Origin of the sequence: Flavobacterium pectinovorum, assembly GCF_006438875.1 — a bacterium.
Taxonomy (GTDB): Bacteria; Bacteroidota; Bacteroidia; order Flavobacteriales; family Flavobacteriaceae; genus Flavobacterium; species Flavobacterium pectinovorum_A.
Genome location: NZ_RCZH01000002.1, coordinates 115,344 through 230,686, shown reverse-complemented (window position 1 = coordinate 230,686; position 115,343 = coordinate 115,344). Strand labels below are relative to the sequence as shown.

90 protein-coding genes and 2 tRNA genes (2 of these 92 cut by a window edge) are annotated in these 115,343 nt (G+C 33.3%); 50 read left to right on the top strand and 42 right to left on the bottom strand.

Translation table 11 applies throughout. The features are described from left to right. From EAH81_RS03295 to EAH81_RS03220, 16 genes are all read left to right on the top strand, one after another. Positions 1–1,185 carry the 3' portion of an arylsulfatase gene (locus EAH81_RS03295; protein WP_140503720.1) on the top strand. 471 nt of this gene lie to the left of the window's left edge, so only the last 1,185 of its 1,656 coding nucleotides appear in the window; its start codon lies off the left edge, out of view; the stop codon is at positions 1,183–1,185. Positions 1,186–1,262: 77 nt separating this feature from the next. Further along, positions 1,263–2,276 (top strand): HAD family hydrolase, encoded by a 1,014-nt coding sequence (locus tag EAH81_RS03290; RefSeq protein WP_140503718.1) that lies wholly within the window; start codon positions 1,263–1,265, stop codon positions 2,274–2,276. A 93-nt stretch (positions 2,277–2,369) separates the two neighbouring features. After that, complete coding sequence (locus EAH81_RS03285; RefSeq protein WP_140503716.1) at positions 2,370–3,197, top strand: hypothetical protein; 828 nt, start codon at positions 2,370–2,372, stop codon at positions 3,195–3,197. A 33-nt stretch (positions 3,198–3,230) separates the two neighbouring features. Next, positions 3,231–4,577: a DUF1214 domain-containing protein gene (locus tag EAH81_RS03280; protein WP_140503714.1), complete on the top strand. Its 1,347-nt coding sequence runs from the start codon at positions 3,231–3,233 to the stop codon at positions 4,575–4,577. A gap of 28 nt (positions 4,578–4,605) precedes the next feature. Then, complete coding sequence (locus EAH81_RS03275; RefSeq protein ID WP_140503712.1) at positions 4,606–6,075, top strand: DUF1254 domain-containing protein; 1,470 nt, start codon at positions 4,606–4,608, stop codon at positions 6,073–6,075. 30 nt (positions 6,076–6,105) lie between these two features. Next, positions 6,106–7,521: a DUF1254 domain-containing protein gene (locus tag EAH81_RS03270; RefSeq protein ID WP_140503710.1), complete on the top strand. Its 1,416-nt coding sequence runs from the start codon at positions 6,106–6,108 to the stop codon at positions 7,519–7,521. 32 nt (positions 7,522–7,553) lie between these two features. Continuing rightward, positions 7,554–8,954 carry a DUF2252 domain-containing protein gene (locus EAH81_RS03265; protein WP_140503708.1) on the top strand — a complete coding sequence of 467 codons (1,401 nt, stop codon included), beginning with the start codon at positions 7,554–7,556 and terminating at the stop codon, positions 8,952–8,954. A gap of 29 nt (positions 8,955–8,983) precedes the next feature. Beyond that, positions 8,984–9,724, top strand: coding sequence for a DUF2092 domain-containing protein (locus tag EAH81_RS03260; protein WP_140503706.1), 741 nt, complete (start codon positions 8,984–8,986; stop codon positions 9,722–9,724). Between the two features lie 20 nt (positions 9,725–9,744). Beyond that, positions 9,745–10,464: a DUF6515 family protein gene (locus EAH81_RS03255; RefSeq protein WP_140503704.1), complete on the top strand. Its 720-nt coding sequence runs from the start codon at positions 9,745–9,747 to the stop codon at positions 10,462–10,464. Between the two features lie 254 nt (positions 10,465–10,718). Then, positions 10,719–11,297, top strand: coding sequence for a DUF4136 domain-containing protein (locus tag EAH81_RS03250; protein WP_140503701.1), 579 nt, complete (start codon positions 10,719–10,721; stop codon positions 11,295–11,297). 136 nt (positions 11,298–11,433) lie between these two features. Next, positions 11,434–12,630: a helix-turn-helix domain-containing protein gene (locus EAH81_RS03245; RefSeq protein WP_140503699.1), complete on the top strand. Its 1,197-nt coding sequence runs from the start codon at positions 11,434–11,436 to the stop codon at positions 12,628–12,630. Positions 12,631–12,682: 52 nt separating this feature from the next. Beyond that, a complete protein-coding gene (locus EAH81_RS03240) occupies positions 12,683–13,654 on the top strand; it encodes a transporter (RefSeq protein WP_140503697.1) in 972 nt (323 codons plus the stop codon). A 69-nt stretch (positions 13,655–13,723) separates the two neighbouring features. Then, the gene (locus EAH81_RS03235; protein WP_140503695.1) at positions 13,724–14,902 is read left to right on the top strand and encodes a BamA/TamA family outer membrane protein; all 1,179 of its coding nucleotides are present in this window, start codon (positions 13,724–13,726) and stop codon (positions 14,900–14,902) included. A gap of 227 nt (positions 14,903–15,129) precedes the next feature. Beyond that, on the top strand, positions 15,130–16,326 hold the full coding sequence (locus EAH81_RS03230; RefSeq protein WP_140503693.1) for an aminopeptidase C: 1,197 nt from the start codon (positions 15,130–15,132) through the stop codon (positions 16,324–16,326). A gap of 326 nt (positions 16,327–16,652) precedes the next feature. Beyond that, positions 16,653–18,749: a DEAD/DEAH box helicase gene (locus tag EAH81_RS03225; protein WP_140503691.1), complete on the top strand. Its 2,097-nt coding sequence runs from the start codon at positions 16,653–16,655 to the stop codon at positions 18,747–18,749. Further along, positions 18,746–19,411 (top strand): DUF2290 domain-containing protein, encoded by a 666-nt coding sequence (locus EAH81_RS03220; RefSeq protein WP_140503688.1) that lies wholly within the window; start codon positions 18,746–18,748, stop codon positions 19,409–19,411. The genes EAH81_RS03225 and EAH81_RS03220 overlap by 4 nt, the downstream gene beginning before the upstream one ends. 8 nt (positions 19,412–19,419) lie before the next feature. Here EAH81_RS03220 and EAH81_RS03215 read toward each other — a convergent pair whose 3' ends face one another. Then, positions 19,420–19,815 carry a helix-turn-helix domain-containing protein gene (locus EAH81_RS03215; RefSeq protein ID WP_140503686.1) on the bottom strand — a complete coding sequence of 132 codons (396 nt, stop codon included), beginning with the start codon at positions 19,813–19,815 and terminating at the stop codon, positions 19,420–19,422. 277 nt (positions 19,816–20,092) lie between these two features. Between EAH81_RS03215 and EAH81_RS03210 the strand changes: the two genes are divergently transcribed. After that, entirely contained in the window at positions 20,093–20,791 is a 699-nt protein-coding gene (locus EAH81_RS03210; protein ID WP_140503684.1) for a hypothetical protein, read from the top strand. A 121-nt stretch (positions 20,792–20,912) separates the two neighbouring features. On the opposite strand, the gene EAH81_RS03205 is transcribed toward EAH81_RS03210, so the two are convergent. The 4 genes from EAH81_RS03205 to rseP form a co-directional block, all read right to left on the bottom strand. After that, positions 20,913–21,194, bottom strand: coding sequence for a GIY-YIG nuclease family protein (locus EAH81_RS03205; protein ID WP_140503682.1), 282 nt, complete (start codon positions 21,192–21,194; stop codon positions 20,913–20,915). 60 nt (positions 21,195–21,254) lie between these two features. Next, positions 21,255–21,328: transfer RNA gene (locus EAH81_RS03200), tRNA-Asn, on the bottom strand. Positions 21,329–21,366: 38 nt separating this feature from the next. Next, positions 21,367–21,440 (bottom strand) — tRNA-Asn (locus EAH81_RS03195). A gap of 85 nt (positions 21,441–21,525) precedes the next feature. Continuing rightward, positions 21,526–22,866, bottom strand: a complete 1,341-nt coding sequence (gene rseP, locus EAH81_RS03190; RefSeq protein WP_140503680.1) for an RIP metalloprotease RseP — start codon at positions 22,864–22,866, stop codon at positions 21,526–21,528. 345 nt (positions 22,867–23,211) lie between these two features. Between rseP and EAH81_RS03185 the strand changes: the two genes are divergently transcribed. The 15 genes from EAH81_RS03185 to hflX all read left to right on the top strand — a co-directional run bounded on the left by EAH81_RS03185 (position 23,212) and on the right by hflX (position 41,933). Beyond that, positions 23,212–23,532: a hypothetical protein gene (locus tag EAH81_RS03185; RefSeq protein ID WP_140503678.1), complete on the top strand. Its 321-nt coding sequence runs from the start codon at positions 23,212–23,214 to the stop codon at positions 23,530–23,532. A gap of 63 nt (positions 23,533–23,595) precedes the next feature. After that, complete coding sequence (locus EAH81_RS03180; RefSeq protein WP_241676499.1) at positions 23,596–23,733, top strand: class IIb bacteriocin, lactobin A/cerein 7B family; 138 nt, start codon at positions 23,596–23,598, stop codon at positions 23,731–23,733. A gap of 583 nt (positions 23,734–24,316) precedes the next feature. Continuing rightward, positions 24,317–24,700 (top strand): hypothetical protein, encoded by a 384-nt coding sequence (locus EAH81_RS03175; protein ID WP_140503676.1) that lies wholly within the window; start codon positions 24,317–24,319, stop codon positions 24,698–24,700. Then, on the top strand, positions 24,687–25,319 hold the full coding sequence (locus EAH81_RS03170; protein WP_140503674.1) for an ATP-binding cassette domain-containing protein: 633 nt from the start codon (positions 24,687–24,689) through the stop codon (positions 25,317–25,319). Before EAH81_RS03175 ends, EAH81_RS03170 begins: the two co-directional genes overlap by 14 nt. 135 nt (positions 25,320–25,454) lie before the next feature. Further along, the gene (locus EAH81_RS03165; RefSeq protein ID WP_140503672.1) at positions 25,455–25,604 is read left to right on the top strand and encodes a class IIb bacteriocin, lactobin A/cerein 7B family; all 150 of its coding nucleotides are present in this window, start codon (positions 25,455–25,457) and stop codon (positions 25,602–25,604) included. Between the two features lie 92 nt (positions 25,605–25,696). Beyond that, positions 25,697–27,493, top strand: a complete 1,797-nt coding sequence (locus EAH81_RS03160) for a MutS-related protein (protein WP_140503670.1) — start codon at positions 25,697–25,699, stop codon at positions 27,491–27,493. A gap of 70 nt (positions 27,494–27,563) precedes the next feature. After that, positions 27,564–28,712: an HlyD family secretion protein gene (locus EAH81_RS03155; protein ID WP_241676497.1), complete on the top strand. Its 1,149-nt coding sequence runs from the start codon at positions 27,564–27,566 to the stop codon at positions 28,710–28,712. A 2-nt stretch (positions 28,713–28,714) separates the two neighbouring features. Continuing rightward, positions 28,715–30,865, top strand: coding sequence for a peptidase domain-containing ABC transporter (locus EAH81_RS03150; protein WP_140503668.1), 2,151 nt, complete (start codon positions 28,715–28,717; stop codon positions 30,863–30,865). A gap of 115 nt (positions 30,866–30,980) precedes the next feature. Further along, positions 30,981–32,054 carry an NADH:flavin oxidoreductase/NADH oxidase gene (locus EAH81_RS03145; RefSeq protein ID WP_140503666.1) on the top strand — a complete coding sequence of 358 codons (1,074 nt, stop codon included), beginning with the start codon at positions 30,981–30,983 and terminating at the stop codon, positions 32,052–32,054. A 130-nt stretch (positions 32,055–32,184) separates the two neighbouring features. Further along, positions 32,185–33,225: a Gfo/Idh/MocA family oxidoreductase gene (locus tag EAH81_RS03140; protein ID WP_140503664.1), complete on the top strand. Its 1,041-nt coding sequence runs from the start codon at positions 32,185–32,187 to the stop codon at positions 33,223–33,225. Positions 33,226–33,629: 404 nt separating this feature from the next. After that, positions 33,630–34,847 (top strand): MFS transporter, encoded by a 1,218-nt coding sequence (locus EAH81_RS03135; protein ID WP_140503662.1) that lies wholly within the window; start codon positions 33,630–33,632, stop codon positions 34,845–34,847. Between the two features lie 442 nt (positions 34,848–35,289). Further along, positions 35,290–38,127, top strand: a complete 2,838-nt coding sequence (locus tag EAH81_RS03130; RefSeq protein ID WP_140503660.1) for a carboxypeptidase-like regulatory domain-containing protein — start codon at positions 35,290–35,292, stop codon at positions 38,125–38,127. Between the two features lie 20 nt (positions 38,128–38,147). Further along, on the top strand, positions 38,148–39,497 hold the full coding sequence (locus EAH81_RS03125; protein ID WP_140503658.1) for a DUF5689 domain-containing protein: 1,350 nt from the start codon (positions 38,148–38,150) through the stop codon (positions 39,495–39,497). Positions 39,498–39,635: 138 nt separating this feature from the next. After that, positions 39,636–40,505 (top strand): hypothetical protein, encoded by an 870-nt coding sequence (locus EAH81_RS03120; protein ID WP_140503656.1) that lies wholly within the window; start codon positions 39,636–39,638, stop codon positions 40,503–40,505. 192 nt (positions 40,506–40,697) lie between these two features. After that, entirely contained in the window at positions 40,698–41,933 is a 1,236-nt protein-coding gene (hflX, locus tag EAH81_RS03115) for a GTPase HflX (protein WP_140503654.1), read from the top strand. A gap of 513 nt (positions 41,934–42,446) precedes the next feature. On the opposite strand, the gene EAH81_RS03110 is transcribed toward hflX, so the two are convergent. The 7 genes from EAH81_RS03110 to EAH81_RS03080 form a co-directional block, all read right to left on the bottom strand. After that, the gene (locus tag EAH81_RS03110) at positions 42,447–43,397 is read right to left on the bottom strand and encodes a DUF3078 domain-containing protein (RefSeq protein WP_140503652.1); all 951 of its coding nucleotides are present in this window, start codon (positions 43,395–43,397) and stop codon (positions 42,447–42,449) included. A 78-nt stretch (positions 43,398–43,475) separates the two neighbouring features. Continuing rightward, positions 43,476–43,985: a DUF2480 family protein gene (locus EAH81_RS03105; protein ID WP_140503650.1), complete on the bottom strand. Its 510-nt coding sequence runs from the start codon at positions 43,983–43,985 to the stop codon at positions 43,476–43,478. A gap of 244 nt (positions 43,986–44,229) precedes the next feature. Then, the gene (locus EAH81_RS03100; protein WP_042564763.1) at positions 44,230–44,553 is read right to left on the bottom strand and encodes an SUF system Fe-S cluster assembly protein; all 324 of its coding nucleotides are present in this window, start codon (positions 44,551–44,553) and stop codon (positions 44,230–44,232) included. Positions 44,554–44,629: 76 nt separating this feature from the next. Then, a complete protein-coding gene (locus EAH81_RS03095) occupies positions 44,630–45,037 on the bottom strand; it encodes a GxxExxY protein (RefSeq protein ID WP_140503648.1) in 408 nt (135 codons plus the stop codon). 176 nt (positions 45,038–45,213) lie between these two features. Next, a complete protein-coding gene (locus EAH81_RS03090) occupies positions 45,214–45,639 on the bottom strand; it encodes a SufE family protein (protein ID WP_140503646.1) in 426 nt (141 codons plus the stop codon). A 2-nt stretch (positions 45,640–45,641) separates the two neighbouring features. Continuing rightward, a complete protein-coding gene (locus EAH81_RS03085) occupies positions 45,642–46,067 on the bottom strand; it encodes a hypothetical protein (protein WP_140503644.1) in 426 nt (141 codons plus the stop codon). Positions 46,068–46,080: 13 nt separating this feature from the next. Beyond that, entirely contained in the window at positions 46,081–47,295 is a 1,215-nt protein-coding gene (locus EAH81_RS03080) for an aminotransferase class V-fold PLP-dependent enzyme (protein ID WP_140503642.1), read from the bottom strand. Positions 47,296–47,516: 221 nt separating this feature from the next. On the opposite strand from EAH81_RS03080, the gene EAH81_RS03075 reads away from it, so the two are divergent. Together EAH81_RS03075 and EAH81_RS03070 are read left to right on the top strand one after the other, a co-directional pair. After that, complete coding sequence (locus tag EAH81_RS03075; RefSeq protein WP_140503640.1) at positions 47,517–48,866, top strand: serine hydrolase domain-containing protein; 1,350 nt, start codon at positions 47,517–47,519, stop codon at positions 48,864–48,866. A 58-nt stretch (positions 48,867–48,924) separates the two neighbouring features. Next, on the top strand, positions 48,925–49,473 hold the full coding sequence (locus EAH81_RS03070) for a hypothetical protein (protein ID WP_140503638.1): 549 nt from the start codon (positions 48,925–48,927) through the stop codon (positions 49,471–49,473). Between the two features lie 208 nt (positions 49,474–49,681). Here the strand turns inward: EAH81_RS03070 and sufD are convergent, their stop codons facing one another. The 7 genes from sufD to EAH81_RS03035 form a co-directional block, all read right to left on the bottom strand. Then, complete coding sequence (gene sufD / locus EAH81_RS03065) at positions 49,682–50,998, bottom strand: Fe-S cluster assembly protein SufD (protein WP_140503636.1); 1,317 nt, start codon at positions 50,996–50,998, stop codon at positions 49,682–49,684. Between the two features lie 65 nt (positions 50,999–51,063). Beyond that, positions 51,064–51,810, bottom strand: coding sequence for a Fe-S cluster assembly ATPase SufC (gene sufC, locus EAH81_RS03060; protein ID WP_140503634.1), 747 nt, complete (start codon positions 51,808–51,810; stop codon positions 51,064–51,066). Positions 51,811–51,824: 14 nt separating this feature from the next. Next, entirely contained in the window at positions 51,825–52,313 is a 489-nt protein-coding gene (locus EAH81_RS03055; protein WP_140503632.1) for a flavodoxin family protein, read from the bottom strand. A 6-nt stretch (positions 52,314–52,319) separates the two neighbouring features. Continuing rightward, entirely contained in the window at positions 52,320–52,592 is a 273-nt protein-coding gene (locus tag EAH81_RS03050) for a Txe/YoeB family addiction module toxin (protein ID WP_115844336.1), read from the bottom strand. After that, positions 52,583–52,789, bottom strand: a complete 207-nt coding sequence (locus EAH81_RS03045) for a DUF2683 family protein (RefSeq protein ID WP_140503629.1) — start codon at positions 52,787–52,789, stop codon at positions 52,583–52,585. The genes EAH81_RS03050 and EAH81_RS03045 overlap by 10 nt, the downstream gene beginning before the upstream one ends. A gap of 16 nt (positions 52,790–52,805) precedes the next feature. Then, positions 52,806–54,254, bottom strand: a complete 1,449-nt coding sequence (gene sufB / locus EAH81_RS03040; RefSeq protein ID WP_140503627.1) for a Fe-S cluster assembly protein SufB — start codon at positions 54,252–54,254, stop codon at positions 52,806–52,808. A gap of 69 nt (positions 54,255–54,323) precedes the next feature. Continuing rightward, positions 54,324–54,653: a HesB/IscA family protein gene (locus EAH81_RS03035; protein WP_140503625.1), complete on the bottom strand. Its 330-nt coding sequence runs from the start codon at positions 54,651–54,653 to the stop codon at positions 54,324–54,326. A 328-nt stretch (positions 54,654–54,981) separates the two neighbouring features. On the opposite strand from EAH81_RS03035, the gene EAH81_RS03030 reads away from it, so the two are divergent. Then, positions 54,982–55,908, top strand: a complete 927-nt coding sequence (locus EAH81_RS03030) for a hypothetical protein (RefSeq protein WP_140503623.1) — start codon at positions 54,982–54,984, stop codon at positions 55,906–55,908. 232 nt (positions 55,909–56,140) lie between these two features. Next, positions 56,141–56,998 carry an MBL fold metallo-hydrolase gene (locus EAH81_RS03025; protein WP_140503621.1) on the top strand — a complete coding sequence of 286 codons (858 nt, stop codon included), beginning with the start codon at positions 56,141–56,143 and terminating at the stop codon, positions 56,996–56,998. A gap of 74 nt (positions 56,999–57,072) precedes the next feature. On the opposite strand, the gene EAH81_RS03020 is transcribed toward EAH81_RS03025, so the two are convergent. Next, complete coding sequence (locus EAH81_RS03020) at positions 57,073–63,675, bottom strand: T9SS type A sorting domain-containing protein (RefSeq protein WP_140503619.1); 6,603 nt, start codon at positions 63,673–63,675, stop codon at positions 57,073–57,075. A 270-nt stretch (positions 63,676–63,945) separates the two neighbouring features. On the opposite strand from EAH81_RS03020, the gene EAH81_RS27350 reads away from it, so the two are divergent. The 3 genes from EAH81_RS27350 to EAH81_RS03010 all read left to right on the top strand — a co-directional run bounded on the left by EAH81_RS27350 (position 63,946) and on the right by EAH81_RS03010 (position 67,949). After that, positions 63,946–64,122 carry a hypothetical protein gene (locus tag EAH81_RS27350; protein ID WP_161595780.1) on the top strand — a complete coding sequence of 59 codons (177 nt, stop codon included), beginning with the start codon at positions 63,946–63,948 and terminating at the stop codon, positions 64,120–64,122. Between the two features lie 248 nt (positions 64,123–64,370). Next, positions 64,371–66,005, top strand: coding sequence for a S8 family peptidase (locus EAH81_RS03015; RefSeq protein WP_140503617.1), 1,635 nt, complete (start codon positions 64,371–64,373; stop codon positions 66,003–66,005). A gap of 63 nt (positions 66,006–66,068) precedes the next feature. Beyond that, positions 66,069–67,949 (top strand): M1 family metallopeptidase, encoded by a 1,881-nt coding sequence (locus EAH81_RS03010; protein ID WP_140503615.1) that lies wholly within the window; start codon positions 66,069–66,071, stop codon positions 67,947–67,949. Positions 67,950–68,033: 84 nt separating this feature from the next. On the opposite strand, the gene EAH81_RS03005 is transcribed toward EAH81_RS03010, so the two are convergent. Continuing rightward, a complete protein-coding gene (locus tag EAH81_RS03005) occupies positions 68,034–69,230 on the bottom strand; it encodes a DUF418 domain-containing protein (RefSeq protein WP_140503613.1) in 1,197 nt (398 codons plus the stop codon). A gap of 175 nt (positions 69,231–69,405) precedes the next feature. Beyond that, positions 69,406–70,344: an L-threonine 3-dehydrogenase gene (locus tag EAH81_RS03000; RefSeq protein ID WP_140503611.1), complete on the bottom strand. Its 939-nt coding sequence runs from the start codon at positions 70,342–70,344 to the stop codon at positions 69,406–69,408. Positions 70,345–71,060: 716 nt separating this feature from the next. On the opposite strand from EAH81_RS03000, the gene EAH81_RS02995 reads away from it, so the two are divergent. From EAH81_RS02995 to EAH81_RS02975, 5 genes are all read left to right on the top strand, one after another. After that, complete coding sequence (locus EAH81_RS02995; protein WP_140503609.1) at positions 71,061–71,687, top strand: hypothetical protein; 627 nt, start codon at positions 71,061–71,063, stop codon at positions 71,685–71,687. Beyond that, positions 71,680–75,045: a transcription-repair coupling factor gene (gene mfd, locus EAH81_RS02990; protein ID WP_140503607.1), complete on the top strand. Its 3,366-nt coding sequence runs from the start codon at positions 71,680–71,682 to the stop codon at positions 75,043–75,045. Before EAH81_RS02995 ends, mfd begins: the two co-directional genes overlap by 8 nt. 575 nt (positions 75,046–75,620) lie before the next feature. Further along, positions 75,621–76,175: a DUF5683 domain-containing protein gene (locus EAH81_RS02985; RefSeq protein ID WP_140503605.1), complete on the top strand. Its 555-nt coding sequence runs from the start codon at positions 75,621–75,623 to the stop codon at positions 76,173–76,175. A 90-nt stretch (positions 76,176–76,265) separates the two neighbouring features. After that, positions 76,266–77,144 (top strand): helix-turn-helix domain-containing protein, encoded by an 879-nt coding sequence (locus tag EAH81_RS02980; protein ID WP_140503602.1) that lies wholly within the window; start codon positions 76,266–76,268, stop codon positions 77,142–77,144. 100 nt (positions 77,145–77,244) lie between these two features. Continuing rightward, entirely contained in the window at positions 77,245–78,231 is a 987-nt protein-coding gene (locus EAH81_RS02975) for an aldo/keto reductase (protein ID WP_140503600.1), read from the top strand. 198 nt (positions 78,232–78,429) lie between these two features. Here the strand turns inward: EAH81_RS02975 and EAH81_RS02970 are convergent, their stop codons facing one another. After that, entirely contained in the window at positions 78,430–78,762 is a 333-nt protein-coding gene (locus EAH81_RS02970; protein WP_140503598.1) for an EF-hand domain-containing protein, read from the bottom strand. A gap of 496 nt (positions 78,763–79,258) precedes the next feature. Here EAH81_RS02970 and EAH81_RS02965 point away from each other — a divergent pair, with 496 nt between their 5' ends. Further along, positions 79,259–79,684: a helix-turn-helix domain-containing protein gene (locus EAH81_RS02965; protein ID WP_140503596.1), complete on the top strand. Its 426-nt coding sequence runs from the start codon at positions 79,259–79,261 to the stop codon at positions 79,682–79,684. Between the two features lie 220 nt (positions 79,685–79,904). Here EAH81_RS02965 and EAH81_RS02960 read toward each other — a convergent pair whose 3' ends face one another. The 12 genes from EAH81_RS02960 to EAH81_RS02905 form a co-directional block, all read right to left on the bottom strand. Continuing rightward, positions 79,905–83,261, bottom strand: a complete 3,357-nt coding sequence (locus tag EAH81_RS02960; protein ID WP_161595779.1) for an Ig-like domain-containing protein — start codon at positions 83,259–83,261, stop codon at positions 79,905–79,907. Between the two features lie 266 nt (positions 83,262–83,527). After that, positions 83,528–85,708, bottom strand: coding sequence for a glycoside hydrolase family 97 protein (locus EAH81_RS02955; RefSeq protein WP_140503591.1), 2,181 nt, complete (start codon positions 85,706–85,708; stop codon positions 83,528–83,530). A 51-nt stretch (positions 85,709–85,759) separates the two neighbouring features. After that, complete coding sequence (locus EAH81_RS02950; RefSeq protein WP_140503589.1) at positions 85,760–87,139, bottom strand: alpha-amylase family glycosyl hydrolase; 1,380 nt, start codon at positions 87,137–87,139, stop codon at positions 85,760–85,762. Positions 87,140–87,243: 104 nt separating this feature from the next. Further along, a complete protein-coding gene (locus EAH81_RS02945; protein ID WP_140503587.1) occupies positions 87,244–88,323 on the bottom strand; it encodes a SusE domain-containing protein in 1,080 nt (359 codons plus the stop codon). A gap of 14 nt (positions 88,324–88,337) precedes the next feature. Then, positions 88,338–89,846 (bottom strand): RagB/SusD family nutrient uptake outer membrane protein, encoded by a 1,509-nt coding sequence (locus EAH81_RS02940; protein ID WP_140503584.1) that lies wholly within the window; start codon positions 89,844–89,846, stop codon positions 88,338–88,340. Positions 89,847–89,855: 9 nt separating this feature from the next. Continuing rightward, complete coding sequence (locus EAH81_RS02935; protein ID WP_241676496.1) at positions 89,856–93,062, bottom strand: TonB-dependent receptor; 3,207 nt, start codon at positions 93,060–93,062, stop codon at positions 89,856–89,858. Between the two features lie 189 nt (positions 93,063–93,251). Further along, on the bottom strand, positions 93,252–94,430 hold the full coding sequence (locus EAH81_RS02930; protein ID WP_140503580.1) for a FecR family protein: 1,179 nt from the start codon (positions 94,428–94,430) through the stop codon (positions 93,252–93,254). 400 nt (positions 94,431–94,830) lie between these two features. Beyond that, positions 94,831–95,394 (bottom strand): RNA polymerase sigma factor, encoded by a 564-nt coding sequence (locus tag EAH81_RS02925; protein ID WP_140503578.1) that lies wholly within the window; start codon positions 95,392–95,394, stop codon positions 94,831–94,833. Between the two features lie 396 nt (positions 95,395–95,790). Beyond that, positions 95,791–96,447 (bottom strand): aspartate kinase, encoded by a 657-nt coding sequence (locus EAH81_RS02920; RefSeq protein WP_140503575.1) that lies wholly within the window; start codon positions 96,445–96,447, stop codon positions 95,791–95,793. Positions 96,448–96,567: 120 nt separating this feature from the next. After that, on the bottom strand, positions 96,568–96,939 hold the full coding sequence (locus EAH81_RS02915) for a YraN family protein (RefSeq protein ID WP_140503572.1): 372 nt from the start codon (positions 96,937–96,939) through the stop codon (positions 96,568–96,570). Between the two features lie 451 nt (positions 96,940–97,390). Next, positions 97,391–98,290: an LD-carboxypeptidase gene (locus EAH81_RS02910; RefSeq protein WP_140503570.1), complete on the bottom strand. Its 900-nt coding sequence runs from the start codon at positions 98,288–98,290 to the stop codon at positions 97,391–97,393. A gap of 161 nt (positions 98,291–98,451) precedes the next feature. Next, on the bottom strand, positions 98,452–99,525 hold the full coding sequence (locus EAH81_RS02905) for a serine hydrolase domain-containing protein (RefSeq protein WP_140503567.1): 1,074 nt from the start codon (positions 99,523–99,525) through the stop codon (positions 98,452–98,454). Between the two features lie 136 nt (positions 99,526–99,661). Between EAH81_RS02905 and EAH81_RS02900 the strand changes: the two genes are divergently transcribed. From EAH81_RS02900 to EAH81_RS02890, 3 genes are all read left to right on the top strand, one after another. Further along, positions 99,662–100,774 (top strand): endonuclease/exonuclease/phosphatase family protein, encoded by a 1,113-nt coding sequence (locus EAH81_RS02900; RefSeq protein WP_140503564.1) that lies wholly within the window; start codon positions 99,662–99,664, stop codon positions 100,772–100,774. A gap of 119 nt (positions 100,775–100,893) precedes the next feature. Beyond that, complete coding sequence (locus EAH81_RS02895; RefSeq protein ID WP_068841542.1) at positions 100,894–101,433, top strand: 3-hydroxyanthranilate 3,4-dioxygenase; 540 nt, start codon at positions 100,894–100,896, stop codon at positions 101,431–101,433. Between the two features lie 309 nt (positions 101,434–101,742). Continuing rightward, on the top strand, positions 101,743–102,054 hold the full coding sequence (locus EAH81_RS02890) for a hypothetical protein (RefSeq protein WP_140503562.1): 312 nt from the start codon (positions 101,743–101,745) through the stop codon (positions 102,052–102,054). Positions 102,055–102,441: 387 nt separating this feature from the next. On the opposite strand, the gene EAH81_RS02880 is transcribed toward EAH81_RS02890, so the two are convergent. Further along, entirely contained in the window at positions 102,442–103,401 is a 960-nt protein-coding gene (locus EAH81_RS02880) for an MBL fold metallo-hydrolase (RefSeq protein ID WP_140503557.1), read from the bottom strand. Positions 103,402–103,583: 182 nt separating this feature from the next. On the opposite strand from EAH81_RS02880, the gene EAH81_RS02875 reads away from it, so the two are divergent. Together EAH81_RS02875 and EAH81_RS02870 are read left to right on the top strand one after the other, a co-directional pair. Next, positions 103,584–105,137 carry an aldehyde dehydrogenase family protein gene (locus EAH81_RS02875; RefSeq protein ID WP_140503555.1) on the top strand — a complete coding sequence of 518 codons (1,554 nt, stop codon included), beginning with the start codon at positions 103,584–103,586 and terminating at the stop codon, positions 105,135–105,137. A gap of 105 nt (positions 105,138–105,242) precedes the next feature. Continuing rightward, positions 105,243–105,989 (top strand): hypothetical protein, encoded by a 747-nt coding sequence (locus EAH81_RS02870; RefSeq protein WP_140503553.1) that lies wholly within the window; start codon positions 105,243–105,245, stop codon positions 105,987–105,989. Between the two features lie 83 nt (positions 105,990–106,072). Here the strand turns inward: EAH81_RS02870 and EAH81_RS02865 are convergent, their stop codons facing one another. The 6 genes from EAH81_RS02865 to nuoK all read right to left on the bottom strand — a co-directional run. Next, positions 106,073–108,919, bottom strand: a complete 2,847-nt coding sequence (locus EAH81_RS02865; protein WP_140503551.1) for a T9SS type A sorting domain-containing protein — start codon at positions 108,917–108,919, stop codon at positions 106,073–106,075. A 590-nt stretch (positions 108,920–109,509) separates the two neighbouring features. Further along, a complete protein-coding gene (locus EAH81_RS02860; protein WP_140503549.1) occupies positions 109,510–110,283 on the bottom strand; it encodes a Bax inhibitor-1/YccA family protein in 774 nt (257 codons plus the stop codon). 164 nt (positions 110,284–110,447) lie between these two features. After that, positions 110,448–111,839 (bottom strand): NADH-quinone oxidoreductase subunit N, encoded by a 1,392-nt coding sequence (locus tag EAH81_RS02855; RefSeq protein WP_140503547.1) that lies wholly within the window; start codon positions 111,837–111,839, stop codon positions 110,448–110,450. 146 nt (positions 111,840–111,985) lie between these two features. Continuing rightward, a complete protein-coding gene (locus tag EAH81_RS02850) occupies positions 111,986–113,425 on the bottom strand; it encodes a NuoM family protein (RefSeq protein WP_140503545.1) in 1,440 nt (479 codons plus the stop codon). Positions 113,426–113,435: 10 nt separating this feature from the next. Continuing rightward, positions 113,436–115,319: an NADH-quinone oxidoreductase subunit L gene (nuoL, locus tag EAH81_RS02845; RefSeq protein ID WP_140503543.1), complete on the bottom strand. Its 1,884-nt coding sequence runs from the start codon at positions 115,317–115,319 to the stop codon at positions 113,436–113,438. Positions 115,320–115,325: 6 nt separating this feature from the next. Then, a protein-coding gene (gene nuoK, locus EAH81_RS02840) for an NADH-quinone oxidoreductase subunit NuoK (protein ID WP_017494599.1) crosses the window boundary here: on the bottom strand, positions 115,326–115,343 show its 3' portion. The gene runs 303 nt beyond the window's last position; only the last 18 of its 321 coding nucleotides appear in the window; its start codon lies beyond the right edge, outside the window; it ends in the stop codon at positions 115,326–115,328.

The following is a 115,343-nucleotide window of genomic DNA, read 5'->3' as shown; positions in this document are numbered from 1 at the left end:
GGAAATCTATATCACTTAAATGCCGAAGAAGAGCCAGAATTGCCGGATTATCCTAAAGATCCTGCATATTTAGCAAAATTTGGACCAAGAGGAGTTTTAAAATGTAAAGCCACAGACAAGGATGATGCAACAGTAGATCCTCGTTTTGGAAAAATTGGAAAACAAACAGTTGAAGATACAGGTCCTCTTACCAAAAAAAGAATGGAAACTATAGATGATGAAACATCTGCTGCTGCCATCGATTATATGAAAAGACAAAATTCTGCAGGAAAACCATTTTTTGTATGGTTCAATGCAACCCGTATGCATTTACGTACACATGTCAGACCAGAACACAGAGGTAAATATACACATGGGGATAGTGAATATATTGACGGTATGATCGAACACGATGCTACTGTTGGTGAAATCTTAAAATCATTGGACGATATGGGAATTGCCGATAATACTATCGTAGTATATTCTTCTGATAATGGTCCACACATGAACAGCTGGCCTGATGGAGCAATGACACCTTTCCGTTCTGAGAAAGATACCAACTGGGAAGGAGCTTTCCGTGTACCTTGTATCATACGTTGGCCAGGAGTTGTTAAACCGGGAACCGTTACAAATGAGATGATGTCTCATAATGACTGGATGCCAACATTAGCATCAATTGCAGGTGAGCCGGATTTGACTAAAAAATTATTGACAGGTTATAAAGCAAACGGTATTAACTATAAAGTACATCTGGATGGTTATGATCAATCAGCATTTTTAAGAGGGACTACTCCAAAAAGCGCCAGAACTGAATTTTATTATTCTGATGATGATGGATTGCTTGTAGGAATGCGTGATGGAGATTATAAATATGTATATGCTGAGCAGCGTCGTGAAGGAACTTTGGCTGTTTGGGCAGAACCTTTTACAAAATTAAGATTGCAAAAAATATTCAATTTGATGCAAGATCCATTTGAAAGAGCTGATATTACTTCTAATACTTATTATGACTGGCAGCTTAATCATATTCCGTTAATCTATGGAAATACGGATAAAGTGGTAAAATTTGCCATGACTTTCTTAGATTATCCACCACGTTCTATTCCGCCAAGTTTCTCTGCGTACACAATCATGCAAGAGGTACTGGATGATATAAAACTTAAAAAAGCAATTAAAGGAGCATCAGAGCCTTCTAAGAAAAAATAAAAATATAATTTATTAATAAAAGATAGCTTGAGTTACCCCGTAACTCAAGCTTTTCAATAATTTAAAAAATCAATATCATGTATAAGAAAATATATATATTGCCCTTATTTTTATTTTTGCTGGTTTCGTTTAATAAAGCTGATAGCACTACAACTACACGTACTTCAGACCCTATAAATTTTGTAAAAACCTCAGATCCGCTGCCAAGTTGGAATGATGGTGATTTGAAAAAAGCAATTATTGCTTATGTAACTAAAGTAACCAAAAAAGGAGGCCCGGATTTTATTCCGGTTGAAGACAGAATTGCCACTTTTGATAACGACGGAACACTTTGGGCTGAGAAACCTTATGTTCAGGAATTATTTGCTTTTTACAGAGTAAAGAAAATGGTTGAAGCTAAACCAGAATTAGCTCAAAAGCAACCTTTTAAGGCTGTTGTCGAAAAAGACAAAACTTATTTTGAAACAGGAGGAGAGAAAGCTCTTATAGAATTGGTTGCGGCAACCCATACCGGTATGACCGAAGATGAGTTCGAAGCCGACGCGAAAGAATTTTTTACAGGAGCTAAATATCCGGGAAAAAATGTTCCGATAAAACAAATCAGATACCAGCCACAGTTAGAATTATTGAACTATTTACGTGCAAACGGATTCAAAACATTTATTGTAACCGGAGGAACAATCGAATTAGTTCGTGCCGTATCAGCTGATTTTTATGGTATTCCAAAAGATCAGGTTGTAGGAACTTCTTTTAAATACAAATTTGATGATGCTACAAATAGTATTCAAAGAGAACCTGCTTTGGATCTTTTAAATGATAAGGAAGGAAAACCTGTGGGTATACAATTGCACATTGGTCAACGTCCTGTTTTTGCCTGTGGAAACGAAGGTGGAGCTGGCGATCTTGCCATGCTAAGATATTCTCAGGGAAGTAAATATCCTTCATTTCAAATGATTGTCAACCACGATGATGCTGCCAGAGAATACAGTTATCAGGAAAAAGATAATTTATCCTTAAATACTGCTGCTAAATATAATTATCATGTAATTAGTATTAAAGACGATTGGAAAAAAATATTCCCGGACAAATAATCTGATTCGAATAAAAGCTTAAAATGAAACAGTTTTTGAAAGCTGTTTCATTTTAATTTTTGAAGCGATTACAAATTTTTAAATCAAACGATTATGAAACTTACAAGGTCTTCTACTGCTATCAAGTTATTTTTTAATACAGCTTTTTTTCTTTTATATTTTGTGGCTTCTGCACAAGAAGACTCAAAAGCAGGCGCGAGTGCTCAGGAATTGGCAGATAAACTGGCAAACCCGGTGGCCAGCCTTATAAGTGTGCCTTTACAAAATAATCTTAGTTATGGTATTGGTCCTTACAACGGATCAAAGTATACGATAAATATACAGCCTGTAGTTCCGTTTAAATTAAGTGATAATCTAAATTTAATAACGCGTTACATCCTTCCGGTTGTAGATCAAAGAGATATTACGGGCGAAAACACGCATCAATTTGGACTAAGCGACGCTACTGTAACTGCTTTTTTTGCACCTAAAACAAAGGGAATTATTTTCGGATTCGGACCTGCTTTTTTGGTACCAACTGCTACAGATAAATTTTTAGGGACAGAAAAATTTGGAGTAGGACCAAGTGTGTTGGTCATGCATCAGGGCAAAGGACTTTCTCTGGGTTTCTTAGCCAACCAAATATGGTCTGTCGCCGGAAATGAAAATCGTTCTGATTTTAATAGTTTTTATACACAAATCTTTCTTTCGCACAGTTACAAAAGCGGAGCCAGTTTAGGGGTAAATGCTGAAATAACTCAAAATTGGGAAGCAAATACAACTTTGATTTCCTTAAATCCTTCAATAGGAGCGGTTACGAAATTAGGAGATCAAGTGGTTCAATTTGCTGTGATGCCTCTAATACCTATCGTAGGGCCTCATGAAATTAAACCTGACTGGGGATTAAGAGCTGTGGTTGCTTTTGTATTTCCAGGTTCGTAAAAAATAACATTTTCAATTTTTAAAACGACTTCCATGAAAAAATCACTACTTATAATAGTTGCCTTGTTTCTGTTTGTTAGTTGTAAAAAAGAAGCAACAACTCAGGACGCAACAACCGCAACTTCTGAGACAAATGCAGTTCCAACAGATCAGGATATTGTAGATGCCTATATTTATTTATACGCAAGATATTTTGTAATTCAACAAGAAAATTATGATATCAATGTAGAAAAGGCAGGATACAATAAAATCAAATACAATCCGCTTGGTTCAGCTCAATTTGTAAATCCAAATTTAGATGTGGCATATCTGGAAGCATGGATTGCTGTAGATGCAGCTCATGCAGTAATTTTAAATGTTCCTAAAATTGAAGGACGTTATTACACCGCACAAATATTAGACGGTTGGGGAGAAGTAATTGTTAATATCAATGAACGTAATTTTCCTAAAACACCTTATGGAAAATTTGCCTTGGTCTTAAAAGGAAGCAATCCAACTATTCCTGCCGGAGCTGTAAAAATCGAGCTACCATCAGAAAAAGTAAAAATGCTGGCTCGTGTAGAGTTGAAAGGAACTCCTGCTATAGCACAAAAACTTCAAAAGCAATTTACGTTTGATGTTCCTGACGGAATCAAAGTGGCACCACCAATTACTATTCCTGATTTTACTCCAAAAAAACCAATTGACGGAGTAATATTCGATAACGCGCAAGAAGTAATCTCTTCTTATCCGGATGTAATGCCAAAAGCAAAAGAATATCAGGCAAAAGTTGCTGCTGTTGCGGCTTATCGCAATACAGATGATAAAGCTAAAGCACGCGTTGATGAAATTGTAAAAACCAAAGCGATTCCAACCTTTTTATCTGGTGCAAAAGGTTTTGGAACTCAAAAAGGAGGATGGTCAGTATCATATGCTGCAGGTAATTTTGGGAACGACATATTAGCTCGCGATATTATTAATTATGGTGGTTTATGGGCTAACAGAGTAGAAGAAGCAATTTATTTTGTTGGACTTATGGATACTAATAAGCAATTATTGAGTGGAGATAAAGTTTATGAAATTAAATTTCCAAAAGAAGCGCTTCCGGATTTAATGGTCAATGCATTTTGGTCTGTGACCTTGTACAGTGTTCCTGATTACAGAGTGGTTGACAATAAATTAAAAAGATTTAATCTGAATAATGTCTCGGGTTTAAAGAAAAATCCTGACGGGTCTTTAAGTATATGGCTTGCTTCATCACTGCCTAAAGGCGCCATAGAAAGTAACTGGTTGCCAACACCAGCAGGAAAAGGTTTTGCTTTGACAATGCGAATGTATGTTTCTAAAAAAGGAGTTCTTGACGGACAATGGTTTCCGGCTCCAATTGAAGAAAAGAAATGATTGCCTGTAATTTCCAAAAATAAATTTTATGAAAAATAAATCGCTTATTCTTTTAGTTTCAGCTGCTATAATTTTAGTTGTTGGATGTGAAAAAAAGACAACAATAAACGAAACTGCAGCTGTGTCTTCTGCAGGATCAGAAGTGAAAATGGATGGTGAACTGCCTTCAAAAGAATCTATTCCTGCTTTATTTGACGAAATGGATTTTCAACAAGCAACCCAATGTTATTTATGGGGATTGCCAATTGTGGCTTTCGCCGAATGGCAGCAAATTCATTATAAAACTTTTAATGCATCAAGTAATGATTTGGTTTTTTATAATTCTTATAACGATCGTTTAGGGATTTTGACAGGAAATGCCACAACTCCCTATATTATGTCGTTTATAGACCTGAAAGCAAATGGACCAACGGTTATCGAAATGCCTGCAGGTCACACTGCCGGCGGATTAGGAGATTTTTGGCAACGTGAGCAGGCGGTAATTGGAGAAATGGGACCGGATAAAGGAAAAGGTGGGAAATATCTATTGGTACCGCCAACAATGAAAGACTTTAAACCTGCAGGTTATTATATAGTTCCTTGTGCAACGGTAAATATGTTTTTTGGTTTTAGAGCATTAGATCCGGATCCAAAAGTGACAGAAACTTTGGTAAAACAAGTTAAAATTTATCCGTATGATAAACGAGCCAATCCAACACCAACAAAAGTGGTTAGCCCACCGGCAGGAAAAAAATGGTACGGAATTCAACCAACCGGAATTGCCTATTGGGAACGTCTTCATGCTATTTTGCAAGATGAACCAGTTGAAGAACGCGATCGTTTTTTTATGGCTTGGCTTAGAAATTTAGGAATCGAAAAAGGAAAACCTTTTGCTCCGGACGAACATCAGAAGAAAATTTTGATTGCTGCTGCTGCAAAAGGACAACAAATGGCAATGGCAAATTCGTTCAACAAACGATTTGCAGATGTAAAACACTGGCCGGATAAAAAATGGGATTATGTAATGATTATCAAAGACCCATCGCAACATGCTGATAATTATGATGAGTTCTTCGAAAGAACATCGTATTTCTATGAAGCCGTTACGTATTCAAAAGCTATGATTACCAAAACACCAAATGTAGGTCAGGCGTATTTAGGGTCTTATTTTGATAATAACGGAAACTGGCTGGACGGTGCTAAAAACTACACTTTGAATATTCCTGCAAATCCACCGGCAGTTAATTTTTGGTCGATTACGATTTACGATTCAGCAACACGTTGTTTGATCGATAATGATCAAAAAAATGCCGATTTATCTTCTCGTAAGGATTTAATAAAAAATACAGATGGATCAATCGATTTGTATTTTGGACCAAAAGCACCAGCCGGAAAAGAGAAAAATTGGGTACAGACCATTCCGGGAAAACACTGGTTTACTTATATGCGTTTCTACGGACCAACTGCCGCTTACTTTGATAAAAGCTGGAAAATGGATGATATTAAAGAAGTGAAATAAAGATTTTCTTAATTTTAAACATCATTAAAAATGAAAAAAGCACTCTTAATAATATTAGTTTTTATTGCTGTTTTTTCTTGTAAAAAGAAAGAAACCGAAAGTGCAGAAACAGTTTCAGGAGAAATGCCAGCAGTAGCAATCACAAAATCTGCTGATTCTGCGAGAGAAATTGCTAAGGAAGCCTGGACATATGCTTTTTCTATGGCAATGAATTATAGAACGATGCATTTGTATGCATTAGATAAAACTTATCCGGATTATGCAGGAGGTTTTAATAAATTCAAACACTACGATAAAATTTTTACAGCAAAAGATACTGCAGTAGTAACACCAAATAATGACACTCCTTATTCCTGGGCAATTTTAAATCTTACAGATGAACCAGTAGTTTTAGAAGTTCCGGAGGTAAAAGACAGATATTATTCTTTTCAGTTTGTTGATTTGTACACCTTCAATTTTGCGTATGTAGGCAGTCGTGCTACTGGAGATAAAGCGGGTAAATACCTCATTGCTGGTCCGGATTGGAAAGGCGAAAAACCGGATGGGATTGATAAAGTAATTCAGTCAGAAACGAACCTGGTTACTTTATTAGGAAGGACAGAATTGAAAATGGCAGCGGGAGATGTTGAGAATGTAAAAAAATTACAGGCACAATATAAATTGACTCCGTTACATGAATTTATAAAAGAAGCTATTCCTGCGAAAAAGGAATTTGCTTTGCCACTTCCTGAATTTAAAGAGGCAGATTTGGTTTCAGCTTCCTTCATTGGACTAACGAATAGCTTATTGCAATACACATCTGTAAATCCTGTAGAAACCGAATTGAGAGCAAAATTTGCCAGAATAGGAATTGTACCGGGTAAAAAATTTGATCCAAAAGAATATACTCCTGAAGTATTAAAAGCAATTACCGAAGGCGCTCAATTAGCCGGAAAAGAATTAAAAGAAGGAACTGATAAATTAGCCAATGCGACAGATTTATTTGGAACTCGCGAAATGATTAATGGCGATTATTCGAAAAGAGCTTTGGGTGCAGCGGCAGGTTTGTACGGAAACACAAAAGAAGAAGCCGTTTATATTGGGACGAGATCTGATAAAGCCAATAAATTTTTATCAGGAAAAAACAAGTATGTAATTCGATTCCCGAAAGGACAAACACCACCTGACAAATACTTTTGGAGTATTACTTTATACGAATTACCAAGTCGGTTTTTAGTTCCAAATGCTATAAATCGGTATTCTATTGGAGACCGAACTACAGGTTTAAAATACGAGCCAAATGGAGATCTGGTGATTTATATTCAGCGCGAAGCTCCAAAAGGAAAAGAATCAAACTGGTTACCGGCTCCTAAAGATGCTTTTTATTATTTGATTAGAATCTATGGTCCGGAGGAATCTATTTTAAACGGAACATGGAAAGCTCCGCAGCCGGAACAAGTAAAATGATGGTATAAACGAGACAATTTAAAAGATGTATTATGGCAGAAAAATTCACAGATGATAACGAGAATTTACTTGATCCTGCAACATCAAAAGCGGCACGTTTTGATACAGGTGTAGCTATTAGAAAAATTGTGCCTCGTTCAACACATCAGGAATGGACGCCACCTGAAAATCGTGAAGATCCGGTCGAAATTCTAATCAAAACAAGTATTGGAAGAATCGAAAATTTATTGCCTATTCGCTATAGCCGAATGATGGAATCTCCTTTTGCATTTTACAGAGGAGCTGCCGCAATTATGGCCGCCGATCTTGCAAATACACCAAACACAGGAATAGATCTTCAGCTTTGTGGAGATTGTCATTTAATGAACTTTGGAGGATTTGCAACTCCGGAACGTAAATTAGTTTTTGATATTAACGATTTTGATGAAACACATCCTGGACCTTGGGAATGGGACGTGAAAAGACTTGCAGCCAGTTTTGTGATTGCCGGAAGATGGAGAAAATTCACCAATAAAGTTTGTAAAGAATTTGCCTGGAATGTTGCTGATAGTTACAAAAGGCATATGTTGGAATATAGCAAATTATCGGCATTGCAAATTTGGTATGCTGATATTGACCTTGCCGAATTGATTGAAAGAGGAGATGACGAAGAGATAAAATCGTTCCAACAAAAACGAGTAAAAAAAGCAGCAGAATATACAGCACACGAGAAAGAATTTGCAAAAATGACCTATCAGGAAGGTTCGCGAGCAAGAATAAAAGATGATCCACCTTTGATTTATCATCCAACAGGAGAAGACGGAAAAAGGATTTTAAGAGAAGCAGGAATAATCCACACAAGATATCTTGAAACATTGTCAGATGAAAAAAAAGTCCTGTTAAGCAGATACAGTCTTCATGATTTAGCAATAAAAGTTGTAGGCGTAGGAAGTGTTGGTACGCTTTGCGGAATCAGCTTATTAATGTCGGCAACAGGAGAACCTATTTTTTTACAATTTAAAGAAGCAAGACAGAGTGTTCTAGAACCTAATGTAAAAGCCAAAGGAAAATACAGCCATCAGGGCGAACGAATTGTTAGAGGACAAAAGTTGATGCAATCAGCGTCAGATATGTTTTTAGGATGGACAAACGATGATCAGGGTAAGTTTTTTTATATCCGTCAGCTCCGGGATGCCAAGGTAAAACCTGTCCTTGAAATAATGAAAGCCAAAAACATGGCAGATTATGCAAAAGCCTGTGGATGGGCACTTGCAAGAGCACATGCCCGTACGGGTGATCCTTCGGTGTTATCTGGTTATATGGGAAAAAGTAATGAATTTGCTAATGCAATTTCGAGATTTTCTATTTCGTATGCCAGCCAAAATGATTCCGATTATAATAGAATGTTAGAAGCAATAAAAGAGGGAAGATTACCTATTTCGACAGAAGTCTAACCTTTCATTAATTAATAAAAATAGAATATATGAGTAAAAAGTTTTTGTTTTTGATGGGCTTTGTGATAATGGCAGTCACAACAAATAGCCAAACACAGCGTATCGATTCGACGGCTGTTTTTCTGTTACATCGCACTGGAGAAACCTTGCAGGATATTAAATCTTGTGGTTTTACAGCAGTGACAACTTATGATATTCCAAATGAAAGTTTAGGACTCATAAAACATGCGATAACAGATAAAGTCGCTATTAAGTTTCCGGATAAAATGAAGGTTACTTCTACAGGTGACAAAGGGAATCGAGGTTTGTGGTATAACGGAAAAAAATTAAATTACTATTCGTTTGATAATAATACGTATGGTTTTACAGCCGCGCCGGGATCTGTAATTGAAACGATCGATGAGGTTAGTAAAAAATTCGGGATTGAATTTCCGGGAGCTGATTTTTTCTATCCTACTTTTCTGGAGGATCTTCTCTCAGAAAAAGGCAGTTTAATATTCTTGGGAAAAACGATAGTCGATGGACGTGAGTGTTTTCATATTGCGGGAAGTGATAAAACAAAAAGTTTTCAGTTTTGGATAGGAAGTGATGATTTGTTTCTACCCGTAAAAATGGTAATCATCTATACTTCAGATAAAGACAAGCCACAATATGAAGCTCTTTATAAAGATTGGACCATAAATACTGATTATCCGGATTCAATGTTTGAATTTACGACGCCGCCAAAAGCTACGAAAGTGAAGTTAGCGCCTAGAGAAAACACCAAATAATCCTAATAAACTCCATAGTTATGAAATCATATCCAGCTAAAAATAAAATCTCAATCATAATTATTGCATTTTTTGCATTATTACTTATGATTCCGGAAGAGGCAGCAGCACAGCGTTTTGGTCATTTTGCACCACGTCCTATGCCAATACGCCCTATGCCGGCACCACGCCCATTACCACCGCCACGTCCTTTGCCACCGCCGGGACCAAGACCAATTCCACCACATCCTTATCCATATGTAAGACCATATCCGGTACCATTTCATCCTTATCCGGTGCCATTTCCATATGCATATCATCCGTTCGTACCTTATGTTTGGGGACCAACATGGTATCCTGTAGGTTTCTTTCTGGCAACACTAACTACTGCAGCTATCGTTATATCAGTAGAAAACACGAATTACAATTATGATGATGGCGTGTATTATGTTAAAGAATCCAGCGGATATAAAGTTGTACCTGCGCCACTTGGAGCAACAATATCAAGTTTGCCAAGCGGATATAGTACAATTACTGTTTCGGGAACGGAATATTATTATTACGGAGGAACTTATTATGCTAAAGATACCAGTAAATATAAAGTAGTAAATGCACCTGTTGGAGCAGTTGTAACACATCTTCCGGAAGGAGCTGAAGAAAAAACCATAGACGATCAAAAATACATGATTTATAACAATGTCTACTATCAGCCAATTTCTAAAGACGGACAAGATAGTTATGTTGTTGTTCAGGGAAAATAAATTTCAAAAACGGACTCAGAATGGTTTGTATTCACCAAAAGAAACGATTTTGACAATAAGTAAGAATTTTATCCACTTTACAATGTTAATTAAATAAAATAATATATCTTTGAGTGTGCGGTAAGGTATTGTAATATAAGGCATTGCAATAAATTAACAGTTGTTTAATGTTATTTACTATTCTGATAACACACATTCAAGATTTTAATGATTTCAAGTTAAACAAATTTAATTATTAATTTAAATACCACAAAATGAACATTAAAAGAAAGAATCTTCGTATTATCCCATTATTAATTTTGGGTTTATTTTATAGCTGTTCTCCAACTGTAAAAGTGACAACTGACTACGATCATGCTGCAAATTTTAGCGAATATAAAACTTTTGCGGTTTATGATTTAAAAGCGCAGGAAGGTCAGGTTAATCAACTAAATGTCGATCGCGTAACAAAAGCAATACGAAATGAAATGATTGCCAAAGGATTTACAGAATCAAGTAATCCGGATCTAAAAGTAAATGCAGTATCTATCTTAAAAAATAAAACACAAGTATCTGCAAACACTGATTTTTACGGATATGGAGGAATGTATCGCCCGTATGGATATTGGGGTGGCGGTGCTATGATGGGTGGTGCAAATACAACCGTTAATACTTATGATTATGTCGATGGATCTCTAATCATTGATATCGTATCTACAAAAACACAAAAACTAATCTGGCAAGGAATCGGGAATGCTCAAATTGACAGCAAACCAGATAATCCGGAAGAGTTTGTTAACAGCTCAATCACTAAAATTTTGGCTGGATTCCCTCCGGGATTGGCAAAAAAATAGCTTATAACTTCTTAATTAACGATGCTATACTTATCAATCCCCCGATAAGTATAGTATTAATGAGTTGGTCATCAATTCTTTTTAAATCTATTTTAAAAAGAGAAAGGAATATTTAAACAAATCAAGCTTAAAACTCATGATCGATATAGTACTTTCACTTTTCTTTTTTATAACGACAATAGTTGGTTTTGCCACATCGTTTATGGTTCTTTTTTCAAAGAAAAATTATTCAAAAAGTTTCTTTCTGGGATTGTTTTTGTTCAGTCTTGCCATTGTGGGTATATATAATTTTTACTTATCGGCGACTGTTTTTAAAAGTTTTCCGGATCTGTTTATGATCACAAAATCTTTTATCTTTTTGGTAGCACCTTCTGCTTTCTTGTATGTTCGAAGCATTTTATTTTCAGACAGAATATTTAGAAAATATGACTGGTTACATTTTTTACCCTTTATGGTATATTTTAGTTTAACCGTATTTGTTTGGGCAGGAAATGCGCTGGGTTTTGAAGAAGTACATTCTGTTTCCGTTAGAATAAGCAGTCCTTTTTCAATGTTAAGTCTGACGGTTTGGCTCTTTTATGCTTTTTGCCAGACGATGATGATTTTAAATTACGATTTAAGAAATTTTAAAGAAGATCATTTTAATAAAATAAAAATTTTAAGTTGGTTACGAGTATATAATTTGGTAGTCTTGTTTTTATTTTCGGCACTTTTTGTGCATTATTTTTTGGTTAATCAAGTAGATAGCATTGATTTCTCCTGTTATGTTTTAATTTCATCTGTACTTGTCTTTACAGTTGGATGGCTTTATTTTAAGCCTCAGCTTTTTTATGATACAGATGAGATAGAAGATAATTATGACTTTGCCGTTGACAATTTGGTAATAGTCAAAACGAGAGAAAGTAAAACAACATTACCAATTATAAAAGAATTAACAACAGAAAAAAAAGAAGAATATCTGGTAAAATTAGAAAGCATTTTTGTTTCAAAAGAGCTCTTTTTGAAAAAAGATTTGGTGATTCGGGATATATCTGATGAAACAGGAATATCAGTACATCATCTTTCCAATTTAATCAATTCAGAATTTAATCTTCATTTTCAGGATTATGTAAACCTAAAAAGAATTGGATATTTTAAAGAAAAGATAAACGATCCTGAATGGAAAGATTTATCACTGGAAGGTATGGCTTGGGGATCCGGATTTAAGTCCAGAACAACCTGTTTTAGAGCCTTTATAAAACATACCGGAAAATCTCCATCTGAATACTTCAAAGTAATTAGAATTAATCCTGAGAAAGCAAACACCTATTATCTTAAACCAACTCCAAACTAAAAAAGAGTTTAAAGCAACGGTATAATCGTATTTATTTTTTAAAATATAAACTATGAAAACAATATTTAATAGTCAAAGACAAACAACAAAATACATACTTGCCTTAACGCTTTTATTGGTTGGTTTGTCTGGTAATGCACAGCTTAAAGGAGGTCATATATTGGGTGCAATGGGATTACAATCCGGAACACAAACTCCCGAAAACACCTTAAGTGTGTATGTACCCGGATATTTTTACAATGCGTCGTCCCTAAGAAATGCCGATGGCGATAAATCAATAGCAAACGTTGATTTGAACATGTTTCTTACTGGTGTTGGAGCCACTTATGTAAGTGATTTTAAAATTTTAGGAGCCAATTATGGAGCCACTGCTTTGTTCACATTTGCCACAAATAGAATTGAAGGAAATTCGCTTGACTCAAAAAGTCCTTTTGCTTTATCTGATACTTATATTGTCCCGGTACAATTGGGATGGCACAATAAAAGAGCTGATTTTATTTTTAGCTATCAAATGTATTTACCAACAGGAAAATATACGCAAGGTGCATCTGACAATAGTGGTTTAGGAATGTTCATGAATGAATTTTCGGCAGGGACAACGGTGTATTTTAACGATAAAAAAACGATTCATTTTTCTGCTTTAGCTTCTTATGAAATAAACGGAAAAAAGAAAGATACAGATATTAAACCAGGAGATCTTTTGAGTATTGAAGGAGGTTTAGGAAAAACATTCTATATGATGGATGCTGCAAAAACGGCTCCAAAAGGAATCCTTAACGCTGGGTTAATTTATTATTTGCAATATAAAGTAACAAACGATCAAATTCCGGTTCCTGTATTTGGTAACATCGAAACGACCAAAGATCGAGTAGGCGGAATAGGAGCCGAGATTAATTACTATCATATTGGCTGTAGTACTTCGGCAGGATTTAGATGGATTGCTGAGGTTGAAGCCGTAAACAGATTTCAGGGAAATACATTTTTCTTAACGTTTGCCCATGTATTTAGTTTTAAGAAAAAATAATTGAAATGCATCCTGAGGCTATTTTTAGTTGATGTCTTTAAGAATACGGTAATTTCTAAAGTTGTTTAAATGGCAAATAAATATTCAGTTTCTACTATGAAAAGCACAACTCACTTGCTTAAAATTGGATTTGTAAATCTTTTTTTCTTTTTATCGTTTACTGCAATTGGACAAAAACAGCATATTAGTTTAAGAGATTCAATAGACGGCGCAATAGATTTAAGCGATTATATTATTTATGCACACGGTTTTATTGTAGTTCCAACAGTAATAACAGAACCGGCTTTAGGTGGAATTGGAGGCGCTGTTATACCTGTTTTTCTTAAAAAGCGTGCGCCGGTTATAGATGAAAACGGTAAAAAAAGATTCATAAATCCTGATATTACAGGAGGTGCAGGAATGTACACCGGAAATAACAGCTGGTTAGTGGGTGCATTTCGTGTGGCAACATTAGTAAAACCAAAAATATTATATCGCGTCATGGCGGGTTATGGCGATTTAAACTTGTCTTTTTATGAAAATTTGCCAAGCGGTAAAGACCAGGAATTTAAACTCAATTTTAGATCTTATTCGTTTTATACACAATGGCTAAAACAGTTTCGAAATGCAAAATGGAGTGCCGGTCCGCAATATCTTTTTTTAAATTCAGATATAAAACTGCCTACTGAAAATCTTCCGTCTTTTATAAAACCAAAAGACATTACAAGTACTGTAAGTCAGCTTGGAGGAGCGATTCAGTTTGATGGCCGGGATAATATTTTTACACCCGATAAAGGAATCCGATTACAATCTGATTTCTTTTGGTCAGATAAAGCGATAGGAAGTGATTATAATTCGTGGAGATTAAATCTATCCGCAATAGGATATCATCCTATAACGCCAAAATTAATCATGGGACTTCGATTTGAAGGCGAACAGGCTTTTGGGAATCCACCATTTTATATGCTGCCGGGAATCAATTTAAGAGGTATTCCGATGGGACGTTATCAGGGAAAAACAAGTTTGGTAACCGAAGTCGAATTTCGATGGGATTTATACCGAAGATGGAGTTTAATGGGATATGCAGGAGGTGCAGATGCATTTAATGACTGGAGTAAGGCATTTGATAAACCATTAGAATACAGTTACGGAACCGGATTTAGGTATTTACTGGCGCGAAAATTCAAACTCCGTATGGGAATCGATGTCGCAAAAGGTCCTGAAGACTGGGCTTATTACGTAGTTTTTGGCAGTAACTGGCTGCGATAATACAATAAATAGTATTAAATATATAAAGAAATTGGTTAGTTAGTTTTTTCTGTATAAAGCCCCAATAGCATTGTTTATAGGGGCTTTATGTGTTTATGGAAGGTTGTTGTTTTAAACATTAAGAAAACATTAACTGTTTTGCCTCACACAAATTATTTATTATTTAATTGTTTTGTAACAAAAAGGAAATTGCAACGACAAATTTATCAAATCATTAAATAATCATTATGTATACATTTTCATTCAAATCAGTACTTGCGGCTTCTGTGTTTTTTGTTGGAGCAACAGGCTGTTTTGCACAAGACATTTTAGTTAACTCACTAAAATTGAATGCAAGCGAAAAAAGTAAAGAAGCTTTTAAATTCACAGAGCAAATCAATCTGGGAACAACTTCTGTAAAAACACAAGGATCTTCTGGAACTTGCTGGAGTTATTCGACAAATTCTTTTTTAGAGTCAGAAATGATTCGTTTAGGAAAACAACCGGTTGAATTATCTCAAATTTATTCAGCAAGAAATGTTTATGTTGAGAAAGGTGTAAATTATGTTCGTATGCACGGTGCAGTTACTCTTGGTGACGGAGGTGCTTTGCACGATGTAATTAATATGTATAAAAAATACGGAACTGTACCAAGAGAAGTTTACACAGGATTAAACTACGGAACAGACAAAAATAAATTTGGAGAAATGTCAGCTCTTATCGAAGCAGTTTTGACAGCTGTTGTAAAAAATCCAAATGGAGAATTGACTCCAAACTGGCAAAAAGCGTATGCTGCAGTTATCGATTCTTATTTAGGAAAAGTGCCTGAAAACTTTACCTACAAAGGAAAAAACTATACACCACAAACTTTTGCAAAAGAAGTAGTAGGAATCAATCCTGATGAGTATGTTGAGATGTCATCGTTTACAACTTCTCCATATTACCAAAAAACAACCATGATGGTGCCGGACAACTGGTCATTTGACCAGGTTTATAATGTAAAAGTAAATGACATGACTGATGTTATTGACAATGCATTGAAAAAAGGATATACTGTAGCGTGGGCAACTGACGTAAGTGAGAAAAGCTTTAGCTGGAAAAACGGAGTAGCATATGTACCAACAAAGAAATTTGATGATATGACTGCCGAAGAAAAAGCAGATATGTTCAACGGACCAAAAGCTGAACCGGAAATTACTCCGGAAATGCGTCAAACAGCGTTTGATAACTACACAACAACAGACGATCACGGAATGCACATTATTGGTCTTGCAAAAGATCAAACCGGAAAAGAATATTACATCGTAAAAAATTCCTGGGGAGAAACAAACGACTACAAAGGTTTCTTGTTTGTAACCAAAAATTTCGTAAAATATAAAACTACTGCCTTAATGGTAAACAAAGGCGGAATCCCAACAGATATCGCTAAGAAGTTAGGAGTTTAATCTTATTCTAGATTTTAAAAATAAATAGAAAAGCGCTGCAATGAGAATTGCGGCGCTTTTTTGGCTTATATACATGTAGTCCAAGATTTGAAATTTATATTTGAATTTTAAATTAATTATTACTTTTCTTTTAAAGAATATGCAAAAAACAAGAAAATTAATAAAAGGGATTAAATTGTCGTTTGTCTGTAAAAAATTAAATAAAAAGTTAAAACATCATGCGTAGATATCTTTTTGTTTCTACGATTTATTAACTTTTTAGGTTTACTATGAAAAGATTTTTTCAATTGATTATATTTGTTTTCCTTTTTTAATAATATAATTTAATGGTTGATATAAAACACGGACAATCAAGTAAAGCACCAGCTTCAACAGAAAGACTTGAGGCTTTTTTTAAATCTCAAACTGATTTAGAGGGAAAGCTTTATATTGGTTATCCTATCCTATATACTGGAGGCGAAAGTATTACACTTGATGCACTTTGGATATCAAATGAGTACGGTATTATTGCCTTTGATTTAGTTGAAGGTGCTCAAGTAGAGGACAGGTCAGAATATAGAGATGAGTTGTATTCTAAACTGTATTCTCTTTTACACCAATATAAACAATTAAATAGTGGAAGAAATTTACTTGTGAATATTGAAGTAATTACTTACGCACCTGCTTGTTCAAATGTTGATTTTGAGTTAACAGCAACTGATAATGAAAGTCTTTCGAGAACAATTAAAGAAAGAGATAATTGGGAGAATTCTGAGTTAGTTACTTCGGTAATATCCGTTTTACAATCTATCGTAAAAATTAAGACAAATAGTGATAGAAGATATGTTAAACAGGAAAATTCACGAGGCGCAATTATAAAACTTTTAGAAGAAACTATTGCAAATTTAGATAGTCAACAAGAATCAGCGATTATTGAGTATAAAGGTGGTATACAAAGGATAAGGGGGGTGGCAGGTTCAGGTAAAACCATTGTTTTAGCATTAAAGGCAGCATATTTACATGCGACAAATTCAGAACTTGATATCGTAGTTACGTTTAATACTAGAGCATTGAAAAATCAGTTTATAGATTTAATTGAATTGTTTTGTATTCAAAAGACAGGAAGAAAACCCAATTTTGCTAAAATTAGAATTATGCAAGCTTGGGGAAGTCCAAGTAGTCCAGGGGTGTATTATGAATTTTGTACTACAAATGGAGTGGTTTATCATGATTATAGAAGCACATCCGACAAAGAGCATCCTTTTGATGCAGCTTGCAAGGCGTCTTTTGGCGCTGTAAAACAAAAAAAAAATATAAAAGAACTATATGATGTAATGTTGGTAGATGAAGCTCAAGACTTGTCAGAGAATTTTTTGAATATGGCATACACCATGCTGAGAAAAGACGCTAAGGGAAAGAAGAATCTTATATATGCCTATGATGAGTTACAAAAACTTAGTGTTGGATATAGTTTAAGAAGCCCTAAATCAATGTTTGGTGTTGATGATATGAATGATATAATTCTAAAAAAATGCTATAGAAATTCAAGACCTTTATTGACAACTGCTCACGCATTAGGGTTTGGAATTTATAGAGATAAAGGCTTGGTTCAGTTTTTTGACCAACCAGAATTATGGGAAGATTTAGGATACCATACTCAATCTGGTTCGCTTAAAAAAGGGAAACATGTCGTTTTAAGTAGAAAAGATGAGGCTACCCATAAGTTTATTGAAGAGAGTGTTGCTATTGAAGATTTGATAATCTTTAGTTCTTTTGATAGTAAAAGGAAACAAGCCGAAAGAGTAGCGGAAGATATTATTAAAAACTTAACTAAGGATGAATTATTATATAATGATATAATAGTTATTAATCCAATTGCATTAACGACCAAATCAGAAGTAAGTATTATTAGGGAAATTTTGTTCAAGAAGGGATATAAGAGTCATATTACAGGTGCATCAAATTCTGATATTTTTTTCGAAACAAATTCTATCGCTTTTACAGGTATAAACAGAGCGAAAGGGAATGAAGTTCCTATGGTGTATATTATAAATGCAGATGAATGTTATTCACATCCTATTCTCGTTGATAGAGATTTGCAAAGAAGAAGAAATATTTTATTTACTGCTATGACGAGAAGTAAAGCGTGGGTAAGGGTATATGGCTGTGGTGCTAGAATGGATGCTTTAATTGGAGAATATGAAAAAGTAAAGTCTGAAAGTTTTGTTTTAGATTTTGTTTATCCATCTCAACAAGAAATCGATAATATGAACACAATACGACGTGATATCACAGAGGATGAACTTGTGTCTCATAAAAAAGAAGTTGAACTTTTAGAATTATTGCCAAGTATTTTGCAAAAGATTCAAAATGGGGAAACTAGCATTGATGATTATCCAAGTGATATGCAATCTATATTAAAAATGTTATCTAGTAATCGATGAATAAAACAGCAAAGGAGTATTTTAAATCTGTACATGGAATAACAAAAAAGTTAATTGCAGAAGGTTTTGCTGTCTCATATAACTTTCCATATCAAGCGCACGATTCAGTTAGTTGGTCTGGAAATAAAGACTTAGTTCATGTTTTAAAAGGTCAGCCATATAAGGATGTTTATTATAAATGTCTTGAAGAGGGGCAGTATAACTTTAAGCTCCTTGATCATGCACTTATTCAAATTTATTATAAATTTGAGGGTTCTTCTATTTCGTGTCATCGTCTAGCTTACATGCCTCATCCTGAATTTGAAAATCTTCAACAAAATCCGGAAGATTACGAAGATGTTCATTATGGTAATACACTTTTTAGTGAAATGTCTGACAAAATGATTATAACAACTCCTATGCGATTTGAATATGATATAGATAGTAGAAAACATGTTGAATTTGACCATCCGAAATCCCATTTAACTTTAGGAAATTATAAAAATTGTAGAATTGCAATCAATAAACCGATCTCTCCTAACAAGTTTATATTGTTTATTTTAAGAAGCTTTTATTTTGATAAGTTTAATCAACATTTTAAAAACGAAGATTTTGAATGCAAATTTATTGCTCAAGAAAGTATTTCAGTAAATGAAAAGAAGCACTTTCATTTTAGTCATTAGATTTATAATTATTTTCCTTTCAACAACTTCTCCAAATATTCCACTTTCTCTTTTTCAGCCAAAACCAAACGCTCATAAAGTTCTACAACTTTATCAAGAGGATTAAATGAGCATTGATGATTTACAGTTGGTCCAGCATTAATAACAGAGCCTTCGTAGTTATTTTGAATATTGTTCAAAATAGCTTCTTCGGAGAAATTCTTAATTCCTTCAACAGACACGCCTAAAACTTCAGCAATTGCCTTAAGTTTTTCTTCATCTATCGTTTCGCTGTTTTCAATAGCCGAAATAGCTTGTTGGTTCGTTCCTAAAGCTTGTGCCAAAGCTTCTTGCTTCATATCACGAAGTTCACGAATACGGCTTATTTTTCGCCCGATATGATTTGGTTTTATTACTGTGCTCATGATTCAAAGATATTTAAAATTCTTGAGAAATTAGGGTTATAGTATCATACAGGTTTGCTTCTGTAGGATACATTTTTTGATGTTTGCCGTGTGCAAAACAAAAATACAATTTTTCGTACAGAATAACAATTCAATCTTTTATAGAAAGGTTTAATAATAGTTTTAACTTAAAGAAAACCAGCACTTAAACGACTTTTACAGTCATTCACAGGCATTATAAAGTAAAGAAGAGAACATAAAGTACCTTTAATGTTGCAAACAACTTAATTAAGTCATTATGAAAACTTATACACTACTTTTTATTGAAATTGTATGTGTGTTTTCTTTTAACTGTATTGCTCAGCGTAGCAGCCCCAATCACGCTCCTGCCATTGCAGCAACTGGAAATGCACATTCGCAGTCCGCTAATACCTCAAATGGTGATGATCTTGTTATAGAGTCCTATTGTGTCGAAGAGACTATCAATATGACCTTTGGAAGAAGAGTAACCAAATATGAAGTATCAAAGCTAGACATGGTAAATACCTATGATCTGGGGCCAAATAATACCAGAATAGTAACTCCAATATACAGAAAACCAAAATTAAAAACAGTTGAGGTAGGTTTAAACTCAAAAACATTTGTTGATAGTACAGCCAAAGTTATCAAGCCGGTTAAAGTTGCGGTATTGGCTCCTTCAGAAAAGACAAAATATGTGAGTATTAATGTTGTTAGCGCCTATGAGAAAATTATCGATAAAGGCTATAAATCTGTAGATATGCTCAAAAAAGTTGCAGACAGATCTTACTTCGAGAATGATATGGAGACCGCAGCTAAATATTACGCACAGCTCATGGACGAAACAGGAGATTTAGATTCAATATATTATTATCGATATGCGCAGTCGTTAAAAGTGACAAATCAAACCGAGAAAGCAAATGAGATGATGATATTGTTCGAAAGTAAAAATTCGGCAAATCAATTGGCTAAGAAGTGAGTTTTTAAAATTAAGGCTTTAAAAACAAAAAAGACTATCATGAAAATGATAGTCTTTTTTTAAGCTCCCTCTCTTGGGCTCGAACCAACCCCGATAGCTATCGGGGCTCTGATTAACAGTTTTATTTGTATTTTTCTTTGAGTTTAAAAACTATATCAGGGTACTTAATTAGATTCTCAATATAAATTTTACTTTTCATTTTCTTAATATGTTTTTCAATGTCTAGGCCTTGAGTTTTGGTCTCACATCCTACTTTGAGAAATAATTTCCAATCTTGAGCATTGGCTGTAAATTTGTTCGATTCGGCATTTTTGTGAAATTCCATTCTAGTATCGAAATCGGATGTGAATCCAATGTAATATCGATTAAGTTTAGAGGAGTGAAGAATGTAAACAACGTACATAGATGTTAATTTTTGGGCAAAAAAAAATACCACTTACAATTGTAAGTGGTATTTAATAAGCTCCCTCTCTTGGGCTCGAACCAAGGACCCTCTGATTAACAGTCAGATGCTCTAACCAACTGAGCTAAGAAGGAATCACCTTAAAGGTAAATATGTTTGCTAAAAAAAGTTGCTCCCCCTCTTGGGCTCGAACCAAGGACCCTCTGATTAACAGTCAGATGCTCTAACCAACTGAGCTAAGGAGGAAGTTGTTGCTCTTTTTAGCGAGTGCAAATATAGAGGATTTTTTAGTTTCTCAAAAACATTTTTGCACTTTTTTTAAAATATTTTACTACTTGACAATTGCCTTATAAATATCGTTTCCGTTAGCGAACAAAAGTAACGCTATAAGTAGAACGAAACCAACCATTTGGGCATTTTCAAGGAATTTATCACTAGGTTTTCTTCCACTGATTATTTCGTATAATAAAAACATCACATGACCACCATCAAGAGCCGGAATTGGCAATAAATTCATAACTCCAAGCATAATTGACAATAAAGCAGTGATTGACCAGAAGGTTTCCCAACTCCATGAATTAGGAAAAATGTTAAAAATAGCCGCAAAACCACCAACTTGTTTGTAAGCTTTAGTCTCAGGATTAAAAATCATTTTAAGTTGTTTTCCGTAACCTACTAACTGATCTTTACCTTTTTCTAATCCAACCGGAATTGATTCAATAAAACTGTAGTTTTTAGTGCTGATTTTGTAGTATCCTAGCTTTTCTAATGATTTCATATCTAAACCACCAGCTACTACGCCTAAAGTACCTTTGTCAGAAACCTTAACCGTAATAGGCGTTTCTTTTAAATCACGTAAAACAACAGCAGGAATTGATTTTCCTTTATTATTACTTAAGATTGTTTTTGCTTCGTCAAAATATTTTACTTTTTCTCCGTTAAGGGAAAGAATCAAATCTTTAACTTTTAAATTTTGATTAGGAGATGCATCATCAACTTTTCCAATCGCAAAAGGTACGCGAATAGAAACTAATAAACCTTTTTCTTGTTTTGATAACTGATCAACAAAATCATTAGGTATATTGACCGTTTGTTGTTGACCGTTTCTTTCGATCAAAACTTGCTTAGCCATGATAATATTCATGTTTAAACTATTGTCGTAATTTTCAACTTTTTTTCCGTCGATAGATACAAGTTTATCACCCGTTTTAAAACCAGCTTTAAGCATCGCAGGATTTTCAACAAAGACACCATCTTTCAAATCAGCATTAGCAATGTACGTATCACCATAAGCAAACGCCATACCTATATATATAATAAATGCCAGAATAAAGTTTACCGTAACACCGCCAAGCATGATGATCAAACGTTGCCAGGCTGGTTTAGAACGAAATTCCCACGGTTGTGGAGGCAAAGCCATTTGTTCTTTGTCCATGCTTTCGTCGATCATTCCGGAAATTTTTACATAACCTCCAAGCGGTAACCATCCGATTCCGTATTCTGTTTCGCCAATTTTCTTTTTTAATAGAGAATATTTAACATCAAAAAATAAGTAAAATTTTTCGACTCTGGTTTTAAACAATTTTGCAGGGATAAAATGCCCTAATTCGTGAAGAATAATAAGTAAAGATAAACTCAATAGAAATTGAGAGAGTTTGATAACTATATCCATTTTGTATTTTTAGTTCGTATTTAACGCACAAAAGTAACGTTTCTATTTTAATTTGATAGCGCAATATAATACATAAGGTTTTAAATGTTTGTTAATAATCGTTCTTACTTCTTATCCATTAAAACAGACTTCGTATTTATTATGCAATAGTTAGTAACCAATTTGTTCTTAATGTTACAAAAATGCCTTATTCCAACACTCTTAAAACTTTTTAGAGCTGCTTTTTGCTCGTGTCCTGTATAATTTCAGCTTAAATTAAAAACGAGATTACTCGTAAATAATTAACAGTAATGTTTTTAATTTTTTGCAAATGATGTTGTTGTATTAATTTTTATCTTAAAAGCCATGAATTTTATTAAACAAATTGAAAGAATTAAAAAGATACACAAGTTAATAATTTCTGAAAAGACAGGTACACCAAGTGTTTTTGCAAAAAAGCTGTTCTTAAGCCGAAGTCAGCTTTATAACGAATTAGAAGTAATTAAAGAACTCGACGCACCCTTAAAATACTGTAAAAAGAGGGAAAGCTACTATTATGAAACTTCTTTTGAATTAATATTGAGTTTTTCTCTTACAACTATCAAAGATGATGAATCAAGAGAAATTTTTGGAGGTTCTAACTTCCGTCCAATTTTATTAGACGGAACTCTGGTAAGTTTGCTATAACAAAATAGTTCTCGAGAAAATGATTTGTTGAATTTATTAATTAACATTTTAAAAATTAAAACTATGGAATTAGCAATAGTGAATTTAGAAGATTTTGGTTTAGTAGAATTAAATGCTCAGGAAATCCAGGAAATTGAAGGAGGGATTATACCATTGGTAATTGCAGTTTTCCTATTATGGGGAACACATGCAGCGTATTAATAGCAGGAATTTTCTAGGAGCGAATGTACTATTTAGTGATTCGCTCCTTGTTTTACAGTAAAATATGATACAAATAATTCAAACTTTGTTGCTAATTCGTCTAAGGAAATTTCTTCCTCCGATGGATAAATTGGCTTTAATACTTTTTCTCTTCGGATATCTATTTTTGTTTTATTGCATGAATGAAAAGTTTCATGTCTTAAGAGATTATTCACTTTTATTCTCTCTCGATATATTTTTCTATCACTCTAAGAGAAAAGATATTGAACTTCTAAGACAAAACAGGAAATGGAAGTTAATATTATTTACAGAATATTTTATTTATAGTTTACCTTATTTGGTTTTGCTTATTCTAAATAAAGAATATTGGTTTACTCTAATATATCTTATGCTAATAGTGATTTATATTAATGTTCCAAAATTAAATGGCAAAATAAATAAGTATCCATTTAGATTATTTGATCCATTTTGGCATATTTGCTGGAGGAGAAACAGCTTAATTTTATTTCTTCCCATTTCTGTTTTTTTAGTTTTCGTCGGGGATTTATATAATAACGAAAATCTTATTATAGCTTCGTTTTTTGTGGCTTCAATCTTTACTGTTTTACCTTCTTTTCAAAGAGAAACTATTGAAAGTATAAAAGTAAGTGCTTATTATGGGAAAGATTATCTTCATAAACAATTCAAAACGGCAACTATTAACTCATTGATTATTTGTGTTTTGATAATTGTGACTCTCTCCTTATTTCAAAAATGGAAACTACTTTGTTTTACTCCTTTAATTTTTGTTATTCCATTAATCAATATCATATTCAAATACTCGTATTTCAACAATAAATTTCTGCATCAACTTATGTTTGCCGTTTTTGTAAGCACGCTTCCGTTAGGAATACCACTTATTGCTATCCCGTTTTTATATTTAAAATCTATTAAAACTATCAAAGTTATTCAACATGTTTCAAATTAACATAAAAAACAAATCCTATAAGGATAAAACAGTTTTAGAAAACATTTCGATTTCAATATCCAAAAATGGAATTTATGGTGTTGTGGGAAAAAATGGTGAAGGAAAAACAACTTTATTTAAATCTATAATTCGATTAACTTCTTTTGAAGGATCAATTGCTCATGAAACAGAAATTTCTCTTCAGGGAAAAATAGCCTGGTGTCCTACTGATCCTCTAATTTATGATGAATTGACCGCTAAAGAATTTGCTGTTTTCTATCAGGAATTATTAAATATTAAAAAAAATGATTTCCAAATGTTTGATGTTCCTCAGGATAAACTCATTAAAACCTTTTCGACCGGAATGAAAAAAAAGGCTTATATGAATGCCATATTCCAAAAAGAATACTCAATTTATATTTTTGACGAACCTTTTAATGGTCTTGATTTAGAGTCTAATTATTTGCTAATGAATTATATTAGAGAGTTATCAAAAACCAGCATCATTTTTATCTCTTCACATATTTTAGAAATTCTTTATAAAGATTGCAGTAAAATCTTTTTGGTAAAAGACAAAAAAATTAAAGAATTTGAAAAGGCTCAGTTTATAGAAATTGAAGAAGAGCTTTTTTCAAAATAATTTCCCCACAAATATTAAAATTTAAACTTCCGTCCAATTTTATTAGACGGAACTCTGATAAGTTTGCTATAACAAAAAAGTTCTCGAGAAAATGATTTGTTAAATTTATTATTTAACCCTTTAAATTTTAAAATTATGGAATTAGCAGTGATGAATTTAGAAGATTTGAATTTAGTTGAGCTTAATGTTCAAGAAGTAAGTGAAGTTGAAGGTGGTTTTTTTCTTCAATGGCCAGGTATTGGCTGGTATATGGATTGTGGTTTTAGTTATGGTTACTATGCTTAAAACAATGATCGTGTATTTAGTTTAAAATAAAGATGGTGTCTCTGGCATCATCTTTATTCATAAGATAAGAAAACAATTTAAAATTATAAGAATTGAAAGATATAGAAGCTATAAATATAAATGCGAGAGAACTACTTATAGGATATTCAAAAAAGCAACGTATAGTTTCTTATTTAAGAACTTTTTCATTTCTTTTTTTTTTAATTGAAATGTTTAGGTATTTAAAAATTGGAAATGTTTTTGAGTTAATTATTGGAATCATATTGCTATTTGCTTTTTTATTCTTCGTTTATAAATCAAGTAATATAACCAATTCAATACTTTTTTTTGAGAATATTAAGAAAGTATGTATTGAAATTAATGATGAAGGGAAAAACGATTTTGATGACGCATCTATAAGATCAGACATAAATCATCCTTATAGTTATGATTTGGATATTTTCGGAAATAACTCCTTGTATCAAAAAATAAACAGATGTCAAACCGACATAGGAAAAGACAGATTAAGTTTTTTTTTATTAAATCATCTGCTATTAATTGATGATATTATAAATAGACAAAGTGCAATAAAAGAACTTTCGTCAAAAGTTGAATGGAGTATTAGATTTCTTGCGTTGACAAAATCAATAAAATCAAGTAATTCTAATTTAAAAAGCATTTTAAATTGGAGACTTCATTGTTCAAAATTAAAATTAAATAAAAAATTAGTTACAGTTTTATTAATTGTTGTTCCTGTATTTAATATTTTTTGGATTACTTATGCAATTATTATAAAATCTCCAATATTTAGCTCATTAATGTTTCTGCTTTCAATATTAATTTTTACAATTATTAATAAGGTTTACGATAAATCTATTAAATCAATTTATGCCTCAGTAGATACAAAAGTGATAGGATTAAAAGGTTACTCTGATTTGTTTTTACTAATTGAAAATGAAATTTTTACCTCTTCGAATAACTCTAATTTGCAAAGAAAAGTTATTAAAAACAATACTATTAAGGCTTCTTTATTAGTTAAGAAATTATCTGGATTAATTGATTCCTATGAAAATATTAATATTCCTTTTTTTGGCAGTATTTTAAACATTATTTTTTTATGGAGATTGCAATTTGCTTCAAAAATGGAGAAATTTATTTTCGAGAATAATACTGAAATTCCCAAATGGTTTGAGTCTGTTGCTGAATTTGAGGCATTAATTTGTTTTGGTCTTTTTTCATATAAAAATCAAGAGTTTGTTTATCCCATTTGTACAGAGGATTCTGAGACAATGAAAGCCTCGAATCTTTCACATCCTCTTCTAAATATAAAAACCAGAGTTGCTAATGATTTTTGCGTTAAACAAAACAATAATGTCACAATCATTACTGGCGCAAACATGACGGGTAAAAGTACTTTTTTACGAAGTATTGGCATAAATATGGTATTAGCCATGAATGGATGTCCAGTTTGTGCAGATTCTTTTTACTTTCGACCTATCTCAATATTTACCAGTATGAGGACAAATGATTCACTTTCTGACGGAAGCTCATATTTTAATTCTGAAATTAAGAGATTGAAATTGTTAGTTGATAAATTAAACAATAATGAGTCACAATTTATAATACTAGATGAAATTTTAAAAGGAACTAATTCTGTCGATAAGCTTAAGGGGTCAGAAATGTTTTTACAAAAAATAATTAGTGTGAAAAGTTTAATGAATTGTGTTATTGCTACGCATGATCTGGATCTTACAAAAATGGAAAATGATTATCCTAATAATGTGAATAATTTGTGCTTTGAATTGCATAATAAAAATGGTCATTTTGAACCAGATTACAAACTAACAAAAGGAGTCACTAAAAGCATGAATGCTATTGATTTGATGAGAAAAAATAATATAATTGATTAATGAAGTACCAAAAATTATTGATTCTAATTTTTCTCACGTTAAGGATTTTTTTAACGATTAAAGACGCAATATGATGAACTTCAGTTCAGATCCAGTAAATACTCTCGAAAATTTAATAGCAAAAAACAAAACTAAGAATATGTCTATTTACTTGGTAATTGTTTTAGCACTTATAACTTTCCTAGCGCTGTTACCAGTTATTAAAGTAGATATCAGCAGTCAAAGCCGCGGGACTATTCGCAGTACAACTGATAATGTGCCTGTAACAACAATAGTAAACGGTCGTGTGACATGGCTGTCCTTGAAGAATAACAAGATTGTACAAAAAGGCGATACGCTTATAAAAATTTCAAAAGAAAACTTAGAAACGGATAAAAAAACACAAGACACCTTGTCTAGTTCTGTTGTTGCACTTTTAAATGACGTTTCGAATTTATTACAAAATAAAACCACAAATTTATCAACAGCTGTATCACGTGAGGATTTGTCTAAATTTCAGTCGGGTAAAAATGAATTGCAAAGTAAAGTTTCGCAAGCTCAAATAAATTATGACCGAAATAAGATATTGCACGATAAAGATATTATTGCAAAAGCTGATTTTGAAAAACTGGAATATGAATTACGTTTAAATAAACAAGCTTTACAAAGTTTCATAAGCCAACAAAAAGCTATCTGGGAAAATCAGAAAAGAGATCTGGAAGAAAGATTAAAAAACCTGAACGGAGCTGTCGCGAAAATAAAAGTAGAGTCAAATAATTATATTGTTCTGGCTCCCATTTCTGGAACAATAGAAAGTTTTTCGGGTATTCAGGTAGGTTCGTACATAAATGCTTCACAATCTATTGCTACAATTTCGGCGGCAGATCGTCTTATTGTAGAGAGTACTGTTTCTCCAAATGATATTGGACTTATAAAAAAGAATCAGAAAGTTAAATTTCAATTAGATGCTTTCAACTATAATCAATGGGGATTATTAGAAGGGAAAGTAATTGATATTGATCGAAATATAACCATTCAGGGAGATCAGGCTTTTTTCAAAGTCCGCTGTGCATTAGATTCTACAACGCTACAATTAAAATCAGGTTATGAAGCGAATGTTTCTAAAGGCATGACCTTAACAACAAGATACATAATAACCCGCAGAAGCTTATTTGATTTATTATTTGACAAAATAGACGATTGGCTAAATCCAAAACAGGTATCCTCAAAAAATAAATAAAAATGGCTTCAATAAAAATAAAGCAACATGATATTAAAGATTGTGGTGCTGCTTGTTTGGTATCTATTGGAAACCATTTCAAGATTAATCTTCCTATAGCTAGAATTCGGCAATATGCCAATACAGATAAACGTGGTACAAATGTGCTTGGCATTATTGAAGCTGCCGAAAAAATGGGATTTACAGCAAAGGGTGTGAAAGGTGGTTTGAACTCTTTAGATAAAATCCCGCTTCCCGCTATTGCACATCTTATTACAAAAGAGCAATTGCATCATTATGTTGTAATTTATAAAGTTGAAAAATCCAAAATTACAGTTATGGATCCTGGCTTTGGTAAAATGGAAATTTACACTTTGGAGGACTTTCAAAAAATATGGTCAGGTGTTTTGATTCTTTTTGCTCCTAATGATAATTTTAAAATCTCTAATGACAAAACTTCTCCGGTAAAACGTTTTTGGAATTTGATTCAGCCACATAAAATTATTCTGATTCAGGCTTTGGTCGGCGCTATAGTATTTACTGTATTAGGATTGGCAATGTCTATTTATATTCAAAAAATAACCGATTATGTTTTGGTAGATGGTAACAGAAATTTACTCAATCTCTTAAGCATTTCTATGATGGCAATTATCCTGCTTCAAGCTTATATTGGTTCTAAAAAGAGCATTTTTGTAATGAAAACGGGGCAATTGATTGATGCAAAATTAATTCTTGGGTACTACAAACATTTACTTCATTTGCCACAACGTTTCTTTGATACCATGCAAATTGGGGAAATTACATCCAGAATAAATGATGCTGTAAAAATTCGTTCCTTTATAAATGAAGTAGCAATAGAAATGGTTGTAAATATTTTTATTGTCATTTTTTCATTCACTTTAATGTTTACTTATTATTGGAAATTAGCTTTGGTTATTTTGCTTGTAATTCCGTTTTATGCGGCAATTTATTTTCTTTTAAATAAATTCAACAAAAAGGTCGAAAGAAATATAATGGAAAACGGTGCTGAATTACAAACTCAATTAGTCGAAAGCATTACGCATGTCAGAACCGTAAAAGAATTTGGGATAGAGGAATTTTCAAATATAAAGACCGAGAATAAATTTGTAAAACTGCTATTTACAACTTACAAATCAGGTTTAAACGGAGTGTTTGCAAATACTTCGACACAATTTTTAGCCTCTGCATTTACAGTTATTCTCCTATGGATTGGGTCTGGTTATGTAATTGACAGATCGATTACTCCCGGAGAATTATTTTCATTTTATGCTTTGATAGGGTATTTTACTTCGCCTGTTGCTTCTTTAATAGGGATGAACAAAACAGCGCAAAATGCATTAATTGCTGCGGACAGACTTTTTGAAATAATGGATTTGGAACGAGAAGAAACAGAAAATAAAGTTGAACTGCAAAAGGAAAATATAGGAGATATAAAATTCGAAAATGTTTCTTTTCGTTATGGTTCCCGTGTCGAAGTTTTTAAAAATTTTAATGCCATATTTCAGAAAAATGAAACAACAGCGATTGTCGGAGAAAGCGGCAGCGGAAAGACAACTTTGATTTCACTACTTCAAAATTTATACCCAATAAAAGAAGGGAAAATTTGCATTGGAGATTATGACACTCAATTTATACATTACAAGAGTTTAAGGCAATTAATAGGAGTTATTCCACAGCAGCTTAATTTATTTTCCGGGAATATTATTGAAAACATTGCTTTGGGAGATTCATTTCCAGATATTCAAAGGATTTTAGATCTATCAAAACAATTAGGAATTACAGATTTTGTTGAGAAACTACCTAATGGTTTTGATACTCAAATTGGCGAAAATGGAGCAATGTTATCAGGTGGACAAAAGCAACGAATTGCAATTGCCAGAGCATTATACAAAAATCCTGAAATTTTATTAATGGATGAAGCAACATCATCACTTGATACAAATTCAGAGAAAATCGTGAAAGAAGTTATTGATAATTTTAAATCTCAAGGAAAAACAGTAATAGTTATTGCACATAGATTGAGTACAATTGCAAACGCTGATACCATATTAGTGATGAAAAATGGAGCAATTATTGAATCTGGAAATCATTTTAGTTTATTAGAACAACAAAAAGAATACTATAATTTGTGGAGCAAACAGAATTTGCTTTAAATGTTTGTTAATTAATAAACATTTAGATTTCTACTTTTACGAAGATGCTGTAACTTTACTTTTTTAAAGACTATCGTACCCAATTGATAGCCTAAAACCATTAAAAGTTACAAATATGGCTTCATTATTATTTTCTCCACTCACGATAAAAAATACTACTTTAAAAAACAGAATCGTAATCTCGCCAATGTGTCAATATTCGTCAATTGATGGATTTGCAAACGATTGGCATTTGGTTCATCTTGGCAGTCGTGCCAGTGGCGGAGTAGGTTTAATTATTCAGGAAGCAACGGCAGTTTCTCCCGAAGCCAGAATCTCACCGTCAGATCTTGGGATTTGGAAAGACGAACACATTCAGAAACTAAAAACAATCAACGAGTTTATAGTTTCACAAAATGCTGTTCCCGGAATTCAATTGGCACATGCAGGACGAAAAGCAAGCGTTTCGGCTCCTTGGTTGGGCAATAAAAAGTTAGATTTCGCTCAAGGTGGATGGCAAACAGTTTCGGCAAGTGCTGTAGCCTATCACGATGATGAACCTTTTCTTCCGGAAGCTTTGGATAAAAAAGGAATTCAAAAAGTGATTTCAGATTTCAAAGCAGCAACAAAAAGAGCTGTTGAAGCAGGTTATCAAGTATTAGAAATCCATGGCGCACATGGTTATTTATTGCACCAGTTTTTATCGCCTTTAACCAATATCAGAACAGATGAATATGGCGGAAGTTTCGAAAACCGAATCCGTTTTACCTTAGAAATTCTGGAAGCAGTTCAAACAGAATGGCCTTCAGACTTGCCTTTGTTTGTTCGAATTTCGGCTACAGATTGGGCAGAAGGCGGGTGGAATCCTGAAGAATCTGTAAAGCTTTCATTAATCTTAAAAGAAAAAGGAGTAGATTTAATTGATGTTTCGTCTGGCGGATTGGTTTCGCATCAACAAATTCCGCTACAGCCAAACTATCAGGTTCCTTTTGCCGAAAAAATCAAAAAAGAAGCGCACATTTTAACCGGAGCCGTTGGTTTAATTACAGAAGCACATCAGGCAGAAACTATTTTAAATAACGGTCAGGCCGATTTGATCTTGTTTGCAAGAGAATCATTAAGAAACCCGAATTTACCATTAGATTTCGCCAGAGAATTAAACGAAGAAGTGCAATGGCCTAAACAATACGAACGCGCTAAAACAAGATAAAAAAAATAAAACATAAGTTTTTTATTTGAACCATTAAGAGATTAAGAAAAATTAAGTTCAAAGCTTAATGAAACTTAATATCTTAATGGTAAAAAAATATTAAAATTTATTTTGATAAAAATCATACGAAATGCAAAAAATAAAAACAGCACTATTATCATACGGAATGTCGGGGAAAGTTTTTCACGCTCCATTTTTGAATATTCACCCGGGATTTGAATTATTAGGTTCTTGGGAAAGAAGCAAAAAACTAATTCAGGAAGATTATTCAACAGTAAAAAGTTATCCAACAATCGATGAGTTATTAGCAGACGATGTAGATTTGGTAATTGTAAATACGCCAGTTGGAACGCATTATGAATATGCTAAAAAAGTGCTTTTGGCAGGAAAACATGCCGTTGTCGAAAAAGCATTCACTACAACCGTTGCCGAAGCAGAAGAATTAGCAGCAATTGCTAAAGAAAAAGGACTAAAATTAGCCGTTTTCCAGAATAGAAGATGGGACAGTGATTTTAAAACCGTTCAGAAAATAATTAAAGACGGCGTTTTAGGAGATTTAGTCGAAGCCGAATTTCATTTTGACAGATACAATCCTTTATTGAGTGCAAAAGCACATAAAGAAACTGTAAATGACGGAGCCGGAATCCTGAAAGATTTAGGTCCGCATTTAATTGATCAGGCCGTTTGTTTATTTGGTTCGCCAAAATCGGTTTTTGGAGATATTCGTTATACCAGAGAAAATTCGTTGGTCGACGACTGGATCGATTTATTGTTGATCTATGAAAATTTCAGGGTGCGACTAAAAGCAAGTTTCTTTGTTAGAGAAGCAAATTCGGCATACACAATTCACGGAAAAAAAGGATCATTCTTAAAACCTAGAGGTGATGTTCAGGAAGATGAATTGAAATTGGGAAAGAAACCAAATTTAGAATCTTGGGGAACTGAATCTGAAACTTTGCAAGGATTATTACATACTGAAATAGACGGAAAAGAAATTCGTGAAAAAATCCCAACGCTTCAGGGAAATTATTTTTCATTTTTTGATGGTGTTTACGATTCTATTACAAATAATAAAACAGAACCGGTTACAGCTCAAGATGGTGTAAAAGTGATGCAAATCATCGAAGCTGCAATCGCAAGTAATGCACAAAAAAAGATAATTAATCTGTAGAAAAAATTGCGCACGGGTTTTACAGATTAAACAGATTAACACAGATTTTTTTCTAATATATTACGTAATTTAAATAGTAGAGATGCACAGCAGTGCGTCTCTTTTTTTTGCGAATTTATAGGCCCGTGAATTTTACGAATTAAAAATTAAAATCCGCGAAAACCCGTTTAATCCGTAAAATCCGTGGGCAAAAAACAAGGTTATTTGAAACGTAGAGACGCACAGCAGTGCGTCTTTTTTATGCGGATAGATAGAAAACCTTTGCCCCTTTGTTCCTCAGAACCTTTGCAACTCAAAAAAATTATAAACATACAACGTTATAAATTCAGGAACTAGTAGGGTTTTATAGTCTATAAAATTGCTTTTTAGTACTTTTATAGTATTAAATCTAAAATGCATTCACTTTGATAAATTTCAATCCATTATCATTATTCCAAACTAAGGGGAAAATCAAGAAAGTCTACAGAGAGGCAAAAGCATCTTATTTAAACCGAATTCGTTTTGCAGTTGGAATGTTTTATTTCGGAATGGGTTTGAGTTTTGCAACCTGGGCGAGTAGAATTCCGGACATCAAAACGGCATTACATTTGACCGAAGGAGATCTGGGGTCGATACTTTTTGCGCTTCCAATGGGGCAATTGGTAATTATGCCTTTTTCAGGAAAAATGGTAACTAAATTCGGGAGTCATCGCATTTTAATTTTCTCCTTAATAATGTATGTTTTATGTTTGGCAAATTTGGGTTTGGCTACAACAGCATTACAATTATCTCTGGGTTTATGTATGTTTGGATTATTCGGAAATCTAGCCAATATTGCGGTTAACACGCAAGGCGTTTATACCGAAGTCCTTTTTCGAAAAACTATCATGTCATCATTTCACGGAATGTGGAGTTTTGCCGGATTTACCGGAGCTTTAGTTGGTTTAGGAATGTTAGCTTTAAATCTCACGCCATTTCATCATTTTCTGATTGTTGGAGGAGTTGTGCTTTTAATGGTTGTTTTTAACTTTAAATTTTTGGTCAAAGCCAAAGAAAAAATAAAACATAAAACAGGAGAAAAGAAAAAGCTATTTGCAAAACCTGATAGTGCTTTAATCTGGCTTGGTGTAATTGGTTTTTGCAGTATGGCAAGTGAAGGAGTAATGTTTGACTGGAGCGGAGTTTACTTTAAAGATATCGTAAAAGCGCCCGGACCTTTGGTGATTTTAGGCTATACTTCGTTTATGATTATGATGGCAAGCGGAAGATTTTTAGGCGATGGACTAATCAATAAATTCGGACGTGAGCGTGTGATGCAAATTAGCGGAATCATGATTTCGGCAGGACTTTTTACAGCGGTTTTTCTCCCTTATATTATCCCTTGTACAATTGCTTTTATGGCAGTTGGTTTGGGAGTTGCGACAATTGTTCCTACCGTTTATAGTATGGCAGGAAAGAATCCGACCGTTCCGCCAGGCGAAGCTTTGACGATTGTTTCCAGTGTAAGTTTTCTGGGTTTTTTAATGGGACCTCCAGTTATCGGACATATTGCCCAAAATTTCGGACTACAATTTTCATTTGCCTTTATCGGAATCTTTGGTGTTTTGATTGCTTTTATGGTGTCTAAAATTAGAACAACGTAGGTTTTTAATCTCGCAAAGTCGCAGAGTCGCAAAGTTTTATTAAATACGTTAATCGTATTATTGTCATTTCGACTAAGGAGAAATCCTCGCGAGTAACTCCGCAACGAGAGTCTAATCTTTGTCGAGCTTCTCACGAGGATTTCTCCTTAGTCGAAATGACATAAAATGAGAAAATAAAGTTTGCATCTTCTGCAACGACTAATTTATCTGCGCTAAAAACGCCACTATTATTTTTTATTTTAAAATTTAATTAACAAGAAATTACTTTAGTATTGTTTTTTGCCTATATTTGAATTCAAATCAGTCTTTACTTTATTGATTTGAATTTTATATAACTCTTTTCCAGAGACCAATTTTATTCTTTGATGTAAGGATTAAAATGTTTTGAAAACCAAAGCAATTTTAATCTGAGAACTATTAATCAAAATAAATTAGAGTTTTCATGGGGAAGAAATACATATTGTTTTTTGTTTTACTGTCTTTTAAAGTTGCGTTTGCACAACAAGAAACTATTTTTTTAGGATTGGTGATTGACGCAAAAACGCAAAATCCTTTAGAGAATATCGTCGTAAGTATTCAAAATTCTGCGATAACACAACTCACAAACAAAAGCGGAAAATTTGAATTACATTCTGTAATAAAAGGAGAACAATTACTCTTGTTGCACAGTCAGGGATATAGAGATTTGCTTTTAAAAGTACAGTCAAATTTCGGGCAACAAGTAAACTTGGGAATACTTCAATTAGAAGATCGGTTTTCAGATGAAACACCGGCAGCTTTGATTTCTTTATTGGAAAGTGATTTGTCTGACGATAATAGTTCATCTGAAATGACTTCAGGTTTATTACAATCTTCAAAAGATGCTTTTATGCAAGCCTCAGCATTCAATTGGGGACAAGCCCGATTTAGAGTTCGTGGTTTAGATAGTGAAAACGGAACCATGATGCTCAACGGAATGGTGATGAATAAAATCTATGACGGAAGACCACAATGGAGCAATTGGGGCGGTTTAAATAATGTGCTTAGAAATCAGGAATTCTCTGTAGGAGCAGCAGCTTCAAACTATACATTTGGAGGTATTTTAGGAACACAGCAAATATCTACGCGTGCTTCAATGTATAGAAAAGGGACGCAACTTACCTTTTCAGGAAGCAATACAACTTATAATTTACGGGCAATTGGCACTTATATTTCTGGAATGAATGGTTCTGGTTGGGCATTCGCGATTTCGGCAGGAAAACGCTGGGCTGGTGAAGGTTATTTTGAAGGGACAAGTTTTGATGCCGAATCCTTTTTTATCAGTGTAGAAAAGAAATTAAACAAAAGACAATCTTTGAATTTTACGGGATTTTATACACCAAGTATTCGTGCAAAAAACTCCGCTAATACTAATGAAGTAATACAATTAACAAACGAAAAGTACAACTCATATTGGGGTTTTCAGAATGACGAAAAACGAAATGCCAGAATCAAAAAAGTCGAGGAACCATTGCTGATGCTAAATCATTATTTTAAGCTGAACGAGAAAATAAATCTTAATTCGAGCGTAATGTATCAGTTTGGAAAAGTAGGAAACAGTACTATAGATTATCAAAGCGCAAACAGCCCGGATCCTACTTATTATCGAAAATTACCCAGTTATTATAGTTCACTTTATGCAAAAGACAAAGGAGAATTTTCAGGAGAATTTACACCAGATTACCAAAATGCCGAGAAAAGCAAACTATTGTTTCTTGAAAAACCTCAAATAGATTGGGATGCGATGTATAAGGCAAATCAAAGCCCAATTCTAAATTCTAATGGAGTGATTACAGGATATGAAGCTGCGCAAAGTCATTATGTTTTGTATGAAGATCGAACGGACGATAACACACTTGCAGCAAATTCAAATTTAAATATACAGCTTTCAGAAAATAGCGCATTTGATGGTGGAATTACTTTTAGAAATTTAAAATCACATCAATTTCAATATCTTACAGATTTACTTGGAGGTCAGTATTTTGAAGATATAGATGCTTTTTACAGCGGAAATGAAGCTCAGTCAGATTTACAAAACCCGAATCGCCAAGTTAAGGAAGGAGATATTTATGGTTATAATTATAATTTTCTAGCCACAACAATTGATGCCTTTACCCAATTTAAATTCTCGTACAATAAGGTTGATTTTTACTTGGGACAATCTTATTCTGTTTCAAATTATCAAAGAGATGGATTGTATCAAAACGGAATTTATCCAATAACTTCATTTGGTAAAAGCCAGAAAGTGACTTTTGAAAATTTTGGTTTCAAAGGCGGTTTTACCTATAAGATTTCAGGAAAACAATGGTTGTTTTTTAATGGAATGCATCTTACGAGAGCGCCATCGCTTCGAAATACATTTTCAAATTCACGTCTGAATAATTCAGTAGTTAACGGAATCGAAAACGAAAACATCAGTAGTGCCGAAGGGAATTATGTTTTTCATTCGCCAAAGTTAAAAATGCGTTTTACAGGTTATTATACTTTGATTAAAAACACTACAAAAACCTCCTTTTTTTATGCAGAAGGAATTTTTGACAGAGGAGCAAGCTACAATAGTACAGATGCTTTTGTGAGCCAGACTTTAACCAATTTAGATAAGAAAAACATTGGACTTGAATTGAGTTTTGAATATCAAATCTCATTAACATTAAAAACGACTCTATCTGCCGCTTACGGTAATTACACCTACAACAGCAATCCAAATGTTTCGATAACAAATGATGCAAATGTAGCCAATGGTGACACACAAGCAACTTTTGATTTTGGAGAATCATACCTTAAAAATTACAAGCAATCAGGCATGCCACAACAAGCCTATTCATTAGGACTGGAATATAGAGATCCAAAATATTGGTGGCTTGCATCAAATATTAATTACATGACCGAAAGTTATATCGATGTTTCGCCTATTGCCAGAACAGCCCGTTTTTATAAAAATTCGATAAGTGGTCTTGTTTTTCCCGAAGCGACAGAAGAGCATGCATTGACATTATTAAAACAAGAAAAATTTGATCCAATAGTATTATTAAATATTTCCGGAGGCAAGTCCTGGCGGTTCTCGCGCAAATATATTGGGCTTTTTGCGAGTATAAATAATGTTCTGGATTTAACCTATAAAACAGGTGGTTTTGAACAAGCCAGAAATGCCAATTTTAGAGCACTTAATCAAGATGTTTCCAGTGGAACACCATCATTTGGTCCCAAATATTTTTACGGATATGGACGAACTTATTTCGTAAATCTGACCATTAGTTTATAAAAATTTAAAACACATTTGTAATGAAAAATAGCTTTTTAATTCCCTTTTTCGCATTGTTATTTGTCTTTTTTTGTAGTTGTAATAACGAAGTCGAAATTCCAAGATTAGCTTGTACACAGCCTGATTTAACTGTAAATCAAACCGTTCAAAAAGTTAAGGATATCTCAGGTTCCGTTCCTAAACAATATGGTTACAATGATGTAATTGAAGCTTATGTTGTATCGAGTGATGAAGAAGGAAATTTTTTCAAGGCAATTTCTTTTCAAACTTTGGCAACAGACAAAACACCTGCAATAGGATTTAATATTCCCGTCGATGTTTCAAACTCCTATATTGATTTTCGTGTAGGGAATAAAGTTTACATAAAACTTAAAAATCAATTTACAGATCTGTATTTTGGAGGCATGCGAATTGGAAGTCTCTATGTAAGTAATTCTGGCGATCCAACGATTGGAAGGGTTTCGCAAAATGATTATAAAAATGTATTAAATGCTTCTTGTGCTGTTATTGATGAAAACCAATTAGTTCAGGCAGTTTCTGTTGAAGAAGCATTGAATGATGATAAACTCAACACATTAATAGAATTAACAAATGTGCAATTTACAGAAGCTGCAATAGGGCGCCATTATTTTGAAGAATCGAATAATGTGGGCGGTTCTACAAATTGGAATTTAAGGGACAATACAGGTAATCAAATTATATTCAGAACAAGTGGTTATGCCAGTTTTGCAGATCATTTTGTACCGGAAGGAAGCGGAAAAGTTAGGGGGATATTGACAAAATTCGGAACAGATTATCAGTTAATGATTAGGTCAGAAAAAGATGTTGTAATGAATGGAAAGAGAAATGTTCCTTTTTTTGCTGAAGATTTTCAATCGGTAAAGAACAATGTAAATTTTGCTTTGCCGGGTTGGAGCAATATTGTGCAGAAAGCTTCAAAATTGTGGAAAAGTATGCTATATGCCGGAAATGGTTATGCAGAGTTTAATTCAACAAGTACAACAGCGGCCGAAAACATTGCGTGGCTGGTAACGCCAAAAATCAATTTGAGTGATTATAAAAATGTAATATTTTCTTTTAGAAGTGCCCAGCATGATTTAAAAGTCGATTCTCCGTTGAACGCCTTAGAGGTTTATATATCAACAAATTTTGATGGATCAAGTGTCACTAAAGCAAATTGGACAAAATTAGAAGCGAATTTCCCATCATTGTCAACGCCGTCCCGACAATTTATAAGTTCAGGAGGAATCGATTTGTCTTCGTATTCAGGAAATGTTCATATTGCATTTAAGTACATTGGATCTGGGAAAGATAAGACTCTTAATGGTGCTTTTATGGTTGATGATGTTCGGATTTTTGGTGAAAAGTAGGTTGTGTTTTCTTTAAAAATATATTTAATGTATTGATTTTTAGACAATAATTTAATAGTGTGCTGTTTTTGAGATTTAAACTGTTAAAATTTGATAGAATTTTGTATTTTGGTCATCCCAAACTAATACAAATACTACATGAAAACCTACTTTATCGCCATCATGATGATGGTATTACCATGCTTGCTGCACAGTCAGAACGAAGACACAGCACCTGTTCGATTAAAACAAATCAACATTGTCAAAACAAATTATCAAAATTCTAAAGATGGAGAAATCGTCAATAAAACGGTTTTGTTTAAAGACGGAAAGATCCAGACTATTACCACTTCAGATGTTATTCAGCATTTCTTTTACAATACCAATGGATTATTGGATATGACCGTAAAAGACAAAGTTGGAAGTGATTGGAAAGAAGTTGTGAATTACTCTTATGATGCGGATAACAACATTATAAAATTTGTCAAAAAATATCAGGAAGGACCGGATTATATTACTAAAGTAGTAACTTTTGCTTATGAAGGAGCAAGGATAAAAGTAACGACTAAAAAAAGTACAAATCATCAGAATTTACTCGATGATATTGAATATATAGTCGAAAATGGTATTATTGTAAGACGTACTTCACGTGATAGAAATAAAGCAATAATTGGAAAAATAGAATATGTTTACACCAATGATAATGTGGTAAAACACAAAGGTTTGGTTGGAGATAAAATTTCTAAAACCTACACTTTTGATGATAAAAAATCTGTAGACCAGTTAATTGTTCAAAGTCTTTTTGGTGATAATTATAAAGTAATTGTACCTATGATTTCTTATCATGAAGAGGAATTTAGCTTTGAAGCAATCTCATATAATAACGAAGTAAACTTTAGTCCATCGTCTGCAGTTTTGGTGGCTGTAAGTAGAAAATACAAATACAATAAATTGAATTTCCCAATCTCATGCTCTCAAATTGAGGAAAACGGAATCGTAAAAACGGAAAAAACGTTTATTTACGAATAAATCAGCTATTTAAAAAATACTCAAAACCATTTAAAAATGAAGTTTTGTTAAGATTAAAGTCTTAATTATCTTCATTTTCTAAATGGTTTATCTTTTTAAGATAACCACTAATTTCCTAAATAGAACTTAAAAAAGAAATTCTATAAGTGTTAGTACCTTACAAATCATTAAATTTGCACCTTATTCAAAGCTATGTTAGAAAAAGAAGTTATAAATTTTGAAAGAACTGCCATTGTTGGTATTGTGACTCAAAATCAAAGTGAGGAAAAACTTAACGAATATCTGGATGAACTGGAGTTTTTAACTTTTACCGCTGGTGGTGAAGTTATTAAACGCTTTTCGCAAAAAATGGAACGTCCAAACCCGAAGACTTTTGTGGGAACGGGAAAAATAGAAGAAATCAATCTTTTTGTAAAAGAACATGAGATATCGACTTTAATATTTGATGACGAATTATCACCATCGCAACAAAAAAATATCTCCAAAATTATAGATTGTAAAATCTTAGACAGAACCAATTTGATTCTGGATATTTTTGCACAAAGAGCTGAAACTTCATACGCAAGAACTCAGGTTGAGTTGGCGCAATGTATCTATTTATTGCCAAGACTTTCTGGATTATGGACACACCTTGAGCGCCAAAAAGGTGGTATTGGTATGCGTGGTCCCGGAGAAACGGAGATCGAAACAGATAGACGTATTGTACGTGACAGAATTTCGTTGTTGAAAGATAAAATCAAAACGATTGATAAGCAAATGGGTGTTCAACGCAGTAATCGTGGCGCAATGGTACGTGTGGCTCTTGTTGGATATACGAATGTTGGAAAATCGACTTTGATGAATGCGGTTGGAAAAAGTGATGTGTTTGTTGAAAATAAATTATTTGCAACTCTTGATACCACGGTTAGAAAAGTGGTTATTAAAAACTTGCCATTTTTGCTTTCGGACACAGTAGGTTTTATTAGAAAATTGCCAACACAATTGGTTGATTCTTTTAAAAGTACCTTAGATGAGGTTCGCGAAGCCGATTTGTTGCTTCATATTGTAGATATTTCACATCCTGATTTTGAAGATCATATTGCATCTGTAAATCAGACTTTGCAGGATATAAAAGCACATGAAAAACCTGTTATAATGGTTTTTAATAAAATTGATGCTTATAAACATTTGACCATTGATGAAGATGATTTAATGACGGAAAAAACGCCAAGACATTATACACTTGATGAATGGAAATCAACTTGGATGCATCGTTTAGGAGAAGATAATGCATTGTTTATTTCGGCTACGAATAAAGAAAATTTTGAGGAATTTAGAGAAAGAGTTTATGAAGCTGTTCGTCAGATTCACATAACCAGATTTCCTTATAATAAATTTTTGTATCCGGATTATAAAGATGCAATTGAAAAAGAAGAAGAACAGGAATAGAACTTTAGATTTTAACCGCAGGAGCACGCTAAGATTTAATTTTACTTTACGATAGAAAACACAAAGTTCACAAAGCTAGATCAACAGAAAGCTTTGTGAACTTTGTGTTTTTTATAAAACCACTAATTATAAAGAACTTTGCGTTGTCTGTGGTAAAAAAACGTCAGGTTGAAAGGAGGGTTTTACCACAGAGAGTGCAAAGATTGTATTAAAGTCTCTTCATAAAACACAAAGTTCGCAAAGCTAGATCAACACAAAGCTTTGTGAACTTTGTGTTTTTATAAAACCACTAATTATAAAGAACTTTGCACTCTCTGTGGTAAAAAAACGTCAGGTTGAAAGGAGGGTTTTACCACAGAGAGTGCAAAGATTGTATTAAAGTCTCTTCATAAAACACAAAGTTCGCAAAGCTAAATCTACATATAGCTTTGCGAACTTTCTATTTTTATAGAATCTAATTGATATAAACTTTGCATTCTTTGCGGTAAAATATAAGCAGTTTTCTGTTTCAAATTAGAATCCGAAATTAACTCCTAAACCAAATACTTCTCTGGTTTGAAAACCCTGAAAAGCATTGTCATCATATATTGCCTGAAAGGATAAATTGGCAGATAGAAATTTGTTCACTTTCATGATAATATTTAGGGAATAATTGATGTCTACATTTTGAGGATCTTCTAAATAGTTAGAATATAAATTCAAAGTATTTTCAGCCGTTACGTTGGTCATGATAGCTAATTTATAGTAAATGGAGGCATAGAAACCCAATTCATAACGCATAGTTTTGTCAGTACCTACTCCAAAATAACTCTCATCTACATATGGTAAACCAGTTGCCTGATCGATTCCTGAGGTGTAAGCACCATCTACAAAAGTAAATTTAGAAGTTAAAGGCGCAAAGTTTATTTTTAGATTATCATCTTTTGTCCAATAAATACCAGGACCTGTTGTAAGATAACCCGGAGACATGAATTTTGTATTTTCGGTTCTGATTTCTTTTCCATTTTCATCCTTGCCATACAGATAACCTGTTGAAAATTGCGTTCTGAAATTTAGAAAATAAGAGTAATACCATTGACCAAAAGCTTTTTTTCCGACGATTGAATTGAATTCCAAACGGTCATCGGTCTTTTTTTCATAGTCGGCGTTTTTGGTTTGTAAAAGTCCGTAAGAGGCCAAAACTTTGTTGTCCCACGTAATATCGTCCTTTTTGTAATTGAAGTCGTAGTTGATTCCTAAAGTTCCTGAAAAGCTATCTTCACCTCCGGCAATCCAGTTATTGAAACTTGATTGATTTAGTAAAAGAGAAACGGTTCCTTTTGCTTTCCAACCTTCTCCCTCGATAGTGTCATTTATTTTCTTGACTGCTTTTTCAGTATTCTGAATTAATTCTTTTTCTGAATTTTGGGCTTGAACAAAAGTTAAGTTCGCTAAAACGAAGAGTAATAAAGCTAGCTTTCTCATGGTTTTTTAGTTTAAGTGTATTAACAAATATACTAAAAACCGCCAAAAGGTGTAGGTTTTATTGTATGTAAAAGAAACTTATTTCTTAGACTCTTTATATAAAGGTACTGCTGAACATGCTTCGCCGTACATAATGCTTCTTGCAAATGGCTGTAAATAAGTTGTAGCCAAAATGTAGGCACGCATTGGCACTGGTTTTCTAGAACATCCTTTTACAATAACAGGTTTATTTTTGTATACTGAATAATCAATTGCAGGTAAGATTTCTTCGTATAAACTACCATCTAAATCTTCTATGGTTCCATTGACTACTTTTTTGGCAAATGGAGCCAATTGTACTGCTACTAAAATTAATGCCCAAGCCGGAACTATGGCATCTGTACTACAATTAACCGCCACGTACTGATCTTGATATTGTGACCAATCGTGATTTTTTAGATGTTCTCTAAAGTCTTTTTCTTTTAATAAAAAACCTTCCAAAAGCCACTGCGAAATATCTATTTGCACGCGCGTTCCTTTTGGATAATAATCCTCAAGATCAAAAACTTCTAAGACACTATTGGTAACTTTATTGATGATTTCTTCCATTTTCTTTAGTGTTCAGGTATAAAAAGTCGCAGTCTCAGTTTTCAGTCTCAGTTGAGCATTGCTATAAACTGCATACTTTTTTAAAGCACTCTTTTAGTCTCAGTTTTCAGTCGCAGATGAGCACTATAACTGAGACTGTAAACTGTATACTTTTCTTAAGTATTTCTAATTTTTTTCTAGTCTCAGTAGCAGTTTTCAGCTCTTGTTGATCACTGAAAACTGCAACTGAAAACTGAAAACTTTTTTAAAGCATTCCTAATTCTAATTTTGCTTCTTCGCTCATTAAATCTTTACTCCAAGGCGGATCAAAAGTAATCTCAACATCAACATCTTTAATGTGCTCAATTGTTTTAACTTTTTCTTCTACTTCTCTTGGTAAACTTTCCGCAACCGGACAGTTTGGAGACGTTAAAGTCATTAAGATTTTTACTTCGTAATCAGTATTTACCATTACGTCATAAATCAATCCTAATTCGTAAATATCTACAGGGATCTCCGGATCATAAATGCTTTTTAAAACCTTTACAATTGATTCTCCTAATTCGTTTGTGTCTATTTCTTGTTCCATTTTTTTGTGTTTTTACCATATAAGTTATATAAGCTCATTTAAGTATTGCGCTTATTTGTATGGTTATTTTTTATTTTTAATCTTCTAGCCATCGATACAATTCGTTGACATATGTTTTTTGACCTTCGTGATAAATACTTGTGACATTAAAATTTATCATTAATCCTATTGGAGATTTTAAAAGCTTCATGTATGACATTAACTTTGCAATATGAATTGGTATGATTTGATTGACCGCTTTCAATTCAAGAACTAAACAGTTTTCGATAAACAAATCACATCTTAGATCAGACTCAAGTTCCATGCCTTTATATTCAATTGGAATTACCAACTCAGATTGGAAATTAATTCCTCTTAGAGATAATTCTTTAATCATACATTGATGATAAATATTTTCTAAAAGTCCAGCTCCAATATTTTTATGAACTTCAATTGCCGCTCCGTTTACCTGATAAATTAAATCAGTCAAATATTTCTTTGTCATTATACTTTTTTAGCAATAATAACAAATAAAAAAGAAAGATAAAACTTACTTAAGTAATATTTTACCCTATCAGTAATATAAGTTCATTTAATAGCAAACTTATATGTTCTTTTAGTTTATAAAGTAAACACAAGCTTATATTTCTTATATCACTTATATGGTCAAATACGTCTTTTTTAATTTTTGTTTTTTGAATCAAAAGCCAAAGCGTACATTTTGATGTTTTTAATCATCGAAACCAATCCGTTTGCACGAGTTGCTGATAAATGTTCTTTTAAACCAATATCGTCTATAAATTGAGTATCAGCATTTATAATGTCTTCTGCTTTTTGATTAGAGAAAGCGCGAATTAAAATGGCGATAATTCCCTTGGTTAAAATTGCATCACTATCAGCAGTAAAAACAATTTTATCGTCTTTTTGTTCCCCTTGCAGCCAAACTTTAGATTGACACCCTTTGATTAAATTTTCGTCCGTTTTGTATTCTTCTTTGATTAACGGAAGACTTTTTCCTAATTCGATGATGTACTCATAACGTTGCATCCAATCGTCAAACATCGAAAATTCGTCTATTATTTCGTTTTGTATCTCTTTTATTGTCATAATTATTCTTTCGTAAAATCCAGCAGCAAATTTACCAGTTTTTCTATTTCCTTTGGAGGATTGCCGTTGTCAAAACCTTGAGTTTCGTATGTTTTCTGATTCTGAACTACCTTTAAATTTGCAATTGCGGCACCATCGTAAAAGCGCTTTTCCGTTGGAGCTTTTAAAGTTGGAATACTTTCTAAATTAACTTTTGAAAATTCCGTTACAATCTGTTTCCATTTTGCATCACTTATTTTGCTTACTACCGCATCGGTATTTTTACCATTAATGATAGAAACTGTTTTATTTTGAACAAGTATCTTTTTGTAAAGACCACGAGACACCGCAGAATATTCCATTTGTGTAGTTGTCATATCGGTAATTTTTTGACTGGAACAACTTGTTCCGATGAAAATCGTCAAGAGCAATAAAGATAATATTCTCATAAATAAGTTTTTTTTAGCTTAACATAGTTTTTGCCTTTTTAACTGCTTCGACCATTGTGTCAATTTCTTCAATTGTATTGTAAAAAGAAAATGAAGCGCGAATAGTTCCCGGAATGCAGAAAAAGTTCATAATAGGTTGTGCACAATGATGTCCGGTTCTCACTGCAATGCCTAATTTATCGATAATTGTACCAATATCATAAGGATGAATTCCGTCAATATTAAACGAAACTACTGAAGCTTTATTTTTTCCGGTTCCGTAAATTTTCAAACCTTCAATTTCTAATAAACGTTTTGTAGCGTGTGCCAGTAATGCTTCTTCTTGTTTTTGAATATTGTCAAAACCAATGTTGTTCAAATAATCAACAGCAGTTCCTAAAACAATTCCGCCGGCAATATTTGGAGTTCCGGCTTCAAATTTATGAGGAAGATCTGCATAAGTAGTTTTCTCGAAAGTAACTTCTTTTATCATTTCTCCACCACCTTGATAAGGAGGTAATTTGTTTAACCATTCTTCTTTTCCGTATAGAATTCCAGTTCCGGTTGGACCGCACATTTTATGTCCTGAAAAAGCGTAAAAATCGCAATCTAAATCCTGAACATCCGGTTTTAAATGGGGAACAGCCTGTGCGCCATCGATTAAAACGGCTGCACCAACAGCATGTGCTTTTTCAATAATATATTTGATAGGATTAACGATTCCTAATGCGTTTGAAATATGATTTACAGTAACGATTTTAGTTTTTTCTGAAAGCAAAGCATCAAAAGATTCTAAAATTAATTCGCCATTTTCATTTATTGGAATCACTTTTAAAGTTGCTCCGGTTTTTTCACACAACATTTGCCAAGGCACAATATTACTATGATGTTCTAAAGACGAAACAATAACTTCGTCGCCAGGTTTTAAAATAGAGGCGAAACCGTTGGCTACTAAATTGATTCCGAATGTTGTTCCTGATGTAAAAAGAACTTCGTGAGAAAATTTAGCATTGATATGATGTTGGATTTTTACTCTCGAAATTTCGTAAGCATCCGTTGCCAATTGACTTAGTGTATGAACACCACGATGAATGTTGGCATTGATTTCCTGATAATATTTTGCGATCGCATCGATCACAATTTGTGGTTTTTGTGAGGTTGCTCCGTTATCGAAATAAACCAAAGGTTTTCCGTTTACTTTTTCCGAAAGTATCGGAAAATCAGCTCTTATTTTTTGGATGTCTAACATGTCTTATTTAGAAAAATTCTATCTACAAAAGTACTAAAACTAAATTGGTTTATCCATCAAAACTATAATTTCCTTTTATGGTGCCATCAATTGTAGATTTGAATATTGATTCTTTAAAAATTTGTTTCGTTTTGTAAATTATATGAATTTTAAATCTAAATAGAGGTATAATATCGTGAACATAAATTAATTATATTGCAGTAAAAATATCTTTTAACAATATGAAAAAATTTCTCAAATTACTTGTACTTGTTTTAGTTCTTACATTTTTGTATTTCGGATTTACAACATATCCAAAATTGGATTTGATTTCCGGCTTTTCAGCCAAAAGTGTTGCTTCGGGACATTTCTTAGATCATCGATCGAAAGACTTAATTGAAAAAACAGACAATGATATCGATATGATTGATTTGGCAACGAATAGTATAAACGATGCCGGGAAATTTGCTGTTTCAAATGTTTATGGTTTAAAAGAACGAAAAGCGATTTATCGTGAAGGTTTAGGCGCAACGTTAATCAATGATGATTTTGATATTTCGAAACCCTATTTGCTTCCAAAACGAACTAAATTAGTCAATAATCTTCCTTTCCCTTATGGGAATAATGCGCCAAAAGATACTTTGTTTTCAAACATCGATTATACGAAATTGAAAAGTGCTGTTGAAAATTCTTTTGATAAAGATGGAGGAAAAACAAAACGTACACGTGCTGTTGTGGTTTTGTATAAAGATAAATTAATAGCCGAAAAATACGATACTGGTTTTAATAAAGACAGTAAAATTTTAGGCTGGTCAATGACTAAAAGTATTACGAGTTCTGCTTTTGGAGTGTTGGCCAAACAAGGAAAAATTGACATTTATAAACCGGCACCAATTGCCGAATGGAAAAACGACGATCGTAAAGTTATCACCATAAATGATTTGCTTCACATGAATTCCGGTTTAGAGTGGGAAGAAAATTATAGTACGATTTGTGATGCTACCAAAATGCTTTTCCAGGCTGAAGATATGGGAAAAGTTCAAATGGATAAACCTGCCCAATTTAAACCAAACACACATTGGAATTACTCCTCAGGAACTACTAATTTATTATCTCGAATTTTAAGAGCACAATTTAAAAACCAACAAGAATATCTCGATTTTTGGTACAGCGCCGTAATTGACAAAATAGGAATGAATTCTATGATTGTTGAGCAAGATATGTCGGGAACTTTCGTTGGTTCGTCTTATGGATGGGCGACTCCACGCGATTGGTCAAAATTTGGATTGTTGTATCTACACAAAGGAAATTGGAATGGAGAACAAATTTTGGACGAAAGCTGGGTAAAATATACATCTACTCCAACGAATACATCGGAAGGAAAATATGGTGCACAATTTTGGCTAAACGCCGGAGGAAAATTTCCGGATGTTCCTCGTGATATGTTTTATTGCAGCGGTTATCAAGGACAAATGGTGGCGATTATTCCGTCTTTAGATATGGTAATTGTTAGAATGGGAGTGAAAGAAGAAGAACCAGGATTTGATTTTAATGGGTTTTTGAAAGGGATAATTGATAGTGTGAAGAAATAGTTTCGATATTTTTAAAATATAAGATTTAGATTACTATTTTTGTTGAAATATTTATTTAATGTCTGAAAGTAAAAGGCCTCGAATTAAAAAAGAAAATAAAGAAGTTATTATTGATAAAGACGCTTATGTTGAAAATGCATGTTCTAAAAGTGCGAAAAAAATTAATGACATTTCTGAAAATATAATTACGGAATTTTGGATTGATAAGCATTATTCTATTAGGGATCAACATGGGGATGATTTTGGAAAAAGAGAAGGAATTGATATAAGAACAGTGGAAGAGGTTATAAATAAATCTTTTAAAATCCTGAAATTTTTTAATTTTAAAAATGAAAAGTTCCGATTTGTAAATTTTCCCCCTAAAAAGATTAGGCCATTAAGATTAGTTTTAAAACAGATTTTTAAGAATAATGAAACTCTAAACATTATTGCTGAATACAATTTTATAGAACTTAATTTATACGAAGTGACGGTAATTACAGCTTTAAGAAAAGAAAATTTTACGTTGTCAGATGGTCAATATGGGATCGTTTTTGATTTAGAAGAAATTAAATTAATATTTAAAGTGAGAGGTAATGAAACTTTGATTGATGAATATCTTTACTGAATAGAATAGTTGAATTGTAATCAGTACTACAATAGAAAAAAAGTATCGATTTTTTTGATGTAAAGGCAAGAAAAATAATACCTTTGTAGTATTAAAGAGCAGGATAATACTCTGGGAAGTCTAAAAGACAGGACAAAAATCTGGGAAGCTCTTTTTAAAAAATAAAAAAACCACTCTTTTGAGTGGTTTTTTTGTATTTATAAACTTTCTACAAATCAAATCCTAAATTCACGCCTAATTTCATGGCAATGATTTTAGTAATCCGTTGTTTTAATTCCGGTATTTTAATGCTTTCGATAACAGCATTTGAGAATGCGTACATCAATAAAGCTTTGGCTTCTTTTTTTGGAATACCACGAGATTGCATATAGAACATCGCTGTTTCGTCTAATTGTCCAACAGTACAACCGTGAGAACATTTAACATCATCTGCAAAAATTTCTAATTGTGGTTTTGCATTGATTGTAGCTTTATCACTCAATAAAATGTTATTGCTTTTTTGGAAAGCATTTGTTTTTTGAGCTTCTTTTTCTACTAAAACTTTTCCGTTGAAAACTCCTGTCGAGCGATCAGAGAAAATTCCTTTATAATCCTGGAAACTTTCACAATTTGGTGTTGAATGTTTTACTAAAGTATAATGATCAACGTGTTGTTTTTCGCCAATAATTGTGATTCCGTTTAGTGTGCTTGTTAATCTTTCTCCAAAGTGATAAAAGTTCAAATTGTTACGAGTTAGATTTCCTCCAAACGAAAAAGTATGCACATAAACATGGCTTTCTTGTTGTTGCGAAACGTAAGTATTGTCGATTAAATTCGCCTCAAGATTATCGTTTTGAATTTTATAGTGATCTACAATAGCACGTTTTTGAGCAAAAATCTCTGTAACCGAATTGGTTAAAACCGGATTTTCATTCAAGCTTTGGTGGCGTTCGATAATCTGAACATGAGAATTCTCTCCAACAATAATCAAATTTCTAGGCTGAACCAATAATGCGGCTTCGTTTCCAGTTGAGAAATACATGATTTCAATTGGCTTATCAGCTACTTTCTTTTGCGGAATATTGATAAAAGCTCCTTCACTTGCAAAAGCAGTGTTCAACGAAGTCAAACTTTCGTCTTTGCTTGCAATTTGATTGAAGTATTTATCAATAATCATTTTATATTTTGGTTTGGTCAATGCCGATGACATTAAGCAAACATCGATTCCATCGTGTGTCGTAGAAGATAAATGTGAACTGAAAACACCATCGATAAACACTAATTTGTAAGTGTCGATTTCGTGTAAAAAGTATTTTTTTACATGATTAAATTCAATTGCATTTTCCTGCTTTGAAAAAACCGTAAAGTCATTTTTTAAGATGGCGTTTAGCGATGTATATTTCCAAGCTTCTTCTTTTTTGGTTGGGAAACCTTTATCTTCAAAGTTTTTTAGTGCTTTGGTGCGAATGTCATGTAAATCTGAATGTACATCGACACGCTCTTCAAAAGCCATAAAAGACGATACTAATTTTTCTTTTAAATCCATTTCTGTAGTTATGAGTTATGAGTTATAAGTTATGAGTTTTGTAAACTGTAAACTGTAACTGTAAACTAGTTTTCTGCTTTAATCCAGTCGTATCCTTTTTCTTCCAATTCGTAAGCCAATTCTTTTCCACCAGATTTTACAATTTTTCCGTTGTAAAGAACGTGAACGAAATCCGGAACGATATAATCTAATAAACGTTGGTAGTGTGTGATTACGATAATGGCATTTTTCTCGCTTTTCAATTTGTTTACTCCGTTAGCTACAATTCTTAAAGCATCGATATCAAGACCTGAATCGGTTTCGTCAAGGATTGCCAATTTTGGTTCTAACATTGCCATTTGAAAAATTTCGTTTCTTTTTTTCTCACCACCAGAAAAACCTTCGTTTAAAGAACGGGATAAAAATTTACGATCAATTTCTAATAACTCAGATTTCTCACGAATTACTTTTAGCATTTCGTTCGCAGGCATTTCGGCTTGACCGTTTGCTTTACGAGTTTCGTTGATTGCAGTTTTCATAAAGTTAGTAACACTAACTCCGGGAATTTCTACAGGATATTGAAAAGAAAGGAAAACTCCTTTGTGTGCTCTTTCTTCCGGAGCTAAATCAGCAAGATCTTCTCCGTCAAGGAAAACACCTCCATCAGTAACTTCGTAATTTTCGTTTCCGGCAATTACAGCCGAAAGTGTACTTTTTCCAGAACCATTTGGTCCCATGATAGCGTGTACTTCGCCAGCTTTAACTTCTATATTAATTCCTTTAAGGATTTCTTTATCACCAATTGAGGCGTGAAGGTTTTTTATTGATAACATTGTTTTCTTTTATTTTATATAAATGTCAATTCTATTTTTGTTGTTTGGTTTAGGATGTTGGCATTAAAATGCGCGTGTCCTAAATATTCCATGCCTAAATAATCGGCTGATTTTTTGAACGGAATGTAAAAACTTTCCTCGATTTCATCGTCATGTGAGTTTGATATCACACCAATTTTCTTTCCTCTTAGTTTTCGTCCAGTTTCCTTTTCAATTCGGATTAAATCCGAAATACGATCAAAGAAAACCTTCATAATACCGCTCATATTATACCAATAAATTGGCGTTGCAAAAATTAAAGTGTCGTATTTTTCGATGATACCTCTTATTAAAGGTAAAAAATCATCTTCTCTGTTTTTGCTTTCGTAATCATAATAAGATATATTATAATCACTTAAATCAATTACATCAATTCCGGTTTCTTTAGAAATCTCGTCTACAATTCTGGTTGTATTTCCGTTTTTTCTGGATGAACCTAAAATGATTACTTTCTTGTTTTCCATTAATACTTATTCGTAATGTCCTTTTAATGAAATGATATTTAGTATTTCAATGGTATTTTCATCAATGATCTCATAAACTAATCGATGTTCTTGGTCAATTCTTCGTGACCATACACCAGATAGATTATATTTTAATTGTTCTGGTTTTCCAATGCCTTCAAAAGGACTTTCTTGAATTGCTCGTAATAATTCAGAAATTTTCTTTAAAATTTTCTTATTTCCCGATTTACTCCAAAATTCCAGATCATTTTCTGCTTTTCTTGAAAAAACTATTTCCATAGTTTGTCAATATCTTCTATTGTCATTTTTATGCCTTTACCTTGTCTAAGTTCTTCTCTAGCTTCAAGAATCTCTTTTACAAAGTCTGGATTATATGGTTTTTCATTTTCTTCTATAATTTCAAAACCAAGAGATTTTGCCAGTGATTGAAACACTGGGAAATCTTTTTTCTTTACATTTTTTAAGATGATATCCATATCGCTTTGTTTTTTATTACCCTACAGATCCTTCTAAAGAAATTTCTAATAATTTTTGAGCTTCAACAGCAAATTCCATTGGAAGTTTGTTCAAGACATCTTTACTAAAACCATTTACAATTAAGGCAATTGCTTTTTCAGTTGGGATACCTCTTTGGTTGCAATAAAAAACCTGATCTTCTCCAATTTTACTTGTAGTTGCTTCGTGCTCGATTTTAGCCGATGGATTTTTGCTTTCGATATAAGGGAAAGTATGCGCTCCACAATTGTTTCCCATTAAAAGAGAATCACATTGCGAAAAGTTTCTTGCATTCTCAGCTCTAGGACTGATTTGCACTAATCCACGGTAACTGTTTTGTGATTTACCAGCCGAGATACCTTTGGAAATAATAGTCGATTTAGTGTTTTTACCTAAATGGATCATTTTAGTTCCCGTATCTGCTTGTTGGTAATTATTGGTAACGGCGATCGAATAAAATTCTCCTACCGAATTATCTCCTTTCAATACACAAGAAGGATATTTCCAAGTCACAGCAGAACCAGTTTCTACTTGTGTCCATGAAATTTTAGCGTTTGTTTCGCATAAACCTCTTTTGGTTACGAAGTTATAAACTCCACCTTTTCCTTCTTTGTTTCCAGGAAACCAGTTTTGAACGGTAGAATATTTAATTTCAGCATCATCCATTGCGATCAATTCAACTACAGCAGCGTGTAATTGATTTTCGTCACGGCTTGGTGCAGTACAGCCTTCTAAGTATGAAACATAACTTCCTTCATCAGCAATAACAAGAGTTCTTTCGAATTGTCCGGTTCCTGCTTGGTTGATTCTAAAATAAGTTGAAAGTTCCATTGGACAACGAACACCTTTTGGAATATAACAGAAACTTCCGTCAGAGAAAACTGCTGAGTTTAATGCAGCATAGAAGTTGTCTTTTTGAGGTACAACGCTTCCTAAATATTTACGAACTAATTCAGGATGTTCTTTTATAGCTTCTGAAATAGGACAGAAAATAATTCCTTTTTCTCCCAATGTTTTTTTGAATGTAGTAGCCACAGAAACAGAATCGACAACAATATCCATAGCGACATTGTTCATCATTTTTTGTTCGTCGACAGAGATTCCCAACTTTTTGTACATTTCTAAAAGTTCCGGATCTACATCATCCAAAGTTTTATTTGGATCTACCTGTTTTGGAGCTGAATAATAAGATATTGCCTGGAAATCTGGTTTTACATAATGAACATTTGCCCATTCTGGCTCAATCATTTCTTTCCATGCACGAAAAGCCTCAATACGCCAATCGGTCATCCATTGAGGTTCTTCTTTTTTAAGAGAAATAGCTCTTACGATATCTTCGTTTAAGCCAATAGGAAATGTCTCCGATTCAATATCGGTATAAAATCCGTATTCGTATTCTTTGGTTTCGAGTTCGATTTTTAAATCGTCTTCAGTATATTTTGACATTTTTTAGTTTTTTAAAACGCTTAAAATTTAAAATCTTAAGCGTTTAAATTTTTGCTTTTAGACTTTAATTTATAACGAAAAGGATTCTCCACAACCACAAGTTCTGCTCGCATTTGGGTTGTTAAACACAAAACCTTTTCCATTTAATCCGCCAGAAAATTCTAGAATTGTTCCGGCTAAATATAGAAATGATTTTTTTTCAACTGCAATTGTTATGTCGTTGTCTATGAATATTTTATCGTCGTCGCCTTTGGTTTTATCAAATTTTAAATCATATGACAAACCAGAGCATCCACCACTTTTCACTCCTACGCGTACGTAGTCATGTGCGGCATCAAAACCATCATCTTTCATTAAATCGATGATTTTCTTTTTAGCTGTATCAGAAACTTTTATCATTGTTTATGGTATTTATTTTTGCTTTCACTTGAATTTCGTTAAAATAGTAATTTTATTATTACATTTTAAAGTGCTGTTACTCAATGTTGAAATGAAATTATCTGCAAAGATACGACTTAAAAACCTTTTTCCATAACGCTTCACATTATTATAACAAATGTTAAAATAGATAGAACTTATTTTGATAGATATGGACAAAAAAGAAATGAAATTGTAATATTTCGTGTTTTTGACCGAGTGTTTCATAATTTTTAAGTTAAAAAAACCGTATTTATACCTGCTTTCGCTGATAAATTATTAGTATTTTTGCAAAAAATTGTGAGTAATTATGAAAAAACAGTATAAAAGCAAGTGGTTAAAAGCACTTTTAGCGGTATTTTTTGTTTTTGGAATAGGTGCTACAGTCTTTATTTTTAGTAAAGAGTCAAATGAAAGTTTTGAGAAGACTGAAGAGGTATCAAAAAATCAAAAAAATCAAAAATTAAGTCAGGAAACTCTTGCCCAAGAGAATATTTTAGATTCCTTAACGAATTTAAAATTGGCTTATGATGCGGCTATACTTGAGAAAACTGCATTGGCACAACAATTAGAAATCGAAAGAAAGAACATTGAAAATTTGATGGAAATTATTAAAGCTTCTAAAAATCCTTCGGTTGAACAAATACATATCTATAGAAAACAACTTTTAGATATGAATGCTTCATTGGTATCGAAAGGAATAGAAGTTAAAAATTTAAAATCTCAAAATAAAAGTTTGTTAACGGAGATTGAAAGCCAAAATGTTGTCATGTATAAACAAAAGGCAGAAAATGATACTTTGATTTCGAAACAAAAACAATTAGAATCCACTTTAAAAGACGCTTCGAGATTATCACTGAATAGCTTTAAAGTGATTGCACTTCGAGAAAAAAAATCAGGAAAAGAACAGGAAACTGATAAAGCAAAAAGCACAAAAAAACTTAAAGTTAGTTTTTCTATCAATGGAAATTCCGTTGCTAAAACAGGAAAAAAAGTTTTTTATATTCAGGTTTTGGATCAAAACAATACTGTTTTGGGCGATAATAAATTGATTGAATTTGGAAACGATAAAGCTTTAGTTTACAGTTTTATTGTATCAGTAGATTTTCAGGGTAAACCTGCAAATGTTTATGGAGTTTTAAATTCTGATGAAAATCCATTCAATAAAGGAACTTATTTTGTCAACTTCTTCGACAAACAAGAAATAATGGGAAGCGCATCAATCACGCTTGAATAATACTTGACTTTTTAGCCCACAGATTTTACGGATTTTGCTGATTTACACAGATTACTTTTAGTTTAACCAAGCTTTCAAGCCTTTCGTGGGAATAAAAAACCAGTGAAAATCTGTTAAATCAGTTTAATCTGGTGGGCAACTTTATATAAGCATGAAAAAACATTATGAGTGAATGCCTAGCATAAAGAAATTGGATTTCCTAGCTTTGTTTTCTTATTAGAAATATACTCTTATGAAACTTTACCCTATAGAATCCGGAAATTTTAAGTTAGACGGAGGTGCAATGTTTGGAGTTGTGCCCAAAACAATCTGGAGCAAAACTAATCCGGCTGATGCCAATAATTTAATTGATATTGCAGCTCGTTGTCTTCTTATTGAAGATGGAAATCGCTTGATTTTGATTGATACGGGAATGGGGGATAAACAATCGGAAAAGTTTTTTGGTTATTATTCGCTTTGGGGTTCTCATTCTATTGATAAATCATTGGCAAAATATGGTTTTCACCGAGATGATATTACCGATGTTTTTATGACGCATTTGCATTTTGATCATTGTGGAGGAAGTGTTCAATGGAATTCGGATAAAACCGGCTATGAACCAGCTTTTAAAAATGCTAAATATTGGAGCAACGAGAATCATTGGGAATGGGCAATAAAACCAAATCCTCGAGAAAAAGCTTCCTTTTTGTCAGAGAACATTTTGCCAATGCAGGAAAGCGGACAATTGAATTTTATAAAACGTCCTGAAAGTGATTTTGGTTTCTGTGAAGAATTAAATTTTGGAATCTACTATGTTGACGGTCATACGGAGAAACAAATGATTCCACATATTAAATATCAAGATAAAACCATCGTCTTTTGCGCTGATTTATTAGCGACAGCAGGACATATTCCGTTGCCATATGTTATGGGTTATGACACGCGACCTTTATTGACAATGCCCGAGAAAGCAAAATTTCTAAATGCGGCGGCAGATCATAATCATTATTTGTTTCTGGAGCATGATGCACACAATCAGATTATAACGGTTGAACATACCGAGAAAGGTGTTCGATTGAAAGAAGTTTTTACTTGCGAAGAAATCCTTTAAAAGAAATTTTAAATCATAAAAAATCCCATTTTCACTATATCGAAAATGGGATTTTTTAGTTTAACTAATTGTAATTATTCTACAATCACTTTTTTGGCAGAAGCCGCATCTTGATTGATTAAGTATACATAATAAACTCCTCTTGGAAGTCCTGATAAATCAATTGTATTATTTGTATTAGCAGAGTCTAAAGTAAAAGATCTTACAAGCTGACCTAAAGTATTATAAACGGTAGCTTTTTCTAAAGTTGCATTACTAATAGTTACTTCTCCTTTTGTTGGATTAGGATATACTACAACTTTATCAAAAACAGAATCTTCAATACCTAAATTTTTACAAGTATTAGAATAGTTAGTTGTTGCATCTTTTATATTTTGCCATTTTGCATTCGAAAATTCTACATTGTCAACCTGGATACAAGAAAGATTTTTGTTGTTTAAAAAGCTACAAGCGTCAACAGCACTTTTTTTGTCTGTGCCACTTGATGAAGGCAATATAAAATTCTCGTTATTTCCGTTTTGTAAATTTAATGTTGTTAGAGGATTAAATACAATGTAAACAAGTTCTAAAAGTGGATTATGCGATAAGTCTAAAGATATTAATTGATTATTTGCAGCATTTAATCTTTTTAAAAGAACATTTTGACTTAGGTCTAAAGAGCTTAAATTATTAAGAAAGCATTGAAAAATAGCTAGTTTTGTGTTTTTGGAAAGATTTATTTCTGAAATTTTGTTAAGACCTATTGATAAATCCAATAAATTAGGCAGGTTCGTTACATCTATTGTTGTGATCTTATTATTAATGCAATAAAAGGATTCTAACTCAGTGTTTAAAGAAACGTCTATAGCGGTTAATAAGTTATCGTCTGCTGCTAAATAATGAAGCTTTTTATTTTGAGATAAATCAATTGTTTCAATTTGATTTTTACTGAACATTACGTTGAACAATTCAGTGTTTGCTGTAAGATCCAATGTTGTTAGGTTGTTATCGTGTAACGTTAATGTTATTAATGATTTATTGTGAGTGACATCAATATTACTTATAGTATTGGAAGTACAGTTTAACTCAGTTAATGCGATAAAATCTTCAATTCCCGTCATATCGGAAATATTAGAACTGGAAAGATCTAAATATGTAACTTTTTTGATATTTGCACTTAGAACTTTTCCATTCTTTCCGTCTTTGTCGATGTTTAAAGCAATTAGTTTATCTTCAAAATTAGAATCTGGAATTGAAGTATAAGCATTACAATCTACATTATAATTTGCTGTTGCATCTTTAATGCTTGTCCAATTAGTAGTTGCATAATCAGCATCTTCAACCTGAATACAAGTTAAATCTGTATTATTACTAAAATTAGATCCTGAAGAAAAATTAGTTTTATCTCCGTTCTTTACGTTTAAACTCAATAATTTGTTATTGTTGCAATCTAAAGTTGCTAAAAATTTATTTTGAGACAAATTCAAATTTGAGATTAGATTTCCTGAACAATCAAGAACTGTCAAATTAGTAAATCCTTCTATTCCAGTCAAATCTTTTATAGTGCTTGAAGAAACATTTAAAGAACTTATGTTTACAATGCTGCTGTTTAAAACAGATCCGTTTTTACCGTCTTTATCAATTTCTAAAGCAATTAATTTATCTTCAAAAGCAGGATCAGGAATAGCTATAATCTGAGAACAATCTACGGTAGAATATGATGCAGAAGAATCTTTAAAGCTTCCCCAATTTTTATTAGAATACAGAGCGTCGTCAACCAAGATGCATGTTAGTAATGGATTCTTTGTAAAATCAATAACATAAGGTGCCAGTTGCATAGAGCTGTTTTTTCCATTTCTTATATTTACGTTTGTTAATTTGTTTTCAGAACATGTTATAGAAATTAAAGAGGTGTTTTGAGAAAGATCTAAAGTTGTTAATTCGTTCGAAGGACACCATAATGTAGATAGTGTTTTATTGTTTGAAACATCAATATTGGTTAATTTGTTTGATGCACAAGATAAAAGACTCAAATTAGCATTTTTAGAAAGATCAAGACTTGTTATTTCGTTATAAGAAAGGGATAAATTTTCTAAAGCAATATTTTTTGAAGTGTCTAAAGTTGTTAATTTATTATACATAGCATTTAGATCTGTTAAAGCTAAATTTTGAGAAATGTCAAGTGTCGTTAATTGATTAGACATACAATTCAAACTTGTCAATGAAGCAAAATCCTGAATACCTGTTAAGTCAGAAATAGAGGCTCCATAAAGATTTAATTCAGTTAAAGCAGAAATTTTAGATGTAGCAACTTTTCCGTCTGGCGTTCCTGAATCAATTCCTAAAGCGATTAATTTATTTTCAAAATTAACATCAGGAATTAACGTATATAAAATACATTCAACATCATTAAAATTTGCAGCTTCGTCTTTAAAAAATATACTAGGACTAGTATTTGCGAAAGCTTGATTGTCTACAAGAATACAACTTAAATCAGGATTCTTGAACAATAAAGCACCTTGAAAATTAGTGTTATTTCCGTTTTTTAAATTTAGAGATTTTAGGTTGTTTTCTGAAGCATTGATATAAACCAATTTTGTGTTTTTAGAGATATCTAAATTCGTTATTTGGTTTTTGTTACATTGTAAAGTTGTAAGTTCTGTATTTGCAGAAACATTCAAAGTTGTTAAATCATTGCCATGGGAATATAATTCTATTAATTTTAAATTTTTAGAAACATCCAAAGATGATAAAGTGTTAAACTGGCAATTTAGGTATTCAAGAGCAGTAAAACCTTCTATTCCGGTTAAGTCTTTGATTTCGCTTAATTGAACATTTAAATCAGTAACTTTAGAAATAGTAGACGTTAAAACTTTTCCATTTTTACCATCAATATCGATTTTTAATTCAATTAATTTATCTTCAAAATTGCTGTCAGGAATTAATGTAAAAGCAGTACAGTCTTCCGTGAAATAAGAAGTTTTGTCTAATTTTCCATTCCAGTTGTCATTAGAGTATTGAGCGTTGTCTACCTGAATACAGCTTAAAGCAGGATTTTTAGTAAAATTAACGCTAAACCAATCTAAATTGGTATTGAAACCATTTTTTAAGTTTAAAATGTTTAATGCATTATTTGAAAAATCAATTTTAATCAAAGAAGGATTTTTTGTTACACTCAGACTAGTAATTGAATTGTATGCACAGTTTACATCAGTTAAAGATGTATTATTATCTAAATTTAAAGCGGTCAGTTGATTTGTACTACAGTTTAAAAGACTTAAATTTTTGTTTGCATTAATATCTAAGGCAACAAGCGAATTTGAAGAACAATTTAGTTCAGTCAAATTAGTAAAATCTTGAAGTCCTGTTAGATCACTAATATTGCTATCAGATACGTTTAATGAAGTAATAGAAGCAATGCTTTCCGTTTTTACTTTTCCATTTTTTCCATCCTTATCTATGTTCAATAGAATCAGTTTGTCTTCAAAATTTGAGTCAGGAATTAAAGTATAGGTTGCGCAATCTAAATTGTATTTTGCCGTAGAATCTTTAAAAGAAGCCCAGTTAGCATCAGCATAAGCAATGTCGTCAACCTGAATACAAGTTAGATTCGGGTTATTTTTAAAGTTAAGGCTTGTGCTGAAAGAAGCATTATTGCCGTTTTGTAAATTTAGACTTTTTAATAAGTTATTCTGGCAATTTAGAGTAGTCAATGCTGTATTGTTTGAAACATCTAAACGGGTTATTTTACTACTGTTACAAGATATGCTGGTTAGTTTTTGGTTTGTTGAAACATCTAAGTTTTCCAGGCCAGTTAAAAAAGCACTCAAAGTTACTAGATTAGTATTCTTACTTAGATTAACAGTTTTTAAGCTAGTATTAAAACCAATATTTAAAGAAGTTAAATTTGTATTAGTTTGAATGTCTAAGCTAGTTAGCACATTACTGTTAAGATTTAAACTCTCAAGCGCTAAATTTGCGCTGACGTCGATTGTCGCAAATTTATTGCTGCTACAATTTAAAGAAACCAAGTCCTTATTATTCGTTAGATCTAAGGAAGATAAATTTTCACCACTACAATTTAAAGTTTTTAAGGCTGTGTTTTTGGTAGTATTTAATTTTCCTATTTTATTACCAGGTGTATTTAAGATTTCTAAAGCAGTAAAATCTTCAATACCAGTTAAATCGGTAATAGCTTGATAAGAAGTATATCTATAGTCGATTTTTTTCTCAACTGCAATTCTTGCAGTTAAAACTTTTCCGTCCTGAATGTTGTCTATTCCGTCAGATATTAAGGCTTTTTCAAATTCAATATCAGGGATTAGTGTATACTGAGGTGCACCACAAACTACGGAATAAGTAGCCCAAAGGTCTTTTTTATCAGCCCAGTTTGTATTTGAAAAAGTAATGTCATCAACTAAAATACAAGTTAAAATTTTGTTACCTGTTAAATTGATGCTTGCATTAGTAAGTAAAGCATTGTTTTGATTCTTTAAATTTAATTCACTCAAACTACTGTTTCTGGAAAGATTTAAAGAAGTTAATACTATATTTTTAGAAAGGTCAAGGGATGTAATTTGTGTATAATTTGCTGCTAAAGTTTTTAGAGATATATTCTTTGTAAGATTTAAGGATTTTAATTTACCTCCAGGAGAACTATAAGTACTTAAAGATTCTAGCGAAGTAAAATCTTCAATTCCGGTAAGATCTGTAATCTCAGCGTAATTTTGAAGGCTTAATGTCTTTACTTCAGCCGCTCTTGCAGTTAATATTTTACCATCTAAAACGGCGTCATATTTTTGGGAAATTAGAGCTTTTTCAAATTCGATATCAGGAATTAATGTATAGGCTGGAGCAACACAAGTTAAGCTGTAAGTAGTCCAGTTTTCTTTATTTTTCCAATTTGTATTCGAATAGTTCACATCATCAACCAGTACACAACTTAAACTTGTGTTGTTTAATAAATATGCTGTTGTAATGGCATTATTATTCCCGTTTTTTAAATTAAGTTCAGTTAAATTTAAATTGTCATATACCTGCAAAGTTTTTAAAAGTGTATTTTTAGATAAATCCAGAGTTGATAAATCTGATTTATATATGTTTAGACTTTTTAAAGCAAGATTATTAGTCAGATCTAAATTGGTTAATTTATTTTCATAGCATAAAATTTCAGTCAACTCTGTATTGACAGAAAAATCAACTGTTGTTAAATTATTTCTTCCACAATTTACTATTTCCAGACTTAGATTATTCGAAAAATCCAAATTTGTAAATTGATTATCATAAGCAAGTAATTTGATTAATGCCTTGTTTTGAGAAATATTAAGATTTGTTAAATCGTTAGAACCAACATTTAATTCATTTAATAACTTGTTATTTGAGACATCTAAAAGATTTAATTTGTTAAAACTACAATCTAAAGTAATTAAATTGACATTATTTGAAACGTCTAATGTGGTCAAATCTGCATTACTGCAATCTAATTTTTTTAAAGCAATATTTTTTGTAACATTAAGCTTTCCTAATTTACCTGGTGTGGTTAGAAGTTCTAGGGCAGCAAAATCTTCAATACCTGTTAAGTCAGTAATAGCTTGGTAATTACTGTATTTTAAGTCAAGTTCTGTAATTGCTGCTGCTGCTGAAGTTAAGATTTTCCCATCTAAAGGCCCGTCAAAACCTTTTAAGATTAGTATTTTTTCAAACTCAACATCTGGAATTAAGGTATATTTTGGACTTTCACATACAACAGAATATTTAAGCCAACTGTCTTTGCTGCTTGCCCAATTTGTTTCTGAAAATGCAACATCATCAACTAATACGCAATATAAACCGGGTGTTTTAGTTAAATATAATTTTGATGATGTTATTAAATTATTTTTTCCGTTTTTTAAATTTATTTCTTTTAAATAAACAGCGTATCTCGCATCTAAAGATTGTAAGGCAGTATTTTTTGAAAGATCTATGCTTACCATATGGGAATCGTAAATGCTTAAAGTTGTTAAATTTACATTTGCTGCAAGGTCAATAGTAGGTAGAAATGAATTACTAAGATTTAAATTCGTTAAAGCAGTATTTTTAGACAGATCAAGATTCGTCTCTTTATTACCTCCACAATTCAGCACTTCAAGTAATGGATTTAAACTTAAATCCAGATTTATAATTCTATGATACGAACAATTTAATATTTTTAAATTAGGATTATGAGAAAGATCCAGATTAGTTATATTTCCGGGGCCATCTTGTCCTTCAGTAAATCCTCCGGGAGATATGTTAAGTTCTGTAAGATTGATATTAGCAGAGATATCAATACTTGCCAAGGGAGTTCTAATAAAAATTGCTCTCTCTAAATCTATATTTGCAGATAAATTTATACTCGTAATTTTTGTATTTGTAAAAGAGATATCTTTTAATGCAAGATTACTCGATATATTTACAGAAGTTAAAGGATTATCATCGCATTTTAAAGTCGTTAAAGCTATGAAATCTTGGATTCCGGTTAAATTTGTTATTGAACTATTTGAAACATCAACAGATTTTATTCCAGAAATATTATTTGTTAGTACTTGTCCGTCAGCAACACCAGAATCAATACCTAAGGAAATCAATTTATTTTCAAAATTAATATCTGGAATTACGGTGTTTTGTGCATAAATGGAAAAATTTGCTAATAACAGCAACAAGAGTAGTTTTGTTTTCATAGATTGAGTTTATGATTCAGTCGCGCAATAGTAAACAATTAAAATGGAGTTTCCTTACGGGAAGACGTAACTGATAAACTGTTTTGTGGAAATATATTTTAATAGTTTTCGTAAGACAAATTATTTACAATCAGAAATTTTAAATATCTTAATTTATATAAGGCATTACTTTTATTTTTATTATTTTTTGTAAGTATTATTTTATATATTAGCAAATAATAAGCGGATGCCGAAAAGCTAAAGAGTAGGTGAACATAAATTTTATAAATTATGAATTTAGATGATTTTATTGAAAATGCAAGTAAATTAGGTGTAGTAGCACTTGAATCTGATCAATTGAAAGAAGTTACTGGAGGAATTGGCGGACCGGCTCGTAGAACATACGAATTGACTCCTGAAGATTGGTTTGAATATTATGTATATTTTGAAGGTTGTTATTCATGTTAATTAATTTCTAATGTCGAAAATCTGCTATAAAAATGGCAGATTTTTTTATTATATAATCCAACTGTAAGGTTGAGGACTGAATAAGAATTCAATTAAGAAATAAAATTTTGTAGATAAATTTTCTTTAATTTTTTAAGAACTATGACTTAAAAACATCGTAATTTCATAAGACAGTGTTAATCGTTAGTTTTATGTAACAAAAAATCATAATTTAGGCCCATATTTTAACTTTTATCAAAAATAGATATATGAGTCCTATAAAAATAAATACCATATCTGCTTTTGCATTACTTGTACTTGCAGGTTGCAGCGCTACTTTGCAAGCACAAAATTCAACTTCTAAAGTTGCGATTACAGCACCTTTGGCAATAGTTAAAAAAGCACCTCTTAGCGAAAACGAATTGAAAAGATGGAGTCATCTTGATTTAATCAAAGATTCTATTGCAGGTATGAGTGTTGATAGGGCTTACGCCGAATTATTACAAGGAAAAACAGGCAAGAAAGTAATTGTGGGTATCGTAGATTCAGGTGTTGATATTGAACATCCGGATTTACAAGGAATGATCTGGACAAATCCTAAAGAAATTCCGGGTAACGGAATCGATGATGATAAAAACGGATTTATCGATGACGTTCATGGATGGAACTTTTTGGGTGATGCTGTTCACGAAAACCTTGAAATGACAAGAATCGTTAAAAAAGCCGATGACGGTTCTGCCGAATATAAAAATGCTTTAGCACAATACGAAGAAAGAAGAGCTAAGTTACAAGAAGATAAAGAACAAATAGATGGTTTATTAGATATTCATAATACCATAAAAAAAGAATTAAATAAAACAGATTATAAATTAGAAGATTTAAGCAAGATTACTTCAACTGACCCAAAAGTTTTGGAAGATAAAAGAATCATGACTCGAATCTTTACTAATGCGGGTCCAACTTTTAACCCAGAAGTTGATTTTGAAGAGTATAGAGAACAAGTTTACGATGAATTCAATTATAATTTAAATAAAGATTATGACGGAAGAAAAATCGTAGGAGATAATCCTGAAGACATTAAAAACAACCATTATGGTAATAATGTAGTTTTTGGTCCTGATAAAGAAAAAGCACTTCACGGAACTCACGTTGCCGGAATCATTGCGCAAATTCGAGGAAATGGTTTAGGAGGAGATGGTATTTCTAATAATGTTGAAATCCTGACCGTAAGAGCTGTTCCTGATGGAGATGAGTATGATAAAGATATTGCTTTGGCAATTCGTTACGCAGTAGATAATGGTGCAAAAGTAATTAACGGAAGTTTCGGAAAAAGCTTTTCTCCACACAAACAATGGGTTTACGATGCCATTAAATATGCTGCCAAAAAAGATGTTTTAATTGTGCACGCAGCAGGAAATGACGGATACAATATCGATGAAACAAAAAACATCAATTACCCAAATGACTCTGCAGACAACATCAAAGAATTTGCTGATAACGTAATTACAATTGGAGCAATCAATAAAGCTTACGGAGAAAATGTAGTAGCTTCATTTTCAAATTTCGGAAAAATAAATGTTGACGTTTTCGCACCGGGAGAAGAAATCTATGCAACGGTTCCAAATAATAAATACAAATATTTGCAAGGAACATCAATGGCATCGCCAAATGTTGCCGGAGTGGCAGCTTTGATTCGTTCTTATTATCCAAAATTAAAAGCGTCTCAGGTAAAACATATTTTAATGGATTCCGGAGTAGCACTTCCATCAATGATTTTTTTAGGTGAAGATCCAGATCCAACTCAAAAACCAGTGCCGGTTTCATCTGCCGAATCATCAAAAACGGGTAAAATGGTGAATGCTTATAATGCTTTATTAATGGCAGAGAAAATGTCAAAGAAATAAATAAAAAATAGAATATTAATCTAATGGAAGAGTGGCAACTCTTCCATTTTTATTAAAACAATCATGCGAAAAATTATATTCCTATCCTTTTTGAGTTTCGGTTTAAACTCAGTATCTGCACAAAATGCTCCGTATTGGCAACAACATGTTGATTACAAAATGGAAGTATCAATGGATGTAAAAAACTATCAGTACAAAGGGAAACAGGAATTGGTTTATACCAATAACTCACCAGATACTTTAAGAAAAGTTTTTTATCATTTATATCCAAATGCGTTTCAGCCGGGAAGCGAAATGGATGCACGCCTGCATGCTATAAAAGATCCTGACGGAAGAATGGTAACTAAAGTAAAAGGCGCTGATGGTAAAGAGGTAAAACAAAGCCGAATTGAAACTTTAAAGCCAAATGAAACAGGATATTTAAAAATTACAAACCTTAAACAAGATGGTGTAACGGCTCAAACAAGAACCTCAGGAACTATTCTGGAAGTTATTTTGGCTATGCCAATTTTACCTAACTCAAAAACTACCTTTACGTTGGATTTTGATGGACAGGTTCCGGTTCAAATTCGTCGTTCAGGACGCAATAATTCGGAAGGAGTTGAGCTTTCAATGTCACAATGGTATCCTAAATTGGCCGAATTTGATTTTGAAGGCTGGCATGCAGATCCATATATTGCGAGAGAATTTCACGGAGTTTGGGGTGATTTTGATGTAAAAATCACAATCGATAAAGACTATACAATTGGAGGTTCAGGATATTTACAAGATAAAAATCAAATTGGTCACGGTTATGAAGATGCCGGAGTAACAGTTGTTTATCCAAAGAAAACAAAAACATTGACATGGCATTTTATTGCACCAAATGTTCACGATTTTACCTGGGCTGCAGACAAAGAATATGTGCATGACATTGTAAAAGGCCCAAACGATGTTGAGTTGCATTATTTCTTTAAAAACAATCCGAAAACAGTCGAAAACTGGAAAAAGTTAGAGCCATTAATGGTTAAAGTAATGGATTTTTACAACCATAAAGTAGGAGCATATCCATACAAGCAATATTCATTTATTCAAGGTGGAGATGGCGGAATGGAATATGCAATGTGTACTTTAATGCTAGGAAACGGAACTCTTGAAGGTATTTTGGGAACCGCAACGCATGAAATGGGACATTCTTGGTTTCAGCATATTTTAGCTTCAAATGAATCAAAACACCCTTGGATGGATGAAGGTTTTACAACGTACATTGAAGACATGGCTTTGAATGAATTAAAAGGAGATAAAAAAGTAGAAAATCCGTTTAAAGGAAATTATGCCGCTTATTACAAATTAGTAGAATCTGGAAAAGAACAGCCGCAAACTACACATGGAGATCGTTATGACGAGAACAGACCTTACAGCATTTCATCTTATGTAAAAGGAAGTATCTTTTTGTCGCAATTAGAATATGTAATTGGAAAAGAAAATGTAGATGCAACTTTAAAAAGATATTATAACGATTTTAAGTTCAAACATCCAACTCCAAACGATATCAAAAGAACGGCTGAAAGAGTTTCTGGTGCAGAACTGGATTGGTATTTAATTGATTGGACAGAAACCCTAAACACAATTGATTACGGTATTAAAGATGTTGCGGATAATGCAGGAAAAACAACCGTTTCATTAGAAAGAATAGGTAGAATGCCAATGCCAATAGATTTAACGGTAGAATATACTGACGGAACAACGGAGAGTTTTTATATTCCGTTAAGAATGATGAATTTCATTAAACCAAATCCAAACCTTAACGTAAAAAGAACAGTTCTTGAAGATTGGGCTTGGGCAATGTCAAACTATAGTTTTACAATTGATAAAAGCAAAACGACGATTAAAAAAATCACAATTGATCCAAGTGGATTAATGGCAGATATTAAAGCGTCAAATAATGTTTATGAAGTGAAATAAGCAAAAAATATATTTTATAAAAAAGCCCTTAAAAACTATTTTTAAGGGCTTTTTCTTTTTCAAATTTTATCTAGTGAAGGAAGATTATACCGTTTTTATTTCAGTAACAACTTCAGATTGTATTTTTTTAAATGGAAATAAATTTCGATAACTTGCCGATCTCCACAACCATTCAATTGGTCCATAATTATATTTAGCCAACCACCATTTGCTAATGAATAATTGAAGAATGAAGACAAAAACGGCTAATGAAAAGTAAAACCAATAAGGCATAGTATCCGCAATTCCTAAACCAATTCCGGAAAAAATTAAAGCTGCCAGAATGTTTTGAGCGATATAATTGGTTAAGGTCATCTTACCGCCAGCACTAAAATAACTAAAAATTGTTTTTAGTTTTCCGTTGGTATAGAGTAAGGAAATTCCCGTTGCAATAAAAATCATTGTGCTCAAAACTAACCAGTAAAGCGGATGAAAGACTTTAAGGATATCGACCTTATAAGAAATTATTAAATTGAAGGCAACACCAATAATAATAGCCGTAACTAAACTGATCCAAAGCGTATTTTTCAATAACTTTTTCTGTTCGTTTAAACGATTAAAAAAATCTAGTTTTTGAAGAAGAAACCCAAAAAGCATACAGGCAAGCATTACCAGGTGAGCTGTAATGGCGTAACCGGGAATAATGATTTGTTCGTAAAAAGAAGCCAATAAATTGAATTTAAAAAAGTCTGCCCAATTTCCGGAATGATACAATTTTAAATACTCCGGATTTGTGGTAATTTCCGGATGTTCAACTTTAAATCCATTTACGTAAGCCATTATAAAAGGAATAGTAAGAACAAGAACTGCACAAATAATGCTTAAAGTTTTTGCTGAACTTTTATAAAATAACAACATTAAAAGACCTAAAAAAGCATAGTCTTTTAGAATGTCTCCAAGCCAAAACGACGAATTGATAAAAGCCAAAATAAAAAGCAAAATCATTCGCCAGGCAAAAAAGGTAACTGGATTTTTTCCTTTAGCGGCTACATTGTTAATTAAAATAGCAAAACCATAGCCAAATAAAAGCGTTAATAAAGTCCAGGATTTTGCTGCGAAAAAATAGCGATTAAAATAAAGCAGAATATCAGATATAATGCTATTGTTGATTTTGTGCTCTACACCAATGTGCAGAAAATCAGAATAATTGCCAATGGCAACGCCCAAGAGAGCCCAGCCTCTAAGAATGTCAACAATAGCAGTTCTTTTGCTTTGTTCGACGGGATGATAAGAATTTGTCATTTGATTAACGTTTTTGTTGTGATTTGATTGATGATTTTAGATAAATTTGAAATTATTCTAATAGCGTCAAAAGTAAGAAAATTTTGAAACGATCTGTTTTTATCTGAAAATATAATTCACAAAAAAAGCGTGTTATTTTTAAAATAACACGCTTGTAATCAATAGTGACTTTTTGTTATCCCAAATGTTCCAACATATCTTTAGTCATAGTTTCAATATCAAAAGTATGTTTCCATCCCCAATCTTCTCTCGCTTGAGAATCGTCGATACTTGCCGGCCAGCTATCGGCAATTTTCTGACGGAAATCAGGCTCATAAGTAATCGTGAATTCAGGAATATGTTTTTTAATTTCATTCGCAATTTCAGTTGGAGTAAAACTCATTGCAGCTAAATTGTATGAAGAATGTATTTTGATTTCCTCAGCCGGAGCTTTCATGATATTAATGGTTGCGTCAATAGCATCATCCATATACATCATTGGCATTTTTGTTTCTGAGGATAAAAAGCATTCGTATTTTTTATCGGCAATAGCCTTATAGAAAATATCAACTGCATAATCTGTAGTTCCGCCACCAGGAGGAGTTGACCAGCTAATTAAACCAGGATAACGGATGCTTCGAACATCAACGCCATAGATATTATGGTAATATTCACACCATCTTTCTCCCGCTTGTTTACTAATTCCGTAAACTGTAGAAGGCTCCATAATGGTATATTGCGGCGTATTTTCTTTTGGAGTTGTTGGTCCAAAAACGGCAATACTTGACGGCCAGAAAACTTTTTTTATTTTTTTGGCTTTAGCCAAATTCAAAACGTGAAATAATGAATTCATATTTAAATCCCAGGCAAAAGCAGGGTTTTTCTCAGCTGTAGCCGATAAAAGTGCCGCCATCAAATAAATATCTGTAATCTTATGCAATTCAACAAGATGTTCAATTTGATTAAAATCTAAAGCATTCACCACTTCAAAAGGACCTGAATTAACAACATCAGTATTTAATTTTCGAATATCAGAAGCAATTACATTTTCTGTTCCGTATAACTTACGTAGTTTTTGAGTCAGTTCTGTCCCAATTTGACCGCAAGCGCCAATGATCAATATTTTTGGATTCATGTTGAATAGTTTTTAGAGACGCAAATATAACGTTTTCGCAAATATTATTACTTTTTAGAAAAACAAATTATAAATTTAACAACGATGAAGATGCTTTTTTGGATTATTCGTTGTGAGAGCATTAATACAAGGCTTCATTTAAACATGAATTTCGCTACGGAAATGGGTTTTTTACCGCAGAGAGCGCAAAGATTTAATTTTACTTTACGCATAGAAAACACAAAGGTCGCAAAGCTAGCTCAACACAAAGCTTTGTGAACTTTGTGTTTTTATAAAACTGCTTAATTTGAAAAACTTAGTGCCCTTTGTGGTAAAAAAACTTCAGATTGAAATTAAAAAAAAATTGGCCACGGAGTACGCTAAGATTTAATTTTACTTTACGCATAGAAAACACAGAGTTCACAAAGCTGGCTCAACACAAAGCTTTGTGAACGTTGTGTTTTTGTAAAACTGCTTAATTTAAAAAACCTTTGTGCTCTCTGCGGTAAAAAAAATACAAGGTAAAACTTTGTCTTTGCGGTAAAACTTCAGCCACGAATTCACGAATTTTCAAATTATTTTAGCGAGAATTCGTAAAATTTATTTATAAAGTTTAGAAGAAAAAAATTCGTGAATTCGTGGCGAAAAAACAGTATTTCATGCTTTCTTTTTATCCCGAAAACAGAATTCGTAATTGTAAAATTACTTTGTAACTTTGTAGCTTAATGTTTTACCAAATGAAATATAAAATATCTCTTTTTCTACTTTTAATTTTTGTGCTGAATTCATGTCAAAATGAAGATGAAAAACGTCGTGCTGAGAATGAAAAAGAAGTTAAGAAAAACGAAATTATTTTTAATAATATAAATAAAGCCTGGACTTTTATTGACGAGCCAATCAACGAAGCTGCGGAACAAAAGGTAAGTTCCTGGAATGAATGGCGTGATTTTTTGAAAGAACTTGGAGATAAACCAAGAAAAACAATTGGAGCTTTTCAGAAAAAATCAGCTGCGATTTCAAAGAAAGCACTGGCTTTAAACAACAATATTCCTGTTGAGTTTAATGTTCCACAAATAAAAAGCCGAATTTCAATTTTGATTACTAAAGTCAAAATGATGGATTTATTTATTAATCTGAGTACAATTCCGGATAAGAAAGTGACGTTCTTGATTGGAGAGATTAATAAAGAATTGGTTTCGCTGGAACGACAAATGGATCAGGTTGTGGTAAAAAGTAAAATTCCGAAAGAAGAAGGAGAAGAAGATTTCCTGAAAATGCTAGATACAACACGCGCCATTCCGAATTCGAATACCGTTCCGGTTCAGGTGCAGAATATAAATAAAAAGTTACCAACAGTTGAGTAAAAACGCCTTATATACTACGTATGATAATCTGCCAAAATCACAGCAGATTGCCACACAATTACTAGAGCAAAATCAAATAAAAATGCATCTTAACGGATTGTTGGGATCTGCAGTTTCGTTTGTTATTCGCGCTGTTTTTAAAAAAACCGAGTTGCCTTTTCTGGTTGTTTTAGACAATAAAGAAGAAGCTGCTTATTACCTGAACGATCTCGAACAAATGATAGGGGAACAAGATGTATTGTTTTATCCGGCGTCATTTCGCCGTCCGTATCAGGTTGATGAAACAGATAATGCGAATGTTTTATTGCGTGCTGAGGTTTTAAACCGAATTAATTCCCGCAAAAAACCAGCGATAATTGTTACCTATCCCGAAGCACTTTTCGAGAAAGTAGTTACACGCCAGCAATTAGACAAAAACACTTTGAAAGTCGCTTTGAATGATAAAATTTCGATCGATTTTATCAACGAAGTTTTGTTCGAATACGAATTCAAAAGAGTCGATTTTATTACAGAACCGGGAGAATTTTCGGTTCGTGGAGGTATTGTCGATGTATTTTCTTTTTCAAACGATCATCCGTATAGAATTGAATTTTTTGGAAACGAAGTTGACAGTATCAGAAGTTTTGATGTTGAGACACAATTATCTGTCGAAACCCATAAAAAAATCACGATTATCCCAAATGTTGAAAACAAGATATTTCAGGAGAATCGCGAAAGTTTCTTAGATTATATTGCTGAGAAAACAGTTGTTTTTATTCAAAATACCGACGGACTTTTTAGTCAGTTAGACAAACAATTTGCAAGAGCCGAAGAAGCATTTTCGAAACTTTCGGGAGAAATAAGACACGCAGAACCAGAGCAATTATTCTTAAATCAGGCTTCGTTCATTAAACGTGCTTTAGATTTTTCGGTTGTAGAATTGGCATCAAAACCAATTTTCAAAACGACTAAAACCTTTGATTTTCATATTCAGCCACAGCCATCTTTCAACAAACAATTTGATTTGTTGTTGAATAATTTGAGTGAGAATCATTTTAACGGATATAAAAATTATTTATTCTGTTCGAATGAAACGCAGGCAAAACGTTTTCATGATATTTTCGAAACTTTAGACGAAGCCAATTCAGAGAATATCCGCAAACAATATCATACCATTGTATTGCCTTTGTACCAAGGTTTTATTGACGAAGAAAATCAAATTACGGCGTATACAGATCATCAGATTTTTGAACGTTATCATAAATTCAACATTAAAAACGGCTATTCTAAAAAGCAGAATATTACGCTTAAGGAATTAACCTCGCTTTCTGTAGGCGATTATGTTACACACATCGATCATGGAATTGGAAAGTTTGGCGGATTGCAAAAAATTCAGGTCGAAGGCAAAACTCAGGAAGCTATAAAGTTGGTTTATGCCGATAATGATATTGTGTATGTAAGCATTCATTCGCTTCATAAAATCTCGAAATACAACGGAAAAGACGGAACGCCTCCAAAAATCTATAAGTTAGGATCGAACGCCTGGAAAATTTTAAAACAAAAAACCAAAGCGCGCGTCAAACATATTGCCTTCAACTTAATTCAGTTGTATGCAAAACGACGATTGGAAAAAGGTTTCCAATTTGCGCCCGATAGTTATTTGCAAAACGAATTAGAGAGTTCGTTTATTTATGAAGATACGCCGGATCAAACGAAATCGACGCAAGAAGTAAAAGCCGACATGGAAAGCGATCGCCCAATGGATCGTTTGGTTTGTGGAGATGTAGGTTTCGGGAAAACGGAAGTTGCAATTCGTGCCGCTTTTAAAGCCGTTGACAATAGTAAACAGGTTGCAATTTTGGTTCCAACCACTATTTTGGCGTACCAACATTATAGAACTTTTACAGAACGATTAAAAGATATGCCGGTTTCTATTGGCTATTTAAATAGATTTAGAACGGCAAAACAAAAAGCACAAACCTTAAAAGATTTAGCCGAAGGAAAACTGGATATCGTCATTGGAACACATCAATTAGTCAATAAAAATGTAGTCTTTAAAGATCTTGGTTTATTGATTGTCGACGAGGAACAAAAGTTTGGCGTAAACGTAAAAGATAAACTAAAAACCATTGCTGCAAATGTCGATACATTGACATTAACGGCAACGCCAATCCCGAGAACACTTCAGTTTTCGTTAATGGCGGCAAGAGATTTATCTGTAATTACAACGCCTCCGCCAAATCGCTATCCGATAGAAACAAATGTGGTTAGTTTTAATGAAGAAATTATTCGTGATGCAATTTCGTATGAAATCCAGCGTAACGGACAGGTTTTCTTTATCAATAATAGAATTGAAAATATTAAGGAAGTTGCCGGAATGATTCAGCGTTTGGTGCCAAATGCAAGAGTCGGAATTGGTCACGGACAAATGGAAGGTGCCAAACTTGAGGAATTGATGTTGGGTTTCATGAACGGAGATTTTGATGTTTTGGTGGCAACTACCATTATCGAAAGTGGTTTGGATGTACCCAATGCCAACACGATTTTCATCAACAATGCCAACAATTTTGGATTATCAGATTTGCATCAAATGCGTGGACGTGTAGGGCGAAGTAACAAGAAAGCATTCTGTTATTTTATCTGTCCTCCTTATTCTTCGATGACCGAAGATGCCAGAAAACGTATTCAGGCTTTGGAGCAATTTAGCGAGTTAGGAAGCGGTTTTAACATTGCGATGAAAGATCTTGAAATTCGTGGTGCAGGAGATTTATTAGGCGGAGAACAAAGTGGTTTCATTAATGAAATTGGTTTTGACACGTACCAAAAAATCATGAACGAAGCCATCGAAGAATTAAAAGAAAACGAATTCAAAGATTTATATCCGGCAGAGAATGATATTGAAACGAAGGAATACGTAAAAGATTTACAAATTGATACTGATTTTGAGTTGTTATTCTCTGATGAATATATCAATAATGTTACAGAACGTCTAAGTTTATATAACGAATTGGGTTCTGTGAAAAATGAAGCGGAACTGGTAATCTTTCAAAATAAATTAATTGACCGTTTCGGACCAATGCCTCCGCGCGCCAATGCGTTGATGAATAGTATTCGAATTAAATGGATTGCGACCAACATAGGAATTGAGAAACTGGTGATGAAAAAAGGTAAAATGATTGGTTATTTTGTTTCGGATCAACAATCTGATTATTATCAATCGTCGAAATTTAGGAAGGTTTTACAATTTGTACAAAAATATACCTCACTTTGTACCATGAAAGAAAAACAAACTCCAAACGGCTTACGACTTTTATTGACTTTCGAGAATGTAAAATCTACAAAACGAGCTTTGGAATTGATGGAAATGTTAGGGGAGTAAAAGAAAAAAGTTCGCCACGAATTAACACGAATTAAAGGTTCTTATCGTTACGTCTAGAAAAGGTCACCACAAATTCCACAAATTAAAAGTTCTTATCGTAATGCTTAGAAAAAGTTCGCCACGAATTCCACGAATCTACACGAACTAAAAGTTCGAACGATACATTAAAGATTTGTGCTAATTCGTGGAATTCGTGGCGAAAAAAACCAACATAAAAATTTGTGGCAAAAAAAATCAACGTAAAATTTGTACTAATCGGTGACCCGAGCGATAGAAGCAATTCCACGAATTAGTACGAATTAAAAGTTCGTATTTTGTAGTTAGAAAAGGTCACCACAAATTCCGCGAATTTTCACAAATTAAAAGTTTTTATTGTTATGTTTAAGAAGTTTGCCACGAATTTCACGAATGAACACGAATTAAAAGTTCGCACAATAACATAGAAATTTGTGCTAATTTGTGAAATTTGTGGCAAAAAAAACTATATAAATCTTAAGTTTTATTTATCTTTTACTTAGGAAAAAGCTTAGAACTAATAAGTTTTCTTTGAGAGAAATTTTAAAGCAAACTTCTCTATGCAATATCAATTTATTCTGCTGTTTTTATTTTTTGGATTAACCTCAATTTTTGCTCAGGAAAAGAAGCAAGTCGTTTTAACTGATAAACTTAAATCCGAAGAAATTGATCCTTTGCGTCCCGCCAAAGCAGCATTTTATTCGGCTATTTTTCCTGGTTTAGGACAGATTTATAATAAGAAATATTGGAAACTTCCTTTGGTTTATGGAGCAATTGGAGTGAGTGCTTATTTTTATATCGATACCCAGAAAAACTATACTATTTATCGGAACGAATACAAAAGCAGATTGGCAGGAAATACAAGTAGTTCTGAATTTTTGGCGAGCTTAAGTGATAGTCAATTAATTTCTGCCCAAAAACAATTTCAACGAAACAGAGATTTATCAGCCTTGTTTATTGTTGGTTTTTATGTTTTGAATATTATTGATGCTAATATTGATGCGGCCTTGTCTCAATTTAATGTAAGCGATAAATTAGCTTTTAAGTCTGTAATGAATTTCAGAAATGAAAATTTAAAATCTGATTTTGGGTTCGCTTGTATATATTCTTTTTAAGATGTTATACCTTTATAATATGAAATTGTTTGAAGAATAATGTTACTTAAAATTATAATTTAAACGGAATCTTTTCTGAACTAATCTGCGATGAAAGAAATTAAAAAATTGGGGATTGTTGATATTAATGAAAAATTCGGGTTAGACTCAGAGTTTAAAGATTTCATTTTTAAACCTCAGGAAATTACTTCTATTCGTAATCTTGAGCCACATCGATCAGAAATGTATAGTCTTGGTCTTGTTCTAAAAGGCGAAGCAGATTTTATTGTAGGACTCGAAATGTATAAGCTTAAAGTTCCTTGTATAGTTGTAGTTGCGCCCGATGAAGTTAGGCGATGGATTCTTAAAAATGGAGCGATTGAAACAAAGAGCCTCTTTTTTACGGAAGATTTTGTTATTTCTGGTTTGGTTGATACTTTATTTTTAAAGAAGTTTCCTTTTTTTAAAAGAAGCGGACAACATTATATTCCTTTAAATTCAGATGATTTAGCAATAATTCAAACCTTACTGCATCAAATAGAAAACAAGAAGAATTCTGGTTTACTTAATAAATTAGAAAGCATTCAGGCTTTATTGCGGGCTTTACTTTTGGAAATTGAAGGATTATACGACATAAAGACCAAAAAAGAGCATAACCCTTATTCAAGATCTTTCTATCTGACAGAGAAATTTAAGGAATTACTATCGGAAAATTTCAAAGAACACCGAGAGGTTCATTTTTATGCCGAAAAACTTTTTGTAACGTCAAAACATCTTTCTCAAGTGGTAAAGGATGAAACTGGAAAGACTGTAAGTGAATTGATTAATGAAATTGTTTGTCTTGAGTCGAAAGTTTTACTGCAAACAAAATCATTAAACATTTCTGAGATTTCACTACATTTAAACTTTGCTACACCCACTTTTTTCGGTAAATTTTTTAAGCGTAATACAGGAATGAGTCCTTTAGAATATCGAAAAAGTTTGTTTTGATAAATACGACATTTAGAACACTTTACCTGCTATTCAGACCTTCTCTCGCTTCTTTGCGAGCAATACCTTTGTTTTATTAAATTAATTAAATCGAAGTATTATGAAAATGAGAAAATTAGGAATAAACGGACCCGAAGTTTCCCCTATATCAATGGGATCAAGATTAATAATCGATGATCCGACAACACTAGAAATGGTAAAAAAACAAACGATTCAAACACTACAATACGGAATCGACTCCGGAATAAATTTTTTAAACACCGCCGACTTTTATGGAATGGGAATGAGCGAACTTATTATTGGCGAAGCCATAAAAGGTCGTAGAGATAAAGCTTTTATAAGTGTTAAAACCGGAGCTTTAAGAGATCATAAAGGACATTTTCTAGGATTGGACGGAAGACCTAACGCGATTAAAAATTTCTGTGCTTATTCTTTAACCCGATTAGGAGTTGACGAAATTGATTTGCTTCAACCTTCCCGAATTGATCCAAATGTTCCTATCGAAGAAACTGTTGGCGCCATAAAAGATTTAATTGACGAAGGAAAAGTTCGTTATTTAGGACTTTCAGAAGCAAATGCTGAACAACTGATTCGTGCCCATAAAGTACATCCTGTTGCTGCTTTAGAAATTGAATATTCATTAGCCACCCGATTTATAGAAAATGAAATTTTGCCAACGGCGAGAGAATTGGGCGTGAGTATAGTTCCTTATTCTGTTTTGAGTTATGGTTTACTTACGGGCAATTTGGAATTTCCTTTGCCTAAAGGAGATTACAGAAATATGCTTCCGAGATTTCAGGAAGAAAACCGAACTCATAATCTACAAATGATTGAATTTTTGAAAGATATGGCAATTCAGAAAAATGTATCTGCAAGTCAGCTTGCTTTGGCCTGGGCTTTACATCAGGGGGAAGATATTATTCCGATTGTTGGAATGAGCAAACCCAAACGTGTAGACGAAAATATAGCAGCTCTTTCTATCGAATTCTCTGCAGAAGAAATGAACTTGCTAAATACAACTTTTGCAATTGGGGCCATGAAAGGAGATCGTTATCCGGCTGCTTTGCAAAAAATGGCTGCTTCTTAAAAAATATAAATTGAGAAAATAAAAAATGGCGTATGAAAAGTGAATTATCATGCGCCATTTTCTTGCTATTATTGGGTTTTCGCTTAGAACTCTTTAATTCCATATTTTGAGAGTTTAGGAAAACAAAAAAACCTGATAACTAAGTGTTAACAGGTTTTGTATTCGATTAAAAAATTGTTCTAAAGTACTTTGAATTAATTAATTTGGAAAATAGGTTCTGTATAAATCCAATATACCCTGAACTCCTCCCGCAATTGTAAACTCGTTTTCGCTAACTTTTCCATCGTGATTTTCATCCGCCAGGGATATAAGAATAGGTACGACGTCAGTGGTTACATTGAGCAGTGAAGTTAGAGGCGCAAGTTCGTTCCCTTCAAGGTACCCGCTGTGATTTAAGTCAAGCAATTGAAAAATTAAATCATAAGGGCGAGAATTTTGTTTTAAGTTATTTCCATAACTAAAACTACTACTAAGAACCAACAATAATGTGCCAACAACAGTTACACATACATTTTTTTTAACATTTTTCATAAGATTAATTTTTTAGTGGATTAATATTACAAATATATATTAATTTTCTAATAATCAATATTTTACAATGTTTTTTATGTGTTAATTTTCTTAATTATTTACATTTGTACGTACAAATATTGTATGTTATACTTGTTAATTTTTAAATAAATAATCTCTTTTTGTTTCCTTATAAATTAAAGTTTGCTTTAGTATGATTGAGTTGGTGCTTTAGTTTATACTCTAAATGCTGCATGGAAATATATTTTATAACGAAGTTGGCGTTATGGTGTTGATGTTCAGTATTTTGTATTTTTTTATTGTTTTGCCATTTCTTAAGATTAAAAGGCATGCTACTTTGATTTGTACTTGTCTGAAAAATTGTATTTTTGTTTTATAAATTGATATCTACGCAATACAATTTTGCATTGCTGAATGTTTTATTAGATATTGTACATATACAATCTGTTTTTTACATTTCACGTAATAGTATAGTCGTAATTATTATCTTTGAGCTATGAGCACATTAACAAAACCAAATCATATAGGGCGAAAAATTAGCCGCATTCGTGAATTAAAAGACATGAAACAGGAAGCCTTAGCGCAAGCTTTAGGAACCAACCAACAGGCTATATCTGCTATAGAGAATAGCGAAACTATTGACGAAGAAAAACTTGTAGAAGTAGCCAAAGCTCTTGGTGTAAGTGTTGAAGCTATTAAAAATTTCTCGGAAGAAAACATGATTAACTATTTTAATACCTTCGCTGATAATGCTTTCAGTAATAGTCAAGGCACAAATTTTGGCAACAGCAATGCGTGTACATTCAATCCTTTGGATAAATTACTTGAAGCTTTCGAAGAAAATAAAAAACTTTACGAACGTTTGCTGCAAGCTGAAAAAGAAAAAAATGAATATTTAGAGAATTCCCTCAAAGGGAAATAATCTTTTATAAGTATTAAAATATAAAGCCCGCTAATGATTCGTTAGCGGGCTTTGCCGTTTAAATATTTTTTAGTATAAGATTTTTTTTAGTAGTTGTTTGGTTGCTATAATTCCGTAAATGTTAAATATGGTGACATTTAAATAGAATATTTAGAATTATTTACAAATAAAAAAGGCGTATGAAATTTTCATACGCCTTTACTTTTAAATTAAAAATAGCTTATTTAACAATCAGTTTTTTAGTCACATTACATGCTTTAGAGTTAATGTTTACGATATATAAACCTGCTGCTAAATGATGATTAATTTGTCCTGAAGTCGAAAGTTTTTCTGTTAAAACAGTTCTTCCGTTCATGTCTGAAACCGTAATTGTAGTCGCATCGCCAGTTTCTGATTCCGGTAATAAAACATGAAATTGATTGTCTCTAGACGGATTAGGATAAATACCAATTGCTTTTTCGGTTTCAAGAAGTTCTTGTGTTTTAGTAACAGATTTAGAAGTTGAAGCAGTTGTAAGTTCCAATTGCCATTGTGCACTGAACCAACCATCCTGAGAATTGCCATATTGAGCAGATCCTGTTTGGTTTTCTACGTGAATAATGTTTCCGGTTTGCCATCTGTTTCTTAATCTAACCCAAGTTCCGTCGATATAATCACTAGACCATTGTGCACTCCAAAAAGTAGTATCTGTAATATTACATTGAACAGATCCTGTTTGACCTTCAATATTAATCAATTCTCCTGTTGCTAAATTTTTAAGCACAAAATAAGTGGCATCAATAGCAATTTTTTGCCATTTGTAACTGTTGTTAGAAGCCGTTGCTCCGTAACCTACATTTGTTCCGGCATCTGATAAATAAGCTCCGGTCCATCTGTTTTTAATTGTATAATATGTTCCTGTCGCAGTCGAAACCGTAACGGCACAAGTACTTGTTTTACTTCCATCAACAGTTGTTACTGTAATTGTTGCTGATCCATTTGCTACAGCAGTTATTAATCCTGATGAATTTACCGTTGCCACAGCTGTATTGCCTGAACTATAGGTAACGTTTTTGTTTGTTGCATTTGCAGGAAGAATCGTTGGTGTTAATTGCTGTGTTCCGCCAACAGACAATGATGCCGATGCTGGGCTTAAACTCACGCTTGTTACCGCTACATTTGATGCATTTACAGTTACTGCGCAAGTTGCAGTTTTTGCTCCATCCTGAGTCGTTACTGTAATTGTTGCAGAACCTGCAGCTACAGCAGTTATTAAACCAGTTGAGTTAACTGTTGCTACGGCTGTATTGCTAGAGCTATAAGTAACAGTTTTATTCGTTGCTGTTGCAGGCGCAACTGTTGGCGTTACTTGTTGTGTTGCACCAACTAACAATGTTGCTGTTGTTGGTGACAATGTAACTCCTGTTACTGCTACAACAGTTCCCGGGTTTGTATCGTACCAAGTTGTATTCATGTACCAACCGGTTTTGTTTCTGTTTAAATCAGCAGATTGGCTTGTTCCGTCATTAAAAATTAAATTAGTCGAAGTTACATTGGTGAATGTATAACTGTACCAGCCATTTCCTGCATCGGTCATGTTTACTCCAGGCCATGATGCATCAGCTAAGATTCCTGTTGGTAAAGCGCTCCAATAATAAATCTTGATTCCGGTTCCCCAAGCAGATGGTTTGTAGAAATAAACCGTAAAATTAGTATTCGGATTTACCGTAATAGTTGCAGTTGCCGTTTTGTTTCCGTCTTGGGTTGTTGTTGTAATTGTCGCTGTTCCTGCCGAAACTGCTGTTACCAATCCAGACGAATTTACAGTAGCTACAGCATTGTTGCTTGAAGTCCACGTGATTGTTTTGTTTGTTGCATTTGCAGGAGCAATTGTTGCAGAAAGCTGTTGTGTGTTTCCTGCATATAAACTTGCTGTTGCAGGCGTAACACTTACAGAAGCTACAGGAATTGCTGCAACTGTTATTGCCGATGTTGCTGTTTTATTTCCGTCTACGGTTTTAACTGTAATAGTTGTTGTACCTGCCGAAACCGCTGAAACTAATCCGGTTGCATTTACAGTTGCTACAGCAGTATTACTGGATGTCCAGGTTACGTTTTGGTTAGTTGCATTTGCAGGGGCCAAAGTTGCGCTTAATTGCTGAGTAGATCCCAAACCAACAGTTGCCGTTGTTGGACTAACTGAAACTCCTGTAACAGCTACAACCGCTACATTTGTATTGGTTAAAACAATATACTGAAAAGCATTAAAAGATTGTGTCGCCCCCGAAACCAATGTTACTGTAGCACCAGTATAGGCATCTTTATAGGTTCCTGCCAATGCTGCCGGAATCACAAATGTTTTACTGGCATTTCTAAGATTGGTCATTACAATAACTTTCTCTGTTCCTAATGTTTTTGTGAAGGCACAAATATCATCACTTGCATAAGGTGTCATTGTACCACGTCTGATGGCGGCACTACTATTTCTAAAGTTAAGGATTTTGGCAAATTCTGGTGTAGCAGCGGTATTGCTCCAGTTGATTTTGACAGTAGTATAAGGCCACGGAATTACCTGATTGAAGGCTACTTCTTGTCCGCTGGTTAAAAAAGGAACCCCTTTCATATAACCCGAAACTAAGAAATTTGCAACCACTCCGGCATTACTTTTAAATACGGTAAAAGGAGCTGTATCGCTGTTGTTTTCGGAATCGTGATTTGCGGTCCATCTCACTTCTTGCTGACTTCCTGTTGCATACGTATATTCCATGTCATTTGTGGTTTGGAATCTTGTAGAAACCGGACCTCCGCCTGCCACGTTTTTCAACGCATCGTAAAACCATTTATCTCCAAAATTCAAATCAAATCCGGCTTGAAAATTTTGTAAACGATCTCCTTCTGCAAGCATTAATAAGTTATGAGAAGTGATACCTCTTAAGTTGCTTATAATTTCTGTCCAGAAATCAATAGGAGGATTATTGGCAAAATCACAACGATATCCATCGATATTTGCTGCAAAAATCCAATAACGCATCGCATCTTTCATTGCTGCACGAAGCGCAGTATTGTTAAGGTCAAGCGCTGCAATATCAGAGAAATTTGCTAACTGATTGATTGTTGTACCAGTTCTTTGATAATATTCCGGATGAGAAACGGTCCAGGGATGATCCCAGGAAGTACCGTTAACGGCAATATCGAGCATTACTGCCATACCTTTGGCGTGAGCTGCATCTACCAGATTACGCATATCGGTAAGTGTTCCGTATTCAGAACCTACAGATTTGTAATCTTTGATACAATAAGGTGAGTTTGAGCTTCTTGAATCCGTTCCGTAAGGATAAATCGGCATTAAATAAAGTACGTTGATACCAAGTGATTTAATTCGGTCCAGATCAGAAGTAACGGCGGCTAAAGTCCCGGAAGCACTGTGCGGACGAATATGTACCTGATAAATATTTGCGTCTCTTGGATCTGGTACTCCTGTATATGGCGTGCCATATTGAGCGGGATCCTGCGCATAAACTGAACTTGCAAATAATAATAGAAAACAGACTATTGTTTTCGTGAAATGAAATAATCTAGTGGTAATTTTGATTTTCATAATTTTTGTTTTTTGCATGCTTGTCAGCATCTCTAACTAAAATTCATTCTCATTCGCATTGTTTTTAAATTTGACAAACATTTTGTGGTTAAATAGTTTTAAGTAGTAAAATTTTAATTTTTGTCCACGAATGGACTTTAGTTTTTTTCGCCACGAATTGCACGAATTAGCACAAATTTTAATCTGCAGTCTTAATTCGTGTCAATTCGTGAAATTCGTGGCAAAAAGCTTAGAGACTTAGTATCTCAGAACCTTAGAACCCTAAATTATAACTTTTTCAATCCCTTTAATTCTGTAGCATTTCCTTCCTTAATGCTAATTGCAACACCTCCGCCCGGAGCTAAATACTGTTTTAAAATTGTTTTTGAGGTTACAACAACTTTAGTTACAGTATATTTTTGTGGATTTTCGTTCCAATTAGCTTCTTTGGCGTCAGCATAAATTGTAGCGATGAATTTTTTTCCTGCTGGTAAATAATCAAAAGTAATGTTGGCTATTCTGGCATTTTCATCAGTGATTCCTCCAATAAACCATGCGTCTTTTCCTTTTGCTTTACGGGCAATTGTGATATAATCTCCCGGTTCAGCTTCCAGAATATAACTGTTGTCCCAATCTACAGCAACATCTTTAATGAACTGAAATGCATCTGGAAAACGTTCGTAATTCCCTGGAATATCTGCTGCCATTTGCAACGGACTGTACATCGTAACGTAATACGCCAATTGTTTTACCAAAGTTGTATTGACACGTTGCGTACTTCCGGTTCCATAATACGAAAGATCCGTTTGGAAAATCCCCGGAGTATAATCCATTGGACCGCCCATTAAACGGGTAAATGGCAAAATCGTAGTATGATCCGGCGCTAAACCTCCCATAGATTCAAACTCAGTTCCGCGAGCAGATTCTTGTGCAATCCAGTTTGGGAATGTTCTGTTTAAACCTGTTGGTCGAACCGCTTCGTGACTATCAATCATGATTTTATAATCGGCAGCACGTTTGGCTACATTTATATAATGATTCACCATCCATTGTCCGTCATGATGTTCGCCACGCGGAATAATTTTACCTACATAACCTGTTTTTACAGCATCGTAACCGTTGTCATTCATAAATTGAAAGGCACGATCTAAACGACGCTCATAATTGGTTGCAGATCCTGAAGTTTCGTGGTGCATGATAATTTTTACACCTTTTGAAGCGGCATAAGCATGAACTGCTTTTACATCAAAATCCGGATAAGCGGTTACGTAATCAAAAACTTCTTCTTTCCAGTTGTTAATCCAGTCTTCCCAACCAATGTTCCAACCTTCGATCAGGATGGCATCGAAACCATTTTTAGAAGCAAAATCAATATATTCTTTTGCTCTTTCAGTTGTAGCTCCGTGTTTTCCGTTTGGCGTAAGTTTGGTAAAATCATCTGTCAGTTTTACGTTTGTTTCTTTTCCGAAAGCCCATGTACTTTTTCCGGCAACAAAATATTCCCACCAAATCCCAATATATTTCACTGGTTTTATCCATGAAACATCTTTATAACTTGTTGGTTCGTTGAGGTTCAGAATTAATTTTGAAGCCAAGATTTCCGTGGCTTTATCGCTTACAACAATGGTTCTCCAAGGCGATTGTGCATCTGTTTGCATATATCCTTTGGCACCAACGGCATCAGGCGCTAAATGACTTTTCATTTTATAATTTACAGCATCAACTTCAAGATACATTGCCGGATAATTGATTAATCCTGCTTCGTGAATATTGATGTATAAACCATCATCAGATTTCATCATTGATGGCGTTTGCACCGCTAATTCCTTAATAGGCCATTGCGAATTGATTTCGATCGTAGCTTTTTTCATCAACGAAGGAATTTCAGAAATTTTCGAAGTGGTATATGCATATTCATTGGTATCATAATCTCCCGGAATCCAGAAAATTTTATGATTTCCAGCCAGATTAAATTCAGAACGTTCTTCTTTAATTACAAAATAATTCAAATCATTTTGCTTCGGAAATTCATATCTAAAACCTAATCCGTCGTTGAATAAACGGAAACGAATGCGAATATATCTGTTGTTGTTTTTGGCTTGCGCCAAAGTGACAACCAGTTCGTTGTAATTGTTGCGTATTGTTTTTTCTTCTCCTAAAACTGGATTCCAACTATCATCAACAGAGGATTGTGCTGTATTTGTAACGGTAAAACCATCCAAAAACGAAGGCAAATTTTGCAGTTCTAAGCCCAAAGAACTTGGTTTAATAACTGGCTTTTGTTTATATGATAATTGGTAAGATGGGATTCCACCTTCTTTTAATTCAAATTTTAAAGAAAGATTTTTGTTTGGCGAAGTTATTTCCTGAGCCTGAACCCATAACGAGTTTGCACAAACAAAAAGTAAAAGCGCTACTTTTTTGCCCAAACGAATTTGGAACAGCATTTTTTGGGATTGAAAATTCATGTTATTTAGTTTTTTAGCAAACCTAATTTTGTTTTTAAAGTGGCGCAGGTATTAGTTTTTCAATACTAAATATTGAAAAGGTTGTAGTGTTAAGTCAGCACCAACAGTTACTGCAGCTCCAGTAAAAGCATCTTTCCATGTTCCTTTTAATGAAGGAGTAACTAAATATTTAACTTCTGAATTAGTTAAATTAGAAAGAACCAGAACTTTTTCTGCATCTTTTATCATTGTAAAAGCACTTACTGCATTACTGCTATATCCAGTAAAACTTCCTGTTTTTATAGCATTGCTTGAACTTCTAAAAGCGATAATTTTTTTGTATTCTGCCAAAACAGATGCATCTGAAGTAGTCCAGTCAATTGGAGTTTTTGCGAAATAATTGATTCTTTTATTATACCCAACTTCTTGTCCGTTGTAAATCATTGGAACAGATTTCATATAAGCAGCAACAACAAATGTAGCGATAGAACCTTCTTTACCTCCAAAAAGTTCATAAGGAGTTCCTTCGGCAAGGTTTACGTCATGATTGCTGGTGTATCTTACAATTCTATTTTCGGGTTTATAATTAGTAGCGTATTCAGTTGCGTTTGAGTCCTGAATAGTTGTAGCGGGTTTGTTTTCTTTGAATAGTTTTTCTAAAGTCGTGAAAAAGTTAAATCCAAATGTATAATCAAAACCAGAAACAAATTGACTCGCTTTTGTACCTTCAGCAAGCATTAAGATGTTTTGATTTTTTTTGATGGTTCTTAATTTTGTGATTGCATCAGTCCAAAAATTCTGAGGAACCAAATCAGCATAATCACATCTGAAACCATCAATGTTCGCATTGTAAACCCAGTATGACATTGCGTCGATCATAGCGTCTTTCATTTCGGTATTATTGAAATCTAACTGTGCAACATCAGTATAATTTGTTCCTGGAGGAATGATAATTTCTCCTTTATCATTTTTTTGATACCAGTTTGGATGTTGTGTAATCCAGGCATTGTCCCAAGAAGTATGATTGGCAACCCAGTCAAGAATTACCGCCATATTTTTTTTATGCGCTTCTTCAACTAAAGTTTGAAGATCTTGTAAACTTCCAAAATCGGGATTTATAGCTTTGTAATCTTGTACTGCATAAGGTGAACCTAATTCTCCGGAAGCTTTTATTTTTCCAACAGGATAAACGGGCATTAAATAGACAACGTTTGCACCCAATTCCTGAATTTGTGTAAGTCTGTCCTGAACACCTTTTAAGGTTCCTGCCTGACTAAAAGCACGAATATTTACCTGATAAATTATGGCATCTTCTTTTTTAGGCATTTTGTCAAATGATGCTCCATATTGTTGATAAGGAGAAGCCGGAGCCGAATTGTCATCTGATGAACTACACGATACAAATGCTAATGCAAGTACTAAAGTATAGACGATATTTATATTTGATTTCATATTTTTTGAATTTGTTTAATAAGCGCGAAGTTTAAAGATAGCCTGCCTTTTGCTCAAGAAAGGCAGGTATCACTCAAACTAATCTAGCTTATTTTAATGTTAGATTATTTTTTAACGATAGTACAAGTTGCAGTTGCCGGATAACCATTACTAACAGGATCTACTTCGTTTATTGTAAAGGTTACTTCATAAGTTCCTGCTTCTCCAATACTATAAGACGCTTGATTACCAAGGTTAATCGTATTTGTTGAAGAATCTGCAGGACCATAATTTACATCCCATGAATTATTTAATCTAAATTTTAAGGCCCCAGGTGCCAATGTGGTTGTGATTTTCCATGTTTTGGTTTGGTGATCATAGCTCATTGGAGTACTTGCATCCCAACTTCCGGCTGTTGCTGTTCCAACAATTCCCCAAGAATAAGCAGTAGCAGTCCATTTTAAAGTATTTAAATTTACTTTGATCTGATACGAACCTGCTCCCGGAAGTGTAAGATCAGTATCACTCATGTTTTTTAAATCAGAGTTTGTAGCTCCGGCACCAAAGAACTGAGCCCAGCCTCTCTCTCTATTTATTTTAAATCCAGGACCTGCACCTTCAGGTAAAGTCATATAACCCTGAAATATTCCTACTTGTATTTCTTTTAATGCAGCTGCTGTTTCTATACCCCAGCCCTGATAACTTCCCGGCATATATATTTCGCCAAACACTACTACTTTTTCGTAAGGCGTAACCGTTATTGTAACAGGAGTTGAATAAATTCTATGATCCATAGTAGACTCTACACGAATTACTAGTTCTCCGGCAACATTAGGTTTTAGACCTAATTCTGTGGCGATTTTATTCAATTCGAAGACCGTAAAAGCTTTGCTTAAAACATCTTCTCCAACTTCAACTCGTTTAGCTTTTCCCCAAGCCTCGCTTCCTTTGATATCATTAGTTAAATCAAATTGCAGGGCATACGTAACAGGCGCAGCGATTGGGTAAGTAACCTTTGGCCATGAAACAAGTAACGTTTGCTGATCAGACACATCTTCTTTAAGCACTATTGTACTCGATGAAACTTCAATCGCAGACGGAAAAGTTACTGTCGCTAAAGTTGTTAGTTGTCCATCAGTTTCGCAGGAAGCAGCTAAAAAAAGCAAACTGCCTAGTACGAATAATTTATTTATATATTTTTTCATAATAGTTTTTGTTTTTAGTAACCTGGGTTTTGTTTAAGTCCAGGATTAGCATCTAATGCAGATGTTGGAATTGGGAACAATTTTCTGTAAGCAGGAGATTCTGGTCTGAATTCATTTGGCAATAAAAATTTGTCAAAACGAATCATGTCTTGTCTTCTGTGACCTTCCCAGTTTAATTCAAATCCTCTTTCGTCATAAATATTATCAAGAGTTGGGTTTGCGTCAAGAGCTGTTAAACCTGCACGCATTCTGATTTGATCAACAAATGGTTTTGCCGCACCAGGGTTTCCTAAACGAACATTACATTCTGCCATCATTAAAATTACGTCAGCATATCTGTAAATTGGAAAGTCATTTGAAGCTCCTCCACCAGATGTTGCTCCTGCCGGATAAAATTTAATGTTACGAACTCCAGCCTGAGGATCAGCTCCCGGATCATCTAAGGAAGCAACATCAAGGGTATAATTAAATCCGCCTTTTTGTTCTCCAACTAAAAACTGTTTTCTTCGAATATCATTTAAGGCATATTTTAGGAAGAAATCTTTAGGAACTATAGTTCCGTTCCAAGTATCAAATCCAAATAAAGCTTTACCATGCGGTCCATAAAGACTACGATTGGTATAAATATTACGAGAAACAACATCAAGAGTTGCATAAATAGGTAAAATAGTTTCATCATCCGGCAATACATCTCCAAATAATTCGTAATATTTATTTCCTAGCGGACTTGTAGCATTTTCATCACCTGAGTGAAGCGTATAACCGCCTTCGCTTACTTTGTTGCAAGCTGCTAAACATTCATTCCATTTCGCTTCTCCTGTGTAAACTTTTGCATTTAGATACACTTTAGCTAATAAGGTATATCCTGCCCATTTATTGAATCGCCCGTAATAATTTCCTCCTTTTGTTACTGAAAGCAATTCTACGTTTTCTGTCAATTCTTTTACAATAAAATCATATACTACTTTACGGCTTGTTTGAGGAATTTTGTCTACTGTAGTATTATTATCAGTATAAAAAGGTACATCTCCAAAATCGTCTATTAATAAATAATAAAAGAAGGCACGTACTACTTTTGCTTCGGCAATTTTTGAAGGATCAGCATTTGATTTTTCTAATAACTCAACGGCTAAATTGGCTTTAAAAACACCATTGTATAACCATCTCCAGGTATTGTTAATAATGGATTCCGTTGGAAGCCAAACATGTTTGTGCAAACGTGCAAAATCCTGTTGCCAGTTACCATCATTTCTATGCGGAATTACCTGCTCATCTGATGACATACAGTTCATGTCATACCAGCCGTTATCTGCTCCTGCATAACCAACACCTGGTACACTTTTGCGTTCAAAATCGCCAGGAATTTCTGCGTAAACACTTGCTAAGGCAAGATTTGCTCCTTCAGGCGTTCCATAAAAACTGTCAGGTTGATATTTATCGTATACATTTTCGTTGATATCAGAACAGCTAAAAAGGGTTAGGAAACATGCGCTTCCTGCTATTACTATATTTTTAATTTTCATTTCTTTTTACTATTTAAATTTTACAGTCAAACCAAATGCAATACTTCTGGTACGTGGGTAAATACCTTTATCTCCACCAAAAGTTTCTTCATTATTTGCGCTTACGTTCAATTCCGGATCAACACCTGTGTAATTTGTGATAAGAAGCAAATTGTTCCCTGTAAGAGAAAGTCGAATATTGTCTACATATTTATCCGTAAAACGGAAAGTATATCCTGCCGTAACATTATCAAGACGTATGAAGGAACCATCTTCCAACCATATATCAGATCCGTATGGAGAAGAACGAATCCCTTTGTCTACAGCACTTTGTAAAATATTTGAACTACCCGTATTCTCCAGCATGCTCAATCTTTGGTTAAGAGTGTTGTAAATTTTATTTCCTCCAGAACCTCTCCACAACATAGATGCATCAAAATTCTTGTATCTGTAAGTTGGATTAAAGGCAAATGTATAAGTTGGTAATGCTGAACCTGCATTATATCGATCTGCACTTCTGGCACCTTGATCTATAAGGCCGCTTCCATCACGATCCTTTACGGTTTCGACACCATTGCCATTAACTCCGGTATGCTCTAAAGTATAAAATGAACCAATTGGTTGTCCTTTTACTAAATAGGAGTTTGGTGCACCCCAGCCAACATAATTCGTATTTAAAGGAATACCATTAATGCTGCCGCTTAAATTAAGGACCTCGTTTTTCATGAAAGATACGTTTCCGGCTAATGTAAGTGTGCTGTTCTCTGATTTTATAACATCATACGCCAGAGCAACCTCTAAACCTTTATTTGAAATACTTCCTACGTTTGCTTTAATTTGATCGTATGGATAAGGCGGTTGCGGTACAGTGTAGTTGAATAATAAATTATCTGTTTTAGAATCATAAACATCTACACTACCTCTTAATCTATTGTCAAAAAGAGCAAAATCAAGTCCGATATTGGTTTGTTTTTTGGTTTCCCATTTCAAATCAGCATTTGCATTTTGAGAAATACCAAAATTAGTAATAAGAGAACCTCCAAAATAAATAGTTCCGGCACTATCCACTAGCGGCAATGAGGTTTGTGGCAAAAGACCTTGTTGGTTACCAGTTTCACCATAACCTACGCGTAATTTTAATTCAGAAAACAAATTCTGATTGGTCATAAATGATTCTTTATTGATTTGCCATGCTACAGATGCAGATGGAAAATTTCCCCATTTATTATTTGCTCCAAACACAGATGAACCATCTCGTCTGATACTAGCTGTAAGTAAATAACGGTCTAATAAAGAGTAGTTTAGTCTTCCTAAATAAGAAGCCAAAGATCGGTCATTTTTATAGGATTTAATATCTCCGGTTCTTACTTTAGACAAATCGCCAAATTGAAGCGCATTGTAAGTAGCTTCATCACTGATAAAACCTCTTGCCTGAGTATAATTACCCTGATAAGTTTGACTTTGCCATTCGTATAAAGCCAATGCATTAAAGCTATGGATTCCGAAAGTCTTTTTGTAGTTAAGACTAAGATTGGTTAATTTTTCGTTTTGTCTGTTATTTTCGATATTAGCAAAACCGTTCTGTTCAACTGCATTGGCGTCTGTTGATTTTGCCGGCATATAATATCCTGTAGTTTTGTTGGTCTTTCTCCAGCTTCCAAACCAGTTTGCAGAGAAACCTTTGCCTAAATCTAATTCAGCCTTTAAGCTTCCAAATAGATTGTCTTCCTGTCTTTCGTTTGTAACTTCTTGTGCAGCTGCATAAGGATTTAAATAATGAAAAACAGTTGAATCTGTAAAATAACTTCCATCAGTATTAAAAACAGGATCTGTTGGTCTTGCCAATAATGCATTTGTAATTAGGTTTGAAGTGTAACCTACAGTTCCTATACTCCCAATACTGCTTGTTACATTATTTACTCCTGAATTTAAATTAAACGTCAATTTTAATTTGTCATCAAGAGCCAATTGTGTTGCCTGAATACGACCAATATATTTTTGATTGCTTGAATTAATTACTACACCATTTTGCAAAATAGCGGTGATAGATGCTCTGTAATTAAATTTATCCGTTCCTCCACCAAATGATAATGTGTGAGTTTGTGTGATTCCTGTTTGAGTCAAAAGACCGTACCAATCTGTATTTGAACCATGATTTGAAGACGCTGGAACACCAACATTTTGTGCAGTTTGCCACCATTGGTTAGCATCAAGCATATCCAACTTTTTTGGAATAAAATCTATAGAAGTATATCCATTATATTCCATAGTAGTTTTTCCAGCTTTACTTTTTTTAGTAGTTACAATGATAACTCCAGGTGCTCCTCTGGAACCGTAAACAGCAGTAGCTGAGGCATCTTTTAAAACATCTATGCTTTCAATCTCACTAGGCGGAACTTGATTTAATAAATCCATGTTTCCCTGAATTCCATCTACAACAACTAAAGGATCATTTCCTCCAATCAAAGATGAGATTCCTCTAATACGAACGCTTGGTCCTGAACCTGGCTCACTACCAACCTGAGTAATGTTTACACCGGCTGCTTTTCCTGAAATCAAAGATAGCGGATTTACAATTGCACCTTGATTCATGTCTTTTGCAGCTATTGAAGAAACAGCTCCTGTAACATCTTTTCTGGCTGTAGTACCGTATCCAACTACAACAATTTCCTGTAAGTTTGTGGCATCAGGAAGAAGTTGAATGTTGATAACGCTTTGATTTGCCGTTACTTTTTTCTCTTTATATCCAATAAAAGTTACTACAATTACAGCTGTACTACTTTCAACGGTAAGTTTGTATTTACCATCAAAATCAGTTACCATTCCGTTTTTAGTTCCTTCTTCAAAAACAGATGCTCCGGGCAATGGTAAACCATTTTCATCCGTGATGATTCCGGAAACCGTTTGTTTCTGAAACTGAATAACTTCTGTTTTTAATTCTGGCTTTTTTAGGATAATCTGAGTATCCCGAATTTTAAATTCAGTTGGAGTTCCTTTAAAAAGTTTATCCAAAACAACATATATCGATTGGTCTTTCACAGAAATTGAAATTGTTCGATCTAAGTCGATGTCATTCAGCTTGTAAATAAACCTGAAATCTGTTTTTTGTTCTATGGTCTCAATAACCTTCTCGATTGTTGAATTGTTTAATTCAAGGGTTACTTTTGTTTTTTGGGCATAAGTATTCGCTCTAATATTAAACATGGCGACCAAAATAAGTAGTGTAGTTAGTTTCAATTTTAGGTCATTTTGGAACACTCGGTATAAAAACCCAGTATTCTTTGATTTTTTTTTCATAATTTTGTTAATTGATTGTAGTTAATTCGTTATATTCAATCACTTAGTTAATCGGAAATTGTTCGCAGCTCTTTCCGATTTTTTTATTCTAGTACTTTTGTTTCTTCATTTTTTTTCATTGGTTAGTGGTTATTTAATTAGTATTTGATTGTTTTTTATAGTGTAATTAATGCCGTGGATGTCATTAAAGTAACTCATCACATTTTCTATAGATTCTTCTTTAAAACTTGCATTGAATTTTTCGTTTGCCAGTTTTTCATTTTTGTTTACAATGGTAACATTATAGCGTCTTTCTAATTTTGTAATGATATTTTTGAAAGTCATATTTCTAAAGGTAAGTCCACCGTTTATCCACGAAGTATAGATATCAGTAATTACTGCCTTAGTAGAAATTTGTGTGTTTTCTTTATTGAAACTTCCTTTAAAGCCAGGTTTTAGAATTGTATTTTTCGCAGCGTCAAATTCTTCATTAGAACGATACATTCCAACAGATCCTTCAACAAGAACAACATCAGTAGCGGCATCTTCGGGATAATTCGAAACATTGAAATGCGTTCCTAATACACGCACATTCAATTCATCAGCATTTACAATAAACGGGTGTTTTTTATCTTTTGCCACTTCAAAATAAGCTTCCCCGTCAAGGAAAACCTGTCTGTTTTCGCCAGCAATAAATTTTACAGGATATCTTAAAGTTGTTCCGGCATTTAAGTGAACAAGAGTTCCGTCAGACAATTGCAATCTGAATTTTTTCCCATACGGAATTTTGATTGTGTTGTAAGTTGTTTTCTCTAAATCAGAACTGTTCTCGTAAACAATTTTATCCCCGTTTTGATTTCCAACAATTTTTCCTTTACTGTCTTTAACCTGAGCAGAATTACTTTCTGAGATAATCTGAACACTTCCGTCTTCTAATTGCAAAACAATGTCGTTGCTTTTAAAATCAAATTTTTGTTCAGCAGTTTTAGTAAAAGCACCTTGTTTGTAGGCAAGACCAACGCCTAATAAAACTAAAACAGAAGCCGCAATCGAAATGTATTTTCTGAAGTTTGATTTTTCAGGAGCAATTTCAATCGTAGTTTCATTTTCTTTAGAAGCAGATAGAATATTTAAGAAAATATCATCGGCAGTTTGTTTATCCATTTTTGGAGTTTCAACAAGAAGCGCCTGAATATCTTCTACAGAAGGAAAATCATCTGTAAGTTTATTTTTTTTATAATAGGCAATTACCTCGTTTGTTTCTTCGGGGGTACATTGGTTTAAAACAAACTTTTGTAAAAGACTTTTTATTTCAGAATTTGAATTCATTACGAACTGATTTTAGGTCGGGGTTTTATATAATACAGTTGAAAGCAAGTTGAGTACTACTCAAACGTTGTAAATTTTTAAATTTTAACATTTAGGTAAAGCGATAAACCTTGTGAAGTATTGATTTTGTTGAGGTTTATAGAAAAAAAAATATTTTAAATTTTTATTTTTATTTTGATAAACGGTTTTTTTGTCATTTCGAGCGAAGGGAGAAATCACACCAGAAATGCCGCAAACAAAATCGCCAATCTTTGTAGAGTTACGAGTGTGATTTCTCCCTTCGCTCGAAATGACAAACTTTGCATAAATCCTTTGCGTACTTCGTACTTTGCGGTTAAATTAAAAACAAAAAAAAATCACCCGAGAAGAGTGATTTTGATGGTTAATGTGGTTTTTTGGTTTAGATAATCTCGTCATGAACTTGAAAAAAGACTCGCATCGATTCTAATGCTTTACTCATTTGGTTCCGGACTGTATTGATAGAGATGCCGAGTTCCTGGCTAATTTCTTCATAACTCATTCCCTTCTTTCGGGACATTTTAAAAATCTGCTTTCGTTTGGGGGGCAATTGTTTCATCGCTTGTTTACGAAGTTTTTTACAATCTTCTTCTCGAATAGAATAATCACCATATTCATGTGATTTCTGACTTTCGTAAAAAACAGCTTCTTTTAACGCCAGATCATTTGCTGCTTTATTCAAAGAATTAAAAGCCTGATTTCTGGCAATAGTAAAAATATAAGATTTAAAGGATTGCTCCGGATTTAGGTTTTCGCGGTTTTGCCAAACCTTCATAAAAACATCCTGCACGTTTTCTTCGGCTGCCTCTTTTGATTTTAAGAGACTTATGCTATAACCATAGATATCTTGGTAGTATAAATCAAAAAGAGAACGAAATGCTTTTTCGTTGCCATTTTTGAGCTCACTCACCAATAATTTGTCGCTATGATCGTTTGTTCCCAACATTAATTTAATTAGTTCTTATTTAATTCTAATTATATTATGATACTGTCAAAATGCGTGGTCTAATATGTTGACTGATTAGCAAATATATAAAAATATTATTCTCAACAAATATTATCCAAAAAAACTTAATTATGTTTTTTTTAACTGATTTTATGCTCAACAACACTAAAAGCCTAGGTAAACGGCTTTTTATCAGGTCGATAAGTTTTTAACTGATATTTTGTTAATTAACAATTCAGTGGTTGTTTTTTTGAGAATATTCTTATTCTAAAAGGTAAAGTTTGATGATTTGACAATAGATTTCGTCTAAGAAAAAATCCTTTTATCTTTATAATGAAAAGATAAAAGGATTTTATAATGAAAGAATCTCCAGAGGGATTCTAAGAGTTGTTTTGATTAGTTTTTCAAGTCTTTTATTACTTTAAAAGCAACATCAACCTGATCTTCTCCAACTAAAATTGTAAATTCATTTGAAGTCGAAATTACCTCGTTTATGATAATTCCTTCCCAGGCTAAACGTTGGAAAATGAAGTAATAAATTCCGGGAACTACGATATTTTCTTTAGGTAATTTTACAGTAATTGAAGCTAAATTATCTAATTTCTGAATCAGTTTTTCACGCATAAAGTGTTTTTCAACCAAATGATTTACACTGCTGCTCACTACAATATTAGTTTCATTTACACCACGAGATGAGGTGTAAAAAATATCAGATAAAGCGTTGATATCAGAGATTAAATCAGCTTGTTTGTTTAAAACCGTTTCTGATGCGGCAAAAGTATAATCCGTCAATTCAGATCGAACGGTGATTTCGCCAATATTCTTAATTACTTTATTGATTTTATGGTTGAGTTTAAAATCCAATTCTTCCGTGAGCCGTTTAAGCGACATAACAACAGCGCCCTGTTTTACCTCTTTACCAAATTCACTTTCTAACTCGTTCATAATATTCCGGGAAAGAGAAGTAAGGTTGATGATTCCGAGCGATAACGCGTTTAATAAAAAAGGTTTTGTTTTGATGTAATTTTCGACGATTGAAGAAACGGTTTTCATAATTTTTTTTCTTTTTTTTTGTAACTTAATTGGGTTGGTTTAGTTAATAGTGATGTTATAAATCTAGGCAAATATAAATAAAAAAACAATTTGTTACAATTATAACAATAAAAAATTATGTTAAAAGTGATAAAAAGCGTCGGTAAGATGTTCAATTGCAAATGTTTCGCCACTTTTATGAACTGCAATTATGTCAAAACGAATTTCACAATCTTCGTCAAAATCCTTTTCCCTATCGTTTATGTAGGCATTTACTGCTTTTATGAGTAACTGAATTTTTTTTGGCTTCACAAAATCTTGTGGTAAACCAAAATCTAAGCTCGATCTTGTCTTCACTTCAACGATGGCTAAAATGGATTCTTTTTGAGCAATTATATCTATTTCTGCTTTTTGGAAAGTCCAGTTTCTATCCAGAATTTTATACCCATTTTCCAGAAGATATTCTACAGCAAGATTTTCGCCTTTTTTCCCGAGTTCGTTGTGTTCAGCCATGTCTTGAATTGTGAATTATTAATTATTAATTATGAGTTATGAATTTTGTTGCTGTTGTGAATAATTTGCACGTGCAAAGTTTTTCCGTAGAGATGCACAGCAGTGCATCTAACACAAAGAATTAGAATCTTTACAAGTTTACTTTAAAATATTTATAGCAAAAAACTTGTATGCGAATAAGACGCACTGCTGTGCGTCTCTACGTATATCTTTGAGGACTCTCCGATATGATGAAAAATGCTGAAAGAATTATTTTTCACGCAGATTTGGCAGATTGAGCAGATCAAAAAAAGGTGAAAGATTTACGCAGATTTATAGTACACTAATCGAATAAATCTGCTCAATCTGCCAAATCTGCGTGAAACTAAAAAACTTTGCGTCTTGGCGACTTTGCGTGATTATGATGTGTGGTATTTAGAATCCTTTGGAGAAAAGAAATCTTTAGATAATATTATTTTTGAAAAATGACAGTGCTTCCGGATTCGTTCACGTCAATAGAAATAGTATTTCCCATGATTAAAGCTCTGTTGTCCTGAATATGCCCTGCGGGAAAATTGAAGATTACAGGGATATTGTATTTTTTAGTAACATCGTCTACAATTTCAAGCGCATTTTTCCCCCATGGAACTTCATTATCTTTCATTTTTGTCATTCCGCCAATGATAATTCCTTTTAGGTTTTCAATACATCCGTTGCGTCTCAAATTCATCATCATACGATCAATATGATACAAGTATTCATCAAGATCTTCGATAAATAAAATTTTATCCTTGCAATCAATTGCCGATTGTGAACCCAATAAACTATAAAGAATTGATAAATTTCCTCCAACTAGTTCGCCGGTTGCTTTTCCAAAACGGTTCATTTTATCTGGACCAATAGAGTAGGAAAGTGGCTCACCAAACAAACTCGATTTCATAGAACTTATTGCCGCCGGAGTAGCACGTGGAATCGTTACGGGCATAACACCATGAATAGATTTATAACCCATCGTATTCAAATGATTGTGTAAAACGGTTACATCGCTAAAACCAATAATCCATTTTGGATGTTGTTTGAATTTAGTGAAATCCAATAAATCAATCATTCTTACCGTTCCATATCCACCGCGAACACACCAAATTGCTTTAATATTAGGATTGTCCAACTGATGCTGAAAATCAGCAGCACGCTGCTCGTCAGTTCCCGCCAATTGATTAAAATCAAGCCCGATTGTAGTTCCAACAACAGCCTCTAAACCCCAACTATGAAGTAAGTCTATTGTAGGTTTTAAATTGTCATCAATATTTTTTCTGGCTGTTGCTAAAAGCGCAACAGTATCTCCTTTTTGTAAATAAGGTGGTGTAATCATCTTTTGTTGGGATTGACAGGTAAATGAATGTAAAGCAAAAATAAGAAATACGAATGTACCAAAAGCAAAGCTTTTTCTGAAGTTCTGGAGTTTGTTCGTGTTCATGTTTTCTTTTTGCTTAAAATTATAAATTATTTTTTAAATAGGCTTTAGATTAAGAATCAGCCGCCATATTTGTTTTGCAATTCTTCTAATAGTAGAAGAAGTCCTTTATCAGCTTCTTCAGATTGTACATTGGCAAAAAGAATAAAAGCTTTGTTGATTGCTTCACAAATATACACTTTGGTTAAAAAAGTTCCCGGATTTCCGTTATGAAAAGAATATTTTAATTTACTTTTTTCATTAATTTCCGAGTTCCATCCAAAAGAAAATTCGGGTAAACCATAATGCATATATTCGAATTCTTCTTTGGTAAACACTTTTGATTTTCCTGATAATCCCTGAAGCTGCATTTGAATAAATTTGCAATAATCAGGTAAACTAACATTAATATTCCCGGCTGATGAAAGCCAATTTAATTTATAATTTAAAGCCGGTTTTTCGGGTTCAAGATTTTCGTCATGTCCCCAAGGCTGGTTTTTGTCCTTTAAATTTGGCTGACCAAAATCAAAATTGATATTTAGGCTTTTACCTAATTCCTTTACTAATAATTCGTAGGTTTTGCCAGTTGCTTTTTCGAGCATAAGTCCCGCGGCAACATAACTTGGATTTGACCAAGATACTGATTGCTTTTCTGTAGCAGGATTTTGTTGCAGGAACCAAGCGATAAATTCATAACGCTGTTGCTGATTATTGCCTTTAATTTCTTCCTGAGTTGGTGTATCATTTCCGTACGACCAAGTATTGATTCCTGCCCGAAAAGTTATAAAATCCTGTAGCGTAAAATTGTAAGTCGCAGGATTACTTTTGGCTTTTAATTCCGGATATAAATCAAAGAATTTAGTATCCCATTTTATTTTTTCTTCCTTTACCAAAAGTGCAGCGAGATAAGCTGTGACTGTTTTTGTAATAGATCCCAATCTAAATTTATCGTCAATTTTAGCCTTGTATTTTGAGTTTATTCGTTGATATCCTAAAGCCTGAATTTCTAAAATAGAATCAGCAGAAACTACTGCATATGCTAGTTCGGGAATATTGTGTTTTACCCTTATACTATCAATAAACGAAATGTTTTTTTGCGCATTTGTGTTATTGAAAAGAACAAGAAATAAAAAGGAGAAAAATATTTTTTTCATTTTTAGAAAAGAGTGATTTGAGTCAGCAAGTTACAGGACATTCTCCGATAATCAAAAAAATGTTTTGAAAAATAAATTAGAAATTTCCTACAAAAAAGAATTAATTGCCTAAATTGAGCATTCTTAAAAAATATCTATGCGAATACTCTTCTTTAAGTTTTTTATAATGGTCTTTTTTTCATTGTCATTTGTACAAGCACAATCAAAAAAATACGCAATTCATACTATTGCATTTTATAATTTCGAAAATCTTTTTGATACAATAAATGACCCAAATACAAACGACGACGAATGGACGCCAACTGGAGCGCAGAATTGGACGCACGAAAAATATGAACAGAAATTAAAAAATCTTTCTCGGGTTTTGTCTGAAATTGGAACACCGGAAAATCCCAATGCGCCAACTATTATTGGAGGTTCTGAAATCGAAAATCGTGGAGTAGTCGAAGATCTAATCAAACAACCTAAACTGGCAAACTTTGATTACGGAATCATCCATTTTGATTCTCCTGACAAACGCGGAATTGATGTTGCATTATTATATCAGAAAAAACATTTCAAACCTACTTCTTATTCCAACATTCCTTTATATATCTATAAAAATAAACTGCCAATAAAAGAAGATAAAAAAGAAAGTAAAAACGAAGAAACTGATGATGAACTTGAACATAAAATTAAAAACAACTATCGAATTTTTACACGGGATCAGCTATTAGTAACAGGTTTTTTGGAAGACGAAGAAATACATATTATTGTCAATCACTGGCCATCCAGATCAGGCGGAGAGAAAGCCAGTAGTCCTTTTCGGGAAGCAGCCGCAAATTTAAACCGGAGAATTATTGATTCGTTACAGCAGATAAATCCAAATGCAAAAGTGATTACAATGGGCGATTTAAACGACGGACCTTTTAATAAAAGCGTAAAAATTGCACTTGGAGCCAAGTCAAAAAAGAGTGACGTTCCGGAATTTGGTGTTTTCAATCCGTTTGAAGAAATGGCAAATAAAGGAATGGGGACAATCGCTTTTAGAGATTCATGGGATATTTTCGACCAAATTATAATCACTAAATCCCTCATAAAACCTGATTTCTCTACCTTTAAATATTGGAAAGCAGGAATCTTTAGCAGATCTTATTTAATTCAAACTTCCGGACAATATAAAGGATATCCGTTACGTCACAGTTTGACCGAAGTTGGTTTTAGTGATCATTTTCCGGTTTATATTTATTTGATAAAAGAGATGAGATAGTCGTAGTAATCAGTCGCAGTAATCAGTCACAGTTTACAGTCACAACTAACTGGAAACTGCGACTGTGACTGAAAACTTTTCACTAACTTAGCTACTTAGAAACTTAGTACCTTAAAAAAATGTCAATAGCAAAACCTTTCAATCTTACCAAATGGATCGACGAAAACCGTCATTTATTAAAACCGCCTGTTGGAAACAAAAATCTCTATGTTGATTCCGGCGATTACATCGTAATGATTGTTGCAGGTCCGAATGCCCGAAAAGATTATCATTACAACGAAACCGAAGAGCTTTTTTACCAACTCGAAGGCAGTATAAAAGTAATTATTCAGGAAGATGGTGAGCGAAAAGAAATGGAATTAAATGCCGGTGACATGTATCTTCATCCCGCCAAAATTCCACATTCTCCAGTTCGTTCAGAAGGTTCAATAGGTTTGGTAATTGAGCGCAAACGTGCCGGAAAAGGATATACAGATGGCTTGCTTTGGCATTGCGATAATTGTAATCACAAACTTTACGAAGTATTTTTTGAACTTCATAATATCGAAAAAGACTTCCTGCCACATTTCGAACATTTCTATAATTCATTGGAACTTAGAACCTGCGATAATTGTGGAACCGTAATGGAATCTGATCCAAGATTTGTTGCTAAAAAATAATATTTTTAAACCATTAAGAGATTAAGGTTAGTCAAGTATAGAATCTTAATTTTTCTTAATCTCTTTATGTTTTAATTTTTTTAGGAGCTATTTCCCGCTATCCGTTTCAAACGAAGTTCACTGAACTCCGAAATAATATAAAAATTAAGTGAAGTAATCTTTTTCTGGCTGAAAACCCAGAAAAAGGATTTCCTCCCGAAGCTTCGGGACTATCGGGGCTAGGAATCTCGTTTTTTATAAGAAAAATTGTTCTTTAAAGGGGAAAAATCAATATATTTGTATCATAAATGACGTAAAATTAAATCAAAAATGATACAAGAAATTATCACATATAAGAATATAGTAAATAGTATTGAGGATTTAATGGATAATTCTCCATTTAAAAAAACTTATATTATTGAAAAAGTAGGCATCCCAAGTCCTACTTTTTATAGAAAACTAAAAACTCAAACTTTTACTCCAGATGAGATGCTTTCTATTGCAAAAATACTTTCTCCAGAAGAAAATTTTAGATTAGAATTAATAAAAGGAATCGAACAAGGGAAGCGAGACTTCAGGGAGGGTAACTTTATTACACATGAAGAAATGTTACTTGAATTAAAAAGCAAGAACATAATTTAATTATAAATACTGATTTTGTGGATTTTGCCGATTGTCCCAAAAAATGATTAGTGCAATACAATCATTACTTATTTCATAATGTAGAGAAATGTGTTTTGATATTAATACTACATTACATTTTAGTGCCATATTGTATTTACCTAAGTGTGGGTTTTTAATAAGTAAATTAATAGTGTGTAGAGCATTTTCCACGAATTTTCGAGATGTTTCATAGCTCCACTTATGTAATAAATAATTTCGATTGTTATAAAAAGTGTATTTTGCTTCTGCTGTCCAAATAGTCTTCATTTCGCAAATTTATAAAAATAAACTTACAAAATAATTATTTGATTTTTATTAAAGTAAAAAGAACCTGTTCAATCCGTAAAATCCGTGAGCAAAGCCCTCTTACAACTCAAATCTTTTCCCTTGTTCAGGATAAATAATCTTCAATCCTAAATCATTCTGCTTATGCAATTGTTCTTTAAGTTTGATAATATTTTTGGTTGGCGGTTTTAAGTGCGTGACGATAATATTAAAGCCTTTTAAAGTATCTTTTCCTGAAAGATCAGCTAAAACATGAAGCTCTTTTATTAAATAATTTGGTGTTAAATGTCCAAACAAAAACTGATTCGGTTGTTCATTTGGGAACGAAACTTCAATAAAAATTCCTTTCAGTTGTTTGCTTTTTACAAGAGGAGCAATTGCTGTCCAAAGGGAATTTAATTTATCACTTTTTTCAACGGAATCAGGTCCTGTATCTCCTAGATAAAGTACATACGAATCTCCATTTTTAATTAAAAAAGCAGTGCTTTCAAACGGATTAACATGACTTAGCGGAAAAGCTTTTACCGTCATTGTGGTGTTTGTAATTGGTGTTTCTTCGCCAATTTTTAAAGTTTGAAAATGATATTTTTTTAATGGAGTTCCAGGACCTTTGTCTCCAAAATTTGCCCAGGTTTGATCGTTGAAATAGTGATTTTCCATCATTTCCATACATTTCTCAGTTGCATAAACCGTTTTTGAAGAGTCGGCTGGTGAGTTGATAATCAATCCCGAAACGTGATCTAGATGTGCGTGTGAAATGAAATATCCTTTTATATACTTTCGTAAAACTTCACTGGTTGAGATTTTAAAAACTTTGTTTTCGATCGCTTTTTCAATTCCTGCATTTATAGTTCCTGCATCCAGACAGATATAATCGTTGCTGTTTGTTGCAGCCACTAAATAAGCTGACAGATTTTTTTCGTCAATTCCGCCTTTTACTCCTAGAGGAACAACCTGAAAGGCCGTTTTTTGTTCTTTTTGAGCAAAAGTATTTATTGTAATTAAAAAGAAGCAAATCAAAAAACGTTTGAAAATGGTCATATTTAAGTAATTTTGTTACTGCAAAGTTCCTGAATTAAGCCGAATAAATTATAGTGTATTTCTTTAAATGCTATTAATTAACCCTAAATTTACTTTGATTTTAACAGCGCATTTGGGTTTAGATTCAACTCGAAATAATATCTTTACATAAAAATACAACAATTTTAACTAAAAAAGTTACAATGACAACAATAGCATCGCAATTTGGAATGAATGAGGCTCTGGAAAAATTGGGCATTAAATTGATAAATGACGGGACATCAACAGGAACACAAAACTTTGCTTCAGGAGAAAGTTTGGATAGTTTTTCACCCGTTGACGGAAAATTAATTGCTTCGGTAAAAATGTCCACACAAGAGGATTATGAAAAAGTAATGCGTGCAGCAACAGAAGCTTTTAAAACATTTCGTTTAATTCCTGCGCCACAACGCGGAGAAATTGTACGTCAGTTTGGACAAAAGTTACGTGAAAATAAAGAAGCTCTTGGTAAATTGGTTTCTTATGAAATGGGAAAATCATTGCAGGAAGGTTATGGAGAAGTACAGGAAATGATTGACATCTGTGATTTTGCTGTTGGTTTATCACGCCAATTACACGGTTTAACAATGCACTCTGAAAGGCCCGGACATCGTATGTATGAGCAATATCATCCATTAGGAGTTGTTGGAATTATTTCGGCATTTAATTTTCCGGTTGCAGTTTGGGCATGGAATACAGCTTTGGCTTGGATTTCAGGGGATGTTTGCGTTTGGAAACCTTCTGAGAAAACACCACTTTGCGGAATTGCATGTCAAAATATTATTGTTCAGGTTATAAAAGAAAATAATTTACCGGAAGGAATTTCTTGTCTGATAAATGGCGATTATAAAATAGGTGAATTAATGACGGCTGATACCAGAATTCCACTAGTTTCTGCTACAGGTTCGACCCGAATGGGAAAAATCGTGGCACAAGCAGTTGCGGGTCGTTTAGGGAAATCATTATTGGAGTTAGGAGGAAATAATGCGATTATTGTCACTCCGGATGCAGATATTAAAATGACCGTTATTGGTGCTGTTTTTGGAGCTGTTGGAACTGCAGGACAACGTTGTACATCAACACGAAGATTGATTGTTCATGAAAGTATATACGATAAAGTAAAAGATGCTTTGGTGGCTGCCTACAAGCAATTAAGAATCGGAAATCCGCTTGACGAAAATAATCATGTTGGTCCGCTAATCGATACTCATGCAGTTGAAATGTATGCTCAGGCGTTGAATAAAGTAGTAGCCGAAGGTGGAAATATTTTGGTTGAAGGTGCAGTACTTTCAGGAGAAGGTTACGAAAGTGGCTGTTACGTTAGACCTGCAATTGCCGAAGCTCAAAATTCATTTGCAATCGTACAACACGAAACGTTTGCTCCGGTTTTATATTTGATTAAATATTCAGGAGAAGTAGAGAATGCGATTGATGTTCAAAATGGTGTTGCACAAGGATTATCATCAGCAATCATGACGAATAATCTTCGCGAGGCCGAAAGATTTTTATCGGTCACAGGTTCTGATTGCGGAATTGCAAATGTAAATATCGGAACTTCCGGTGCTGAAATTGGCGGTGCTTTTGGTGGAGAAAAAGAAACAGGTGGAGGTAGAGAATCAGGTTCTGATGCGTGGAAAATTTATATGCGTCGCCAAACAAATACAATAAATTATACCACAAGTTTGCCATTGGCACAAGGAATTAAATTTGATTTGTAAAACGAATATTCTACTGAAAACCACTTTTTCGTTCATTCGAAAAAGTGGTTTTTTTATGCGTTATTTTATAGTATTTTACTTAAGTTTGATCAAAATTTCTAATAAATGAATCATAAAGTATTTTTGCTGTTAATGGCAATTTCTATCGCTAGTTGTAATAAAAAGGAAAATGTAAAAGCAGTAGTGTCAAAAAAAGATACTTTAAAGCAAGAAGTTTTTGACGAAGAATATGAAAGTGAAGCTGAAGTAGTGACTTTAAAAGAGCTTAAATTTCCTGCAACAGGAAACAATGCGGAAGATTTTGTTCTGGAGCCTTGTGAAATAAAAATGCGGGCAGAAGGTTTTTTAAATGACGACAATCTTAAAGATATTGTAATTGTTTTGCAGAATGAAAACAACAATTCCGATTCGCGCGCAACATTGGTTCTTTTACAACAAGAAACAGGAGGGTATAAATTGCAGGAACTTTCGTGGGAAGCGGTAGAGCCGGAATATTTCGAAGATGGTCGTGCATTTTATGATGTTGGAGAAATTTCTATAGATCAAGATAGGGCATTGCATATTATGCTTGCAGGAATGGGACCGGTTGGTTCAAGAGAAGCGATTTATAAATATGTAAACGACAAATTAGTTCTCGTAAAGATAGTATCTTCTCATTCGGGAGCGGGTTCTGATGTTTCGAGTGAATATGATCTTGTTACTGCTGACGTTGACCATGAAGTAACAAATACATTACATGAAGATTGGCCAAGTGAACATCAAATCGAAAAGTTTAAGTTGAAGAGAGAAATGTTGTTTACAATTGATAATCCGGATAGAATTTTGGAGAGTCTTCCGTCTCCAAGTTGGTAGTTTTTGTAAATATATATGATAAAAAATAGAAAAGGCTTCCAAATTTTGGAAGCCTTTTGCTTTTGTAATATTATAACAATTTGTTATTTCTTTAAAATTGTCTGATTGAAAGAACCATTAGCCGTATAAATTTTTGCCAAATAAGTTCCAGGAATTAATCTTGCAAGATCAATACTTTGAATTCCTTTTTGTGCAGTTTGAACTAATGTTCCTGACATATTATAGAGTACAACTTTTTCTACTTTTTGGTCAGAATCTGATAAGTACAAAGTTTCTGCAACAGGATTTGGATATAAAACTGCTTTAGTAGTTTCTGTAGTTGCTGCTACTTCAGCAGTTTGCGCCATACGCAATGTACTTCCTTCGCTATATGCAGTGCTAATGTAGAAAAGATTTGCAACAGATCCTTTGGTGATCGTATTTGTTCCCGCAGGGATTGATGCGGTAACGATTCCCGCAGAAGCAGTGTAAGACACATTGTTTACTTTAATTGTTCCTATAAAATTGGAATCAAAAACCAAAGTTAATGTTGATGCGCTTATTGTGGTGTAAGTAATTGACGTACTTGATTCGATTTTTAAACGTGCTGTCAAAGTTAATCCTGCATAAGTTACGGATCCGGCAGTAGAATTCATGTTTCCGGTGATAGAATAGAATGAACTTGTTTTTCCGGATGTTGTAAAATTGTGAATCTCATTTTCGGTTGGAGTTCCTGTTGTTACTGTAAGTGTTCCTGATCCTGTAGCTGTAGTTCCTGTACCGGTTGTGGCAATTGAGTAAGAAACGTTTGCTGTTGGAGCTCCTGTAATTGTGATTGTTTTAGCTGTAGTATTTTTTACAAAACTAATTCCCGAAGCTGGCAATCCTGTTACTGTAGCATCAGTAGCAGTTCCACCCCAAGTAAAAACTATTGCACCAATTGCTGTACCGCTTGCAACAGTTTGGCTGTTGTTTGACGTAGAAGTAAGTGTTTGCGTTCCTGCAACTGTAACTGTAATGGTTCCAGATCCTGTAGCAGCGGTTCCGGTTCCGGTAGTAGCTATAGAATAAGATACAGTAGTCGCTGGTGTTCCTGTAATTGTGATCGTTTTAGCTGCAGTATTTTTTACAAAACTAATTCCTGAAGCAGGTAATCCTGTCACTGTTGCATCTGTTGCGTCTCCGCCCCAGGTAAATACAATAGTACCAATTGCTGAACCACTTGTTACAGTTTGGTTATTGTTAGTTGTTGAAGTTAATGTTTGAGTGCTTGTTGGCGGATTACCTTCTCCCTGAACGGCAACTAGTGTACCAGTGTAATTTGTAAGCGCAGATTTAAGCGCTGTAATTACAAGTGATGATGTATCGTCAACGCTATTGTTGAATGTCCATTTTAAATCTCCGCCGGAAACACGTCCGGAATATTGAACTACTTTAGTTTTAGCAGTAGTAGGTTGGTCTATAATTAAGTTTTTCACATATAAAGCAGCATCAGTATCAAAGTTGTTGTACGTGTTTGCGCCAGATTTAGATTTAACAGAACTACTTACAGTTTCGCCTCTAGTTGTGGCAACATAAGCATCAAAATCTGTGGTAGAACTAATTTTCCCTGAGATATTATATAAAGGATTCGTATCGCCATAAGCAACAAAACGCATATTGTTAGTAGCATTATCTGCATCAAAAGTATTGTTGAACGCTTTGATAGTTCCTCCAGCTTCACCAGAGAATGTTCCCATTGTGCCGGCATTATTTACCTGATTAGCTTCATCCCAAATATCAGATCCTTGTAATGAAGTTAGCATTGGGTGTTTGCTATTACGGAAATAATTTCCTTCTACAAATAAAGATGAACCCATAGTTGATCCTGCACCATATTTTGCAACACCATCATAATAGTTGTTGTAAACGTGCGCTGAGTAATAGCGAACACGAGGATGACGAGAATCTGAGTGGTCAAACCAGTTATGGTGATACGTGATGTACAAACCCGTTGTAGTTCCTTCGCTCAAACCTAAAAGACTTGCTTTTCCGTTGTCCCAAAAGTGATTGTACGACAAGGTTATGTAAGTAGAAGATTTGTTGTCTAAAGCTCCATCACCTTTTATTTGGTCAGCGTCACTGCCTGCATTTCCATAAAACAAGTCACAGTTGTGAACCCAAATATGGTCATTGTCTTGTTGCATTCCCACATTATCTCCTGCTGTACTATTGCAATTCATAAAACCGAGATTACTAACTTCAATATTCGAAGCTGTTTTAAGACGTACTCCCCATCCGTTTGCAACAGCATCAGTTCCAACACCTTCTATAGTTACATAACTTGAAGCATTGTTTGCATTTTCAATCACAACATCTCCGCCTTCCATTACGGTCATATCGGTAATATTTCCGATTAAACGAATGATAAACGGTCTGGTGTCTTTTCCTTTTTTAATGGCATATAGAATATTTTGTAAACCAACACATGGATTTGCACTAGCTCCGGTAATGTTCATGGAAATAGTATTTTTTGTGTTTTGTGTGATGTACAGAATTACGGCACCGTCTTTTGGAGTTCCGTCAGCTTTGTATCCTCCCGGAACACGTCCGCCATCAAATGCAAAACCATTTCGGTCCTGAGCTACAACAGTTAAGTTGCTTGTTGTAGAACCAGTTCCTTCGGTACCGGATATTACGGGTTTTACTTTTATGGTGTACGTTCCGGCTTTAAGTCCTGGAATATCAGCTCTGAAATAACTTCCATAGCTTCGGATAAGTTGATCATCAATTTTTTGGTCTGTAATTCCTTGTCCTGTATAGTAAACGTTATAGGTTTGAGCATTGCTAACAGGCTGCCATTTTACAAAAGCTGATTCAAGCCAGCCTGAGGCTTCGTTAATTTGAACCTGCTGTGCCCACGTTTGAAACGCTAGTAGGAACACAGCCAGGAAAAGTAGGTTTTTTTTCATAATTGTTGTGGTTAAAGTTGTTAATAAAGTGGTTTTTTTTAATCATGTTTAAAATTGCAATTTTAAATTGTAATCGATTACACAAAAATATATATTATTTTTGAATTCATATTATTTTTATCATAAAAAAACAAATACTGTAAAAAAATATCAATTAATTTAGTCATTATGTAATAAATTGCATTAATTGTAATTTATTACATAATTAGTCAAAACATTGTCAAGTCTTGTTTTCTATGGTTTTTCAGGAAATCGAGTTCGTAGAATTTTACTTATAAAAACAAATTAGTATCATTTTATTTATTTTTAAAATCAATTTTTATAAATAAGATTTGTATTGTTAAATTTTATGATTACTCAGATATTTTCCAAGTAAAAAATCATTTTAAGGAATGTTTTTGACAAGAATGTAATCTTTAAAAAGCCTTTTTAAGAAAAAATAAGTACGGTTTGAGTCTTTAGAAATAGTTATAAAGAGAAAAGTATTGAATTAAAAAAATCAAAAAAAGATGATTTTATAGTTAAAAGTAAAGCATAAAAAAAGCCTTTTTGAATTTCAAAAAGGCTTCATATATTATGGTAAAAACAAATTAATTTTTGCTCGATAATTTTGATAATAATCTTAAGAATTCAACATATAGCCAAACTAAGGTAATCATTAATCCCATTGCGCCGTACCATTCCATAAATTTCGGCATTCTTTCCTGAACTCCTTTTTCGATTCGATCAAAATCTAAGAATAAGTTCAGAGCTGCGATGATAATTACAAAAACACTAATTCCGATACTCATCATTCCGTTTCCATAATGAACAGGAGTGAAATTAAAAATTAATGATGCTATCCAGGAAATTAAATAATAAGTTGCAATTGCTAAAGTAGCTGCAATAACTACAGACTTGAATTGTTCCGTAACTTTTACGATTTTAAATTTATATAAACCCAAACAAACTAAAAAAGTAACTAAAGTTGCTCCAACAGCATTAACTACAATTCCAGGATACATGGCTTCGAAGATTGCAGAAATTCCTCCAATAAATAATCCCTCAAATAAAGCATAACCTGGAGCCAAATAAGGAGAAAGTTGCGGTTTAAATGCTGAAATTATAACTAAAATAAGCCCAACAATAGCGCCGCCAATTGTTGGTAACATTGCATTCATCCCGTTAAATGCCATCCACCATGTTACCATTGCAGATCCGCATAATATTAAAAATAAAAGAGCTGTTTTATTAATAGTACCTGACAAAGTCATTTCCTGATTGTAATCAATAATCTGTGCATGGTGTACTTCTTCAGCTTTTGAAACAGCATTTGATGAAAAACGCTTGTCGCTTAAAAATGGATTTTTTGAATTGAAGTTCATAGTTCTAATACATTTAATTGTATCCAAATATATGGAGTTTTTTCGAGGTCCTATAGTTTTCGTCAAATTTTTAACATGATTTTTTCTTCTGTAAAAACCGTTCTTAAATAAAAAAGTCCATCAAAAGAAACTCTTGATGGACTTGTATTTATTTTGATTGAAATTTATTTCAATAAGTCTAAAACTAAAGATGGAAATAAACCTAGTACTATATTTAAACCAATTGAAATAATTGCAACAGCATAAATAAGGAAAGGTTTTCCAGTACGTTCCTGATTTGGTTCTTTAGAATACATTGCCAAAATTAGTTTGAAATAATATCCAACACTAATAATTGAATTGATAACAGCAACAATTACTAAAGCAATATATCCGGCTTGAATTGTTTGATTGAATAAGAATAACTTAGCAAAGAATCCAGAGAAAATCGGAATACCCGCCATAGATAATAAGGATCCGGTAAGGATTGCAGCCAATAAAGGATTTGTTTTTCCTAAACCGTGAAAGTTCGTAATATCTTCGTTATCCTGATTTTTACATACATATAAAATAACGCTAAAAGCAGCGATTCCAGCTAATGCGTAAGCTGCGGTGTAATATAACAATACACCTGCAGATGTTGCAACAGTAAGTAGTGTCATCAACATAAAACCTGCATGCGAAATTCCTGAGAATGCCAACATACGTTTTACGTTTACCTGACGTAATGCCATTATATTTCCAACGGTCATAGAAGCTATTGAAATAATTACTATAATCGTTTCAAAAGTTCCCAGAAGATCCTGATTATCTAAAGATGGAACCAGATTTAATGCTGAAACTAACTTGTAAAGTGTTGCAATTGCGATAACTTTAGCCAAAGTACTCATTAAAGCAGTTGTTAACGCAGGAGATCCTTCGTAAACATCCGGAGCCCAGAAATGAAAAGGAACGGCTGCTATTTTAAACAACATTCCGATAGTCATTAAAATCATTCCGATAGGAAACCAGATTGGTAATTCTGCTGATAGTGAACTTTCGTGAATTTCTGCAACGTCAAAACTTCCCATTGCTCCGTAGATCAAACAAATTCCGAATAGGATAATTCCAGAGGCGAAAGATCCCATTAGGAAATATTTCATACCAGCTTCGTTACTTTTTAAATTCAAACGCTCACTTGCTGCAAGAACATAAAGTGCAATTGATAAAATTTCGATTCCTAAGAAAAACATGGCTAAGTTCCCAAAAGAAACCATTGCAACTCCACCAGCTAATAAAAATACTTTTATAGCAACAAAATCTGAGATTTTTGTTGGGTGATTTTCGTAAAAATTATGACTTAATGCTACTAAGAAAATAGTTAAAACAATAAACAATGACGAAAACGCAGTAGAGAATTTACTCACTGTAATCATATTATTGTAATAACTCTGCTCTAATCCAAATTCGTAATAATTAAGTGCCAAAACACCCAACAAACCAATAATGGTAATTGGAACAATGGCCTTTCTTAAATTAAGAATTTCAAACAATAGGCAGAAAATACCCAATCCTGTTATAGCTATTAATGTATTCATTTTTGTTTTTTTGATTTAGGAAATCTAAAACTAATGATGCCCTAATTTATTTTTATTTAAAATATATTTTTAATTTATAGTAAGCTTAACTTTTAAGGTTCAGATAAAATCTGAAATCAAAAATCGTTAATCGACATTCTAAAATCTTAATTCTTATTGATAACGTTTAGAATTGTCTCTAAACTTGGTGTAATCAAATCTGTAATTGGTTTTGGATAAAATCCGAAGAAAATTAAAACCGCAATAATTACTACGAATGAAATTCCTTCATTAATAGAAACATCTGCAAAAGGTTTTGAATTTGTTTCTCCCAACATTACATTTTGAAACATTTTAAGCATATAATAAGCTCCCAGAATAATAGTTGTTCCGCCTAAAACAGCGAACCAAATATTGATTTGAGAAAGACTATACAAAACTGTAAATTCTCCAACGAAGTTAAAAGTACTTGGTAAAGCTACAGAAGCCAATACCAAAATTAAAAACATAGAAGTGAATTTTGGTGATTGCGTACGAATACCACCTAATTGCGAAATTTCTCTGGTTTCATATCTTCTATAGATAACTTCAGCAGCGAAGAACAATCCAACCACGACAAAACCGTGAGCAATCATTTGTAAAACAGCTCCGCGTAAACCGTCAATAGTTAGCGTGTAAGTTCCTGCAGCAATTAATCCAACGTGCGCAAGAGACGAATAAGCTAATAATTTCTTTAAGTCTTTTTGTCTTAATGCCACAATTGATCCGTAGATAACTCCGGCAATTCCTAAAGCAATAAAAACATTCATGTATTCTTTTGCAGCTAATGGTGCAATTGGCAACTGCCAACGAATCACACTATACAATCCCATTTTTAGCATGATACCAGACAATAGCATAGTTCCAACAGTTGGTGCTTTTTGGTACACATTTGCCTGCCATGTGTGAAAAGGAATAATTGGAATTTTAATTGCATAAGCCAAGAAGAAAGCTAAGAATATCCAAAGTTGCTCAGAAGCTGATAAATTTAATTTGTATAAATCTTCGATTAAAAAACTTCCAGCTTTTTGGTATAGATAAATGAAAGCAACTAACATGAACAATGAACCTGCAAGTGTGTAGATAAAGAATTTAACTACAGCTTTTCTACGTTCTTCAGCATCACCATTACCCCAAATAAGTGCAATAAAGTAAATAGGAATAAGTGCTAACTCCCAGAAAATATAATATAAAAGACCATCTGCTGCAAGGAAAGTTCCTGTCATAGCAAAAGCCATAAATAAAATTAAAGCATAAAAAGCTTTAGCATTTTTGTATTCATTTCCAAAAGAAGAGAATATAATAATTGGTGTTAAAGCTACGGTTAATAAAAGCATTGCCATACCTAAACCATCAGCATTTAATGCAAATGAAATTTTAGGTTGTGTAATCCAGGCATTGATTAAACTAATGTTTTCGCCTGCACAAAAATGATTTAGTAAAACAATTGAACAACCTAAAGCCGCCAAACTAAAGAACAAAGCTACTTTTGATGCTAGTTTATCACCAACAAAATAAGTGACAAATGCACCAATTAGAAGAATAATTAATATAAGAGAAACGTTCATAGTTGTAAAATTATTTAGCTAAAAATATATAAGAAACAATGGCACAAAGCCCTAAAACAAAAGCAAAAAGATATAATCCGATACTTCCGTTTTGCAGTTTTTTACCTTGAAAAGCTAGTTCATTCGTTACTTTTCCTAATCCAAAAACAAGTGCAGATAAACCTGTTTCAACAGTGTCTCTGAAAAATCTTGATAATACATTTATTGAGCGTACAAATATTGCATCGTAAATTTCATCTACATAATATTTGTTGTATAAAACTTTGGTCAAACCTGTAATATTTTCGTCTGATTCCGGAACATTGTCTTGTTTGAAGTATTTGATGTAGGCAATTAATATACCTAATAATCCACCTAAAACGGCAACTCCCATTAAGGTATATTCTGTTGTCCCTAAGTGATGTTCTTCACCTGCCACTTTCGTGAAAAGAGGCGCTAAATATTCATTTAACCAGCTATTTCCAGGTAAACTAATTAGTCCGCCGAAAGTAGCCAAAACTGCCAAAATCATTAAGGGGAAAGTAATCAATCCGTCACTTTCATGTAAATGATGTTTTTGTTCTTCAGTTCCTCTAAAGTCTTTAAAGAAAGTTAAGAACATTAAACGGAACATATAAAAAGCTGTCATGATTGAAGCGATAGATCCAACAACATAAAGTGAAATATTATGGTGGAAAGCTGTCATTAAAATTTCATCTTTAGAGAAGAAACCAGAGAAAAATGGAACACCGGAAATTGCTAATGATGAGATTAACATGGTCCAGAAAGTGATTGGCATTGCTTTACGCAAACCACCCATTTTACGCATATCCTGTTCTCCGTGCAAACCGTGAATAACAGATCCTGATCCTAAGAATAAACAAGCTTTGAAGAAAGCGTGAGTAATTACGTGGAAAACTGCTACTTCATAAGCACCAAATCCTAACGCTAAAAACATTAATCCTAATTGAGAAACGGTAGAGTAGGCCAAAACCTTTTTAATATCTGTCTGAACTAATCCAATTGTTGCAGCAACTAATGAAGTGATAGCTCCAATTACAGCAATAACAGTTTGAACATCCGGAGCTAAATCAAATACAAAGTTTAATCTTGTTACCATAAAGATACCAGCGGTAACCATTGTTGCAGCGTGAATCAATGCTGAAACCGGAGTTGGTCCAGCCATCGCATCAGGTAACCAGGTGTATAACGGAATTTGTGCTGATTTACCACAAGCTCCAATAAACAAGCATAATGCAGCTAATGAAAGCAATGGTAAATTCAAGTTTGTTGCTCCGGCGATTGCAGTTTTTAAAGTTGCATAATCTAAAGTCGAGAACATCGAACCAATAATGAACATTCCGATTAATAAACCTAAATCTCCAATTCTGTTCATGATGAAAGCTTTTTTCGCAGCATCATTGTAATCCTGGTTTTTATGCCAAAATCCAATTAGTAAGTACGAACAAAGTCCAACACCTTCCCAACCAATAAATAAGACTAATAAGTTACTTCCCATTACAAGAGTAATCATGAAGAAAACGAACAGATTTAAATACGCAAAAAACTTGTGCATATTTTCATCATCGTGCATGTAACTAATAGAGTATAAGTGAATCAATGAACCAATACCTGTTACAAAAAGTAACCAAAGCAATGATAATTGATCTAATAAAAATCCAAGATTGATATGTAAATTACTAATTTGAATCCAGTCAAATAAAGTAACCTGAATCGCTTGTTTTGTTTGGCTTATTTGATTGAAAAAGTAAAGCGTAACAGCAAAAGAAACTACTACGGCAGCAGTACCGATGATTCCTGAAACTGTTTTCCCCAAGCTTTTTCCAAAGAAAACATTGATTAAAAATCCTAAAAAAGGAGCTAATACTAAAACTAAAGCTAAATTGGTATCCATTTCCATTTATCCTTTTAAATTTTT

Coding starts and splice junctions, on each gene's coding strand:
- EAH81_RS03290 (WP_140503718.1), top strand. CDS start 1,263: ATGTATAAGAAAATATATATATTGCCCTTATTTTTATTTTTGCTGGTT.
- EAH81_RS03285 (WP_140503716.1), top strand. CDS start 2,370: ATGAAACTTACAAGGTCTTCTACTGCTATCAAGTTATTTTTTAATACA.
- EAH81_RS03280 (WP_140503714.1), top strand. CDS start 3,231: ATGAAAAAATCACTACTTATAATAGTTGCCTTGTTTCTGTTTGTTAGT.
- EAH81_RS03275 (WP_140503712.1), top strand. CDS start 4,606: ATGAAAAATAAATCGCTTATTCTTTTAGTTTCAGCTGCTATAATTTTA.
- EAH81_RS03270 (WP_140503710.1), top strand. CDS start 6,106: ATGAAAAAAGCACTCTTAATAATATTAGTTTTTATTGCTGTTTTTTCT.
- EAH81_RS03265 (WP_140503708.1), top strand. CDS start 7,554: ATGGCAGAAAAATTCACAGATGATAACGAGAATTTACTTGATCCTGCA.
- EAH81_RS03260 (WP_140503706.1), top strand. CDS start 8,984: ATGAGTAAAAAGTTTTTGTTTTTGATGGGCTTTGTGATAATGGCAGTC.
- EAH81_RS03255 (WP_140503704.1), top strand. CDS start 9,745: ATGAAATCATATCCAGCTAAAAATAAAATCTCAATCATAATTATTGCA.
- EAH81_RS03250 (WP_140503701.1), top strand. CDS start 10,719: ATGAACATTAAAAGAAAGAATCTTCGTATTATCCCATTATTAATTTTG.
- EAH81_RS03245 (WP_140503699.1), top strand. CDS start 11,434: ATGATCGATATAGTACTTTCACTTTTCTTTTTTATAACGACAATAGTT.
- EAH81_RS03240 (WP_140503697.1), top strand. CDS start 12,683: ATGAAAACAATATTTAATAGTCAAAGACAAACAACAAAATACATACTT.
- EAH81_RS03235 (WP_140503695.1), top strand. CDS start 13,724: ATGGCAAATAAATATTCAGTTTCTACTATGAAAAGCACAACTCACTTG.
- EAH81_RS03230 (WP_140503693.1), top strand. CDS start 15,130: ATGTATACATTTTCATTCAAATCAGTACTTGCGGCTTCTGTGTTTTTT.
- EAH81_RS03225 (WP_140503691.1), top strand. CDS start 16,653: ATGGTTGATATAAAACACGGACAATCAAGTAAAGCACCAGCTTCAACA.
- EAH81_RS03220 (WP_140503688.1), top strand. CDS start 18,746: ATGAATAAAACAGCAAAGGAGTATTTTAAATCTGTACATGGAATAACA.
- EAH81_RS03215 (WP_140503686.1), bottom strand. CDS start 19,815: ATGAGCACAGTAATAAAACCAAATCATATCGGGCGAAAAATAAGCCGT.
- EAH81_RS03210 (WP_140503684.1), top strand. CDS start 20,093: ATGAAAACTTATACACTACTTTTTATTGAAATTGTATGTGTGTTTTCT.
- EAH81_RS03205 (WP_140503682.1), bottom strand. CDS start 21,194: ATGTACGTTGTTTACATTCTTCACTCCTCTAAACTTAATCGATATTAC.
- rseP (WP_140503680.1), bottom strand. CDS start 22,866: ATGGATATAGTTATCAAACTCTCTCAATTTCTATTGAGTTTATCTTTA.
- EAH81_RS03185 (WP_140503678.1), top strand. CDS start 23,212: ATGAATTTTATTAAACAAATTGAAAGAATTAAAAAGATACACAAGTTA.
- EAH81_RS03180 (WP_241676499.1), top strand. CDS start 23,596: ATGGAATTAGCAATAGTGAATTTAGAAGATTTTGGTTTAGTAGAATTA.
- EAH81_RS03170 (WP_140503674.1), top strand. CDS start 24,687: ATGTTTCAAATTAACATAAAAAACAAATCCTATAAGGATAAAACAGTT.
- EAH81_RS03165 (WP_140503672.1), top strand. CDS start 25,455: ATGGAATTAGCAGTGATGAATTTAGAAGATTTGAATTTAGTTGAGCTT.
- EAH81_RS03155 (WP_241676497.1), top strand. CDS start 27,564: ATGATGAACTTCAGTTCAGATCCAGTAAATACTCTCGAAAATTTAATA.
- EAH81_RS03150 (WP_140503668.1), top strand. CDS start 28,715: ATGGCTTCAATAAAAATAAAGCAACATGATATTAAAGATTGTGGTGCT.
- EAH81_RS03145 (WP_140503666.1), top strand. CDS start 30,981: ATGGCTTCATTATTATTTTCTCCACTCACGATAAAAAATACTACTTTA.
- EAH81_RS03140 (WP_140503664.1), top strand. CDS start 32,185: ATGCAAAAAATAAAAACAGCACTATTATCATACGGAATGTCGGGGAAA.
- EAH81_RS03130 (WP_140503660.1), top strand. CDS start 35,290: ATGGGGAAGAAATACATATTGTTTTTTGTTTTACTGTCTTTTAAAGTT.
- EAH81_RS03125 (WP_140503658.1), top strand. CDS start 38,148: ATGAAAAATAGCTTTTTAATTCCCTTTTTCGCATTGTTATTTGTCTTT.
- EAH81_RS03120 (WP_140503656.1), top strand. CDS start 39,636: ATGAAAACCTACTTTATCGCCATCATGATGATGGTATTACCATGCTTG.
- hflX (WP_140503654.1), top strand. CDS start 40,698: ATGTTAGAAAAAGAAGTTATAAATTTTGAAAGAACTGCCATTGTTGGT.
- EAH81_RS03110 (WP_140503652.1), bottom strand. CDS start 43,397: ATGAGAAAGCTAGCTTTATTACTCTTCGTTTTAGCGAACTTAACTTTT.
- EAH81_RS03105 (WP_140503650.1), bottom strand. CDS start 43,985: ATGGAAGAAATCATCAATAAAGTTACCAATAGTGTCTTAGAAGTTTTT.
- EAH81_RS03100 (WP_042564763.1), bottom strand. CDS start 44,553: ATGGAACAAGAAATAGACACAAACGAATTAGGAGAATCAATTGTAAAG.
- EAH81_RS03095 (WP_140503648.1), bottom strand. CDS start 45,037: ATGACAAAGAAATATTTGACTGATTTAATTTATCAGGTAAACGGAGCG.
- EAH81_RS03090 (WP_140503646.1), bottom strand. CDS start 45,639: ATGACAATAAAAGAGATACAAAACGAAATAATAGACGAATTTTCGATG.
- EAH81_RS03085 (WP_140503644.1), bottom strand. CDS start 46,067: ATGAGAATATTATCTTTATTGCTCTTGACGATTTTCATCGGAACAAGT.
- EAH81_RS03080 (WP_140503642.1), bottom strand. CDS start 47,295: ATGTTAGACATCCAAAAAATAAGAGCTGATTTTCCGATACTTTCGGAA.
- EAH81_RS03075 (WP_140503640.1), top strand. CDS start 47,517: ATGAAAAAATTTCTCAAATTACTTGTACTTGTTTTAGTTCTTACATTT.
- EAH81_RS03070 (WP_140503638.1), top strand. CDS start 48,925: ATGTCTGAAAGTAAAAGGCCTCGAATTAAAAAAGAAAATAAAGAAGTT.
- sufD (WP_140503636.1), bottom strand. CDS start 50,998: ATGGATTTAAAAGAAAAATTAGTATCGTCTTTTATGGCTTTTGAAGAG.
- sufC (WP_140503634.1), bottom strand. CDS start 51,810: ATGTTATCAATAAAAAACCTTCACGCCTCAATTGGTGATAAAGAAATC.
- EAH81_RS03055 (WP_140503632.1), bottom strand. CDS start 52,313: ATGGAAAACAAGAAAGTAATCATTTTAGGTTCATCCAGAAAAAACGGA.
- EAH81_RS03050 (WP_115844336.1), bottom strand. CDS start 52,592: ATGGAAATAGTTTTTTCAAGAAAAGCAGAAAATGATCTGGAATTTTGG.
- EAH81_RS03045 (WP_140503629.1), bottom strand. CDS start 52,789: ATGGATATCATCTTAAAAAATGTAAAGAAAAAAGATTTCCCAGTGTTT.
- sufB (WP_140503627.1), bottom strand. CDS start 54,254: ATGTCAAAATATACTGAAGACGATTTAAAAATCGAACTCGAAACCAAA.
- EAH81_RS03035 (WP_140503625.1), bottom strand. CDS start 54,653: ATGATAAAAGTTTCTGATACAGCTAAAAAGAAAATCATCGATTTAATG.
- EAH81_RS03030 (WP_140503623.1), top strand. CDS start 54,982: ATGAAAAAACAGTATAAAAGCAAGTGGTTAAAAGCACTTTTAGCGGTA.
- EAH81_RS03025 (WP_140503621.1), top strand. CDS start 56,141: ATGAAACTTTACCCTATAGAATCCGGAAATTTTAAGTTAGACGGAGGT.
- EAH81_RS03020 (WP_140503619.1), bottom strand. CDS start 63,675: ATGAAAACAAAACTACTCTTGTTGCTGTTATTAGCAAATTTTTCCATT.
- EAH81_RS27350 (WP_161595780.1), top strand. CDS start 63,946: ATGAATTTAGATGATTTTATTGAAAATGCAAGTAAATTAGGTGTAGTA.
- EAH81_RS03015 (WP_140503617.1), top strand. CDS start 64,371: ATGAGTCCTATAAAAATAAATACCATATCTGCTTTTGCATTACTTGTA.
- EAH81_RS03010 (WP_140503615.1), top strand. CDS start 66,069: ATGCGAAAAATTATATTCCTATCCTTTTTGAGTTTCGGTTTAAACTCA.
- EAH81_RS03005 (WP_140503613.1), bottom strand. CDS start 69,230: ATGACAAATTCTTATCATCCCGTCGAACAAAGCAAAAGAACTGCTATT.
- EAH81_RS03000 (WP_140503611.1), bottom strand. CDS start 70,344: ATGAATCCAAAAATATTGATCATTGGCGCTTGCGGTCAAATTGGGACA.
- EAH81_RS02995 (WP_140503609.1), top strand. CDS start 71,061: ATGAAATATAAAATATCTCTTTTTCTACTTTTAATTTTTGTGCTGAAT.
- EAH81_RS02985 (WP_140503605.1), top strand. CDS start 75,621: ATGCAATATCAATTTATTCTGCTGTTTTTATTTTTTGGATTAACCTCA.
- EAH81_RS02980 (WP_140503602.1), top strand. CDS start 76,266: ATGAAAGAAATTAAAAAATTGGGGATTGTTGATATTAATGAAAAATTC.
- EAH81_RS02975 (WP_140503600.1), top strand. CDS start 77,245: ATGAAAATGAGAAAATTAGGAATAAACGGACCCGAAGTTTCCCCTATA.
- EAH81_RS02970 (WP_140503598.1), bottom strand. CDS start 78,762: ATGAAAAATGTTAAAAAAAATGTATGTGTAACTGTTGTTGGCACATTA.
- EAH81_RS02965 (WP_140503596.1), top strand. CDS start 79,259: ATGAGCACATTAACAAAACCAAATCATATAGGGCGAAAAATTAGCCGC.
- EAH81_RS02960 (WP_161595779.1), bottom strand. CDS start 83,261: ATGAAAATCAAAATTACCACTAGATTATTTCATTTCACGAAAACAATA.
- EAH81_RS02955 (WP_140503591.1), bottom strand. CDS start 85,708: ATGAATTTTCAATCCCAAAAAATGCTGTTCCAAATTCGTTTGGGCAAA.
- EAH81_RS02950 (WP_140503589.1), bottom strand. CDS start 87,139: ATGAAATCAAATATAAATATCGTCTATACTTTAGTACTTGCATTAGCA.
- EAH81_RS02945 (WP_140503587.1), bottom strand. CDS start 88,323: ATGAAAAAATATATAAATAAATTATTCGTACTAGGCAGTTTGCTTTTT.
- EAH81_RS02940 (WP_140503584.1), bottom strand. CDS start 89,846: ATGAAAATTAAAAATATAGTAATAGCAGGAAGCGCATGTTTCCTAACC.
- EAH81_RS02930 (WP_140503580.1), bottom strand. CDS start 94,430: ATGAATTCAAATTCTGAAATAAAAAGTCTTTTACAAAAGTTTGTTTTA.
- EAH81_RS02925 (WP_140503578.1), bottom strand. CDS start 95,394: ATGTTGGGAACAAACGATCATAGCGACAAATTATTGGTGAGTGAGCTC.
- EAH81_RS02920 (WP_140503575.1), bottom strand. CDS start 96,447: ATGAAAACCGTTTCTTCAATCGTCGAAAATTACATCAAAACAAAACCT.
- EAH81_RS02915 (WP_140503572.1), bottom strand. CDS start 96,939: ATGGCTGAACACAACGAACTCGGGAAAAAAGGCGAAAATCTTGCTGTA.
- EAH81_RS02910 (WP_140503570.1), bottom strand. CDS start 98,290: ATGATTACACCACCTTATTTACAAAAAGGAGATACTGTTGCGCTTTTA.
- EAH81_RS02905 (WP_140503567.1), bottom strand. CDS start 99,525: ATGAAAAAAATATTTTTCTCCTTTTTATTTCTTGTTCTTTTCAATAAC.
- EAH81_RS02900 (WP_140503564.1), top strand. CDS start 99,662: ATGCGAATACTCTTCTTTAAGTTTTTTATAATGGTCTTTTTTTCATTG.
- EAH81_RS02895 (WP_068841542.1), top strand. CDS start 100,894: ATGTCAATAGCAAAACCTTTCAATCTTACCAAATGGATCGACGAAAAC.
- EAH81_RS02890 (WP_140503562.1), top strand. CDS start 101,743: ATGATACAAGAAATTATCACATATAAGAATATAGTAAATAGTATTGAG.
- EAH81_RS02880 (WP_140503557.1), bottom strand. CDS start 103,401: ATGACCATTTTCAAACGTTTTTTGATTTGCTTCTTTTTAATTACAATA.
- EAH81_RS02875 (WP_140503555.1), top strand. CDS start 103,584: ATGACAACAATAGCATCGCAATTTGGAATGAATGAGGCTCTGGAAAAA.
- EAH81_RS02870 (WP_140503553.1), top strand. CDS start 105,243: ATGAATCATAAAGTATTTTTGCTGTTAATGGCAATTTCTATCGCTAGT.
- EAH81_RS02865 (WP_140503551.1), bottom strand. CDS start 108,919: ATGAAAAAAAACCTACTTTTCCTGGCTGTGTTCCTACTAGCGTTTCAA.
- EAH81_RS02860 (WP_140503549.1), bottom strand. CDS start 110,283: ATGAACTTCAATTCAAAAAATCCATTTTTAAGCGACAAGCGTTTTTCA.
- EAH81_RS02855 (WP_140503547.1), bottom strand. CDS start 111,839: ATGAATACATTAATAGCTATAACAGGATTGGGTATTTTCTGCCTATTG.
- EAH81_RS02850 (WP_140503545.1), bottom strand. CDS start 113,425: ATGAACGTTTCTCTTATATTAATTATTCTTCTAATTGGTGCATTTGTC.
- nuoL (WP_140503543.1), bottom strand. CDS start 115,319: ATGGATACCAATTTAGCTTTAGTTTTAGTATTAGCTCCTTTTTTAGGA.